The organism is Sporosarcina sp. SAFN-010 (genome assembly GCF_059415065.1).
Genome location: NZ_JBPFDS010000009.1, coordinates 1 through 115343, shown reverse-complemented (window position 1 = coordinate 115343; position 115343 = coordinate 1). Strand labels below are relative to the sequence as shown.

122 protein-coding genes, 1 other RNA gene and 2 riboswitches (1 of these 125 running past the window's edge) are annotated in these 115343 nt (G+C 42.0%); of the genes, 15 read left to right on the top strand and 108 right to left on the bottom strand.

Annotated features, from left to right (window positions below; all coding sequences use genetic code 11):
- The 5 genes in view from recD2 to cymR are tightly spaced (at most 23 nt apart) and all read right to left on the bottom strand, a layout consistent with a single transcriptional unit that may run on beyond the window.
- On the bottom strand, window positions 1-1076 hold the 5' portion of the coding sequence (gene recD2, locus ACR65F_RS11770; protein WP_440504504.1) for an SF1B family DNA helicase RecD2. The gene continues 1435 nt to the left of window position 1, outside the view; the window shows 1076 of its 2511 coding nt (coding positions 1-1076); the start codon lies at window positions 1074-1076; its stop codon lies off the left edge, out of view.
- 14 nt (window positions 1077-1090) lie between these two features.
- Window positions 1091-1768, bottom strand: a complete 678-nt coding sequence (locus tag ACR65F_RS11765) for a tetratricopeptide repeat protein (RefSeq protein ID WP_039041735.1) — start codon at window positions 1766-1768, stop codon at window positions 1091-1093.
- Window positions 1769-1781: 13 nt separating this feature from the next.
- A complete protein-coding gene (gene mnmA / locus ACR65F_RS11760) occupies window positions 1782-2903 on the bottom strand; it encodes a tRNA 2-thiouridine(34) synthase MnmA (RefSeq protein WP_052245727.1) in 1122 nt (373 codons plus the stop codon).
- 23 nt (window positions 2904-2926) lie between these two features.
- On the bottom strand, window positions 2927-4075 hold the full coding sequence (locus tag ACR65F_RS11755) for a cysteine desulfurase family protein (protein WP_039041736.1): 1149 nt from the start codon (window positions 4073-4075) through the stop codon (window positions 2927-2929).
- Window positions 4076-4088: 13 nt separating this feature from the next.
- The gene (cymR, locus tag ACR65F_RS11750; protein WP_039041737.1) at window positions 4089-4511 is read right to left on the bottom strand and encodes a cysteine metabolism transcriptional regulator CymR; all 423 of its coding nucleotides are present in this window, start codon (window positions 4509-4511) and stop codon (window positions 4089-4091) included.
- Window positions 4512-4646: 135 nt separating this feature from the next.
- Here cymR and ACR65F_RS11745 point away from each other — a divergent pair, with 135 nt between their 5' ends.
- Both ACR65F_RS11745 and ACR65F_RS11740 read left to right on the top strand, forming a co-directional pair.
- Window positions 4647-5933 (top strand): replication-associated recombination protein A, encoded by a 1287-nt coding sequence (locus tag ACR65F_RS11745; protein WP_440504503.1) that lies wholly within the window; start codon window positions 4647-4649, stop codon window positions 5931-5933.
- A gap of 28 nt (window positions 5934-5961) precedes the next feature.
- Window positions 5962-6498 (top strand): transcription repressor NadR, encoded by a 537-nt coding sequence (locus ACR65F_RS11740; RefSeq protein ID WP_440504502.1) that lies wholly within the window; start codon window positions 5962-5964, stop codon window positions 6496-6498.
- 25 nt (window positions 6499-6523) lie between these two features.
- On the opposite strand, the gene ACR65F_RS11735 is transcribed toward ACR65F_RS11740, so the two are convergent.
- On the bottom strand, window positions 6524-7156 hold the full coding sequence (locus ACR65F_RS11735; protein ID WP_440504501.1) for an HD domain-containing protein: 633 nt from the start codon (window positions 7154-7156) through the stop codon (window positions 6524-6526).
- A 130-nt stretch (window positions 7157-7286) separates the two neighbouring features.
- Here ACR65F_RS11735 and ACR65F_RS11730 point away from each other — a divergent pair, with 130 nt between their 5' ends.
- Window positions 7287-7493 carry a cold-shock protein gene (locus ACR65F_RS11730; protein ID WP_039041741.1) on the top strand — a complete coding sequence of 69 codons (207 nt, stop codon included), beginning with the start codon at window positions 7287-7289 and terminating at the stop codon, window positions 7491-7493.
- A 48-nt stretch (window positions 7494-7541) separates the two neighbouring features.
- Here ACR65F_RS11730 and ACR65F_RS11725 read toward each other — a convergent pair whose 3' ends face one another.
- Window positions 7542-7730, bottom strand: a complete 189-nt coding sequence (locus ACR65F_RS11725) for a zinc-finger domain-containing protein (protein WP_039041742.1) — start codon at window positions 7728-7730, stop codon at window positions 7542-7544.
- Between the two features lie 77 nt (window positions 7731-7807).
- Between ACR65F_RS11725 and ACR65F_RS11720 the strand changes: the two genes are divergently transcribed.
- On the top strand, window positions 7808-8197 hold the full coding sequence (locus tag ACR65F_RS11720; protein ID WP_039041743.1) for a ribonuclease HI family protein: 390 nt from the start codon (window positions 7808-7810) through the stop codon (window positions 8195-8197).
- 8 nt (window positions 8198-8205) lie between these two features.
- On the opposite strand, the gene ACR65F_RS11715 is transcribed toward ACR65F_RS11720, so the two are convergent.
- Genes ACR65F_RS11715 through ACR65F_RS11705 form a run of 3 tightly spaced genes read right to left on the bottom strand, consistent with a single transcriptional unit; the run spans window position 8206 to window position 13238 of the window.
- On the bottom strand, window positions 8206-8793 hold the full coding sequence (locus tag ACR65F_RS11715; protein WP_039041744.1) for a metallophosphoesterase family protein: 588 nt from the start codon (window positions 8791-8793) through the stop codon (window positions 8206-8208).
- Entirely contained in the window at window positions 8790-9635 is an 846-nt protein-coding gene (locus tag ACR65F_RS11710; RefSeq protein WP_440504500.1) for a sulfurtransferase, read from the bottom strand. The genes ACR65F_RS11715 and ACR65F_RS11710 overlap by 4 nt, the downstream gene beginning before the upstream one ends.
- A complete protein-coding gene (locus ACR65F_RS11705) occupies window positions 9636-13238 on the bottom strand; it encodes a dynamin family protein (RefSeq protein ID WP_440504499.1) in 3603 nt (1200 codons plus the stop codon). It abuts the gene before it with no gap.
- Between the two features lie 162 nt (window positions 13239-13400).
- On the opposite strand from ACR65F_RS11705, the gene ACR65F_RS11700 reads away from it, so the two are divergent.
- The gene (locus tag ACR65F_RS11700; protein ID WP_125103665.1) at window positions 13401-13856 is read left to right on the top strand and encodes a chemotaxis protein CheX; all 456 of its coding nucleotides are present in this window, start codon (window positions 13401-13403) and stop codon (window positions 13854-13856) included.
- A gap of 97 nt (window positions 13857-13953) precedes the next feature.
- On the opposite strand, the gene ACR65F_RS11695 is transcribed toward ACR65F_RS11700, so the two are convergent.
- The 7 genes from ACR65F_RS11695 to ACR65F_RS11665 form a co-directional block, all read right to left on the bottom strand.
- The gene (locus ACR65F_RS11695) at window positions 13954-15861 is read right to left on the bottom strand and encodes an ATP-dependent DNA helicase (RefSeq protein ID WP_440504498.1); all 1908 of its coding nucleotides are present in this window, start codon (window positions 15859-15861) and stop codon (window positions 13954-13956) included.
- 63 nt (window positions 15862-15924) lie between these two features.
- Window positions 15925-17052, bottom strand: coding sequence for a THUMP domain-containing class I SAM-dependent RNA methyltransferase (locus ACR65F_RS11690; RefSeq protein ID WP_440504497.1), 1128 nt, complete (start codon window positions 17050-17052; stop codon window positions 15925-15927).
- Window positions 17053-17187: 135 nt separating this feature from the next.
- Window positions 17188-17571: RNase P RNA component class B (gene rnpB, locus ACR65F_RS11685), an RNA gene on the bottom strand.
- Between the two features lie 63 nt (window positions 17572-17634).
- Complete coding sequence (gene gpsB / locus ACR65F_RS11680; RefSeq protein ID WP_025784848.1) at window positions 17635-17931, bottom strand: cell division regulator GpsB; 297 nt, start codon at window positions 17929-17931, stop codon at window positions 17635-17637.
- An 86-nt stretch (window positions 17932-18017) separates the two neighbouring features.
- Window positions 18018-19295, bottom strand: coding sequence for a ribonuclease H-like domain-containing protein (locus ACR65F_RS11675; RefSeq protein WP_440504496.1), 1278 nt, complete (start codon window positions 19293-19295; stop codon window positions 18018-18020).
- Window positions 19285-21567, bottom strand: a complete 2283-nt coding sequence (locus ACR65F_RS11670; RefSeq protein WP_440504495.1) for a DEAD/DEAH box helicase — start codon at window positions 21565-21567, stop codon at window positions 19285-19287. The genes ACR65F_RS11675 and ACR65F_RS11670 overlap by 11 nt, the downstream gene beginning before the upstream one ends.
- Window positions 21557-21934, bottom strand: a complete 378-nt coding sequence (locus tag ACR65F_RS11665) for a YppE family protein (protein ID WP_039041750.1) — start codon at window positions 21932-21934, stop codon at window positions 21557-21559. The genes ACR65F_RS11670 and ACR65F_RS11665 overlap by 11 nt, the downstream gene beginning before the upstream one ends.
- 180 nt (window positions 21935-22114) lie before the next feature.
- Between ACR65F_RS11665 and recU the strand changes: the two genes are divergently transcribed.
- Together recU and ACR65F_RS11655 are read left to right on the top strand one after the other, a co-directional pair.
- Entirely contained in the window at window positions 22115-22750 is a 636-nt protein-coding gene (gene recU / locus ACR65F_RS11660) for a Holliday junction resolvase RecU (RefSeq protein WP_039041831.1), read from the top strand.
- A complete protein-coding gene (locus ACR65F_RS11655) occupies window positions 22750-25524 on the top strand; it encodes a PBP1A family penicillin-binding protein (protein ID WP_440504494.1) in 2775 nt (924 codons plus the stop codon). The genes recU and ACR65F_RS11655 overlap by 1 nt, the downstream gene beginning before the upstream one ends.
- Window positions 25525-25567: 43 nt before the next feature.
- Here the strand turns inward: ACR65F_RS11655 and ACR65F_RS11650 are convergent, their stop codons facing one another.
- The 15 genes from ACR65F_RS11650 to ACR65F_RS11580 all read right to left on the bottom strand — a co-directional run bounded on the left by ACR65F_RS11650 (window position 25568) and on the right by ACR65F_RS11580 (window position 40349).
- Entirely contained in the window at window positions 25568-25900 is a 333-nt protein-coding gene (locus ACR65F_RS11650) for a YpoC family protein (RefSeq protein WP_440504493.1), read from the bottom strand.
- Window positions 25893-26543 (bottom strand): endonuclease III, encoded by a 651-nt coding sequence (nth, locus tag ACR65F_RS11645; RefSeq protein WP_440504492.1) that lies wholly within the window; start codon window positions 26541-26543, stop codon window positions 25893-25895. The genes ACR65F_RS11650 and nth overlap by 8 nt, the downstream gene beginning before the upstream one ends.
- A 5-nt stretch (window positions 26544-26548) precedes the next feature.
- Window positions 26549-27262: a DnaD domain-containing protein gene (locus ACR65F_RS11640; protein WP_440504491.1), complete on the bottom strand. Its 714-nt coding sequence runs from the start codon at window positions 27260-27262 to the stop codon at window positions 26549-26551.
- A 26-nt stretch (window positions 27263-27288) separates the two neighbouring features.
- On the bottom strand, window positions 27289-28584 hold the full coding sequence (gene asnS / locus ACR65F_RS11635; RefSeq protein WP_440504490.1) for an asparagine--tRNA ligase: 1296 nt from the start codon (window positions 28582-28584) through the stop codon (window positions 27289-27291).
- Window positions 28585-28635: 51 nt separating this feature from the next.
- Entirely contained in the window at window positions 28636-29835 is a 1200-nt protein-coding gene (locus ACR65F_RS11630) for a pyridoxal phosphate-dependent aminotransferase (protein WP_039041833.1), read from the bottom strand.
- 31 nt (window positions 29836-29866) lie between these two features.
- Window positions 29867-30352, bottom strand: coding sequence for a cell wall elongation regulator TseB-like domain-containing protein (locus tag ACR65F_RS11625; protein WP_039041755.1), 486 nt, complete (start codon window positions 30350-30352; stop codon window positions 29867-29869).
- Window positions 30353-30432: 80 nt separating this feature from the next.
- Window positions 30433-33207, bottom strand: a complete 2775-nt coding sequence (gene dinG, locus ACR65F_RS11620; RefSeq protein ID WP_440504489.1) for an ATP-dependent DNA helicase DinG — start codon at window positions 33205-33207, stop codon at window positions 30433-30435.
- A gap of 197 nt (window positions 33208-33404) precedes the next feature.
- Window positions 33405-33785, bottom strand: coding sequence for an aspartate 1-decarboxylase (gene panD / locus ACR65F_RS11615; RefSeq protein WP_440504488.1), 381 nt, complete (start codon window positions 33783-33785; stop codon window positions 33405-33407).
- 3 nt (window positions 33786-33788) lie between these two features.
- On the bottom strand, window positions 33789-34655 hold the full coding sequence (panC, locus tag ACR65F_RS11610; RefSeq protein WP_369795173.1) for a pantoate--beta-alanine ligase: 867 nt from the start codon (window positions 34653-34655) through the stop codon (window positions 33789-33791).
- Window positions 34652-35491 carry a 3-methyl-2-oxobutanoate hydroxymethyltransferase gene (gene panB / locus ACR65F_RS11605; protein WP_440504487.1) on the bottom strand — a complete coding sequence of 280 codons (840 nt, stop codon included), beginning with the start codon at window positions 35489-35491 and terminating at the stop codon, window positions 34652-34654. Before panB ends, panC begins: the two co-directional genes overlap by 4 nt.
- 240 nt (window positions 35492-35731) lie before the next feature.
- On the bottom strand, window positions 35732-36712 hold the full coding sequence (locus tag ACR65F_RS11600; RefSeq protein ID WP_125103681.1) for a biotin--[acetyl-CoA-carboxylase] ligase: 981 nt from the start codon (window positions 36710-36712) through the stop codon (window positions 35732-35734).
- Window positions 36690-37868, bottom strand: coding sequence for a CCA tRNA nucleotidyltransferase (locus ACR65F_RS11595; protein WP_440504486.1), 1179 nt, complete (start codon window positions 37866-37868; stop codon window positions 36690-36692). Before ACR65F_RS11595 ends, ACR65F_RS11600 begins: the two co-directional genes overlap by 23 nt.
- Before the next feature lies 1 nt (window position 37869).
- Entirely contained in the window at window positions 37870-39006 is a 1137-nt protein-coding gene (gene bshA / locus ACR65F_RS11590; RefSeq protein WP_039041761.1) for an N-acetyl-alpha-D-glucosaminyl L-malate synthase BshA, read from the bottom strand.
- 210 nt (window positions 39007-39216) lie between these two features.
- Entirely contained in the window at window positions 39217-40014 is a 798-nt protein-coding gene (gene dapB / locus ACR65F_RS11585; protein ID WP_039041762.1) for a 4-hydroxy-tetrahydrodipicolinate reductase, read from the bottom strand.
- On the bottom strand, window positions 40011-40349 hold the full coding sequence (locus ACR65F_RS11580; RefSeq protein WP_039041763.1) for a nucleotide pyrophosphohydrolase: 339 nt from the start codon (window positions 40347-40349) through the stop codon (window positions 40011-40013). The genes dapB and ACR65F_RS11580 overlap by 4 nt, the downstream gene beginning before the upstream one ends.
- Window positions 40350-40453: 104 nt before the next feature.
- Between ACR65F_RS11580 and ACR65F_RS11575 the strand changes: the two genes are divergently transcribed.
- Window positions 40454-41326 (top strand): YitT family protein, encoded by an 873-nt coding sequence (locus ACR65F_RS11575; RefSeq protein ID WP_039041764.1) that lies wholly within the window; start codon window positions 40454-40456, stop codon window positions 41324-41326.
- Window positions 41327-41367: 41 nt separating this feature from the next.
- On the opposite strand, the gene ACR65F_RS11570 is transcribed toward ACR65F_RS11575, so the two are convergent.
- The 39 genes from ACR65F_RS11570 to ACR65F_RS11380 all read right to left on the bottom strand — a co-directional run bounded on the left by ACR65F_RS11570 (window position 41368) and on the right by ACR65F_RS11380 (window position 75366).
- On the bottom strand, window positions 41368-42039 hold the full coding sequence (locus tag ACR65F_RS11570; RefSeq protein WP_039041765.1) for a zinc metallopeptidase: 672 nt from the start codon (window positions 42037-42039) through the stop codon (window positions 41368-41370).
- Between the two features lie 67 nt (window positions 42040-42106).
- Window positions 42107-42715: a lipoprotein heptaprenylglyceryl N-acetyltransferase LhaT gene (gene lhaT / locus ACR65F_RS11565; protein WP_039041835.1), complete on the bottom strand. Its 609-nt coding sequence runs from the start codon at window positions 42713-42715 to the stop codon at window positions 42107-42109.
- Between the two features lie 73 nt (window positions 42716-42788).
- A complete protein-coding gene (locus ACR65F_RS11560; protein WP_440504485.1) occupies window positions 42789-43553 on the bottom strand; it encodes a c-type cytochrome in 765 nt (254 codons plus the stop codon).
- 42 nt (window positions 43554-43595) lie between these two features.
- Complete coding sequence (gene qcrB / locus ACR65F_RS11555) at window positions 43596-44270, bottom strand: menaquinol-cytochrome c reductase cytochrome b subunit (protein WP_039041767.1); 675 nt, start codon at window positions 44268-44270, stop codon at window positions 43596-43598.
- Between the two features lie 22 nt (window positions 44271-44292).
- Complete coding sequence (locus ACR65F_RS11550; protein WP_039041768.1) at window positions 44293-44796, bottom strand: QcrA and Rieske domain-containing protein; 504 nt, start codon at window positions 44794-44796, stop codon at window positions 44293-44295.
- A 186-nt stretch (window positions 44797-44982) separates the two neighbouring features.
- Window positions 44983-45429 (bottom strand): DUF2487 family protein, encoded by a 447-nt coding sequence (locus ACR65F_RS11545; RefSeq protein ID WP_039041769.1) that lies wholly within the window; start codon window positions 45427-45429, stop codon window positions 44983-44985.
- A 48-nt stretch (window positions 45430-45477) separates the two neighbouring features.
- Window positions 45478-46032, bottom strand: a complete 555-nt coding sequence (locus ACR65F_RS11540) for a ReoY family proteolytic degradation factor (protein ID WP_039041770.1) — start codon at window positions 46030-46032, stop codon at window positions 45478-45480.
- Between the two features lies 1 nt (window position 46033).
- A complete protein-coding gene (locus tag ACR65F_RS11535) occupies window positions 46034-47305 on the bottom strand; it encodes a tetratricopeptide repeat protein (RefSeq protein ID WP_039041771.1) in 1272 nt (423 codons plus the stop codon).
- Window positions 47306-47344: 39 nt separating this feature from the next.
- Entirely contained in the window at window positions 47345-48652 is a 1308-nt protein-coding gene (gene aroA / locus ACR65F_RS11530) for a 3-phosphoshikimate 1-carboxyvinyltransferase (RefSeq protein ID WP_440504484.1), read from the bottom strand.
- 14 nt (window positions 48653-48666) lie between these two features.
- The gene (locus ACR65F_RS11525) at window positions 48667-49779 is read right to left on the bottom strand and encodes a prephenate dehydrogenase (RefSeq protein ID WP_440504483.1); all 1113 of its coding nucleotides are present in this window, start codon (window positions 49777-49779) and stop codon (window positions 48667-48669) included.
- 4 nt (window positions 49780-49783) lie between these two features.
- Window positions 49784-50875, bottom strand: a complete 1092-nt coding sequence (gene hisC / locus ACR65F_RS11520; protein WP_440504482.1) for a histidinol-phosphate transaminase — start codon at window positions 50873-50875, stop codon at window positions 49784-49786.
- 25 nt (window positions 50876-50900) lie between these two features.
- Window positions 50901-51266 carry a chorismate mutase gene (aroH, locus tag ACR65F_RS11515; protein ID WP_039041774.1) on the bottom strand — a complete coding sequence of 122 codons (366 nt, stop codon included), beginning with the start codon at window positions 51264-51266 and terminating at the stop codon, window positions 50901-50903.
- A complete protein-coding gene (gene aroB / locus ACR65F_RS11510) occupies window positions 51263-52369 on the bottom strand; it encodes a 3-dehydroquinate synthase (RefSeq protein ID WP_440504481.1) in 1107 nt (368 codons plus the stop codon). The genes aroH and aroB overlap by 4 nt, the downstream gene beginning before the upstream one ends.
- A gap of 3 nt (window positions 52370-52372) precedes the next feature.
- Window positions 52373-53554 carry a chorismate synthase gene (gene aroC / locus ACR65F_RS11505; RefSeq protein ID WP_039041776.1) on the bottom strand — a complete coding sequence of 394 codons (1182 nt, stop codon included), beginning with the start codon at window positions 53552-53554 and terminating at the stop codon, window positions 52373-52375.
- Between the two features lie 113 nt (window positions 53555-53667).
- Complete coding sequence (locus ACR65F_RS11500; RefSeq protein ID WP_039041777.1) at window positions 53668-54438, bottom strand: CheR family methyltransferase; 771 nt, start codon at window positions 54436-54438, stop codon at window positions 53668-53670.
- Window positions 54439-54516: 78 nt separating this feature from the next.
- Window positions 54517-54963 (bottom strand): nucleoside-diphosphate kinase, encoded by a 447-nt coding sequence (gene ndk, locus ACR65F_RS11495; RefSeq protein WP_025784884.1) that lies wholly within the window; start codon window positions 54961-54963, stop codon window positions 54517-54519.
- A gap of 99 nt (window positions 54964-55062) precedes the next feature.
- On the bottom strand, window positions 55063-56037 hold the full coding sequence (locus tag ACR65F_RS11490; protein ID WP_039041778.1) for a polyprenyl synthetase family protein: 975 nt from the start codon (window positions 56035-56037) through the stop codon (window positions 55063-55065).
- A 26-nt stretch (window positions 56038-56063) separates the two neighbouring features.
- On the bottom strand, window positions 56064-56759 hold the full coding sequence (locus ACR65F_RS11485) for a demethylmenaquinone methyltransferase (RefSeq protein WP_039041779.1): 696 nt from the start codon (window positions 56757-56759) through the stop codon (window positions 56064-56066).
- A gap of 22 nt (window positions 56760-56781) precedes the next feature.
- Window positions 56782-57498, bottom strand: coding sequence for a heptaprenyl diphosphate synthase component 1 (locus tag ACR65F_RS11480; protein WP_125103698.1), 717 nt, complete (start codon window positions 57496-57498; stop codon window positions 56782-56784).
- A 51-nt stretch (window positions 57499-57549) separates the two neighbouring features.
- Window positions 57550-57771, bottom strand: a complete 222-nt coding sequence (gene mtrB / locus ACR65F_RS11475; RefSeq protein WP_025784889.1) for a trp RNA-binding attenuation protein MtrB — start codon at window positions 57769-57771, stop codon at window positions 57550-57552.
- Between the two features lie 73 nt (window positions 57772-57844).
- Window positions 57845-58408: a GTP cyclohydrolase I FolE gene (folE, locus tag ACR65F_RS11470; RefSeq protein WP_025784890.1), complete on the bottom strand. Its 564-nt coding sequence runs from the start codon at window positions 58406-58408 to the stop codon at window positions 57845-57847.
- Window positions 58409-58564: 156 nt separating this feature from the next.
- Window positions 58565-58837 (bottom strand): HU family DNA-binding protein, encoded by a 273-nt coding sequence (locus ACR65F_RS11465; RefSeq protein WP_039041781.1) that lies wholly within the window; start codon window positions 58835-58837, stop codon window positions 58565-58567.
- 154 nt (window positions 58838-58991) lie between these two features.
- Complete coding sequence (gene spoIVA / locus ACR65F_RS11460; protein ID WP_052245729.1) at window positions 58992-60470, bottom strand: stage IV sporulation protein A; 1479 nt, start codon at window positions 60468-60470, stop codon at window positions 58992-58994.
- An 82-nt stretch (window positions 60471-60552) separates the two neighbouring features.
- A complete protein-coding gene (locus ACR65F_RS11455) occupies window positions 60553-61272 on the bottom strand; it encodes a YphF family lipoprotein (protein WP_440504480.1) in 720 nt (239 codons plus the stop codon).
- Window positions 61273-61276: 4 nt separating this feature from the next.
- Window positions 61277-61462 (bottom strand): DUF2768 domain-containing protein, encoded by a 186-nt coding sequence (locus tag ACR65F_RS11450; protein WP_255352950.1) that lies wholly within the window; start codon window positions 61460-61462, stop codon window positions 61277-61279.
- 90 nt (window positions 61463-61552) lie between these two features.
- Entirely contained in the window at window positions 61553-62569 is a 1017-nt protein-coding gene (locus ACR65F_RS11445) for an NAD(P)H-dependent glycerol-3-phosphate dehydrogenase (RefSeq protein WP_440504479.1), read from the bottom strand.
- Window positions 62570-62596: 27 nt separating this feature from the next.
- Window positions 62597-63907 (bottom strand): ribosome biogenesis GTPase Der, encoded by a 1311-nt coding sequence (der, locus tag ACR65F_RS11440; RefSeq protein ID WP_440504478.1) that lies wholly within the window; start codon window positions 63905-63907, stop codon window positions 62597-62599.
- Between the two features lie 112 nt (window positions 63908-64019).
- Window positions 64020-65159: a 30S ribosomal protein S1 gene (gene rpsA, locus ACR65F_RS11435; protein ID WP_440504477.1), complete on the bottom strand. Its 1140-nt coding sequence runs from the start codon at window positions 65157-65159 to the stop codon at window positions 64020-64022.
- 78 nt (window positions 65160-65237) lie between these two features.
- Complete coding sequence (locus tag ACR65F_RS11430; RefSeq protein WP_039041788.1) at window positions 65238-65819, bottom strand: lysophospholipid acyltransferase family protein; 582 nt, start codon at window positions 65817-65819, stop codon at window positions 65238-65240.
- Window positions 65816-66493 (bottom strand): (d)CMP kinase, encoded by a 678-nt coding sequence (cmk, locus tag ACR65F_RS11425; RefSeq protein WP_440504476.1) that lies wholly within the window; start codon window positions 66491-66493, stop codon window positions 65816-65818. The genes ACR65F_RS11430 and cmk overlap by 4 nt, the downstream gene beginning before the upstream one ends.
- A gap of 78 nt (window positions 66494-66571) precedes the next feature.
- Window positions 66572-67207, bottom strand: a complete 636-nt coding sequence (locus ACR65F_RS11420; protein WP_440504475.1) for a flagellar brake protein — start codon at window positions 67205-67207, stop codon at window positions 66572-66574.
- Between the two features lie 69 nt (window positions 67208-67276).
- Window positions 67277-68563: a PepSY1/2 domain-containing protein gene (locus tag ACR65F_RS11415; RefSeq protein ID WP_440504474.1), complete on the bottom strand. Its 1287-nt coding sequence runs from the start codon at window positions 68561-68563 to the stop codon at window positions 67277-67279.
- A 62-nt stretch (window positions 68564-68625) separates the two neighbouring features.
- Window positions 68626-69420, bottom strand: a complete 795-nt coding sequence (gene sleB / locus ACR65F_RS11410) for a spore cortex-lytic enzyme (RefSeq protein WP_440504473.1) — start codon at window positions 69418-69420, stop codon at window positions 68626-68628.
- Between the two features lie 113 nt (window positions 69421-69533).
- Window positions 69534-70205 carry a glutamic-type intramembrane protease PrsW gene (gene prsW, locus ACR65F_RS11405; protein ID WP_039041793.1) on the bottom strand — a complete coding sequence of 224 codons (672 nt, stop codon included), beginning with the start codon at window positions 70203-70205 and terminating at the stop codon, window positions 69534-69536.
- A gap of 59 nt (window positions 70206-70264) precedes the next feature.
- Window positions 70265-71239: a YpdA family putative bacillithiol disulfide reductase gene (locus ACR65F_RS11400; RefSeq protein WP_440504472.1), complete on the bottom strand. Its 975-nt coding sequence runs from the start codon at window positions 71237-71239 to the stop codon at window positions 70265-70267.
- A complete protein-coding gene (locus ACR65F_RS11395) occupies window positions 71232-72038 on the bottom strand; it encodes a metallophosphoesterase (protein ID WP_039041795.1) in 807 nt (268 codons plus the stop codon). The genes ACR65F_RS11400 and ACR65F_RS11395 overlap by 8 nt, the downstream gene beginning before the upstream one ends.
- Before the next feature lie 61 nt (window positions 72039-72099).
- Complete coding sequence (locus ACR65F_RS11390; RefSeq protein WP_440504471.1) at window positions 72100-72804, bottom strand: LysM peptidoglycan-binding domain-containing protein; 705 nt, start codon at window positions 72802-72804, stop codon at window positions 72100-72102.
- A gap of 79 nt (window positions 72805-72883) precedes the next feature.
- Window positions 72884-74320, bottom strand: a complete 1437-nt coding sequence (locus ACR65F_RS11385; RefSeq protein WP_039041797.1) for a RecQ family ATP-dependent DNA helicase — start codon at window positions 74318-74320, stop codon at window positions 72884-72886.
- Window positions 74320-75366 (bottom strand): YpbB family protein, encoded by a 1047-nt coding sequence (locus tag ACR65F_RS11380; protein WP_440504470.1) that lies wholly within the window; start codon window positions 75364-75366, stop codon window positions 74320-74322. Before ACR65F_RS11380 ends, ACR65F_RS11385 begins: the two co-directional genes overlap by 1 nt.
- Window positions 75367-75473: 107 nt before the next feature.
- Between ACR65F_RS11380 and ACR65F_RS11375 the strand changes: the two genes are divergently transcribed.
- Window positions 75474-75731 (top strand): ferredoxin, encoded by a 258-nt coding sequence (locus ACR65F_RS11375; RefSeq protein ID WP_025784917.1) that lies wholly within the window; start codon window positions 75474-75476, stop codon window positions 75729-75731.
- 43 nt (window positions 75732-75774) lie between these two features.
- Here ACR65F_RS11375 and ACR65F_RS11370 read toward each other — a convergent pair whose 3' ends face one another.
- The 12 genes from ACR65F_RS11370 to ACR65F_RS11315 all read right to left on the bottom strand — a co-directional run bounded on the left by ACR65F_RS11370 (window position 75775) and on the right by ACR65F_RS11315 (window position 88013).
- A complete protein-coding gene (locus tag ACR65F_RS11370; RefSeq protein WP_025784918.1) occupies window positions 75775-76356 on the bottom strand; it encodes an ECF transporter S component in 582 nt (193 codons plus the stop codon).
- A gap of 196 nt (window positions 76357-76552) precedes the next feature.
- A riboswitch (FMN riboswitch) is annotated at window positions 76553-76685 on the bottom strand.
- A 72-nt stretch (window positions 76686-76757) separates the two neighbouring features.
- Entirely contained in the window at window positions 76758-77963 is a 1206-nt protein-coding gene (locus ACR65F_RS11365) for a hypothetical protein (protein WP_440504469.1), read from the bottom strand.
- Complete coding sequence (locus ACR65F_RS11360; RefSeq protein WP_440504468.1) at window positions 77941-78492, bottom strand: sigma-70 family RNA polymerase sigma factor; 552 nt, start codon at window positions 78490-78492, stop codon at window positions 77941-77943. The genes ACR65F_RS11365 and ACR65F_RS11360 overlap by 23 nt, the downstream gene beginning before the upstream one ends.
- A 59-nt stretch (window positions 78493-78551) precedes the next feature.
- A complete protein-coding gene (locus ACR65F_RS11355; protein ID WP_440504467.1) occupies window positions 78552-80318 on the bottom strand; it encodes an ATP-binding protein in 1767 nt (588 codons plus the stop codon).
- Window positions 80315-81034 (bottom strand): response regulator transcription factor, encoded by a 720-nt coding sequence (locus ACR65F_RS11350; protein WP_025784926.1) that lies wholly within the window; start codon window positions 81032-81034, stop codon window positions 80315-80317. The genes ACR65F_RS11355 and ACR65F_RS11350 overlap by 4 nt, the downstream gene beginning before the upstream one ends.
- Window positions 81035-81196: 162 nt before the next feature.
- On the bottom strand, window positions 81197-82381 hold the full coding sequence (gene ccsB / locus ACR65F_RS11345) for a c-type cytochrome biogenesis protein CcsB (protein WP_440504466.1): 1185 nt from the start codon (window positions 82379-82381) through the stop codon (window positions 81197-81199).
- Entirely contained in the window at window positions 82381-84036 is a 1656-nt protein-coding gene (resB, locus tag ACR65F_RS11340; protein ID WP_039041803.1) for a cytochrome c biogenesis protein ResB, read from the bottom strand. Before resB ends, ccsB begins: the two co-directional genes overlap by 1 nt.
- A gap of 15 nt (window positions 84037-84051) precedes the next feature.
- Window positions 84052-84579, bottom strand: a complete 528-nt coding sequence (gene resA / locus ACR65F_RS11335) for a thiol-disulfide oxidoreductase ResA (RefSeq protein WP_039041837.1) — start codon at window positions 84577-84579, stop codon at window positions 84052-84054.
- 126 nt (window positions 84580-84705) lie between these two features.
- On the bottom strand, window positions 84706-85437 hold the full coding sequence (locus tag ACR65F_RS11330; protein WP_039041804.1) for a pseudouridine synthase: 732 nt from the start codon (window positions 85435-85437) through the stop codon (window positions 84706-84708).
- A gap of 215 nt (window positions 85438-85652) precedes the next feature.
- Window positions 85653-86648, bottom strand: a complete 996-nt coding sequence (locus tag ACR65F_RS11325; protein WP_440504515.1) for a D-alanyl-D-alanine carboxypeptidase family protein — start codon at window positions 86646-86648, stop codon at window positions 85653-85655.
- Between the two features lie 5 nt (window positions 86649-86653).
- Window positions 86654-87259, bottom strand: coding sequence for an SMC-Scp complex subunit ScpB (gene scpB / locus ACR65F_RS11320; RefSeq protein ID WP_440504465.1), 606 nt, complete (start codon window positions 87257-87259; stop codon window positions 86654-86656).
- Window positions 87252-88013, bottom strand: coding sequence for a segregation/condensation protein A (locus ACR65F_RS11315; RefSeq protein WP_039041806.1), 762 nt, complete (start codon window positions 88011-88013; stop codon window positions 87252-87254). Before ACR65F_RS11315 ends, scpB begins: the two co-directional genes overlap by 8 nt.
- A gap of 52 nt (window positions 88014-88065) precedes the next feature.
- On the opposite strand from ACR65F_RS11315, the gene ACR65F_RS11310 reads away from it, so the two are divergent.
- Complete coding sequence (locus ACR65F_RS11310) at window positions 88066-88578, top strand: DUF309 domain-containing protein (RefSeq protein ID WP_440504464.1); 513 nt, start codon at window positions 88066-88068, stop codon at window positions 88576-88578.
- On the opposite strand, the gene ACR65F_RS11305 is transcribed toward ACR65F_RS11310, so the two are convergent.
- From ACR65F_RS11305 to ACR65F_RS11250, 12 genes are all read right to left on the bottom strand, one after another.
- Window positions 88575-88943, bottom strand: a complete 369-nt coding sequence (locus tag ACR65F_RS11305) for a GNAT family N-acetyltransferase (RefSeq protein ID WP_025784938.1) — start codon at window positions 88941-88943, stop codon at window positions 88575-88577. The two genes, ACR65F_RS11310 and ACR65F_RS11305, sit on opposite strands and share 4 nt — an antisense overlap.
- Window positions 88944-89120: 177 nt before the next feature.
- Window positions 89121-90446, bottom strand: a complete 1326-nt coding sequence (lysA, locus tag ACR65F_RS11300; RefSeq protein WP_440504463.1) for a diaminopimelate decarboxylase — start codon at window positions 90444-90446, stop codon at window positions 89121-89123.
- A gap of 111 nt (window positions 90447-90557) precedes the next feature.
- On the bottom strand, window positions 90558-92006 hold the full coding sequence (locus ACR65F_RS11295) for a spore germination protein (protein ID WP_440504462.1): 1449 nt from the start codon (window positions 92004-92006) through the stop codon (window positions 90558-90560).
- On the bottom strand, window positions 92007-92798 hold the full coding sequence (locus tag ACR65F_RS11290; RefSeq protein WP_025784941.1) for a SigF/SigG family RNA polymerase sporulation sigma factor: 792 nt from the start codon (window positions 92796-92798) through the stop codon (window positions 92007-92009).
- 3 nt (window positions 92799-92801) lie between these two features.
- On the bottom strand, window positions 92802-93248 hold the full coding sequence (gene spoIIAB, locus ACR65F_RS11285) for an anti-sigma F factor (RefSeq protein WP_039041811.1): 447 nt from the start codon (window positions 93246-93248) through the stop codon (window positions 92802-92804).
- The gene (locus tag ACR65F_RS11280; protein ID WP_039041812.1) at window positions 93238-93591 is read right to left on the bottom strand and encodes an anti-sigma factor antagonist; all 354 of its coding nucleotides are present in this window, start codon (window positions 93589-93591) and stop codon (window positions 93238-93240) included. Before ACR65F_RS11280 ends, spoIIAB begins: the two co-directional genes overlap by 11 nt.
- A 224-nt stretch (window positions 93592-93815) precedes the next feature.
- On the bottom strand, window positions 93816-95117 hold the full coding sequence (locus tag ACR65F_RS11275; RefSeq protein WP_039041813.1) for a pyrimidine-nucleoside phosphorylase: 1302 nt from the start codon (window positions 95115-95117) through the stop codon (window positions 93816-93818).
- A 4-nt stretch (window positions 95118-95121) separates the two neighbouring features.
- Window positions 95122-96321 (bottom strand): phosphopentomutase, encoded by a 1200-nt coding sequence (gene deoB, locus ACR65F_RS11270; protein WP_039041814.1) that lies wholly within the window; start codon window positions 96319-96321, stop codon window positions 95122-95124.
- Between the two features lie 26 nt (window positions 96322-96347).
- On the bottom strand, window positions 96348-97244 hold the full coding sequence (xerD, locus tag ACR65F_RS11265) for a site-specific tyrosine recombinase XerD (RefSeq protein WP_440504461.1): 897 nt from the start codon (window positions 97242-97244) through the stop codon (window positions 96348-96350).
- Between the two features lie 104 nt (window positions 97245-97348).
- The gene (gene fur, locus ACR65F_RS11260; protein WP_025784947.1) at window positions 97349-97807 is read right to left on the bottom strand and encodes a ferric iron uptake transcriptional regulator; all 459 of its coding nucleotides are present in this window, start codon (window positions 97805-97807) and stop codon (window positions 97349-97351) included.
- An 83-nt stretch (window positions 97808-97890) separates the two neighbouring features.
- Entirely contained in the window at window positions 97891-98406 is a 516-nt protein-coding gene (locus ACR65F_RS11255; protein ID WP_039041816.1) for a hypothetical protein, read from the bottom strand.
- A 56-nt stretch (window positions 98407-98462) separates the two neighbouring features.
- On the bottom strand, window positions 98463-99008 hold the full coding sequence (locus tag ACR65F_RS11250; RefSeq protein ID WP_440504460.1) for an NUDIX hydrolase: 546 nt from the start codon (window positions 99006-99008) through the stop codon (window positions 98463-98465).
- 62 nt (window positions 99009-99070) lie between these two features.
- Here ACR65F_RS11250 and ACR65F_RS11245 point away from each other — a divergent pair, with 62 nt between their 5' ends.
- Complete coding sequence (locus tag ACR65F_RS11245; protein ID WP_440504459.1) at window positions 99071-99973, top strand: aldo/keto reductase; 903 nt, start codon at window positions 99071-99073, stop codon at window positions 99971-99973.
- Window positions 99974-100028: 55 nt separating this feature from the next.
- Here ACR65F_RS11245 and ACR65F_RS11240 read toward each other — a convergent pair whose 3' ends face one another.
- The 3 genes from ACR65F_RS11240 to ACR65F_RS11230 all read right to left on the bottom strand — a co-directional run bounded on the left by ACR65F_RS11240 (window position 100029) and on the right by ACR65F_RS11230 (window position 103341).
- Window positions 100029-101321 (bottom strand): nucleobase:cation symporter-2 family protein, encoded by a 1293-nt coding sequence (locus tag ACR65F_RS11240; RefSeq protein ID WP_440504458.1) that lies wholly within the window; start codon window positions 101319-101321, stop codon window positions 100029-100031.
- On the bottom strand, window positions 101318-101902 hold the full coding sequence (locus ACR65F_RS11235) for a xanthine phosphoribosyltransferase (RefSeq protein WP_440504457.1): 585 nt from the start codon (window positions 101900-101902) through the stop codon (window positions 101318-101320). Before ACR65F_RS11235 ends, ACR65F_RS11240 begins: the two co-directional genes overlap by 4 nt.
- Before the next feature lie 148 nt (window positions 101903-102050).
- A riboswitch (purine riboswitch) is annotated at window positions 102051-102152 on the bottom strand.
- Between the two features lie 70 nt (window positions 102153-102222).
- The gene (locus ACR65F_RS11230; RefSeq protein WP_440504456.1) at window positions 102223-103341 is read right to left on the bottom strand and encodes an NAD(P)/FAD-dependent oxidoreductase; all 1119 of its coding nucleotides are present in this window, start codon (window positions 103339-103341) and stop codon (window positions 102223-102225) included.
- Between the two features lie 197 nt (window positions 103342-103538).
- Between ACR65F_RS11230 and ACR65F_RS11225 the strand changes: the two genes are divergently transcribed.
- A complete protein-coding gene (locus tag ACR65F_RS11225) occupies window positions 103539-104633 on the top strand; it encodes a branched-chain amino acid aminotransferase (RefSeq protein WP_440504455.1) in 1095 nt (364 codons plus the stop codon).
- A 47-nt stretch (window positions 104634-104680) separates the two neighbouring features.
- On the opposite strand, the gene ACR65F_RS11220 is transcribed toward ACR65F_RS11225, so the two are convergent.
- The 4 genes from ACR65F_RS11220 to ACR65F_RS11205 form a co-directional block, all read right to left on the bottom strand.
- On the bottom strand, window positions 104681-105196 hold the full coding sequence (locus ACR65F_RS11220) for a YhcN/YlaJ family sporulation lipoprotein (RefSeq protein ID WP_185736923.1): 516 nt from the start codon (window positions 105194-105196) through the stop codon (window positions 104681-104683).
- A gap of 66 nt (window positions 105197-105262) precedes the next feature.
- Complete coding sequence (menC, locus tag ACR65F_RS11215; protein ID WP_440504454.1) at window positions 105263-106372, bottom strand: o-succinylbenzoate synthase; 1110 nt, start codon at window positions 106370-106372, stop codon at window positions 105263-105265.
- A 60-nt stretch (window positions 106373-106432) separates the two neighbouring features.
- Window positions 106433-106684: a YqkE family protein gene (locus ACR65F_RS11210; RefSeq protein WP_039041656.1), complete on the bottom strand. Its 252-nt coding sequence runs from the start codon at window positions 106682-106684 to the stop codon at window positions 106433-106435.
- Window positions 106685-106706: 22 nt separating this feature from the next.
- A complete protein-coding gene (locus ACR65F_RS11205; protein ID WP_440504453.1) occupies window positions 106707-107891 on the bottom strand; it encodes an acetyl-CoA C-acetyltransferase in 1185 nt (394 codons plus the stop codon).
- Window positions 107892-108009: 118 nt separating this feature from the next.
- On the opposite strand from ACR65F_RS11205, the gene ACR65F_RS11200 reads away from it, so the two are divergent.
- A complete protein-coding gene (locus ACR65F_RS11200) occupies window positions 108010-108912 on the top strand; it encodes a hydroxymethylglutaryl-CoA lyase (RefSeq protein ID WP_440504452.1) in 903 nt (300 codons plus the stop codon).
- 13 nt (window positions 108913-108925) lie between these two features.
- Window positions 108926-109852: an alpha/beta hydrolase gene (locus ACR65F_RS11195; protein ID WP_039041663.1), complete on the top strand. Its 927-nt coding sequence runs from the start codon at window positions 108926-108928 to the stop codon at window positions 109850-109852.
- 79 nt (window positions 109853-109931) lie between these two features.
- Here ACR65F_RS11195 and ACR65F_RS11190 read toward each other — a convergent pair whose 3' ends face one another.
- From ACR65F_RS11190 to yneA, 6 genes are all read right to left on the bottom strand, one after another.
- Entirely contained in the window at window positions 109932-110168 is a 237-nt protein-coding gene (locus tag ACR65F_RS11190) for a YneF family protein (RefSeq protein ID WP_025784961.1), read from the bottom strand.
- 155 nt (window positions 110169-110323) lie between these two features.
- Window positions 110324-110770, bottom strand: a complete 447-nt coding sequence (gene sirA / locus ACR65F_RS11185) for a sporulation inhibitor of replication protein SirA (RefSeq protein WP_440504451.1) — start codon at window positions 110768-110770, stop codon at window positions 110324-110326.
- A 207-nt stretch (window positions 110771-110977) separates the two neighbouring features.
- Complete coding sequence (gene tkt, locus ACR65F_RS11180) at window positions 110978-112984, bottom strand: transketolase (RefSeq protein WP_440504450.1); 2007 nt, start codon at window positions 112982-112984, stop codon at window positions 110978-110980.
- Window positions 112985-113090: 106 nt separating this feature from the next.
- A complete protein-coding gene (locus ACR65F_RS11175; protein ID WP_039041660.1) occupies window positions 113091-113324 on the bottom strand; it encodes a DUF896 domain-containing protein in 234 nt (77 codons plus the stop codon).
- A 65-nt stretch (window positions 113325-113389) separates the two neighbouring features.
- The gene (locus ACR65F_RS11170; RefSeq protein WP_440504449.1) at window positions 113390-114049 is read right to left on the bottom strand and encodes a YneB family resolvase-like protein; all 660 of its coding nucleotides are present in this window, start codon (window positions 114047-114049) and stop codon (window positions 113390-113392) included.
- Entirely contained in the window at window positions 114049-114363 is a 315-nt protein-coding gene (gene yneA, locus ACR65F_RS11165; RefSeq protein ID WP_052245724.1) for a cell division suppressor protein YneA, read from the bottom strand. Before yneA ends, ACR65F_RS11170 begins: the two co-directional genes overlap by 1 nt.
- Before the next feature lie 187 nt (window positions 114364-114550).
- Between yneA and lexA the strand changes: the two genes are divergently transcribed.
- Complete coding sequence (lexA, locus tag ACR65F_RS11160; RefSeq protein ID WP_440504448.1) at window positions 114551-115171, top strand: transcriptional repressor LexA; 621 nt, start codon at window positions 114551-114553, stop codon at window positions 115169-115171.
- Window positions 115172-115343: the final 172 nt, after the last annotated feature.

The following is a 115343-nucleotide window of genomic DNA, read 5'->3' as shown; positions in this document are numbered from 1 at the left end:
ATCATAGCCGGAGAATTGAGGGCTTGTTCAATCGCAGCAATTTGCGTTTCCGCATAGTTGACTTCTAGATGTTCTTCCGTTTCACCAATTGCTTTTCTTATTTCTGAAGACGGGAATGTATTTTCCCGATCTTGATCCAAAATCCGTTCCATTTTCGAAGCGATTCCTAGTTCTGAAAAATACAATGAGGGTAAATAGAGTTTACGCTGTTCTGCACTCAACCGGCTTTCCTCTACTAGTTCAATTATGGCGGTGGATATTAATTTGAAAGGGATTTCCTCAGGTTGACTGGATTCCAACAACCGTTTGACTTCCGGTAACACTTGAACGGCTTCCAAGTACACATGACCACTCGATAGAATCCCAGTATTGATCGTATGCAGGATCGCAGCCTGGATCCGCGATGTATGTGTACCTGTAATTCCTAGTTGCCTTCCGAGTTCGTCCGCTCGCTGAAATCCGACCCCTTCCACATCTTCAATGAGACGGTAAGGGTTCTCAGTCAGCTTTTCAATCGTCTCTTCCCTATACGTTTGATAAATCCTCATTGCAACTTGAGGTCCAAATCCCCACTCATTTAATTTGACGATGGTCCGTTCCAAGCCGAGATTATCCCGGAGGACAGAAACGAGCGTCTCTTTCTTTTCCGCGTTGAGGCGAGGAATTTCATCCAAGACACCTTCGTTTTCCATTATCTTACGAATCGCATCAGGACCGAGATGGTTGATAATCGTTTCAGCAGTTTTCCGCCCAATCCCAGGAAACATATCTCCTGAAAGGTAGTGGATTAACCCTGTTTCAGTTGCAGGCAATTCTTTTTGAAACGTTTTTACATCAAATTGCTGACCATATGTTGCGTGATTTATGAGTCTCCCCGTAAACCGATACTCTTCTTCTTCGGATAGTTTTGGAAAGTTCCCTTTGACGACAATTTCTTTTCCTTCAAACGAACAATTTGTTTTCCGCACTTTCAGTTTAGCAATCGTAAACAAACTATCAGGGTTATGGAAAATCGTCACGACCGCTCTGCCAATTAAAAAAGGTTCTTCTTGAACTGCTGAATCGGTTTTTTCCATAGTCTAGCGTCACCTCACTCGTCAGCGGATTCGTTTTCTTCCCCCATTTGAATCATGTCGTAGATATATCTGGCCTGGACATGTTCTGGGTCAATCGTGTATGCACGTTCTAAATGATGTAGAGCCTGATCTTTGTCTTCTGTAGAAACTGCATATAAGAACCCTAGGTTAAAGTGAGCGTCAGAGTTCTCTGGTTCTTCTTCTATGATCGATTTGAATTGGTCTTCAGCTAGATCATAGACACCTTCGTTCGCTAGCAAAATCCCATAAGACAGGCGAATTTCAAGATCTTCAGGAGCTAGTTCAAGCGCCCTTTGTAAATAAGGTAGTGCCAAGCGACCTTTTTCTGCTCTTTCCAAACTTTTCCCTAACATGAAATAGGCGTCTGCTTCTTGAACACCGCATGAAATTGCTTTTTCGTAGAGCGTTGTTGCTTCGTCATAACGATCTTGGTTAAAGTAAAGGTTGGCTAACCCGTAATAGGCTGTTCCCATTTCGCCGTCTAGCGTGAGTGCTTTTTGGAAAAACGGTTCTGCTTTTTCAATATCCCCAATGGATGCGAATACGTTCCCGACATTTACATAACCGACCGGATCGTCAGGAGATTCTTCTGCTGCTTTAATGAATTCTTCCACTGCTTTTTCAAAGTTCCCTGCTTGTAATGCTTCTATCGCTTGTTCATTGTGTCCCATTTTTAGTTCTCCCTTATCCGACATAGTCGAGTGTTTTTCCATTTTTAATGACTGTATCGATGGTTCCCCCGCCAAGGCATTCATCGCCATCGTAAAAGACGACAGCTTGACCTGGTGTAATTGCACGTACCGGAGTGTCAAATACAACTTCAGCAGTTGTCGGTCCTGTCATTTTAACAGAGACACCCGTATCTGCTTGGCGGTATCTGAATTTAGCTGTGCATTTGAACTCTTCAGGTAAAGTCCGTGCAGTTGTGAAACTCACTTCAGTCGCTGTTAAACTTTCCGAATAGAGCGCATCGTGGTGGAAGCCTTGTCCAACCAATAATGTATTGGATTTAAGATCTTTCCCAATCACGAACCAAGGCTCTCCAGAACCGCCGATACCAAGACCGTGACGTTGTCCGATTGTATAATACATCAACCCGTCGTGACGACCTTGTTTCTCACCCGTCATCGTTTTCATATCACCTTGTTGAGCTGGTAAATAATTAGAGAGAAACTCTTTGAAGTTTCTTTCCCCAATGAAACAAATACCTGTAGAGTCTTTTTTCTTAGCCGTAGCAAGACCTGCTTCTTCCGCAATTTCACGAACACGACTCTTTTCCATGTCACCGATTGGAAACATAACTTTAGACAATTGTTCTTGGTTCAGTTGGTTCAAGAAATACGTCTGATCCTTATTCGTATCTACACCACGAAGCATAGCAACGCCATCTTCCGTTTCAGCAATCCGGGCGTAGTGTCCTGTTGCTAGGAAGTCTGCCCCAAGATTCATCGCATGCTCTAAAAATGCTTTGAACTTAATTTCTTTGTTACACATTACATCTGGATTCGGCGTTCTACCTGCTTTGTATTCATCCAAAAAGTACGTAAATACTTTATCCCAATATTGTTGTTCAAAATTGACTGCATAATAAGGAATACCAATTTGGTTACATACGCTAATGACATCTTCGTAATCCTCGGTTGCTGTGCAAACACCAAACTCATCCGTGTCATCCCAGTTTTTCATAAAGATCCCTATGACTTCATAGCCTTCTTGCTTCAACAGATAGGCAGCGACAGACGAGTCTACGCCACCTGACATCCCTACTACGACTCTTGTATCTTTTTTTGCTTTATCTATTCTCATTTATCATTCATTCCTTTTAGGTGTTATTTCACTGTACGTTTGACGATGAGTGCGATCCGTTCAGCCGCTTGTTGTATATCTTCTTCTGATAAACCATATCCAAAACTGAAACGGACAGAACTTCTAAGACGTGGTGATTTTTCTCCGAACATCGCAAGCAAAACGTGAGAAGGCTCTAATGAACCTGCTGTACAAGCAGAACCGCTGGACACGGATACGCCTTCTAAATCTAAATTGACGAGCAAAGATTCAATATCTGTTCCCGGAAGGTAAACATTGAAAATATGTGGAAGCACTGGCGTCCCTTCTTCAATAGTCGGTTCATATGCTACCGCCGACTGTTGGAACGATTCCCTCATAATCGTTTGATACGACGTATAGCGTACCGCATTTTCAAGTTGTTCATCAGCAGAAAGTTGGACAGCTTTTGCGAATGCAACGATTGCAGGAACATTTTCAGTTCCCGCCCTACGTTTACGTTCCTGTGAACCTCCATGCATAATTGGAAAGGAGTCTACCCCTTTACGCTGATAAAGGAAACCAACGCCTTTCGGACCGTTCACTTTGTGGGATGAAACCGACAATAAGTCAACATGTAACTCGTTCACATTGATAGGAAGAACTCCATAAGCTTGGACAGCATCTGTATGGAACAGTGTTTGATGATCTTTTAACAGTTCGCCTATTTCTCCGATTGGTTGAATTGTGCCCACTTCGTTATTGCCATACATGATTGTAACGAGGATTGTATCCTCACGCAGTGCTTCAGTAACTTGTTGAACAGTCACTTGCCCATTGCGGTCCACCGGCAAATACGTCACGTCAAACCCACTTTTTTCAAGCGCTTCACACGTTGTTAATACCGCATGGTGCTCAATCGTCGTGGTAATAATATGTTTTCCGAGATGTCTTCTACTCATTGCAGTTCCAGTGACGGCCAAGTTATCCGCTTCCGTCCCACCTGAAGTTAAAATGATTTCACTCGGTTCAGCATGAATTGAGCGAGCAAGTTGTTGCCGCGCATCGTCCACACTCTTTCTCGCAGCTCTCCCATGACTGTGTACACTGGAAGGGTTTCCAGGAACTGTTTGCATCGTTTCCATATATATATCTGCGACTTCAGGCCGTATAGGTGTTGTCGCTGCGTGATCTAAATAGATAGGTGTTTTCATGCTTTTAACTCCTTTAAATATAAAACATATAACCGTCTGATTTAGGTTGGTTTCTTTCAGATTGTATTAAGTCCTCGATTGTTGTTGTGTCTAGTACTTCCCGAACAGCCTCGCTGATTTTCATCCAAAGCGATTGTTGTGGAATATCAGATTCTTCAAGTCCTTCTACTAGTTGGATCGGACCTTCAAGAAGACGGATGACATCCCCTGCCGTCATTTCACAAGGTTCTTTTGACAGTTTGTACCCACCATAAGCCCCTCTGATACTCTTCACCAGACCACCATTTCGAAGCAATGGGATAAGTTGTTCCAAATACGCTTCTGACAGTGTCTGTTCTTCCGCTATTTTCCGTAACGGAACTGGACCTTCTCCGTATCGTTTGCCAAGTTCGACAATAATGGTTAGTCCGTATCTTCCTTTTGTTGATATTCTCATAAGACATCGTCCCTTTTTTTGAAATTGCTTCCGATAGTATATCATATTCGAACACTCGGCTTCCTTGAAATGACTTCAAGCTACTGCACATGTATACTTATCTCTAGAACACTTTTGAATGGAAGTAGGGATACCATGCACAACGAACCTCTAGCATTTAGAATGCGACCGCGCACGATTGACGAAATTGCTGGTCAACAGCACGTCATCGGCCAAGACACGGCGCTTTATCGGATGATTACAAATGGACACGTACCCTCAATGTTACTTTACGGAGAGCCGGGTATTGGAAAAACTTCTCTTGCCTACGCGATTGCAGGCTCTACGGATTTAACATTCATTCCATTAAACGCAACGACTTCAGGAAAAAAAGATATTGAACGTGTTGTAGACGAAGCTAGAATCACTGGGAAAGTCATTTTGTTTTTAGATGAAATCCATCGTTTTAACAAACTCCAGCAAGATACTCTCTTACCGCACGTTGAAAATGGATCGGTTGTATTGATAGGTGCAACAACAGAAAATCCATTTCATGATGTCAACCCAGCCATCCGCTCCAGATGTGGTGAAATTCTACAGTTGCAGAGGCTTGAAAAAGAAGATTTACTCGTCTTGCTAGATAGAGCGCTAAACGACGAAACCCGTGGACTTGGGAAGCAGCAAATTGAGATTTCAGATGGGCAAATCGAAAAAATTGCTGAAGGAGTCAATGGGGATGCTCGTAAAGCACTAACATTACTCGAATCACTTATTTCTGCATCAGACGAAGAAGATGGAAAAGTCATTATCGAGGATTGGCTGATTGATAACTTGATTGGACGAGTTGGGGTTTTTGGTGATAAAAACGGTTCTCATCATTATAATTTGCTATCTGCTTTGCAAAAATCCGTCAGAGGCAGCGATACGGATGCTGCACTTTATTATTTAGCACACTTACTCGAAGTTGGAGATTTGGTCTCTGTCAATCGCAGGCTGCTTGTAATGGCTTATGAAGATGTAGGGCTTGCTGCACCAGAAGTCGGTCCACATGTAGCTGCTGCAACGGATGCCGCCATCCGATTGGGGTTGCCTGAAGCACGAATTCCACTCGCGAATGCTGTCATCGAAATGTGTCTCGCTTCCAAATCCAACTCCGCTTACAAGGCATTAGATGCTGCCATTGCTGCGATTCACCAAGGGAAAACCGGTGATATCCCAATGCATTTGCGTGATACACATTATGCTGGCGCTGAAAAGTTAGGACATGGCGGATACATCTACCCACACGATCACCCGATTGGCTCTTTCGGTGGTTGGGTAAATCAGTCGTATTTGCCGGACTCCATCGCTAACCTCCAATTTTACACGCCTGTTTTAGCAGGTGAAGAGAAAAAATCGGCAGCTATTTATGAACGATTAAAAGAGTTCAGAAAGAAAAAGTGAACGATAAGTTAAGGGAGATGACGGATGCATGTCAACAAACCAGACAGCAAGCGAAGCACGTAGAGTCCAAATTCTCGAGCTATTGAAACAAGCCGATACACCTATGACAGGAAAAGAGATCGGCGAACGCACAGGAGTCAGTAGGCAAATAGTAGTTGGAGACATTAATTTGTTGAAAGCTGTGGATGAACCGATTGTTGCAACAAGTAGAGGATATTTATACATGAATGACCCCGAAAGTGCTGGCCAAATCGAACGAATTGTGGTGTGTCAGCATGCTGCACACCAAACCGAAGAGGAACTGACTATTTTCGTGGATCACGGTGTGACTGTTAAAGACGTTCGGGTGGAACATCCTGTATATGGTGACTTAACTGCCTCAATTATGGTTGCGAATCGCATGGAAGTGAAAGAATTCCTCGACAAGATTACAGCATCGAATGCTGCCTATCTATCTGCTCTATCTGACGACTTTACACACTTACATACCGTGATGGCAGATAGTGAAAAACAGCTCGATCAAGCTTTTGAAGCATTAAGAAAAGCAGGCATCCTCGTTGAGTGATGCCTGTTTTTTTATGCATTCGGCTTTATAAGGATAGACCTGTTTCAATTTCCAATTGTCGAACAAATTGTTTCATGAATTGATGACGATTTTCTGCAAGTTGTTTTCCTCGTTCTGTGACCATTAAATCTTTTAACAAAAATAATTTTTCATGAAAATGTGTAACGGAAGCCGTTTTTTTCGATCGGTAGTCATGTTCTGACATGCTTGTGCGTATACTCTCTGTCGGGTCATATATTTTACGGCCTTTCGCACCGCCATAAGCAAAAGTGCGTGCAATACCAATAGCTCCGATAGCATCCAATCGATCTGCGTCCCGAACGATGGCACCTTCAGGAGAATCTATTTCTTTTGAATTGCCACCGCTGAATGATACTGATTCAATTGTAGCTAATACGAGTTCAGTAAGATCTTGCGGCACAGCTAAGTCCTTCAATATTTCCGCAGCGGAAGTACCGGTGACTTCTGCATACTTTGGATCATCAACATCATGCAGATAGACCGCCAACTCGACCGCTGTCCGATTCACGCCGTCCATTTCTTCCATAATTTCATAGGCATTTTGCAAAACTCGTAAAATATGGTCAAAATCATGACTGGCATCAAATTTTTTGTATATTTCTTGCGTTACTATCGCACACTGTTCACTGTATGTCATTTTCAAGATCACACCTTTTTTATATTTTCCAAAAATCTGATAGTGCGTTTGACCTTCATAAAAGGTTGCGGTATAGTAAACTTAACCATGTTTTAAATGGGAAGACATCTAACGCCGAGGAGGAATAATTATGTACCACGGTAAAGTCAAATGGTTCAGTAATGAAAAAGGGTACGGTTTCATTGAAGCGGATGACGGACAAGATGTTTTCGTCCATTTCACAGGCATCACAGCAGAAGGATTCAAAACGCTGGATGAGGGACAAAATGTCTCTTTTGAAATTATAGAAGGTAATCGTGGTCCTCAAGCGGCAAATGTTTCTTCGACCGACCGATGATCGCTCGTCATTATATGTAAAGATCCCTCTGATCTAATCAGTGGGATCTTATTTCATTAATTTATTCATTTCAGACCCAAGAAAGCGAAGTTGGTCGCCCACAGTGCATTCCCGTATACAAAACTTGTGTGCTTCCGTCTTACCACGCTCTTGTGTCAAATGCTTTTTCACTAGACATCCTTCACAATACATATCAAGTAGTTCATCAATTTCAGAAATAACAGTAGTTTTTTTCATAAGTCACTCCCATCAGACCTTAAAGTAATTGTAAGTTTTCTTACGTAAGGATGCAACTAAACAGGAGGCGCATTCACATGATTGAATTATATACAGACGGCGCAAGTGCAGGAAACCCCGGAAAAAGCGGGATTGGTATTTATATTACAGGCGAAGGTCACTCCATTAAGCTCTCAGAACCGATTCCACCGTGTGATAACCATTCAGCGGAGTTTCTAGCGCTCATAAGAGGACTAGAGGAAGCTACTAAGTTAACGTCTGGAATTCTTTCTGTCAAAAGTGATTCTCAACTCGTGGTGCAAGCCGTAGAAAAAGAATTCGTGAAAAATGACCTGTATAAACCCCACTTAAAAAAAGTACTCGAGCTCACAAAGAACTTCGAGTACTTTTTCATCAAATGGATTGCAGATGATACGAATCGGGCAGCAGATGCGCTCGCTCGCCAAGCGATTCATAAGCAGCGATGAATCTCTTCCTATTCAACTTTCATAAATGTCACTTTTCGTTCACCGTCATTATATAACACCCATTCTTTGTTATCGACAACTGAACCTACGTTTACCGTCACGGATTTCTGAGGAAGCTCGATCGGCTCAAAGAATTGAAACTTCTGCTCCTCACCTTCTACAGTCCAAGATGATTTGTGTGTATGACCGTGTACCACAAGAGGTTCACCTTGCGTCACCTCTTGTGGAGGCAACTCATTGTACGGCCATTGGTGACCGTGAATAAGCAAAGCATCACCGATTCTCATTCGTTCCGGTAGTTGAGAAATCATTTGCAATAACGGATCAGTTGACCGGGAAATGAGGAGGATCCGCTCTTCCTGATTCCCTCTGATTGAAGGAAAGTCAAGAAGTTGTTCGAACCCAACTGGATTGAGCATGACCTCGCTGAGTAGCGGATAGGTCGTCCCATCCAGTTTTTTCTTACCAATTGTGCATTCGAACAAATCTCCAACACCGACTATCTTTGCATCCGGAGCTACCTTTTCAATTTGCTCAAGCACCATTTTCAATTCGTCTAAAGAGGAGTGGATATCACTAATAAATGCTACCTTCACAGCGAATCATCCTTTTTAAAAGCTCCTGTTTCAACCGCTAGGTCTCCACCAGAAATCCAATCACTATAACTTCCTGCATATAACCTGACATTAGAATACCCTTTTTCCGTCAGCATGGCGTAAAGAGGTGCTGCAGTCACACCACTCCCACAATAGACGGTAATCGCTTGTTCATGATTGGCCATCTTTTCTAATCCATTAACTGCCTCACCCGACGTTTCAAAGCGTCCATTCTTAGTTAACTGGGCCCAGTCAAAGTTTTGTGCTCCTGGAATGTGACCTGCTATTGCATCCAGTGGTTCATGCTCTCCACGGTAACGTGCGGCTGCCCTTGCATCTAGCAGTAAGTTCTCACCATTTGCTTGCACTAGGTTCTTCACATCTTCTTTTGACGCTAAAATGGATTCATTCCACTCTGGTTCTACTGTTGAGCGTTCAGGAGTCACAACACCGGCATCTGTTGGAAAGCCAGATTCTACAAGCTCCTTATAGCCTTCCAGAGAAATGTACACATTTTTAAATCCTCCATATTGCAACATCCACCATGCACGAGCAGCGAATGGCTCTCCTCCATTATCGTAAATGATGATTTCGTCCTCCAAATGGAGACCACTCTTGCGGTATAGCTCAGTTAATGTTTCGTGATCAGGTAGAGGATGCCGTCCGCCACTTTTTTGCATATCCGACAAATCTTTTTCAAGATCCCAATGGATTGCATGTTGAATGTGACTTTGACTATAGAGATTCACTCCCATTCCAGGATCTTGAAGAGAGAATCGTGCATCAATCCATTTACGCGGTTGGTCACTATTTTGTGCCACCATAGATTTGAATACATTCACTTAAACCAGCTCCTTCTGTTGAAGTTGTCCATAGATCGTCCGCCACTCAGACAGCTGCTCATGACTTTCCAAAAGACTCCGTTCACCTTCTAGTTGAGCCAACGTTTCTGTTAATAAATGATCAGTCAATGCGGCTGCAGAATCGTCAATCCAATTGTTGGTCCATTCTCCTAAACGGTGCTGTTCTTGCTCTAAATAGGTTGTAGCATCTTTCTTCAGTAGTTCTGTCAATTGCTCTTGAAGCGCGTTCCGATCACCTTTTTCAAAGAACGACTTCGCATTCTTAAAGTGTCGATTCACTGCACTATATCGTTCTATCTGTTCGAATGGAGCAACAAATTTTAGCATTTCTGCATCCTTTGAATCGAACGGAGAAGGAGACAGCGCACTATCCATTTCAGCTAGCCAACGCTGTTCAGTCCGTTGTCGTGCATCAACTTGTTTCTTCATAAACGTCAGCATTCGTAAATTTGTCACTTTAAGTTCTTGTGCAAAGTCAAAGCCTGTCATTCCTATGGTTTCTTCTAGTGCTAAACGAAGTGCTTCTGAAGCTTGGTGACGAACAAATAACGACGGTGTATAGCCTTCTTTGAAGAAATCGGGGAATCTAAGAAATACTCGTTGATGGATGTAGAAAATAAGTTCCCTCAACTCTTCTTCAACGGCTTTTTTAAGAACTGGTGCAAAACTTGAACTATAATGTTCCTTTACACGTTGTTCAAAAACAGTAAGTTCCTCTAATCGTTCTGCTTTCCGCTCACGATTTTTCTCAGTTCGATCAATGAGGTCAGCTAGACGTTCGACCGTTTTCGTAGTCTCTTCATCCAATGCTTGAACGGCTAATGCATTTAAATCATTTTCTAAAAACGAATAAAAACGAGTTTCAAAGGCATTCATTTTCGACTCGGTTTCACCTTGTTGCTTTGCTTCAAGTGCTTGCAAGCTAGAGATTCCATGAACGCGTGGGTTTCGAATTCCGAATTTCACAAGTTCCTCTGCTACAAATCCTTTTACTTCCTGTGCTTCCTCCTCATTTGCAGCCAAGTCGATCGCATTGACTACAAAGAACATCTTGTCCATTTCAAACGCATCTTTCACACGTCCAAGCTGGATTAAAAACTCACGGTCCGCGCGTGAAAATGCATGATTATAATAAGTGATAAACAAAATCGCATCGGCATTTTTAATATACTCAAACGCTACGTCTGTATGTCGGGCATTTATCGAATCGGCGCCTGGAGTATCTACTAAGGTAATCCCTTGGCGTGTCAGTTCGCAGTCATAATATAAGTCGATTGACTCGACAAAACAACTGCGTTCCTCTTCGGCTACAAAGCGGACGAATTCATCTCGCTCGGCAGTCAAGACAGTGCCAAGCATATCACGATATGTTGGGTAGCCTGCTTGGAATGCACGTATAAACGATTTATGGATATGAAGTGATTCTTCAACTAGTTCTAGTTGTAATGCTTCTTCTGCACGTTTAAAAGCTTCTTCAAGTGTTGAAATGGATAAACCAAGCATTGCGAATGCGTCCACTGTATCTTGAGTCAATTGCTCACGCGCTTTAAAGTGAATATCCGCCGTTCCATCAGCATGTACGTCAGAAGTCGGTCGGATCCGGTTAATGGCTGCAGTTGTCGGATTTGGAGAAACAGGTAATACCGCTTCGCCAAGCAACGCATTTGAGAAAGATGATTTCCCTGCACTGAACGCTCCAAACAATGCGACTGTAAACTCTTGCTGTTCCAACCTTTTCGATTTAGATTTCAAGTATACAGAGAGCTCTTTAAACCCTGGAATGTGAACTACTTCATCTGCCACTTGTTGCGCACGCTTGACGATGAGTTCATGATCCCCATTGAACATTTCCTCATTTTGTTCCTGAACGCTGAGATCTTGCTTAGTTTGCTCCTGGATTACTTCAGTTTCTTGCTGTTGTTGTACATCGAGGATTTCAGGCTCAGATTGAGCTCTCCATTCTTCTTTTAATCGATCCAATGAGGCTAGTTCCTCTTTCGACCATTCATGTTGCTGACCAGATTCAAATAATTGAAGGTTTGTAGTACGTGATTTGACGAGGCGGATTGCGGCTAACTTCAGCTCTAAATCGTTAAGTTCTTTTTGCAATCGTACGGAAGCACTCTCTCCTTCACGCTTCGCCACATCTGATACCCGGACTTTCCAATCATCTGTTTTCCTCTTGTAAACGTTCAGGACCGCTTCACGCATTTGACTTGCCGCATTTAAAATCAGCTCGCCAGTCAAAATATCCGGCGTTGTCAAAGTAGAAGCTATCTCGCTGAAACGGAATGCCAGATCCATCTCATCGATTTCCAATGATCGTTCATCGGTTAACAAGCCAGCTTGTTTCAGTACGTTTTTCATAAGTGATCGAAGATGTATCTCAATTTGAGTATGGGCTAACTTTTCTAATGACTCACTAAGCGTCTGAAGTCTCCGATCGCGTTCTTCCTGTGTCTTTTTGGCACTAAAGAAAAGACCGACTTTAAAATGACTCGTTTGCGACTCTAAATACTCTTTTAGCAACTCTCTCGTTTCATAAGGAGTCAGGGTAGCACTTTGTAAAAGTTCTTTTCGCTCTTTCTCGAAGTGCAGATGGAAAGCATCTCCTTGCATGAGTGATAGTCGCATGTGAAGCTCTTCAGCTTCTAGTTCAAGTTCATTAGTTTCAGACCATTCTTCATCCGCAATCTCAGGATGAGTATCAATTGTTTCTTTAATCTCTTCTTTTAAAAAGTCAATATGCTCTGCAGTTAACTGCGTGAGAGCATTTTGCGCATTCCGATCAAAGTGTTCATCACGGTGCTCAATCGAGCCATTTACGATCTCCTTCACTGCGTCAAAGTCATTACCTTCTAAATCACGCTGTTTGAGTGACGTAAAAAAAATCCCTTTCGGCTTAACACCCCAAAGAGAAAACGAGTGCCGGACAGATTCCTTGAATTCATCGAATGACAACTCATTAGAACGGTGTTTGTCAATTTGGTTGACGATTAAATAGACATTCGGATTATAGCGCATCAGTTCTTTGGTGAACCGGAAATTCAATTCAGACTGCACGTGGTTGTAGTCCATCGTATAGAACACCACATCTGCTAAATGGAGAGCAGATTCAGTCGACAACCTGTGGGCATCATCTGTTGAGTCGACACCAGGTGTATCCATCACAGAAATCCCTAAGGGAAGTTTTGATGCTGTATGTCCAATTTCCAATGAAGCAATGGATGCCCCTTCTTTGCTCATCTTTTTAACAGCTTGTGAGAATCCTTCCCCAATAACTTTAACGGAAGTCCCATCTTGTCGATGTACGATTGCAAAGTCCTCTTCATCCTTATGTATTTTAACGATATTTGCGCTTGTCGGAATAGGACTAGATGGCAACAGATCCTCTCCTGTCAGTGCATTGATCATCGATGATTTACCTGCTGAAAAATGACCCGCAAATGCAATGGTGTAGTCATCTTTCACTAATTTCTTCGCAAGCATTGTAGCTTTTTGAAACCTTTCCTGATCCCCATCTTCTTGACAAAGAAGACCAAGAACTGCGGTTTCGTCTAAAAAATCTTTATGCTGAGTCATAAACACTTCGATCCCTTCTGCTAGAACTTTGTCTATCATACCATTATTTATTGTTCACACTCTATTCATATATTCTACGTTTTTAATTATAGAAATACTCTATACAATTGACGACCCGGGTGGTATCATTGGACTATTATTACCTGCTAAAGGGGTGTCTAAATGACTGATGCAAAAACAATCCAACATATATTGAATAGTACAATCCAATCTCTAACTACAGTTATCCCTGTTAAATTCGACGTTCTCCCACCTTCTCTTACCACACAGCCATATGAACAAAAAGAACTAAGTGTACTTATTGCACTGCTTGGTGACGTACGCGGACGACTTATTATCGATACAAACGAATCGACAATTTCACAAATTGGCGAAGCAATGTTTGGCATGACGATTGAAGGCGAAATGATCGAGTCATTTACTGGTGAACTCGGGAATATGGTCGCTGGAAATCTGTGTACCTTGCTTGAAAAGGATGCACTGACTCTGGATATTTCTCCACCAACTGTTTTAACAGGTGAGACGAAATTCTATGGTTTCCAACAAGCATTTAAATTACCACTGAATTTTAACAACGCTCCACCTTCTAATGTGTTACTGACAATAGACGAAGCTTGAAAAAGGTAATTGGATGAAGGATGAAACATACTAACAAAACAAAAAGCAACAAGGCCGACGCCCTGTTGCTTTTTGTTTTGTTCAATTTACATATCTATCAAGATTTCACTTTTGGAGCAACGGGAAAAATTGAATCGAATGTGGGTACTAATTTAGATTCTTCAGGGTTCAACAAAATATGAACAGAACCTGAATCTGTCGCAGTCCGGATAAGTCGACCAACACCTTGACGTAAACGGAGCAACATATATGGTAAGTCCACTTCTTCAAATGGAGAAGCTGCATGACTACGCTTCGCATTGAACAACGGATCTGCAGGTGGCAACGGTAAATCATAAATGACCACTCTCGTTAATGCATCATGAGGAATATCCAACCCTTCCCACAAATGATAGGAGCAGAATGCAGACCATTTTTTAGCTTGGAACTCTTTAACGATAGACGAGAGTTCACGATCTCCTTCAAACGCCGCGAAAGGAAGTTGTCCTTCTGGCAGCGTTGCTCGGAAATCTTCCATAGACTGTTTCGACTTAAACAACACTAGCGTCTGTTCACCATCATTCAATAATTCGACAAGTCTGTTCATTTTACCATCTTCAGATAGCGATTCAATGGTAAGATCCATGACTTCGTCGTAATCATATGGAGATTCAATTGAAAATGAAACTGAATGTTCAATACCTAGATTATTTGCGATAAACGAGAAATCATTTTGTACGGACAATGTAGCTGATGAGAAAATAATTGGTAGTTTTTCTGAAAATAATCGCTCCTGTAAAACATCCGTTACAAGGCGCGGCATAATAACTAGTGTCAATTCCCCTTCTCGATCTTCTGCCCAATCGACAGCTTCTGCATTATCCGAAAACAACTCTAATGAGAATATATATTGTTCGAGGTATTCTTCTACCATTCTCAAGTCATATTCAGGTATCACATAGAGCTCACTATCAAAGACAAATTCTTCGAGTAATGCATTCGAAAGACGAACTGCTTCACGCGCTGTATTCACGAGTTCGGCAGTCTTTGAAATCGTTAGTCGTTCTTCTCCATCTTCCTGAGCACATTCAGAGAGGTAGTCGAAGAACAGTTCATGACATTCCATCAGTTGTTCCATCAGTTGAAGCGTTTGCTCACGTACACCGTCTGTCATGACCCGCTCCAGAAGTCCAAGAAGCGTGCTATCTTGTACTTCATAAGTTAGAGCGCGCTGTGCTGCATATTCAAGTAGATGGCCTTCATCAAAAACAGCCATTGAAACCTCTGGTAGTAGTGGGAGTTGCCCCTGTCGTTTTCTAGACTCTTTCGTCCAAAGGTGTTCCATAAAGAAATCGTGGGAGCAAATGATTAAATCAGATGCTTTTCGATATTCACTGCGGTGAATCGTTTGTCCACAACGGTTTCGTAAGTCACATCCACCACATTGTTGAATTGGATGGTAATTAATCGTCTCCCACTCACCATCACTTAGATCTGGATAGGAAGAACGCTCTCCATATGGATGCACTTCTGATAAAGAGGCTGGCCCATAAACGAATTCCGGGAGGCTGTCTTCCACATCCCCGGCATAGTCTTCACCGCTACGATTCATTTCTTCCAAACGCTTCAGGCAAAGATATTGGTCACGTGATTTTGCAAGACGCACATCGATTGTGAGCTCTAGCGCTTCACCAAGTTTACGAATATCGCCTTCCTCTTTTACAAGTTGGTCGATTAGTGTTTCGTCTGCGCAAGAGATTAATGCCGGTTTGCCTGTGTAGCGAGCATAAGCGATGGCAGGAAGTAGATAAGCGATAGTTTTACCTGTTCCGACGCCAGCTTCAGCAAATAATACTTCTTTTTCTCGTAGAGCTTGCTCAATTTGGAAAGACATATAGATTTGTTCATCTCTGCAGTCGAATCCTTTTTCGGTGAGCTCATCATATAAGGTATCTCCGATCCACTCGTTGAGTGATTCGTAGAATGTTTTGTCGCGTGTGAGTGCAAATGGTAACTTTCCTGTCATAGTGAACCCCTTTCTATTCCATAAGAAAAGAGAGGAGAATCCTCTCTTTTAGATCTATTTAGATTAGCTTCGTTTGCCCCAGAACTGATAAAGATCTGTGCGGATGAAACCATTGAAGAGTTTACGTTTCTTAGTAGCTCTTTTGCCATACATCGTCTCAAAGTTTTCAAGAGAAGAAAGCATATAGACAGACCAGGATGGGTAAGGTTTCATGACGTTCCCCAGTGTAGCGGTTATGTCTTCAGCTTCTTCTAGTTCACCAAGACGTTCTCCATATGGTGGATTTCCGACTAAAACGCCGTTTTCACCGTCAAGTGAAAGGTCTGCAACGTTGCAAACATTCCAATTGATAATATCTAAAAATCCTGCTTCTGCAGCATTTTTCTCTGCGACTTTTATCATTGCTGGATCCCAGTCAGAACCTGAAATCATCAGTTTACGATCATAATCTGCGACATCTTCTACCTCTTCACGAACACGATCCCACACGGATTCTGCCATCCATGGCCATTGTTCGCTTAAAAACTCCCGATTATAGCCTGGTGCTAAATTTTGTCCGAGCATTGCAGCTTCAATTGGAATCGTACCTGAACCACAGAACGGGTCAACAAATGGTCGATCCGGGTTCCATTTTGTCAATTTAACAAGTGCTGCAGCTAACGTTTCTTTTAACGGAGCATCACCTTGTCCAACGCGATATCCGCGTTTGTGCAGACCCGCACCGCTTGAATCGATTGTTAGTGTCACCTTATCTTTTAAAATCGATACTTCCAATTTGAATAATGGACCCGTTTCGTCTAAAAAGCCGACACGGCCATGGACGGTTTTAAGTTTTTCTGCAATTGCTTTTTTAACAATTGCTTGGCAATCAGGCACACTGTAAAGAATCGACTTAACGGATTTACCAGCAACCGGGAATGTTGCATCCACTGGAAGATATTCCTCCCACGGCAATTCTTTAGTTTTTTCAAATAGTTCGTCGAAAGTAGTTGCTTTAAATTCCCCTACGATAATTCGGACACGGTCAGCGATGCGCAGCCACATATTCGCTTTTGCAATTGCATGGGCATCGCCAGAAAAGTAAACTTTCCCATTCTCTGTCATCGTTTCATACCCTAGTGCTTTCACTTCTTCTGCAACGAGTCCTTCAAGCCCCATCGCTGCAGTTGCTACTAATTTGTATTCTTTCATGAATCGTACACTTCCTCTCCACTGTTGAATCACTTTATGTACGTGCTATATATGAACAAACCTGTTTTCTAACGCAGAAATGCTCTCCGTAAATACAGGAGAGCATGATTGTATACATTAAGTACCATCAGGAAATTCGTAAGCCATGTTTTGTTCCCTTGTACTCGAACGGTTTACACCTCGTACTCAGGGTGGTAATCATCTATCTACAGACGATTGTCTGTCCCTTCCTCCGTTCATTTCCTTCGGAAGAGCGCCCCTACCATAATTTGGGTTTCTCACTCGCGGGGTTTACCTCGTTCCACCTGTACCGTTTCCGATACAGCTCCGTCACTGTGGCACTTTTCAGGAAACGTCTTCCATATCCTAAAAGGACTTAGGAATTATTTCCGCCGTCAGCTGAATAAACAGCGCCCCGGCTTATTTTTTGGCCGGGCACGAACACTACGGACATCTCAGTACCGTGTGAGCATGGACTTTCCTCTCCAGTGTCTAGCACTGCAGCAATTACCTGAATTTCCGTCATGGCTTGATTAGTATACAGTAGAACCCCACTTTCCGCAAGGGTAAGTGGGGTTCGTCTTATTCGTTTCCTGAAAGTTTACTTCCAAACACAGCTTTTTCCAAATTAGAAATACGTTTCAGCAGGTCGAAGTTTGTTGTACCAGGAGCGCTCGATGCTGGTCGTTTCTGGACAGTAGATAACTCATTTTGAAGTTCTCCGTTTTCGCGTTCAAGCTCAGCGATCCGTTTTTTAAAACTTTCGTAATCATGAATCACACTATCTAAAAACAAATCGACTTCTTCTTGGTTATAACCGCGCATACCTGTTTTAAACTCTTTTTCAAGAATCGTTTTTGAATCCAATTTAATATCCATTCAACAACGTCCTTCCGTCAGTGGTAACTGCTCTAAGTATAGCATATCCTGTCCAATTCTGTCTGCTCAAGTCAAGATTAGAAGTGTTATTTTGTCGAGTCCTGCGCTTGCCCGGGAAATAATTTTCTCTTAAGTCTCATTTCCCGTTTTGTGAACTCCGCAATCATGCGCATAGAAAACGAAGCAGACAATGAGGAATCACGTGCAAGCAGCCCCTTGGAAACTCCACAAAGTTGTAGCGCCTTTGTGCAGTCTTTGTTTTTGTGCTCAAGTATTTTCGCCATTTCCTCAAGTGCAATAATCCGTTCCCGTCCAGTCGACTTTGTCATACAGACACCAAACGCATCTAGTGACTCTTTGTATTTCCCTTCCCTTTTTAAAAGAAACCCGAAATGGAAGTGAGTTGTCGGGTGTTGAGTCCCATATTCCTCGATTACCTGCTCTAAGACAGCAGTTGCTCGACTATGTGACTTCAAATCGGCATACCATTTTCCGATATTCGTTAGGCTAATCGCAGTTCCTGATAACTCCTCTTGCAAAAGAAGCTCAGTTGAACGAATATACAACGTGACAAGTGACAAAATATCGTACTCATTGTGCAGCAAAATCTTCATCAGCATTTCAGCACGACCATTTTTCACAGCATCTTGATAGATAATCGGTGCCAAATAGCCCGGCATATCGTCTTCCCGTACAAATCCAAGTTGTTCCTCTTCAACTGCAGGCAATTTGAACGATTCCATTTCGTGTTTCCAAATGCGCCTGGAACCGTGGAGCAGGTCGATCTGATCGTGCTTTGGCAAAGGAGGTAGTAAGTTCCGATTCATTGTCCACCTGGTATCCAATTGAGGCACATCGAAACTCTTTCCGTTATACATGACAAGCGTAACCGGCTTTTCCCATAATTCAGTTGCATAAAGAAACGCTGCTTCATGAGCAGGACCCGGCAGTACATACTGGGTCATTCTAAAGCCCTTGCCTCGTTGCTCGATTAAACCGATTAGAAAAATAAGTGTCCCGGTCCCTTTCAAACCCGTGGTTTCTGTATCAAAAAAAAGGAGTCGTTTGTCTGGGTCAGGTGCTAACGGATGTCGTTCCCCTGAGCTCTTCCATTTTTGCAACGTGGCCGTCAATTCGGTCAATTGATATTTCCCGTGTGTATAGAATTCGTCATAGTCGACAATTTTCTTATAAACGGTCCCGTAGTGATTGGTCTCTTTTTCGAGACCTGCTGCTAGCCACTGTGATTCGTAACTAGGAGATGACGCTTGAACGATCTTTGAGGTTTCTTTCTGAGTTGAAGAGTCAGCTTTTGATTTTTTCAACATACCTTTCATCTTCATAAGATTTTGCTCATACGACACGCGCGTCACCACCTGCCAAACTCTTCAAAAGCTCCGCAGCGCCTAGCTTCAAATTTGTATCAGCTTCGGGCGGACCTGTACAAATTGGACAGCCTCCTTCACATTCACATGAACTTACGTGCGAGGCGGCCTGGCGAAGCAATGAATTCCATTGGTCAAACATCTTTTCACTCAATCCAATTCCTCCAGGATAACTATCGTAGATGAAAAACGTCGGTTTTCCTGTATGGACTGCTTTTACTTGCGGTACCACATGAATATCAGTTCTGTCACATTGAACAAACAAAGGAATAAAGGATTGCATCGCATGTGCTGCACCAGTCATGGCGTCAGTCAAGGTAGCTTCTGTCCATCCTTCAGGTACATCAAATGCTAGCCACGTGGACGCTGTATGTAGCTCTTCAGCTGGCAAATGAATAGGACCAGAGCCGATATTGTCATGAGAATCGAATCGAATCTTCTTAAAAATTGTTGGGATTGCCAGGACAGCTAGATCGCCGAATGCCACTGTCTGGGATGCGTCATCCTGCTTTTTGTCTTCACTGATTACTTTCAGCTCAACAGCTAAATTCGCGTCTGTGAAGTAATCGACATCCACTTCTGTCACATACGCCTTCTTTTCCTCCCAATCTAACATTTCAACCTGGAACTGTGTACCTTGGTGCAAATAGATCGCTTCTTCATGTAACAACGTCATTGCACTGAATCGATCCATTTCTCCAATGACCGTCGTTTCTTTAGGTCGGGTTTTATCAATAATCACTACATTTTCTTGAGAAGCTGAACGTAAACTTACTTCGCTCGCAGGAAAACGTTCTGTCATCCAGTGCCAATGATCCCCTGCCAATACGAGAACTCCTTCAGACGCTAAAAATTCCAATAGCTGCTGGACATCGAACTCTGCATACTGATCGTTCACCGAAAATGGCAGTTCAAATGAAGCACACCGTAGATGATCCATGAGTATGACAATATTGTCAGGGTGAATATGCGCTTCCTCTGGTGATCCACCTAGTAAGTAATCAGGATGCTCGATGATGTATTGGTCCAACGCCATAGACTGTGCGACATAAATGATGAGTGCGTCATCCTGCCTTCTTCCTGCTCGACCTGCTTGTTGCAATGCACTTGCGATATTTCCCGGGTAACCCGTCATAACACATGCTTGGAGTTGACCAATATCAATACCAAGTTCCAACGCATTTGTACTGACTACTGTCTTAATCGTCCCATTACGCAGTCCTTTTTCAATTTTACGACGCTCTGAAGGAAGATAACCTCCCCGGTACCCCATGATCGTCTCATCCATCAATTTCTTTTTGGTGAGTTCTTTCATATAGGTTACGAGCATTTCTACACGCACTCTGCTTTTTGCAAAAATGATGGTTTGAACCCCTTCTCGATAAAGGCGGGAAGCAATATCCCGAACTTCCAAGACAGCACTCCTACGAATTCCAAACGTTTCATGGACAACCGGTGGATTGTAAAACAAAAAATGCTTCTTGCCAGCAGGCGCTCCGTTATCCGCAATGAGCTCCATTGAGGAATTCGTCAGGTTTTCCGCAAGTTGTTGAGGGTTTGCAATTGTTGCTGAAGTGCAGATGAACACAGGGTTACTTCCATAATAAGCACAAATTCGTTTTAAGCGTCTTAACACATGGGCAACATGTGTACCAAACACTCCCTTATACGTATGCAATTCATCGATCACGATATACTTCAAGTTCTCAAAAAGTGAAACCCACTTCGTATGATGCGGCAAAATTCCAGAATGTAGCATATCCGGGTTGGTCAACACGATATGCCCCGATTTACGAACCTTCGTTCTTAATCCGGGTGCAGTATCTCCATCATACGTATAACTTAGTATCGTCTCTCCACTCGCTTCAATGAGTTCATGTAAATCGGCTAATTGATCCTGCGCGAGTGCTTTTGTCGGAAAGAGATACAATGCTCGCGAGGCTTCATTCTCCAATATGCTTTGAAGAACAGGTAAATGATAACAAAGTGATTTACCAGACGCCGTTGGAGTTACCGCTGTATATGATTTTTTTTGTTGTGCGAAGTCGAATGCTTTCCGCTGATGACTATATAATTGATGAATGCCTTTATGTGAAAGCGCCGTTTTTAATGATGGATGCAATTTCTCAGGAAAAGTAGCATAGATTGCGTCTTTTCCTTCCGTCACTTTATAATGCTTTACATTCTTTGCGAATTCCGGATCTAGTTTCAACTCATCAATAAATGACTGGAGATTTACGTTATTTGCCATCTCCGCCCTCCTCTTTCTCTTTTTCCAACGCGATACGAACGGTATTCAATGTATAACTGGCGGATTGAATGGATTGAACAAATCGCTTTTTCCCTGTCTTTTGATAAAAGGATTGAACGGTAAATTGTTTCATCAGATCATTTAACGTTGAAATTTGAATAGGTCGTACGTATTTTGGCCGTCTTGTACGAATCCATTGTTGTACGAGTTCGTCCCATTCATCTATCATCAGATGCCAGTGATCGGCATATGGTTTAACTTCTTTATAAAAGTCGGGTTCGCGATTTTCAAGTCGCATGTCGCTATGCCGAACTAAGCACTCATCGCATACTTCAAGTAATTGTTCTGTTAACTGCTGTAACCTCATACTACTTGTCACCTTTCTACTACTTCTATTTTAAGTTTATCAAATTAGTGCTTTTAGTTCCAACATTGACGAACGTGCATTCCTCTCTAAAAGGGAGAGCATTTTGTAGTTTGCAACCTAATCAACGTTTTAACGTCTCAATATTGTGGTATGATACACTGATGATGTGAGGTGAGTATGTTGGCGATACGCTATCCAAATGGCAAAAAATATGTACCTACTACAACGAATACTGCTGCCAAACCAACTTCATTATCTTTCAGCAATCGGGGTAAAACTTTGGAAGATGAATTGAATGACAGCAACGAGTATTATACTAGTAGAGGGATCGCAGTCATTCATAAAAAACCCGTACCTATTCAAATTGTTAACGTCCGATATCCGGCGAGAAGTGCAGCAGTAATCACTGAAGCTTATTTCAAAACTGCTTCAACAACTGACTACAACGGCGTATGGCAAGGGAAATATGTCGATTTTGAAGCGAAGGAGACGAAAAATAAAACTTCTTTTCCTTTACAAAATATACATGATCATCAAGTTGAGCATATGTCTCAAGTACACGAACAAGGTGGTATTGCATTTCTAATTATCCGCTTTTCTCTCTTAGATCGCTATTTCGTATTACCCTTTAGAAATTTCATCGGAACATGGACAAGGATGATTGATGGTGGCAGAAAATCGATTACTCTTTCTGAACTTGAGGAAATGTCAGTCGAATTACAACCTGGCTATCATCCACGTCTAGACTATTTACACGCTCTAACCGGTCTAGTTGAACAAACAACCGGTGAACGAATTGAAAGGCAGGAATCCTAATGGACAAAAATACTCCAAATTCAAGGACCGCACGCAGACAACAAGCGGAGGCGGAGCAGAAATCGTCGCGGAAACATAAAAAAACACCTAAAAAGAAAAAAGGTCTCGTTAAGACCATATTGAAAGCAATCGTTGTTATCGGATTACTATTTTTGATGGCAGGTGCAGGTTTATTCGCCTACTATGCAAGTACGGCACCCGCATTAGATGAAAGTCTATTAAAAGACCCGCTCTCTTCAAAAGTTTTAGATCGTAACGACAACGTTATTTACACTACAGGTAATGAAAAGCGAAAATATATACCATACGACCAAATTCCTAAAGAATTGGAAGACGCAATTCTTGCAACGGAAGACTCCCGTTTTTACAAACACCACGGAATTGACCTATGGCGTCTTGGTGGTGCTGTCCTTGCCAATCTTAAAAGCGGTTTTGGCTCTCAAGGAGCTTCGACATTAACACAGCAAGTTATAAAAAACTCATTCTTCACGAATGAAAAAACATTAAAGCGAAAAGCACAGGAAGCATGGCTTGCTTTTAAGCTAGAACGAAATTATTCCAAAGAAGAAATTTTTGAAATGTATTTCAACAAAGTCCTCATGTCAGGTAACAAATATGGATTTGGTACAGGTGCTGAGTACTTTTTCGGGAAAGAGTTAAATGAGCTGGAGCTTCCTGAAATGGCAATGTTAGCAGGGATGCCTCAATCACCAAATGCTTACAATCCATTCAAGCACCCTGAACGTGCACAAAAACGTCGTGATATTGTATTGAGACTCATGAACCAACACGAAAAAATCACAAAAGAGGAAATGGATACCGCGAAATCCATCCCGGTCACTGCTTCTCTTCTTCCTGAAGAAAAACGCGAAAAACCAATGGATATTAAATACCAAGCTTACATTGATATTGCTATGGATGAACTCCAAAAAGCAGGATACAAAGATATTGAGGCAGATGGTGTTACGATTCAAACCGCCCTAGATCCTAACGCACAACAAGCTGTCGAAAAAGCACTTGCAGATTCTAGCAACTTTGAATCAGATACAATTCAAGCAGGTATGACAGTTGTCGATACAAAAACAGGCGAGATTGTAGCAGTTGGTGGAGGTCGTGATTACAAATTATTTAACCATAACTATGCAAGCGACCAAAAACGACAGCCTGGATCTTCGATCAAACCCGTTTTAGACTATGGCCCTGCAATTGAATACTTAAACTGGTCGACTGGTCAGACAATCGTAGATGAAAAAACAAAAGGTATAAAAGCAAATAACGTCGACAATAGATTCAAGGGACCTATCACTATGCGTCAAGCAGTGTATGAATCTCGAAACATCCCAGCGATTAAAACATTTGAAGAAGTTGGTACTAAAAACGCCGGGGAATTTGCAAACTCACTTGGCGTACCTGTTAAAAAATTATACCAATCGGATGCGATTGGCGGAGGCGCCAATGACGTCTCTACTCAACAAATGGCAGGAGCATTTGCGGCATTCGGAAACGAAGGTATCTACAATGCTCCCCATGCAGTAAAAAAAATAATTTTACGAGATGGTAAAACTGAAATCAATCTTTCTCCAGATCCAGTTTCCGCGATGAAGGATTCCACCGCTTATATGGTGACAGATATGCTTCGTGACGTGATGACAAAACCAAATGGAACTGGAACAAAAGCAAACATTCCTGGAATGGACATTGCGGGGAAAACGGGTACAACTAACTATTCAGCTGACGACAAAAAGAAATATAACATTGGCCAGTACAGTGTACCTGACTCATGGTTTGCAGGATATACATCCGACTATACGATTGCAGTTTGGGGAGGACATGAAAAACGAAACGAACCCATAGTCGGTTTCCAAGGCGGACGCGATATGCCTAAAGTATTGTTCCGTCAAGTGATGAGCGATATCGCTTCTGGCAACAATCCGAAGAAATTCAAAAAGCCTAGTTCTGTTGAAGAAGCTACAATCGTCGCAGGATCTCAACCGCTTCAATTGGCAAGTAATAGCACACCAAGCAACCTGAAAAGTGATGAGCTATTTGTTCGTGGAACTCTTCCCGAGCGCACATATGTAGAGGAAGAGCCTGAGGAAGAAGTGACGGAACTTGAAGCTCCTACTGATTTAAGTGCAGAATATGACGCCGATAATCAGGAAATCGACTTAAGTTGGAACCACAATGAGCCTGATTCTGATGATTTTGATGGCGATGTCTCATTTGCAGTTTCAGTTTCTGTAGATGGCGGAGGATCCCAATCACTTACGGAGACAAACGATAAATCCTTCACATTCGGGAATGTCGAACCGGGTCATACGTATACGTTCTCTGTCATTGCAAAAGCAGATAATCTTGTTAGCTCCCCTGCTTCGACAACGCTTATGATTCAGGCAACTGAAGAAGAAGTGCCTGAAGAAAATCCTGATGATGAAAACCAAGGGGACTCTGATCAGGACAATGAGGATGACGGTCAAAATAACGGCTCTAACAATGACAACAACAACAATAATAATGGCAATAACAACAACGGGAACAATAATAATGGCAATGGGAACAACAACGGTAACAATGGTAATAACGGAAACAATAATGGCAACAACGGCAATGGTTCAGACGGAAACAACTCTGAAAATAATGGAGAAGGTAACGATGCTGACGGTTCCGATGGCGTCAGTAGCAACCCTTCGAATAACTCGGACTCCAATACAGCCAGTTCGTCGAAACCTTCTGGAACCAAACCTGATGATACAAAGACATCAGACGAAAACTGACAACAAAAAACAGCGACTTCGTAAAAACGAAGTCGCTGTTTTTTTAATTGGTGATAAATCGGGCAATCTTCTTTTTCAATTCCGTATAGAGCAAATTCAATTGAATGAGTGCAAAAGGACTTACTACCTTATCCTTGATGAATTGAAGGCGCTCCTCCCCATTCAATGGTTCCATCTTTGTACGACGATCAGAACCACCAACTGGAGCACAAACCTCTAATAATTCTTCATAATTTGCAATGGCAATCGCCATCGACTCAGAAGCATCGGATTGCTTCTGGTCATAACGCTGTTGAATTTCAGGCTTTAGAGACTCCCATTTATCAAAGTAAAGCATTACTTGGTCTTTTGTTAAAGTGGTTTTTGAATTATCCATTAGTCTTCATCCTCTTCTTTCCTTCTCGACATACAGAAAGCAGTGGACATTCCGGGCAGTTCGGTCTTTGGGCTTTGCAGTGATATCTACCGAAAAAAATAAGTTGATGATGCGTCTGTGTCCATCGTTCTCTTGGTGTCCATCGCATGATTTTCTCTTCAACTGCCAAGACCGAGTCTTTCCATCGGTTCATTGCCAAACGCTTTGCTACACGTTCAACGTGTGTATCGACAGCAAGCGCAGGAACACCAAACGCATTTGAGACTACAACATTCGCCGTTTTCCTACCCACTCCCGGGAGTGTTGTCAGCACGTCGCGATCTTCAGGGACTTCCCCACCGAATTGAGTTAGAAGCATGAGCGACAACGCTTGGATATTTTTTGCTTTGTTCCGATAGAGACCAATCGAACGAATGTCTTGTTGCAATTCTTCGATTGGAACTTCCAAATAATCTCCTGGCGTTTTGTACTTCTTAAACAACTCTGCAGTTACACGATTGACCAGCACATCCGTACATTGTGCGGATAAAAGTGTCGCAACGACCAATTCAAAGGCATTTTCGTGCACAAGCTCGCAATGAGCATCCGGAAACATCGTGTCGATTTCCTCTAAGCAATAGTGCCACTCTTTTTTAGTTAACATTCCACTCACCCATCCCTATCTTCAAGCCAGTTGTATAGGGGAACCCGTTTAACAGTTCCTTGTGCTTTTCCCTGTCGAATAGATTGCGTAGGGGAACGGAAGGCTTTGGTTTGTTTTTCGACATCTGCAAGTGTCGTTACATTTTTCTTTTTCCATTCAAACAAAATCCGATCGATATAACGCATACTTAGTTTCTGAGCAATAACAGCCTCTTTTAAAGCTGCTTTAATAATATTAATGCCGTGATGATCCTGATCAATCCACATCGCAATCGTTTCACATTCCATTGGAGAAAGAAGACGCCCAAATTCTTGTTCAAAAACGTGGAAGATTTGTCCTTCTTCTTCCTTTTCTTTTGCTTCGACTGTTTTATTCTGACTCCCGATTTCACATTCTAAAACCGCTTCCCATAAAGGAAGTAGTGAAAATTGTTCAAACAGTACTCCATTGGCATCACTAGTTTGGCCAATTTTTAAATATCCCTTTTGCATGAGACGCTGCAATACTTGGGATACCTCGTTTTCTGTGAGGTCCATCCGTGAAGAAAAATCAGATGGCGTCGGAAACTCAATATGTTGAGCACGGTAGGCTTCCATTTGTAAAATGAGCATGGCATCTGAATCTTGAATGCCTAGTTTTTTATAAGAGTTAAAAAAAAGCTGGGGAATAGTAACATTCCCCTGCTCAATCCACATCTGGAGCCGTTCATCTTGTTGCATATGGCGAACTCCTCCTTGTTGCTTTATTAAGGATACAGACGGTTAAGTAAACGTGGGAACGGAATCGTTTCCCGCACGTGCTCAACGCCTGAAATCCAAGCGACAGTACGCTCTAATCCAAGACCGAAACCAGAGTGAGGCACTGCGCCATATTTACTTAACTCCAAATACCATTCGTATGCAGAAGCATCTAGCTGGTGATCTTCGATACGTTGCTTCATGAGTTCATAGTCATGAATACGTTCAGATCCACCAATGATTTCTCCATATCCTTCAGGGGCGATCAAGTCTGCACATAGCACAACATCATCACGATCAGGATGTGGTTGCATGTAGAATGCCTTAATGCCGATTGGATAATTCATGATGAATACAGGTAGATCATAACTTTCCGCAATGGCCGACTCATGAGGCGCTCCAAAATCGTCACCCCATTGAATATCATCGAATCCTTCTTTGTGAAGGAACTCAATTGCATCGTCATACGTAATGCGTGGGAACGGCGCTTGGATTTTTTCCAATTTTGAAGTGTCCCGACCTAGACGTTCTAGCTCAAGTTTGCAGTTTTGAAGTACAGATTGAACAACGTGTGCTACAAATTGCTCTTGTACCTCTAAACTTTGAGCATGTTCTACGAACGCCATTTCAGGCTCAATCATCCAAAACTCGATTAAGTGACGGCGAGTTTTCGACTTTTCAGCACGGAATGTTGGACCGAATGAAAATACTTTACCAAGTGCCATCGCAGCAGCTTCCATGTAAAGCTGTCCTGACTGTGAAAGATAAGCATCCTCATCAAAGTATTTCGTGTGGAACAACTCTGAAGTTCCTTCAGGAGAAGAACCTGTCAATATCGGTGGATCGATTTTGATAAATCCATTCATGTGGAAGAATTCATACGTTGCGCGAATAATTTCGTCACGTATTTTCATCACTGCGTGTTGCTTCCGTGAACGCAACCAAAGATGACGGTGATCCATCAGGAATTCTGTTCCATGCTCTTTAGGTGTGATTGGGTAATCTTCCGCTACTTTAATCACTTCAATCCCTTTAACTTGCAGCTCATACCCAAAGCTTGAACGTTCGTCTACAGTAACCTCACCTGTTACATACAAGGAAGTCTCTTGTGTTAAACCTTTTGCAGTAGCAAATAATTCTTCACCAGCATCTTCCTTAACAACAACTCCTTGTACAAAACCAGAGCCATCACGTAATTGTAAAAATGCAATCTTACCGCTTGAACGCTTGTTGGCAAGCCATGCTCCAATTCGTACTGTTTCGCCTTCATGATCAGGCATTTCGTGAATCATAATCGTTTTCATAAGAGCCTCCAAAGTTTTTCTAGGTACTTGTACTACCTAGTCAGTTTTCGTTCAGTCGTTCCATTTCTCTTTTACAAATTGGTCTATACGGCGCACAGCTTCTTCTAACAAATCAATAGAAGTCGCGTATGATAATCGAATCGTTTCTTCTGAACCGAATCCGCTACCTGGGATAACTGCCACATTTGCTTCTTCCAGTAATGCTTTTGCAAACGCATCCACGTTTTCATAACCTGTATGTTTCACAGCTTCTGATACGTCTGGTAGCAAATAGAATGCACCTTGTGGTTTCACTGTATGGAAACCGGGAATTGCCTGGATTTGCGGATAAATACGTTCTAAACGAGCGCCGAAATCTTTCCGCATAATCTCTACTGCATCCTGTGAACCATTATACGCTTCGATTGCCGCATATTGTGAAGTAGTTACAGGATTTGATGTCGAATGGCTGGCAAGATTTGTCATCGCTTTTACGACTTCTTCGTTCCCGGCAATGAACCCAATACGCCATCCTGTCATCGAATGTGATTTTGAAACACCGTTAATAATAAACGTGCGCTCCTTAGCATCGTCTGACAATGTTGCAATGGAAACATGTTTTGCCGTTCCATAAACGAGTTTCTCATAAATTTCATCCGAAATGATCCAAATATCGTGTTCCTTACACACTTTCGCAATCTCTTTTAGTTCTTCTTCTGTATACACCATTCCTGTAGGATTACCAGGAGAGTTAAGGATAAGTGCTTTTGTTTTTGATGTAATAGCTTGCTTAATCTGACTGGCCGTCACTTTGAACTCTGCTTCTGCAGCTGCCTGAACGACAACAGGTACTCCGCCTGCAAGTTTCACTTGCTCCGGATAACTCACCCAGTATGGTGCAGGAATGATCACTTCATCTAATGGATCTAGAATCGTTTGGAACAATGTGTACAACACATGCTTTGCGCCAATCCCGATCATGACTTCAGTACGCGCATACGTTAAGCCTTGGTCCTTTTCCAACTTCCCAATGACTGCATCCTTTAGAGCAGGAAGACCACCAGATGGTGTGTACTTTGTCTTTCCCTCTTTCATAGAATGCCATGCTGCTTCCAGTATAGGCTCGGGTGTATTGTAGTCAGGCTCTCCTGCACCAAGACCAATTACATCAATACCAGATTCTTTCATTTCTTTTGCTTTAGCTGTAATCGCCAAAGTTGTTGAAGGTGAAAGTGTAGTTACTCTGGATGCTAATTGCTTCGCCAAGTCCATCGCTCCCTTTACCAGTGCGTTCATGCACTTCCTATAAGTTTAAAATTCGCTTTTGCCACTGTCCATCTGAAAATGAGACATACACGTAATTCAGTTTATTGTCCTCATTTTTGAATGCGACTTCCCATACAGCAGCATCGTCTTCCTCTCCCAGTTTAACATGGATGAGTTTGTTGACGTTCATTTCTTGTTTGACCGAGGATAATGCTTGTTTTGCGGTTATACCTTTTTCAAGAGTAATCACGTTCAGATCCTCATCTGATTTCGCCTTCTCGTTTACAAAAACGGCTTTTGAAACACCTTTTGAATCTTTTCCAAAGACCACTGTAAGTGATGTTGTGCCATTGTACACTTCAGCCCGATCTGCTTCTTCTAAAAGACCCGCATCCAATACTCGATTGGTCGCATTTTCTTTTAACGTAGAAGCAGGTTCATAAGCTTTGTAAAAGACAAATGACGTAAAAGCTAGCGTTAGAGCAAAGAGAAAAACGGCGAAAAATTTTATCCAGTTTATCACTATTTCACTTCCCACTCTTAATGGGTTTAGACAGACCTAGATTGATTTTTTAAAAACGTATTCATCTAAGTCCGTTAGACTCATTTATTATAGCAATTATTAAGTTCATCTACCATACGTGCAAGTGACACTTTTTTAACAGGCACGTCTGGCAGCGCTTCTAAAAATTTCTTACCATATGATTTCGTTTCAATTCGTCGATCCAAGATGATGAAAAAACCAGTATCTGTAGATGAGCGAATTAGTCTTCCAAAACCTTGACGTAGTCTCAAAATTGCTTCAGGTAATGCATATGCAGTGAATGCATTTTTCCCCATCTGGTTCAGTAGGGCAGTTTTTGCTTTAAACACAGGTTCAGACGGAGAAGAGAAAGGTAAACGCACTATAATAATTGCTGATAATGAGTTACCAGGGACGTCAACCCCTTCCCAGAAGCTATTTGTACCGAACAATACCGCTTTTTCATACTGACGGAATGATTTTAACAATCTATACCTACTACCTGAGCTGATGCCTTGAGCGATGAGTGCATAGTCTTCCAACAATCCACTGTCTGAAATGAGTTCATGGGTTTGATTCAGCATATCTTGCGACGTAAAGAGAACAAAAAGTCTCCCCTCAGTTACCATTACCGTTTGGACGATAGCCTCCGCCACTTCTTCTACATATTCTTGTTGTGCGACTTGCTGAATGTTCGGCATATCATCGATAAGAAAGATCTGGGCACCTGTATAGAAGTGTTCAGGAGCAAGTAACTTCAGAACGGGCACCTCTTGGGCAACACCTAATTGCCGTGCAACAAAGCGCTCATCGCTTTTCACAGATAATGTCCCAGACGTCCATATCACGCCTTTTTCCTCAGTGAAAAATGAGTTCAGTGAATTACGGATCACAGGTGCACTGTCAATAGGACTTTTAATGACTGTGAGACTTCCCGGGATACTTCTTTGGTCTTGCTCCATCCAAACAGTTCCATCCGATTCTTTATCAAGGAATAATTCGACCCATTCTCCAATTTTCACGCGAAGCTCATCTATCCAATAATGCCATTCTGTAAGAATCGCTTGTTCTTTATCGGAAAGACTTTCCACTTCCCGATCCAATCTTTTAACATATGTCGAAGCTTGCTCAATGAAGCTATTCATGGATTGGAACACAGTTTCAAATACGATTCGGTCCGCCGTGATGTCTTCTAAAGCAACATGAAGTCGACTCCCCTTAACATGACCTCTTTGAACTGATTCTGACCCTATTAACTCATGGATAGCAGCATCAAAAGCAGAAGAGAATTTCTCGAATGCTGTCAAAAGGTTTGAACGCTCACGTGAACGATGTAATCTCTTTCGTATTAGAATCCCTTCGATGCGACGACTAATTTGGTCATCTGCTTCAGAGCCAATTTGCCCCAGTACATATTTCCAATTTGTATAGGAGAATATGATTTCATTTGTTTTATAGGCCGCGTGTATAAACTGATGGGCTTCATCGACAACGAGTCCGCAAGATTCCTTAACAATTTGTTCCTTACTGGCTCCATCACTGAGAAGTAATGCATGGTTCGTGATGACAATATCTGCATGACGGCAATTTTCTAAAGCGATTTGATGATAATCCACTCCAACTTCATCTTCTGCAAGAACCGATGACCGTTTGCGGATTCGATCGATATACAGCATGCCGCCACCTGAAAGATTAAGTTCGTTGACATCGCCAGTCGTGGTTTCCGTCAGCCAAACTAAAAGTTGCATTTCAGTGAATATATTGTCATAACTCGATTCGCCACTTAACAACAGTTCAGCAAACTTTGCTAACGAAATATAATTTGAACGCCCCTTCAACACGGTAGCTTGAACTGGAACAGATAATGCTCTCGAGACGACGTCAATTTCTTCTTCCATAATTTTATCTGCCAAATGATTCGTGTACGTACTCACAATGACTGCTTGTTTTGTTTCCACTGCGCGAATGGCTGCAGGTAGCAAATAAGATACTGTCTTTCCTATTCCTGTAGGAACCTCAACCATGATCTCCGTTCCTGAACGTAAGGATTTCCAAGCAGCATCCATGAATTGTAGTTGCGCGCTTCTAGATTCGTAGGAAGGATATGCTTGAATGAGCAACTGGTCTTTTTCATCTTGACTGATTGGATAGGTAATTTCTCTAGGTTTAAGGTTTTGGATGAGCTTGGTTTGCCGAAAAGGAATTCCCCGGAAATGAGAGAGATGCGGGTAAAGCGTTTTTTGACGCGCCTCTACTAGCGCTAGATAGAATATTACGGATAGATCTGTTTTCAACGAAAAAGAGCGTTTATGTAAACGAGTTATCGTTTGTTCTGGAAGCAATTTGACTTTTTCAATACATTTAAGTAACAAGTGGGCTGTCGCTCTTGCATCATCATCTGCACGGTGAGCAGCGGAAAGTTCGATTCCAAGTTCCTCTGTCAATTCTTTTAAACGATAGCTGACAGCCGATGGAAACATGATTTTTGAAAATTCGACTGTGTCGATTTGTTTTCCTTGCCATCGAGGGATTCCACAACGTAGAAACTCTTTTTGCAGAAATGTTAAATCGAAGTTCGTATTATGTGCGGAAAAAACCCATCCCTCTAATAAGTCTCTCACTTCTTGCGCAATTTCTTCAAATAACGGTGCATCTTTTACCTCGGCGTTCGTGATATCCGTTAGTTCTTGTATAAAAACAGGGATTTTTTGACCGGGATTGACAAAGCGGACATACTCGTTTGTGAGAATGCCGTCTTCAATGAACATGATGGCAATTTGAATAATCCGGTCGCCTTTTTCGGGGGAATGACCGGTTGTCTCCAAATCGACTACTGCAAATTTTAGATTTTCCATGGATTCATCAACTTCCTGTATCGGTTTCCTACTGCAGATTGTACCATATATTCAGTCTAGGCTCTAAAGGAAGGGTGCGAACATGGCAAAAAATAAAAAAGCTATCCAGAAAGTCAGTAGATACTGTTTCTGGATAGTCATTTAGTTTTAAATAAGAATACAATATGCGTTTCTAAATGCAATTCACATAGAGATTATCAAACAATTACACCGTGGGATTCTTGGATAATTTGGTTTACTTTGTTATGTTCATCCATGAGTAGGACCATTGGTGTATGTTGTTGCGCTTCTTCGTCTAGCATGAGAGCATACGCAAGTATGATGACGATATCTCCTGGTTGAACGAGTCTTGCAGCAGCACCATTAACGCAGATCATGCCACTGCCACGTTTCCCTGGAATGGTATACGTTTCGAATCGTTCTCCGTTGTTATTGTTGACGATCTGTACTTTTTCGTTAACAAGGATATTGGCTACATCTAGTAAGTCTTCGTCAATTGTAATGCTTCCTACATAATTCAAATTGGCTTCTGTAACTGTAGCGCGGTGTAGTTTACTTGTGAGCATCGTACGGAACATGATTCAGCCTTCCCTCTCAAAAATGATATTATCGATCAAACGAGCTTTTGGAAATTGGACTGCACAAGCAATGATCAGATCTTTCGACATAGCGGTCGGTTCTTCCAATAGTGGATAGGTCAGTATTGATATATAGTCAACGGTCCCCGATGTCTTTTTCTCAAGTGCTTCTGTGACAAATTGTTTAACTGCATCAATTGCGACCCCTTCAAGGACTAAAACTTGCCCCTGTTGCAACGTTTCATATAGTGCTGGTGCTTCGCTTCGTTCTTGAGAAGAAAGGTTCACATTCCTCGAGCTTTTTGCCAATCCATCTAACTCCCGAACTGTTGGAACGCGAACTATGGTTGCTGGACAGTTGTAATCACGGAAAAACGTTTCAATAATCGCAAGTTGTTGCGCATCTTTCATGCCAAAGTACACGTTGTTTGGTTGCACGATATTCACGAGCTTCAAGACCACTTTCAACACGCCATCAAAGTGACCCGGACGCGATGCTCCGCATAACCGGTCTGCCAGAGGACCTGGAACTATACGTATACCCCCATCAGTTGGATACATTTCCTCTACTTCAGGACAAAATATAATGTCCGCCCCCGCTTGCGCAGCAAGTCTTACATCTGCATCCAAATTGCGAGGATACGCTTCAAAGTCCTCCCCTGGTCCAAATTGAGTAGGGTTTACGAAGATACTAACTGCGACGCAGTCATTGTTCTCTTTCGCTTCCCGTATTAACGATACGTGGCCTTCATGAAGAAATCCCATCGTTGGAACAAAACCGATTGTCCGATTCGATGCTTTCATGTCTTGCTGCCATTCAATCATTTTTGAGATTGAAGCTGTACATTGCATTGGAGTTGTTTCAGTCACTGGTTTCCGCCTCCATACAAATTCACTAATTCTTCTTCTTTCATCGTGAACTGATGCTGCGCGACGGGAAACGTTCCTGTTCGTACTGCATTTGTATAGGATGAAATTCCATCTTGAATAACTACTCCAGCATCGCTAAAGCACTCCGCGAATTTCGGTAGACGATGGTCTCCATATTTTACAAGGTCGTGGAATACAAGTACTTGGCCGTCTGCTTCTGCCCCTGCGCCTATTCCTATGATCGGAATACTGACCGCTTTCGTTAACTTCTCAGTCAACTGATGGGGGATGCACTCGACAACAATCATGCATGCACCTGCTTGTTCACACAATATCGCATCATCCAACAGCTTACGTGCAGAATCCGCTGTCTTTCCTTGTACTTTGTAGCCTCCAATAACAGATGCCGATTGAGGAAGTAACCCTAAATGGGCAACAACTGGGATCCCTGTGTTCGTAAGTAGCTGAATCGTATCCAATACTTCATCAGCTCCTTCGACTTTAAGCGCGTCTGCCCCCGTTTCTTGAAAGACCCGAATTGCTTCGTTAAGAATTCGATCTTGTGAGCCTCTAAACGTCCCAAAAGGCAGATCGACAACAAGAAACGTATCTTTTGCGCCACGTCTTACCGCTTTTCCGTGATGAACCATTTCATCCGAAGTCACATATACAGTTGAAGGATAACCCAGAACGACCATTCCAAGAGAATCCCCGACTAGCAAAATATCAACATCTGATTTTTCAGCAAAAACCGCTGTTGGGTAATCATATGCTGTCATCATCACAATTTTGTCACCCTCAGCTTTCATCCGTTTCAATTCCGTAATTGTTTTCATTGTTCTTCTCCTCTCCTATTCAGGAGAAAACCAAAACATAAAAACCCTTCTAGTCATAAAAAGACAGAAGGGTTGTGTAGGATATCGTCATAGGTTTCCTCCGTCCCTGTCAATATGATCAAGGCAGATTTATTTAATTGTGTTCACGTACTGGTATTACAGGTGCGATTCAATATGATATCGCCCTTCTCAATCACTATAACATCCAATGTGGGTAATTGCCAAATGGTTTTTAATTGTTCAGATAATGTGAATATCAGCTGAATAGATTCCTCGTATGGTTCCATCGTCAAGCACTACTTCAAGACGTCCGTCTTCTGAAATACCTCTAGCAGTCGCTTCATAGGTGTCTTGCAGCGTCGAGATGCGAACACGTTTGCCGATGGAGTCTGCGTAGCTTTCCCAAAGGAGTTTAATGGGGGCGAATCCTTTTTCGACGTATAGCGCAACGTATAATTCTAAATAATCCAAGACTTTTGCCGCCAATTTTGCACGGCTAACCGGTTGCCCTTCTTCAATACAAAGAGATGTAGCGATTGAACGAATCTCTTCAGGGAAATCTTCTGACTGCTGATTAACGTTCATGCCGATACCAAGAATGATGGCTTTTACACGATCCGGATCTGCTTGAAGCTCTGTTAGAATCCCTGTTAGTTTACGACCGTCCACCAAAATGTCATTCGGCCATTTTATAGTCGGCGTGACATCCGTCAGCTCTTCGATAGCACGTACAATAGCGACTGCAGCCACAAGAGTCATTTGAGGTGCTTGCTGCGGGGTTAACCTGGGTCGTGTAATGACGCTCATCCAGATCCCCTTCCCAGCTACAGAAGACCAAGGGCGTGACAGTCTCCCTTTACCGGCGGTTTGCTCATCAGCAATAATAACAGTCCCGTCGGGTGCACCATTTTGGGCTTCTTCGTGTGCAAGTATCTGTGTCGATGGGCACGATTCAACATGACGAATGTTGCGTCCGTAGTTTTCAGTTTGCAAAAACTGTTGAACCGCCGCAGGACCTACTGTATCTGGTGAGTCGATTAAATAATACCCTCTTTTTCGAATCGAGCCAATTTCATACCCTTCACTTTCAAGTTCTTTTACATATTTCCAGATGGCGGTGCGGGATACACCATACTCATCTGCCAATTGTTGTCCTGACACTGGATTATCTTTACCTGCTGACATTCTTTTTAGCAACTCACTTTTTACATTCGTATTCATGTAAAAACCATTCCTTTATCGCATTCTGTTCGTTCGGAATTACTTGATGTAGGACAGCGTGCTCAATGGCTTGAATCGCCTCTCCTAGCCATCTTCCTGCTTTTTTATCTGTCCATTCCATCAGTTGTTCACCTTTCACAGCTAATTCTTGCTTGGAATGGATCGGTAACCCATTCATTGCTTTCTCGATCTCGTTTTCATCGATTGTTACTTGATATGTGAAAGCAACTATCATCTTTTCAACAGACACCAACGTCGAATACTCGGATGCGTAATAATCATCGATTGTATAAGCGCGCTGTTGTCTAATATCAAAGAACTTTTGTATCGATTTCAAATACAACCGTTCCTTGTTTGATAATTTATATGCTCTTACGACCTCGGATGCATCGAAGTCACCAGCAATCATCAATGACGCCCACCCCTCAAGTGAATTTCGGAATGGAGCACACTGTAACCATGTATCTTGCCGCTTAGGGAATAAAGGAAGTGCCTCTGACAAATTTGTTTCTGCTAGTAACTTCAAAGCATCGTGAGCAAATTTACCTTGAAACAATTTATCGAACTCGCTTTTAATCCGCTCAACAGAGAGAGTTTTAATAGTACTGGCCAGGGCTGTAATCGATTCTTTTGTCGAGGATTCCAATTCAAATCCAAGTACAGATACAAACCGGACTGCCCGAATCATTCGAAGCGCGTCCTCATTAAAGCGTTCACTTGCATTCCCAACGGCCCGGATTGTTTTAGTCGACAAATCTTCCCTACCATTAAAAGGATCTACTACTTCTCCGTCCATTCGAAGAGCGAGGGCATTGATAGTAAAATCTCGTCTTTTCAAATCTTCTTCTAGAGAAGTTACAAAATGGACTTCATCCGGTCTGCGATTATCTGAATACGTTCCTTCCGTACGATAGGTCGTCACTTCAATCGGTTCGCCTGATTCGATCACCAATACGGTGCCATGCTCTGTTCCGAGGTCTATTGTGTTCTTGAAAACAGATTTTACTTGGTCAGGGGTCGCTGAAGTGGCAATATCGATATCTGTTGGTTCTTTCCCAAGAAGAAAGTCCCGTACAGCTCCTCCTACAAAAACGGCTTCATACCCAAATTCGTTTAAACGAGTGATGACTGTACGGCTTTTAGTAGTTCCAAACATATTAGCATTCCTTCTTTTGCAAGTCATAATAAAGCTTTTCATATTGTGCGACGATGGTGTCAGATGCGAACTTCCCTTTTACAGTTTTCATCGCGTTCTCTTTCATCTGTTGATGAACATCGCTGTCACTCAAAATACGGAGCGTTTTTTCTGCAATCGCATCCGGGTCACCTATAGGCACTATATGACCATTAATCCCCTCTTCAATCACTTCAGGAATTCCTCCTGCCTTTGTACCGACTGCAGGAACTCCACATGCGAACCCTTCTAATAACACAAGTCCGAATGCCTCTTTTTCAGAAGGAAGTACCATGACATCACTGAATGATAAAAGTTCTGGCAAGTCATCACGTTTTCCGGTAAAAATTACTTTTTCAGTAACGCCAAGCATGTCCACCAACCTACGAATTCTTGGAACCTCAGGACCCTCTCCAACTAATAAAAGTTTGGAGGGAACTTTTTCTACAATCTTCGCAAATGCACGAATCAGATCTGGAATTCTCTTGACACTTCTAAAATTTGATATATGAATGACTACTTTTTCATCCTTCTTAATATCGAAGTCCTCACGTAAAGATCCACATTCAACAGGATGGTACGTATCTTCATCGATGAAGTTATAGATGGTTATAATATCTTTGGTAGGCTCTATTAGCTCTATGGTTTCTTTACGTAGTGAGTCAGAAACCGCTGTTGTAATATCAGACTTATCAATTCCATATTTAACTGTATTGCGTAGTGCTGGATCGTGTCCAAGAATCGTCACATCCGTACCATGTAACGTCGTAATAATACCGATATCCGATTGAATCATGTCTTTCGCCAACACTGCTGACACTGCATGAGGAACCGCATAATGAACATGAAGCAAATCTAACTGATGCTCCTCAACGACTTGACCGATTCGATTTGCAAGAGCGATATCATACGGAGGATACTTGAATACTGCATATCCATCGATCCTTACCTCATGGAAATGGATATTCTCATGAGGTTCGTTATATCTAAACGGAAGGCTAGACGTTATAAAGTGAATTTCATGACCTTTTGCAGCCATTTTAATAGCGAGCTCCGTAGCTACTACTCCCGATCCTCCTAAGGATGGATAGCAAATGACACCTATTTTTAATCGTTCCATCCCATCATCCCTTACTTATTAAGATTTCATTACGTTATTTACAAATGTATAGTGCCCTTGGTTATCGCTCCAGTCGAATGATTTCCGAAAGGCTCGATTTCAATCCAATTAAAACACAGTGAGTTCGATGTCACGCGTAAAAGTCCTTCTATTTTGCTCTCCTACAAACAACTAACTTGTAGAGTGCATCACACTCTTTTGTTCAACATTTTAGATGAGTTCTTCTAACCCATTGATAAATTGATGTTGACTCATAGACTCACGCACGGCAAGAAGAACACCTGGCATGAAGCTTTTGCGGTCGAACGAATCGTGGCGGATGGATAATAACTCACCTTCACCACCAAGTAACACTTGCTGGTGTGCAAGCAATCCAGGCAAACGGACACTGTGGATCTTCATACCTTGGACGTCAGCCCCTCTTGCGCCATAAGCGTTCACTTGTTCGTCTGGATGCCCCTGTAGGTGCGGTGTCCTTACGCTCGAAATCATATCAGCTGTTTTAACCGCAGTCCCTGAAGGAGCATCCAACTTTCGGTCATGATGCATTTCGATAATTTCAACATCCCCTAGATAATGAGCGGCTTGCGCAGCAAACTTCATCATCAAAACTGCACCAATTGAGAAGTTAGGAGCTAAAATACAAGATAGTTCTTTTTGTTCGCTCAACATTTTCAACTGATCGATTTCTTCCAGTGTCAAACCTGATGTTCCAATAACAGGACGTATACCCAAAGTCAGCGCTTTTTGAGCATTTGGAAAGACTGCTTCCGGATCCGTTAAATCGAGAAGTACATCCGGCCTCGCAACTTCTGCCAATTTTGCAATAGAAGTATATACTTGAACTCCAGGTGAATGCTCTATAAGTGTACCCTCATTTATGTACCAACCATCGTATTTATAGTCAAGTGCTCCTACAAACTCCATATCTTGAGCTTCATTAATTGCTGCTGCTGCAGTACTTCCCATTCGTCCACGGGCACCTGCGATTGCGACACGGATTGTCATTTCATTTCCTCCTTTTTGGTCCAGCGGTCTGCGTCACGCGTTTTAAACTTATTAAGAACAGTATCCAATGCCTCCGTCAACTCAATTCCTTGAGCATTCGCAAAACAAATGAGTACAAATAACAAATCACCTGTCTCTTCAGTTAAAGTGCTCGCGCTTTCAGAACTCTTCTTTTTCTTCATACCATGTACATGCTGAACTTCACGGGATAACTCACCTAGTTCTTCTGTCAAACGGGCTATGAGCTCCATTGGCGGAAAGTATCCTTCTTTAAAGCTTGAAATGTATGCATCTACCTCTTTTTGCATTGCTTTCATCGTTTTCGATTCACTCATTGTCGCTCACACCTTTCTTTACTTATCGTATTCATTCATCTTCCTGTTGTCAAAATATATTGGATGACTGATAATAACACTAGTGCTTTTAGGAGAGTGATGAGATGTTCAAGGATATAAAGTTTAAAAATTTGTTTTTCATTGTACTCGGAGCTGCCATTTTCAGCTTTGGACTCGTTCATTTTAATATTCAAAACGAGTTAGCAGAAGGCGGATTTACAGGTATTACATTAATTCTCTTTTTTGCTTTCAAATGGGACCCTGCCATTATGAACTTAGTACTTAACATCCCTATGTTCATCATAGGATGGCGCATGCTCGGAAAGCGTATATTCACCTATACCGTCGTAGGGACAATTGCCGTCTCTGTTTTTCTAAAGGTGTTCATGAAGTATCAAATCGATATCCATCTTGAGGGAGACATGTTCCTTGTATCGTTATTCGCAGGTATCTTTATCGGTGTGGGACTTGGAATCATCTTTAGATTCGGAGGTACTACAGGTGGTGTAGACATTATTGCGCGGCTCGCCCAAATCCATTGGGGATGGAGCATTGGGAAAACGATGTTCATGTTCGATGCTGTGGTTATTCTGGTCTCTTGGTATGTGTATCTAGATCATCGTTCAGTCATGTACACGCTAGTTGCGTTATTTGTCGGTGCTCGAGTCATTGACTTTGTTCAAGAGGGCGCATATGCCGCAAGAGGGGCGTTTATCATCTCGGATCATCAAGATGCGATTGCAACTAAGATTGCTCTTGAGATGGACCGTGGAGTGACAGTGTTTAAAGGGTATGGCCACTTCACAAAAGCGGATCGTAGTATTTTGTACTGTGTCATCGCGAAGAACGAAATTATGAGGATGAAGAATATTATCACCTCAATCGATCCACATGCATTTGTCTCCGTTTCTGATGTCCATGATGTGATGGGAGAAGGCTTCACGTTAGACGATAAGAAACAACCGATTCCAAGATGAAAAATGCCCTACGCTAAAATTTAGCGTGGGCATTTTTTTGTTTAGTCACGGTTTAAGAAAATTGTTACAAGACGTAGCAATTCAAGTACAGCAACAGCAGCTGCTGCAACGTATGTCATTGCGGCTGCACTTAAAACTTTTTTCGCATGGGGTTCTTCTTCGTTTCGAATGATTCCTAGCTCAACAATTTGAGTCATCGCTCTACTCGAGGCATTGAACTCTACTGGAAGCGTGACAATCTGGAATACCACTCCGACTGCCATCATGATGATTCCGATTCCGAGTAAACTGTTCATGCTTGAGAAAATCAGACCCGCCATGATAAACAACCAACTTGCGTTAGAAGTGATTCCAGCTACAGGAGCGAGGCGATGTCTAAATCTAAGGAACGCATAAGCTTCCTTGTCTTGGATGGCGTGACCGACTTCGTGAGCGGCTACAGCTGTTCCAGCGACAGATGCCTCGTGATAGTTTTGACTCGATAATGCAACGATTTTAGTTACTGGATTGTAGTGATCGCTCAAAACTCCTTGAGTTTCTACGACTTTTACATCTTGTAGGCCATTGTGGTCTAAGATTAGACGAGCGACTTGTGCACCAGTCATTCCAGATGTTGAACGAACTTTTGAATACTTGTTATACGTACTTTTTACTTTGAACTGTGCATACAATGGCAACAAAATTATGATGCCTAAATACACTAAGAAATTCAACGGTCCTCACCCTTTCCCTACTCCCTATTCTAGTGTGCTTGAAAGTGACTCGCAACTTTTAAGATACTTATTGGATTAGCTCTGTTACAATTTTATGACGACGCTTCCAATTCCATACCGCAAGTAAAATACAAACAATGGATAACCAAAACGTGAAGTAGCCTATGGTATCCATCATCTTCATCAGGTCCCCATAGATTGGCATCTGTCCAAAGACATAATCGATTACGTCATTATGCAACGTCCAAACAGCGGCTATTAAAATCGAAATCATCCCGAATTTGTACTTATTCCAATACAATACTCCCTGAAGAGCCATCGCCCCATGTGAAATAACAAGCATCCATCCAGCAGGACCAATTGAGCCCACTTCGTTCAATGTCAGCAGATTCATAACTACAGCCCATATCCCATATTTCACAAGAGTAATGAGAGCGAGAGCTTCAAACAATTTGAAATTCGTATTCAGTAACCAGCCGATGATAGCAAAGCAGAAAAACAAACTGGCGGTCGGGCTGTCGGGTACGAATATCCAATAAATCGGATCTGTGATTTCAAGTTGCCACATGTACCAATCATACCCGTATACAGTTCCAATGATATTGATGAACAATAAAATCCATAGGAACGATTTGTTGAACAGAATCATTCGTATCCAAGTTAGTGCAAATTGCATACCCTTCACTCCATACATTGCAGAATCCATTTATATGTATCAAAAAAGGAGTCAGTTTCCTGACTCCTTTAAGTTATTCTTTTCCTAGATTCGAGATGAACTCAGCCATAGTCGCCAAGTCTTCGTCTGAACCTTCCCATTGACCTGCAGGCATTGTACCAATACCATCATGGGCGATTTTTTCAATTTCTTCTGGTGAAAGTCCAGTATCTGTTAGTGGAAGACCCAATCCACCTTGGAACTGATCACCGTGACAGTTGATACAACTTGAGCCTTGGTAGATTTTATATCCCTCGGCTTCAGTATCAAATTCAACCTCTTCAACGATTTTACCTTGTGCTGCCGCTTTTTCCCAGTCATGGTTTGCAACTGATTCCCATGTTAGGTAGAAGATAGCTGCGAAAGCTAAAAGCATAAAACCTGTTGGCAACGGACGTTTCCATGGACGACGTTCTTTAGAAGTATCCATGAATGGAACGAGCATAAGTGCACCAACAGCAAGTCCTGGAACCACGATAGCTCCAATGACGTTAAATGGACCGGATGCAAATTCATACTTCAGCAACTGGTACATAAACAAGAAATACCAGTCAGGAAGAGGAATATATGTCGTATCGGTCGGATCCGCTTGTCGCTCAAGCGGTGATGGATGCGCTAATGTAATAATCAAATACCCAGTTAAGAAAATTGCTCCAATCATCCACTCTTTCAAGAGGAAGTTTGGCCAGAAGGCTTCCGTCTTACCCGGATATTCGGAATAGTCTTTAGGTGTGTTGGACATTCTATTCGTTTTAATACGTGAATCTCCAACGAATTTCATACCTTTTCCGTGCTGCATCTTGTTCCCTCCTTAGTGAGAAATCAAGGATTTCCTTATATTTTACAATGGTCCGGAAATACCTTGTCTTCTGATCATGATAAAGTGTGCTGCGAGCAATCCAAGAAGTGCTGCAGGCAGGAAGAATACGTGGATCGCAAAGAAACGCGTTAGCGTTTGTGCTCCAAGAATCGTAGCATCACCTGCAAGAAGGATCTTAATCCACTCACCTATAAACGGAACAGAAGCTGCAATCTCAATTCCTACTTTTGTAGCAAATAGTGCTTTCATATCCCATGGCAATAAGTATCCAGTGAATCCAAGACCTAAGATGACAACGAACAATAGTACGCCGACAACCCAGTTCAATTCACGAGGCTTTTTATAGGCACCTGTGAAGAATACACGTAATGTATGTAGGAACATCATTACAATTACGAGAGAGGCTCCCCAGTGGTGCATACCACGCACGATTTCTCCGTATGCAACTTCATTTTGAAGATAATAAACGGATTTCCAAGCATTTTCAATATCTGGAGTGTAATACATCGTTAGGAACATACCAGACAAGATTTGGATTACCGTGACGAAGAATGTCAATCCTCCGAAACAATAGATGAATGCAGAAAAATGATGTGCGGGGTTTACGTGTTCAGGTACTTCATGATCAGCGATATCGCGCCAAATAGGAGTGATATCAAGCCGTTCATCGACCCAATCATAAATTTTGTTCATCAATTTGATTGTACCCCCTGACTAATTAGACTAATGTGTTCGGCATTGTTTTACCGAGGTGGACATAACCGTCAATAACTTCCACTTCATACTGGTCAAGTGGACCCAATGGTGGAGTTCCAGCTACGTTTTTACCATTTTTTTCATAACGACCTGCATGGCATGGACAGAAATACTGATTAGGATGCGTATCGTCGCCTGCCCAGTTCACAGTACAGCCTAGGTGTTTACAAACAGGGGATAGTGCGATAATTTTATCGCCATCTCTATAGACCCAAGCAGTGTTTGAAACGTCTGATTTGTACCAAGCATCTTTACGGTCTTTGATCGTATAATCGACACGAACTGGCGTTTCAGTCACATCATCCGCTTTTTGTTCAGTAGGGATATAATCTCCACCATCCGCTGATGCTAATACCGGGTCAATTGCAAAGCGAATCATCGGCATTGCTGCTGCTGAAACCATGAATCCACCGACACCCATCAATGTGTAGTTAAGGAATTGGCGTCTAGACACTTTGCTGCTCATTCATTTCCCTCCTCTTACTCCAAAGTCAGTCCAACGGACATACTTTTGCTAATTGTTAATACTAGGACATATCTATAATATCCTACCACCACTTGAAATTCAACGTTGCATTTAAATGCGTTTTCTGTTTGTGAACAAATAATGAATTTTTCTCAGTTACAATTCACAAATCCTTCTATTAATTGCCTATTTTATCCATTCTTCCGTAAACCGCGGCAGTAGCTGCTTTAATTGGTCTTCCAAAATGGATTGTTTTAACCGATCATCCATATTTTCAATCGGAATGGAAGGCAACCATAACACTTTTTCTTGAATGTCAATGCTTGTCCATGCAGAATCCGTTGTAACATAAAAAACGTGTTTAAATGGGGATTTTGTTAAGTCTGTTGAAAGCATTCCACCGAATTGCTGAATGTCCATTGAAGGTGTGTAAGCAAAAGGGGGTGCTACCATGATTCTCCCTTTAAACTGTAATTCAATATAGTCTACTAAGTTCATTAAAAAGTCTGTTGAGGATGCGCTTGCTTTCATCCTCTCTTCAACTGTTTCAACTTTTATAAGAGGGACGACCAACGTATCTATGTATTCTTTTTGTTGCAAAAACAGATTCATATCTGAAGCATTCCAATTCATTGTATCCAACCTTTCCTAGTGAAGAATGACTCCATCACAATGATGGAGTCACCGCTCTTCAAATACTTTCAACTCGTTCAACATCGCTGATAAAGCCAAAAATTGTTTCTCATCATTTGCATCAAGGGCTTCATCTACATACTTCATCAATGTTTCTTTAGTCATCGTTGTTACACTTTCATGTAACAACTGTTTTGCAATCTGTCGATCCCGCTCACTGACTTGCTGATCCATTGGAAAATACGGATTCTCTTCAAGCACACTCGCATAATGTGGCGAGCTGTTGCTCTTTAGGAAGTTAAGCTGAATGAACATTTTTTCATCCGGATGCAAACGCAAATCATGAAACGATTTCTCCGCATCTGTTGTCATTAGACTCCCTTTGTAAAATCTGAAAGGCACACCATTCGAGTCAGTTGTCGAAATCACCATCGCTCGCGGACAAAAATGTGCGTCGTTTGTAAAATGAACATTTCTCAAAATCTTCTCATGGCTTAATAAGTAATTCAAAATCCAGACACATTCCCGGCGCTTTAAACGATAGCGCTTTAAAAACCACCTAATGAAATCCTTTTTGGCAGCGACAGGAATCATGGCTTCCATCTTACGCCTCCTCTTCTTCCTGATCCTCTAGAAATGATGTCCATTCAGGATGATCCGGTACAAGCTTCACCAGTTCCTTTACAATGTTCATCGCTTCCGGTCGTTTCCCTTCTTCTAGTAGAAACTTAGCGTATCTTTCTAGAAATTCCGGATCTTCCTTCATGCCAGTGTATGCCTGAACGTAAGAATCGTATGCCTCCGCATAACGTTCTAGATTCTCCTCAGCATATGCTTTGAATGCAGCAAGTAAAGGGATTTCCAACTGTTCTTCAGATGCATCTTGAAGAAGTTCCAGTAGGTTATCGTGTTGTTCTCGTTGTTCGAACAAAGAAGCTAGTGAAATGCGAGCTTCTACGTACTCGGGATCTAAAGCTAGTGCATCTCCCAAATAGCGCTCTGCATCTTCAGGTAGACCTAGCTTCAGTGCAATTTTACCCGCCGCAAGATGCAGCTCTTTGTCGAATTCGTCTCTTCGTATCCCTTCTTTAAAGAAAGAGAACGCTTTTTCACTTTCATCTAGTAATAGACTTGCCTGCCCCGCCAGCATATATGCAGAAAAATAGTCAGGATCCATTTCAATTAACTGATCTAAATGATTCAGCGCTGGTTGAGAATTTCCACTTTGGTATTGGCTATATGCTGCACCGAAAAGCGTGTCGGGATGTACATTCCCATGCTTTAGTAGAGACTCGTAATAAGGAACTGCTTCTTCATACGCACCACCGGCACTGTATGCTTCTGCAATCCGCGATTCAAGGGATGTGCCACCAACTTCATCGACTCCCCGTTCTCTCAGTTTCAAGTAAAGACGAACAGCTTCTGAATATTTACCACTCTCCAGCAGAAGTTCTGCTTTCGCAAAACGGATGACCGGCTCTTCTGGTGCAAGCTCCGCTGCTTCATCAATTTTAGATAATGCAACTTCTGCCATTCCAACCGTTTGATAATAATCGGCTAGCAATAAAAGTGCTTGCAGATACTCTTCTTCTTCTTTCTGTATATCCGTCAAGAGTAACAGCGCCTCGTCTTCTCTTCCCAACGCCATCATTGCTTCTGCTCGATCGATTTTCAGTTGACCGGCATCCGGCATGTGGGCGAGTAAAGCATCATATAACTGATCCGCTTGAGGAACGAGACCGTACTCCATTAGAAGAGTTGCACTGTCATAAACCGCATCAAACTCAGTGCTTTTCGAGAGTTGCTCAACCGTTTTTTCAATAGCTTGCAACTCGCCATTCATAATCATGTTTTCTAACTGTTGTACCTGCTCCATAGTTTCTCCTTTTTTAACACGTTGTATACAATAAGTCCATTAGTGTTTCGATCGAGTCAACGAATTAAGATGTTCGAAAAATCCAGGATAGGAAACATTAATACAGGAAGCATCTTCAATCTGTACAGGCCCTTCAGTCACTAATGATGCAATGGCAGCCATCATTCCTAATCGATGATCACCGTGAGAGCTAAGTGTTGCACCATTTAGTTTTGTTGGACCTGTAACACGCATCCCGTCAGGCGTCGGTTCGATGGATGCACCTAGCTTTTGTAGTTCAGAGCAAACCGCTTCGATCCTGTCCGTCTCTTTCACCCGAAGTTCCTCAGCGTCCTTAATAATCGTGATCCCTTTTGCTTGAGTTGCAAGTAATGCAATTACAGGTAACTCGTCAATCAATCTCGGTATTAGAGAACCACTAATTTCAATCGCACGTAAGTCGGACGTTTCTACTGTGAGCTCTCCATAGGGTTCACCTTCCACTTCAACCTCATGCTCAATAGATACTTTAGCTCCCATCTCTTTCAATACATCTACAATCCCCGTGCGAGTGGGATTGAGTCCGACATCTTTAAAAGTAATGGTACTTCCCGGAACCATTGCCGCTGCACACATAAAAAAGGCAGCAGAAGAAATGTCGCCAGGCACTTTCACATCACACGCTTGTAAGGACTGTCCACCAACAATTGACACTGAGGTTCCTTCTGTTTGGACTTTCGCTCCAAACTGTTGAAGCATACGTTCAGTATGGTCACGTGAGATAGCTTTTTCAGTAACAACTGTAGTCCCATCTGCTGAAAAACCTCCAAATAATAGAGCGGATTTCACTTGTGCACTGGCAATAGGCATTTCATAAGACATGGCTTTGAGAGGAGAACCTTTCACCGTTAACGGTAACGTTCCTGCTACATGATCACTCTCAAATTTAGCGTCCATTTCAGTCAATGGTGTTGTGACACGACGCATCGGTCGCTTACATAAGTAACGATCACCTGTAATTTCAGCAGTTACCTTCGATCCTGCGAGAATTCCTAGCAATAATCTAGCTGTGGTCCCGGAATTTCCAGCGTCCAATGCTTCATCCGGATTTTTCCACGCCGTGATTCCTGGACTTTTAACGGTTACATTTGTTCCACTTCTCACAATATTCACTCCGAGCTGGGAGAAAATACGGATTGTTGAAAGACAATCTTCGCCGGCAAGAAAACCACTTATATTCGTTGTACCCTTTGCAATAGCACCGAGCATGACGGCGCGATGCGAAATCGATTTATCACCTGGAACTTGTAAAGTACCATTCAATGAGCCTCCTTCAAAGGAAGCTGTAATCTTATCTATTTTCTCCATAAAATGCGCCTCCGTCAAAGTATTTGCATAGAGTACTCAGTTTCTTTCTCAAGCACTTGTGCAGCATTATTCCGTTCCGCTGCAGAACGGAAGCTGATGACGAGAATTCCATATACATCAGTCCGAGTTTCAACGATACGAATATTAGTCAAACTAATCTCTTTCACAGCCAAAATACGTGTGATTTCAGAAATCACTCCCGGATGATCGGGGACATCTATATGAAGGTCGAACTGCATATACAGAGCGCCTTGAGCTTCGTCCTTTGTAACCGAAGGAAGATTGTCGCGAAACTGTTTCGCTTGATCGAAAAATTGTTGAATCGTACTTGGGTCATTGTCAGTTAGCATTTCTCGTACCGTATGCATTTCAGACAGCCATCTATCTAACTGACCTACTAACTCTTCTTTGTTCTGAACAGTGATATCCCGCCACATAACCGGATCCGCCGATGCAATCCGTGTAAGATCTCGGAAACCACCAGCAGCAAGTCTTCGCACAAAGGGCTGTTGTTGTTCTTGGTAAGAAAGCAGGTTCACGAGAGAGGATGCGATAATATGAGGGAAGTGACTAACTACTGCAGTCATCTGATCATGCTCAGATGCACCTAGCACGGCTAATTTCCCTTGTGTCACTGTTAACAGTGTTTTCATGCGTTCGAGATCACCTGAATGACAACTTTCTACAGGAGTCAGCACATAATAGGCGTTTTCAAATAGATGCTCGATAGCTGCCGAAATTCCACTTTTATGTGACCCCGCCATCGGATGTCCTCCAATAAAGGTAATTCCTTTGTCGATCAAACCACTTGCAGCACTCATGATCGGTTGTTTGGTGCTTCCAGTATCACTTACAATTACAGTTGGTTTCATCTCCCACGATACTGCTTCCTGTAATAGTTGCGCAGTTGCCGCAACAGGCACAGCAAATATGAGGAAATCTGCTTCTTTTGCTGCCGCTTTGACTGAAGGTGCGACGGAGTCAATTATACCTCTTCGATAAGCTTCATCCGCCGATTTATAGGAACGATCAAATCCCGTAATTACGACATCAGGATTTCGTTTCAACGCTAATGCTAGGGATCCACCGATCAGCCCTAGTCCAATGATAGATACGTTAGTTGTCATAGGTTTAACCTCTGTTTGTCAATAGTGTTTCGAACGCTTTGAAAAAACCAGTATTTTGCTCTTCAGAACCGATAGTCACACGAATTCGATTAGGCGTTCCAAGTAGATCTCCACTTCGTACGATATAGCCAAGTTGCATTAACTGATTTGATGCTTCATTTGCATTTATAGGGACTTCAATTAGGACAAAGTTCGCTTCAGATGGATTAATGGCCAAATCATTCTCCCTTGCAAATTCTTCAAAACGCTTTCGCTGTTTCCCATTTTCAAGACGACATTCATCAATGAAAGTCTGGTCTTCCAAAGCTTTTTCAGCAACAAGGAGAGATAGAGAACTTGTATTAAATGGATTTCTAACTTTGTTGAGCTCAGTAATAACTTCAGAAGAAGCGATTCCATATCCAACACGGAAGGAGGCGAGACCGTATGCTTTCGAGAATGTCCGCAAAATCATGAGATTCGGGTATTCAGATAGCCATTGAATCGGATCCTCATAACTCTCCTCAGTTATGTATTCAAAGTATGCTTCATCCAAAACAGTCAAGATCGTTCTAGGCACTTCATCTAAAAACTTTTTCAAGCTATTAGATGGGATCAAGTCACCTGTAGGATTGTTTGGGCTACAGATCCAGATAACCGATGTTGCCGAATCGATTTCTTGTAAGAATTGTTTAAGATCGTGTTGACCACCCACTAACGGAACTTCACGTACTTCCGCTCCTTCAATTCTTGCATTGTGTCCATATTGCGGAAATGATGGTGTTGGCATTACCGTATTCGACTCACTTGTTAAGAGTGTACGACAAATAATCGTAATAAGATCATCTGATCCATTTCCTAGGATGACATTAGATTCATCCACTCCTAATTTTTCTGCAAGTTTCGTTTTGAGTGGAGGAGCACCGGTCTCAGGATACATTTCAATCTGAATCTCTGGATTCGCTAAAAGTTTACGTACCGAAGGAGCACAACCATAAGGATTTTCGTTAGAAGCTAGCTTTACAAGTTCTTCTAAGCCGAATTCCTTTTGTACCTCTTCAATAGATCTACCTGGTTTATACGGCTTCATAGTTGCTAGTGCTGGTTTCCAATTCATGTGCGATCTCCTCCTGTATGATGACCTATTTCTTAAGATCGGGTCTAAGTTTCACTGCATCATTTTGATAGATATGAATGATATCTTGCTGCGCAACCTCTGTGTTGACATGCATGAGTACACGTATACACAGTGGCATCCCCCCAGATACGTCCATTTCATGCATACACATCACAGGAACATATGTCCAACCTTCTATTGTACGTACCGCTTTTGCAGGAAATGCGGATTGTACGTCGACAGTTGTAGAGATTAGCACAGAAACGATGTCTTCGGCCTCTAAATTATTTTCATTAGCCATTGTTTGAACTAATAGCTCGGTTGCTTCTAAAACAGCTTGTTGGTCATCCTGACTTACGGTTGTCGCACCCCTTACGCCTCTTACTGTCATGTTTGCACTTCCCCCTTTATACGCGAAATCAGTTCATAAAATGAGTGTTCGCATTGTTCTTCAGAAACTTTTTGAGCAAATGGATTTCCAAGACTCTTGAGTAAAACAAAGACCAATTCTCCTGAGGACACTTTTTTATCCTTTTTCATGAAAGGTAACAGTGCACTGAATTCAACTTCCAAAATTGCCTGTATTGGATATCCTGCATGATCAGCAAAGCGAATAAACCTATGTGTGAATTCCGGTGTGATATCGCCATAGGTTTCACTTAACAAAAGACTATACGCCATACCGATCATGACACACTCCCCATGACTGACTTTACCAAATCCAAAATATGCTTCTACGGCATGACCAAGAGTATGACCGAAGTTCAAAAACTTACGCATATCTTGTTCAAATTCGTCTTGTGAAACAATATCAGCTTTAACTTGAATCCCTTTTATAAGCTCAGATGTTAACACGTCCGCAGAAAAGTGCGGGAAGTCAGAATTCAAAAGCAATGACTCCGTCCAGTCAGCATCTGATATCAATGCATGTTTTAGGAGCTCAGCCATGCCAGAGCGTATTTCCCGTTTTGCTAGGGTCGTAAATAGATCAGGCTGGAATAGAACACCAGCCGGCTGATGAAATGCCCCGACCATATTTTTACCTTCTGGCATGTTAATAGCAGTTTTACCGCCTACAGCACTATCATGAGCAAGTATCGTTGTCGGGCATTGGAGGAATGGAATCCCCCTCATAAAGGTTGCAGCGACAAATCCAGTCAAGTCACCACAAGCTCCTCCACCGAATGCAATAAGCACAGATTGTCTAGTGAAATTATGCTGCAGCAAAAACGAGTGGCAACTCATGAAAATTATTGGGGTTTTACTCTCTTCTCCCGCTGGAAGGATATGCAGCTCATAGTCAATCCCGGCTGCTTTTAATGCTTGTTCAAGTTTATCCAAGTGATATGAGGCCGCTGTCGCATCTGCAAAAACCCCGACTTTATCTGCATTATGCAGTAACTCTTTGTACTCCGTGGCAAAGAGCTCGTATACCTCTTCGCCAATGTGAACGTCGTATGAAGTGTTTTTTGTTTTGACGGTGAGTTGTTCCATCGCTTAAAACTCCTTTGCGTAAAGACGGTATTGCTCTAGGTCAGCTTTCAGTCCATCCATTTCAAACGAACGAAATTCTTCGATAATCACTTTAGCTAATTCAGTGGCAATTACGTGTTCCGCAACGACGGATGCAGCAGGAACTGCACATGGATCAGACCGCTCGATGGTTGCTGTAAATGGCTCCTTCGTGTCGATATCGACACTTTCTAACGGTTTATACAACGTCGGAATCGGTTTCATGACTCCTCTAATGACAATCGGCATTCCCGTCGACATACCACCTTCTAACCCTCCAAGACGATTCGATTTTCTGAAATAGCCTCTCTCTTCGGACCATACGATTTCGTCATGTACTTCACTCCCGAAACGCTTTGCCATTTCAAAGCCAATCCCGAATTCTACACCTTTGAACGCATTAATGGACATCATAGCCGCTGCAAGACGACCGTCTAACTTCCGGTCAAACTGAGCGTAACTTCCCATACCAGGTGGGCATCCTTCAATTACAACTTCCACTACCCCACCCAAAGTGTCTCCACGACCTTTTGCGTCATCGATTGCTTCTACCATGGCTTGTGACACTTCGGAATCCGCACAATATACAGGATCGGCTTCCACTTGTGCACGAATCTCTTCCATCGTAAGCTCAGCAGTTGAAGCGGAATCAGCGACAATACCTCCGATTTCGACAACATGCGCAATCGTATTGATACCGAGTTCTCGTAAAAATTGTTTTGCCACAGCACCTGCAGCTACTCGCATCGTTGTTTCACGTGCAGATGAGCGCTCTAGTACGTTTCTAAGATCTCGATGCCCGTATTTAATGCCCCCTACTAAGTCTGCATGACCAGGTCTTGGCCGCGTAATCTGACGTTTAATATCCTCGGGTCTAACGTTCTCTGGAAGAGGTTCAACACCCATAATAGATGTCCAATGCTTCCAATCATCGTTGACGACTGTTAATGTCACAGGTGAACCAAGTGTTTTCCCATGGCGGACACCAGATGAAATAACTACCTGATCTTTTTCAATCTGCATTCTGCGACCTCTTCCATGTCCACCTTGGCGGCGTGAAAGTTCTCTTGTTATCATTTCAGCTGTCAATGGTAATTGCGCCGGTAATCCTTCAATAATCGTGGTCAACTCTGGACCGTGTGATTCTCCCGCTGTTAATATCCTCATTTCCATATCCCCCTTTTGATACTTGCTGAAATGAACCATTGTTAGCACTTTACCAAACTACAGCAATATTGACTACTTGTTTAAACAAAAAAACCCGGAAATGTCCGGATTTTTCATATTTTCTTATAAAAGAAGGTATCTTCAGATTCAAGACCATAGCGTTCGGGACTGAATATCTGTTCAGTGCTCCCTACAAAAAGAATACCTCCAGGTTTCAACGCTTTTGCGAAGTTCGTGTAAATTTGATCTTTGGCTTCTTCTGTAAAGTAAATCATGACATTTCTGCAGACGATTAGGTCAAAGTCATTACCATACGCATCATCGAGCAAATTATGTTGTTTAAATACCACAGTTTTTTTCACTTCGTCAGTAACCTGGAAAAACTGGCCTTCTTGCTTAAAATACTTTTTCTTGACATTAGGAGGCACTTCTTTCAAAGAACGTTCCGGATAAAGACCTACCTTAGCTTTTTCAAGCACTCCATTATCCAAGTCAGTCGCTGAAATCGTAATTTCTCTTAACGGAAGGTGATTGGACAGAACCATCGCCATCGAATACGGTTCCTCTCCTGTAGAACATGCAGCACTCCAACACTTCAACTTTTTAGTCTTCTGTATAAGTTGTGGGAGGATTTTTGTGTCTAACACTTCCCATCGTTGCGAGTTCCTGTAAAATTCAGATACATTTATCGTCATTCGGTCCAGGAATTCATCCATCATGGAACGATCATTGCGGATTAACTCAAAGTACTCGGTGAAATTTTTACATCCTCGTTTTTCATAAAGCGATGTTAGACGTCTTTTCATTTGCGCTTCTTTATAAAGAGATAGGTCAATTCCTGTTTTTTGTTTTACACTGGCGATAAATTTCGTGTAATCGGACAATTGTTTACCTCCATCCATCCAGCAATTATGTATAACAAAAACAGCCGGCGGAACCCGCTAGGCTGTTTTTGCTTTGTATTAGTTGATCCAGCTGTTTACTACTTTTTCGTAAGAAGAAAGTTCTTCTTCTTTAAAGAACAAACCGATTTCACGCTCTGCAGATTCTGGTGAATCTGAACCGTGGATGATGTTCTTTGCAACAGTAACCGCGAAATCACCGCGGATTGTTCCTGGTGCTGATTCTTTAGGGTTAGTAGCACCCATCATAAGGCGTGCTGTAGAGATAACGTTTTCGCCTTCCCATACCATTGCGAATACAGGACCAGATGTAATGAAGTCAACAAGTTCGCCGAAGAATGGACGCTCTTTGTGCTCACCGTAGTGCTGCTCTGCAAGTTCTTGAGAAATTGTCATCAATTTCCCTCCAACTAGCTGATATCCTTTGCTTTCGAAACGGTTTACGATTTCACCAATTAGACCACGTTGAACGCCGTCAGGTTTTACCATTAAAAATGTTTTTTCCATAATTCAATTACACTCCTTCATAGTGACAAATCGGGATTACCCCTACTGATCGTACCAAAGGTGAAACGATCTTTCAATTTTTTCTTTTTCTGCGAGAATTTAAAATGTTCGTTTAGCAAGAAAATCAGCTACTTGTTCAAACGCTTTTTTCGCATCGCTATCCGGTAACATCCGTATCTCAGCTGTCGCTTTTTCTAGATATAGGTCACTTACCTCATGAGCTTTTTCAATGGCTCCACTCTCTCTTATATAGCGCAACATTTCTGTACGTTCCTTTTCTGACAACGTTCCATCAAATGCCTTTGTTAAATAAGGTTGGAACGAAGGTTCGTTTCGAATATACAAAATAGGTAACGTCAGATGTCCATTAAGAAGATCAGAACCAGCGGGTTTTCCTAATTGCTTGTCCGAAGATGTTAAGTCTAATATGTCGTCGACAATTTGAAACGCCATTCCAGCATAATATCCAAAGTTCCTCAATCGACGCACAACTTCATCATCCGCATTAGAGATTAATGCACCTAGCTCACAGCTAGATGATAGGAGAAGCGCTGTTTTCCGCTTGATGCGACGCAAATAATCTCGAAATGATTGGTCCGTTCTTCTTTGGTAGTCAAATTGAATAATCTCACCTTTACAGATTTCGAGCATTGTATCTGCTAGCAATTTGTGCACGGAAGTCATTTCAATTTCACCAATTGAAGTTAACGCGCGCGAAAAAATGAAGTCGCCAGTGTACATCGCAACTCGATTATCCCACTTTGCTTTAACGGTTTTGCGCCCTCTTCTCATATTTGAATCATCAATGACATCGTCATGAACGAGAGAAGCCATGTGGACTAGCTCTAAGGAAACCGCTACTTTTGCGGTTGTTTCCATCGAATAATCCCCGAACTTGGAAGAAAGAAATACGAAAATTGGACGGATCCTCTTCCCTCCAGCTCTCAGCAAATGAATGGATGCTTGCTGAATAAGCGGAGAATCCGATTGAACGGCATTCTCAAGCTCTTTCTCGATATAAATGAGTTCCTTTCGGAAATCGGTATATAATGCCATCGCCTTCAACTTTTCCAAAATGATTCCCTTCTCCCGCCTGCTTATTATTTGATCGCGATATGTCCGGCAGCTACCCCGCCGCTATATGGACGATAATCGACTTGAGTAAATCCAGCAGACTTAAATAGCTGAGCTAATTCCTCACGACCCGGAAACTCGTCAGCAGATTCTTGAAGCCAAGAATACTCTTTATAACTTTTCGCGAACAACTTTCCGAATACCGGCATAATGTAATTAAAGTACAATCTGAATAATTGACGATATCCAGGAATTTCTGATTGAGACGTTTCCAAGCACGCAACGATCCCACCAGGTTTAACGACTCGGTACATTTCTCTCAACGCGGTTTCATAATTGGGTACATTCCGTAAGCCGAAACCGATTGTCACATAGTCAAATGTATTATCTTCAAATGGTAGGTCCATCGCATTCCCTTGAATCAGAGTAATGTTAGGATACTTATCAGTTTTAGGCGCAGCTGAAGAGAGCATTGCTTCGCTAAAATCAAGACCTGTCACATCTCCTTCACTCCCAATGGTTTGTGCTAAAGAGATGGTCCAGTCAGCCGTCCCACAACAGACGTCTAAAGCCTTAGATCCTGCTTTTACATTCATGCGCTTCATAATGTCAGCACGCCATTTTTTGTGCAAGTTAAAACTGATGACAGAATTCATCTTGTCATAGTCAGTTGATATCGATTCGAATACAGAATGTACTTTCTGTTCTTTAGATTGACTCAAGTGGAATCTCCTCTTTTCAATGTCAGCTAAGCGGTTTCAACGGGTTCACAAGCTCATGAATTACCTGTTGAAGTACCGGGTGCAACGAACTCATTTGCTCAAGCTCTAGATTGAGCTTTGGTAAGAGTAAATCCATCGCCTGTTGAACAATGGTTTCATCAATTGCAAATGCTTGTTGCTCTGTGGAGTTAGCCATTCTATCCAGCCTTACAAACGTAAGTACAGTCTCCGATAGCTCAAGATAGCTTTCAAAACCATACGACTTATAGTATGTAGCAGTGCACCCTGACTCGATTACTTTTAGCCTTTCAAGTAAGATCGGACCAGTCGTACGTCTTTCATGGTGCAACGATGTTTTTTGTTCGTTTATATGGGCGATTGTTTGGGATAATTCGCGTATAAATCCGAACTCACCAATTTCAGCTAAAATCCGATAGTGGATGCCACTGAAATGATCACCAGCCAGTACTGTAAGTTGTTGCTCAGCAGACGTCGCATGAGTACTTTCTATGCGATCGTGAATATCGAGCGCAGCGTGAATTGCTCCAAGAGACAAAGTGATCTTTCTAAGTTTGTCATCTTTGATTTTTTCGTTCACAATGGGCAGCAAAAGAAAAAACGCTTTAATGGAGTCAACAGGAAAATGACCGATTTCCCGTTTCAAAATGGGTTCACGGAGTGCATATTGCAAGTCGCTTATATATTTTTCTACAATTGAATTCAATTCGTGTTTATTCATCACCGTTTCTCCATTTCAAGGCATCTAACAAGTGAACGATGCAGGTTGCTGTTATGCTCTCTCTTCACTGGAGACAACCCCGTGCGCAGTTGTAATCTCTGCACTCCCACGGATTTTCATAGCGGATGTGTGTTCTGTAAACTGGGCAATCATCACTTCTCCACAGTCAAGTTTTTCCGTATGATGAAATTTCGTGTCGTTTCCACGGGTTAACCCGATAACACTGACACCATCTTCTTTTGCTTTAATGACGATGTAATCTGGTGCAGTCATAGTTCTCTCCCCCGTCTTTCATATCTTACCTATCATATCATAGTTAAACCGCGATCCGCAAAGGACCACAACCTTACTTTACAAGCGAAAGAATTTCTGATCGTTTGACATCATCGTGTTCGTAAATTCCTCTAGCCGCTGTTGTAATTGTTTTCGAACCTGGTTTTTTTATACCTCGCATCGTCATGCACATATGTTCTGCTTCGATGATGACGTATACACCGTGTGGTTTCAACATCTCCATCATTACTTCTGCAACGGTTGTCGTAATTCGTTCTTGCAATTGAGGACGCTTAGCCGTTGTTTCAACAGCTCTTGCTAATTTACTGAGTCCTGCCACAACGCCGTCACGGGGTATGTATGCAATATGGGCAACACCAAAAAATGGAACGAGGTGATGTTCACACATCGAGTAAAATGGAATGTCCTTTACAAGGACGACTTCTTCATGTTGTTCATGAAAAACGGTTTCAAAGTACATACGAGGATCGTCCGCCATTCCTGCGAACACTTCTGCATACATTTTTGCAACGCGCTTTGGTGTTTCCAACAATCCTTCACGTTCCGGATCTTCACCGATCGCTTCGAGGATCATCGTGACCGCCTGTTCTATTTTCCCAAAATTCACTTCTTCCATCGATGGAACCTCCTCTGATGCACATCTAGTCTTTCAAAATAGTAGCATACTCCTCGCATTCAGTACAGTTGATGGCTCGTATTTTCCGCGTAATACGGAAAGAAGCCCGCCAGCTTATCCGTTATGGACGTCTGACGGGCTTCTATGTAATTGAACTCACTTTACAGCATCTTTCAATGCCTTACCTGCTTTGAATGCAGGAACTTTGCTAGCTGCGATTTCAATTTCTTCTCCAGATTGTGGATTACGGCCTTTACGAGCAGCACGCTCGCGTACTTCGAAGTTACCGAAGCCAATCAATTGTACCTTCTCACCCTTTGAAAGAGCGTCTTGGATTGTTTCGAATACAGTTTCAACAGCTTTTGTTGCATCCTTCTTAGAAAGACCTGCTTCTTCTGCTACGGAGTTGATCAATTCAGTTTTGTTCATCTCGTTCACCTCCTCTCAAACAATTGTTTAACCTCTTTAACACTGTAAAAAGAGTAACATAACCAATTCTAGGGTGCAAGAATATTGTAGTCAAGGTGTTGCTTACGTAACCCAAAAACAGAAAAAAGACCCGCTGTAGACGGATCTTTACTCATTAGACGATGAACGTCACCATACCTTTATTTCCTTCATTCACCATTTTTTCAATGGTCTCACGCAGTCTTCTACGTGCGCTGGAAGGGACTGCAGACGTCTTAAATCGGATACTTTCCTTCAACACTTCATGTAGAGGTGTTCCAAACAATTGAGTCTCCCACAGCGCTTCACGGTCGTGTAAGTAAGCATTTTTCAGTTCTTTCAACAAGTGATGACTATGGAATTCTGACCCGATGAGTGGAGCAAATTCTGCCTCCATGTCAATCCGGATAACATGTAGCGCAGGAGCTGTCGCTTTCATGCGTACTCCATAAAATGAGTCTTGTTTGATAAGTTCAGGCTGTGTCGGCTGAAAATCTGCAATGGTTGGCAGTGCGACCCCATATCCATCCTTTTTCGCAGTCTCGATCGCCTCAGCGAACATATCATAAGACTTTTTCGCTTTAACCGCTTCTTGGATGAATATCAGCCAGTCTTTCTTCGTTTTCATCTCAGTATCCATGTAGGACTCACAAACTCCCAAATACGTTTGTTCGTCTATTTTCAAGTCCAGGATGGCTCTTCCTTTTCCTGCATCTACCTCAATAACTTCTGCGTGCTTAATATAGTCCTCTTCATTCAACCGCTCCGCTAGTTGTTGAACTTTACGGATCTTGGATGCTTCAAGGAATCCTTCATTGATTATTTCATCAATATTCGAATTCAAATAATGCTCTGAGCCTAGTACATCCATCCAGTCTGGCTTTTGAAGATCAATATGTGTAATTGGGAATTCATAAAGGGCTTCTTTTAATATCAATTGGATTTCCTGCGCATTCAACTGATCCGCACTAATTGCGATGACAGGAACGCCATGCTCTTCCTGTAATTGTTGTTTTAGTTGAACCGTTTTCTCATGTGCCGGCATTTTCGAGTTCAGAACAATGACAAACGGCTTACCAATTTCCTTAAGTTTTGATACAATTTCTGTTTCCGCAGCTTCAGCAGAAGATCTCGGAATATTATTGACTGTTCCGTCGGTAGTCAGCAAGATACCGATTGTTGAGTGATCTCGAATGACTTTGTCTGTCCCGATACGAGCCGCCTCTTCAAATGGAATCGGTTCATTATGCCATGGAGTATGGACGTATTTCGGTCCATCCTCATCCTCGTACCCTTTCACTCCATCGATGACATACCCCACACAGTCTGCTAGTCGAATTTGAAAAGAGAGTTCCCCATCTCCAATCGATACCGCCGTTCCTTGTGCAGGGACAAATTTCGGCTCGGCTGTCATAATGACTGGACCTGGAGAGCTTTGTGGGAGCTCATCCTGTGCTCGAGTACGGTCTGCCTGCTCACTCATATTGGGGATAACTACTTCTTCCATAACACGTTTAACAAAAGTGGATTTTCCGACACGAACAGGACCTACCACTCCGATATAAATATCGCCATCTGTTCGTCTCGCTAAGTTTTCATATAGTTCTTCTTTCATTTCCATCGTCCTCCTTTTCTACGCATAGTAGTTTATGAAAACAAAAAACGTTTCATGCATAAAAGCACGAAACGTTTTTTGTTTAGTTAGACGATTTCATGAAAATCGGTTCGTTGTTATCGTTCACCGTATACGGTAATGAATACGCAGGGAGTATTGGATTTTTGTCTGAAAGCAAGAATCGAATGTCCTCACCCGGTTTCACATCAGGCTTTTCCTTTTCCAAAATACGATTTAAATCTATTGAATAATCGATATAGAAATTGCCATCTCCACCGACAACGAGTGGTAAATGAGCATCAGAATATGGACTCTCTACAGTCAACGGTTCCTTTAGTCCCATTTTTTCGAAGTCCACTTCATAGACGTTCGCACCTTCTTGAACAGGGTCTTTGAAAGGAAGTACACCATTCACCGTTTTTCGTAATATTAGTTCCCGAATTCTTTCTGCAACACGCAAATCCACTAGTTTAACGGTTGGATTTTCCTCCACGTCCATTAAAACATACTGATAAATCCCCCCTTGCTCATAAGCATTTGAAGGGATTTTCTCCGTTAGCGATGGAACAATTTTAGTAAAGTCGATTGGATACTTTATATATTGATCAATATCCATATCCCGCGTTTTAATCGGCAATAAACCTTGGGATTGTTCTCTGTACGTATCTACAGCTTTTTGAACAGTCTCCAGCTGGTCCTCATACGGCCTCTGCTTGCTTTCCATTTCATCTTGAGGGTACATGCATCCTGACAAAAGAACAGAGATTATCGCCATTATAGGAAGACATAACATTTTTTTCATGGGGTTACGAGCCTCCCGTAGGTCCGTTAAAGACGAGATAGATCATTGCAAAGAATGAAAAGATCAGTAAACCATAGGCAATGACTGCAAACACTATCTTAAGGAGCTTATTTGTTAATTTGGTACGGCTAACATGAATGAGTCCCATTGAGATCATCATGAAACCCATGGCGTAAAAAGATAGCCACATTTTATCCAATGAGGACAAAGTACGTCATTCCTTCCAGTCGTAAATTTAGGCGTCACAACAAGTATTCATGAGGAAATAAAGAACGCTTTTTTAATTAGAAAAATCGTCAGTTTCCTTCTTTTTCCCTCGATTCATCAACCAATCTACCGCTTCCTTAGGTTCATGACCTTCAAATAAGACAGAATATAAGGCTTCTGTTAACGGCATAGAAACGTCATATTGCTTTGCCAGCTGATGAGCTGCCTTAGTTGTACGGACGCCTTCAATCACCATTCCCATGCCTTCTGTCACTTCTTCCAGTGAATGTCCTTTTCCAAGCATGTTTCCTGCTTTCCAGTTACGCGAATGGACACTGTTCGCTGTGACGATTAGATCTCCCATACCAGCTAGTCCTGCAAATGTAAGTGGACTAGCGCCCATCTTAACCCCAAGACGCGTAATCTCTGCGAGGCCTCGAGTAATTAGTGCTGCTTTTGCGTTATCACCGTATTCTAAACCGTCTGTAATACCGGCAGCAAGTGCGATGACATTTTTCAAAGCCCCGCCTAGCTCCACTCCGAGAACATCTTCGTTTGTATACACACGGAAATACGAGTTCATGAATAATGTCTGAATCTCTTCTGCTGCTTGACCATCCTCTGAAGCCACTGTCACGGTCGTCGGATGACGCAATACGACTTCTTCGGCATGAGATGGCCCCGAGAGGACAACTAAGGCTCTACGTGATTCAGGTCGAATTTCTTCTGCTAGCATCTCAGTTATCCGCTTGAGAGTATCTGGTTCAATTCCTTTTGATACATGTACGATGAGTTTCGGGTTTTGTATCAAACTATTTAATTGTGTACCAATTTCTCGCATTCCTTTTGTTGGTACAGCAACAATTAGAACGTCAGCATGCTCAACAGCTTGCTTTAGATTCGAAGTAGCTTTCAGTGATTCAGGTAGCTTACAATTTTTCAAGTAAGAATCATTCGTATGCTGTTCGTTTATTTCATTGGCTTGCTCTTCCCGTCTTCCCCAAATCAGACAGTCATGTCCATTTTCAGCAAGAACAAAGGCGAGTGCAGTACCCCAGCTTCCTGCACCAATTACAGAAACTTTTATCACGTTTCCTCATCCTTTCCCACAGTTTCGTTAACTTCTAGCCCGAGTGATAATCCGAATTGGTGTCCCTTCAAATCCGAAAGACTCACGCAAACGATTGCGAAGGAATCGTTCATATGAAAAGTGCATCAGTTCTGTATCATTTACAAACACTACAAAAGCAGGAGGTCTAACTGCTACCTGAGTTGAATAATAAATACGGAGTCGTTTACCTTTATCAGTCGGTGCAGGATTTCTAGCAATTGCATCCTCAACTACTTCGTTTAGTACGCTGGATTGAATACGCATCGAATGATTTTCACTAATATTAACGATCATATCAAACAATGAGCGAACCCGTTGTTTTGTTTTTGCAGAAACATAAGCAATCGGTGCATAATCCAGGAATAAGAAGTTTTTACGAATATCCTCGTTAAAACGATTCATCGTCTTTTCATCTTTCTCGAGAGCATCCCACTTGTTGACGACAAATAGAATTCCTTTCCCCGCTTCTTCTGCGTATCCTGCAATCCGTTTATCCTGCTCACGAATACCTTCTTCACCGTTAATGACAATCAGAACAACATCAGAACGATCGATTGCTTTTAGCGCACGGAGCACACTGTATTTCTCCGTATTTTCGTACACTTTACCTTTTTTACGCATTCCTGCTGTATCAATAATTTTAAATTTCTGTCCTTCATATTCATATGAAGAGTCAATCGCATCTGTTGTAGTACCAGCAACGTCACTGACGATAACACGGTCTTCACCAAGCAATGCATTGACTAGAGAGGATTTCCCAACATTCGGTCGACCGATTAAAGAAAAGCGAATAACATCCTCTTCAATTTCTTCTTCTGATGGATCAGGGAAACTTTCTGCAACGGTATCCAAAAGATCTCCAAGTCCTAAGCCGTGTGATCCCGAAATAGGATGCGGATCGCCGAAACCAAGTGAATAGAAATCATAAATCATATCCTTCATCTCAGGGTTATCCACCTTATTGACGGCAAGTACTACTGGCTTTTTGGTCTTATACAAGATTTTCGCAACTTGCTCATCTGCATCAGTAACTCCTTCTCTTCCGTTTGTAAGGAAAATAATTACATCAGCTTCCTCGATTGCAATTTCTGCCTGCAAACGAATTTGAACTAGGAATGGTTCATCCCCAATATCAATACCGCCCGTGTCAATCAAATTAAAGTCGTGAGACAGCCAATCTGCCGCACTGTAAATTCGGTCCCGGGTCACACCGGAGACATCTTCCACTATCGAAATTCGTTCTCCGACAATTCTGTTGAAAATCGTAGACTTACCGACATTCGGACGTCCTACGATGGCTACTGTTGGTTTACTCATTAGTCATTCATCCTTCCAAGCTATCTTCTGCATATTATACACAAAAAAAAGAGATGGCGCTCCTAAAAGAGCCATCTCTTTCAATACAGTTGTTACAGGTTCGCAAACCTTTTTAGTTAGAGAACTTTTTTAACTGATCTCCGATGACATCACTGATAGAGAAACCAGAAGGTTCTTCTGGCATTTCGTAGCCATCGTATGTGTCCTCTACTTTATCAGTTAGATCTTTAATACTTAGAGATAGACGTTTGTCGTTAGGATTGACGTCTAATACTTTCACTTCTACATTTTGTCCTTCAGACAAGACTTCGTTCGGTGTTCCAATATGGTCGTGGGAAATTCTTGAAATATGCACAAGACCTTCGACTCCTGGGGATACTTCGACAAAAGCTCCGTAAGACACGAGACGTTTTACAGTTCCGTGTAACACTGCACCCTTAGGGGCTTTGTCCTCGATACCTTCCCATGGTCCAGCTAGCGTTTCCTTGATAGATAAGCTAATTCGTTCAGAGTCGCGATCCACAGCCAAAATCTTCACTTGGACTTTATCGCCTTCTTTTAGGACATCTGAAACTTTTTCAACATGTCCATGAGCGATTTGTGAAATGTGAACTAAGCCGTCCACACCGCCCAAATCTACAAATGCACCAAATGAAGCAATACGTTGCACGGTTCCTTCAAGGACTTGACCTTCGTGAAGGTTTTCTAGTATTTCTTCTTTTTTAGATGATTTCTCTTCTTGAATAACCGCACGATGTGAAAGGATTAAACGGTTTTTCTCTTTATCCATTTCTACAATCTTAAACTCCATTGAGCGACCTTTGTAGTCTTCAAATGATTCGACAAAGTGATCTTCGACTAACGATGCAGGGATGAAACCTCGCACGCCCAAGTCCACTACTAAACCACCTTTTACAACATCTCTCACTTCTGTTGTAATTGTGACAGATTTATTGAATTGCTCTTCCAATGTATCCCAAGCATCTTCAGCATCCACTGTACGTTTAGATAACACGAAGGCATCATCTTCAACTTTAATGATAGAAAGTTCAAGTTCATCGCCTTCTTTTACTGCATCTGATGCTGTTTCGATGTGAAGACTAGATAATTCACTGATTGGAATCACGCCGTCAAATGGTGCTCCAGAAATTTCTACAGTGACAGATTTATCTTCAATCTTTGTTACTTTACCTGTCACCCGATCTCCTTCGTTATACCCGTCCATTGCTTCTACATTCATCTCTTCAGTCATATGTAGTCCTCCTCCATAATAATCATAGTTCTATACTATTGGAATATACCCATAAAAACAAAAAATTGAACTTGTGTGTCAACGATTTTTTTCTATTAGCTTTTGAATAGCAGTCATAATTACTTCCGTTGCTTCTTCGGCAGAAGCTTTCCGTTCACGGTAAGGCGTCATATCAATAGGCTCCCCGTAAACTACTTTCAGCTGTTTGAATGGGCGATAAGGGCCGATAATTGCACAAGGCATAACTAATGCATCCCCTTTTAGTGCAAAAAAACCTGCCCCAGTTAGTCCTTTCCCTATTTCCCCAGTTTTACTCCTTGTTCCTTCAGGAAACATTCCAACTACTTGTCCTGAGCGAAGTAATTCAAGCGCTTTACGTATCGCCTGACGATCACTCAGCCCGCGTTTCACAGGAAAAGCATTCACATTAGGTAATATCGATTTTAACAAAGGTAGTTGGAACAGCTCTTCTTTCGCCATAAAGTGTACAGGACGCGGAGCTGTTAAACCAACAACAGGCGGATCTAAGTTATCGATATGATTGGTACACAAAAGAACGCCTTGGTCTTTCGGAAAATTTTCTTGACCTATTACTTTGATTCGATAGAACGGTTTTAATACGGCAGTGCATAGTGCTTTTCCAAGAGGATATAAATTCATGGGCGCTTCCTCTTTTCTACATGATGAATAATCGTATTTGCAACCTGTTCAATACTCATCGATGTTGTATCGATAAAAATTGCATCACTCGCTTGCTTCAGTGGAGATGCGATACGTTCTGTATCCGCCTTGTCCCGATTCGAGATGTCCTGGCAGAGCTCTTCCATCGAACGATCGATGCCTCTTTTTGTGTTCTCCACAAAACGTCTTTCAGCACGTTCTTCCACGGAAGCAGTCATGAAAATCTTCAGTTCAGCATTCGGTAATACTGCTGTCCCAATATCTCTACCATCCATTACAACCCCTTTAGTATTCGCTAAAAGTCGTTGCTTTTCTACCATCATCTCTCTGACACGTGGTTGAGCAGCGGTAGCAGATACATTTGACGTAACTTCCTGTGAACGTATCTCTTCCGTAACATCTTCACCATCTACACGGACAATTTGTCCTTCTTCGGTTGGTACTAACTCAATGACAATCTGCTCCAACAAACTAGAGAGTGCATCATCGTCATATACATCTATATGCTCTTTTAACGCCTTATATGTTAGAGCTCGGTACATTGCACCTGTATCGATGTAGGTATATCCCAACTTACTTGCTGTTATTTTTGCGATTGTACTTTTACCTGCAGCAGCAGGACCATCTATTGCAATCTGTATTCCTTTTTCCATTTCCATTACCCCCGTACTCAATTCGCAAACATTGTACCATAGCGAAAAGGAAAAAGTCTTTTTCTTAAAGACTTTTTCCTATTCATTCCGTTTTTTTAATTGTCGTTCGAAGCATAAACGAATAACTTGTTGCCGAGAATCCGGATCGATTTGGTCGAACTGCAAGGATGCAATTCTCCTACCATCTTTTTCCCAAATCCGGACAATTCTCGCATTTACTCGCACATATTTAATGGAATTATTGGCGTAGGGAAGAACAATAGTCAACCTCACAATATCATCTTCTTCAAAATTTGATTTCGCCAAATTGACAGCCATTCCGCCTGCACTTATATCTTCAGCAACAAGTTGATGAACGATACCGTCTTTATCTACAGCTACATCTAACGGGGAATCTACACGTACAAATTCCCGACGCTGAATTTTTATCAATTCTAAATCACCTGGATACGACAGCTGAAGCATCGGGATTCCTCGATTCAGTCTTCCCATCACTTCAGTCTTAAAGACATAAGCCATTTTCAACTCATCGACGAATGAGACCAAAAGTTGAGTACCGTCTATAAAGAATGCAGTTCTCCCTGTTTCAAGATGGGTGGGATAATCGATCATTACACAATCTTTCCCCATATCCACTACTCGACTTTTAAATTTCTCGCCTTCCTCGGTATAATCTTTGTCTATTGTGATTGAGGTTCCTAATGCAAGCTTCATAAAACCGCCACCTGTCATGATTTCATACTAGTATTATGACATGAGTGGCGGGATTTTCCAATCACTATTTTAAGGTTGTTTCTCCGTCCTAATTACGTCTTTTGTTTCAGTGTCCACTAAGACGAGATACGTACCAATTTCACCGTTTTCTTCTAGAGTTACAGTTGGGGCGTAGGCAAGACGTTGAATACCATGTTCATTTTCGACATAAACAAGTTCTTGTTTATTTACTTTTACGTTCTTATGAAAAAATGTTTTCCAATCTATTGTAATCATTGGTTGATCTTTAAGCTGTTCTTTTCGAATATACTCCGCAGCATTAAGACCCAGAATCCGACCATCTTCTTTTGCTGCTTTTATCTGGATTGTATCAGATAACACTTTCGCCTTATGCATTTTCTCCACTCGCGTATAAACAAAGTGAAAAGCTGTGTCGTTTTCTCTTACTTCTTCAAACACTACATCAGTGTATCCTGAATCTTTTAAGAATGTTTCTACCCGATTACGAACACTGTCTAATTCCATAGTACCTGCACCCGAAGGTCGTTCTGTTAGGAAGGAAAGAATATGTCCTCCCTTTTTAGTGATGTCAATATATCCTACCGAGTCATTATCTGCAAAACGGATATGATAAAATGGATAGGCTGCACCTGGCTTACTTTCTGTTGTGTCAATAACTTGGTTAGACACATCGGGGAATAATTTTTTGAATTTAGTTAGCGCTTCTTCTTTGGTGACAGCAGGATCTTTAATATTCTTTAATTCTTTTTTCTTTAACGCGTCGGATTCACTCGCTGTTAGTGGGAAATCACTTTCCGTATATTGTTGAATGGATGCACTTAATCCTTTCCAGTCGAAAGAAGCTTTCTCTCCGTCCAGTCGGTCCTGCCATTCAGCCATTGAAAGATTTCCACTAGCCATATCGGCAGTTGCAACTGACCATTGGTCTGATAGACTTTGAATATTTTGTGAAGCACGATCCATTACTTTGTGAAATTCTGTAGGATCAGTCTTTTCATCTCCTTCTTTAGAAAACTTTCCTAACCTTCCTAAGTAGTTCATCCACGTTGTCGAAAATCCTTGGTCGAGAGGAAGTGATGCGACTGATTGTTGAATATCCGAAGACAACCGCCAAATATCCTCGCGAGCCTCAAGATCTCCTTTGCCTTGATTGAATAGCAACGTCTTCTTAACGGCTTCGTCTAAGTCTTGCAGCTTCGAAGAGGCATCAGAAATATTTTTTGCATATTGCACAGACAATGCATTTTGCAAATCCTTATTTTGTGTAGCTGTCGAATAGGAGTACGCAGATAACGCAACAATCGCGAAAACAGCAAGAAACACTAATTTTTTCATAAGAATGTACTACACCTGCTTTCTGTATTAGTTATAGTTTCACGACAAGTAAGAAGTTCTTGTTAGTTACAAAAAATGTGCAACCCTATTTTTTTAATTTGAGGGCGTGACCAGATCCATTTACTTGTAGCAGTTATCGGATTAAAGTAATAAATTGCGTTCTCTGAAGGATCCCATCCATTCATTGCATCTATTACTGCCTCTTTTGCTCGTTCATTAGGTTCTAGCCAAATTTGACCATCTGAAACAGCTGTAAATGCACCTGGTTGAAAAATCACACCACCAACCGTATTCGGAAAGTCAGGATGCTCGATTCTATTTAAGATGACAGCTGCTACAGCCACTTGACCTTCATAAGGTTCCCCTCGGGATTCACCATATACAGCATTCGCTAATAGCTTAAGATCGTCCTCACTATATTTTGAAGGGACTTGGGTATTGGTACTTGGTTTTGAATTAGCAGCCCCACCTTTAACTTGAGACGACAACGGCTTGCCTCCATAATGAGTAAATTCTTTACCGGCCTTAATATTGTCCATGACAAATTTCTTGTCATACGAAGAAACCGAAGTTAACTTTTTCTTTGTTTTAGTTCCTGCGATACCATCTATAGGCATCCCATACTTCTCCTGAAACTCGCGTAAAGCCCAATACGTCTGATACCCAAAATTTCCGTCTATCTTACCCTTGAAGAACCCGATATATTGAAGCCTAGCTTGAAGTTCAATAACATCGTCTCCTTTAGTCCCTTTAGCAAGTCCCCGATCCGTGAAAGCGTGAGTGTCAGTTGAAAGTGACAATTGAATACCTACAAAAAAGAGCAATCCAATCAACATTGTGCGTATTGTTTTGTTCATGTCGTTTCCTCCAGTCGTTCTTCTTGTACCTTTAGACTGTCCTAAATCGGTGGAATTATGACGCGTTGTTCCATTTCCACACAAAAAAACCATCCAATAATAATGGATGGTTTTCATCGTGCTCTTTTTTGAATTTGTCTCATTGCAAAAACATGTGCGTATTTCACTCTTGTAAGTCCGAACCACCATAAAAACAACATGAATGGAATCATTAAATATAACCATAGATCATGAATTTCCAAAATTGCATTGTAGGTAACATGTAACACAAATGGAAAAATCAACGCAATTAATAAGTTCCATTTTTTTCTATCCGCCACTGCGAATTTCGATCTTCCAAAATAGTATCCCATAACAACACCGAACAATGCATGGCTGGAAACCGGCAATAACGCACGAATGAACGCCGTATCCAGCCCAAATGTAAACAAAAACAGGATATTTTCAACTGTCGCGAACCCTAGCGATACACTGGCTCCGAAAAGAATTCCGTCATACACATCTTCAAACTCAAAATTTTTGTAAACAAAGACTAATAAAATTAGCCATTTAAAAAATTCTTCCAAAGCACCTGTGAATACAGTATTCTGTAAAAATTCATTGGTAAAGACCTGTTCCTCGACGAAAACATGTTGAACGAACAGAATCGGAAACGTCATGACTGCTCCGTAAACAAAGGCTTGAAAAAGAGTGCGCGAAGGTTCCCTTGAAATTTCTTTTCTTAAGTAAAGATAACTAAATAATGCCAGTGACGGAGCGATTGCAACTGTAAACAAAATTATCAAGCTTCGCACCCCCAATCAGGGTGATTATATCACAAATACAGAAACAATTACCTATTCTGTTAACAATTTGCTTTCATCTTTTCGGAAATCGATAAAGCAATGGCCTCTCCATGATGCCGTCCGTTCTCAATAAAGATTGAGTTTGCATTATTACCGGCAGCAATCACACCCGCAATGTAGAGATCCTCTACTGAGGTTTCCATCGTTTCCTCGTTATATAATGGGCATCCGCTTTCCTGTTCCAACTCGATTCCTATACTTCCTAGGAAATTGTAGTCCGGGTGGTAACCAATCATTGCAAACACAGTATCCGACTCGATTTCTTCAACGCCTGTCTCGGTACGGATCCGGACTGCATCTCTCCTAATTTCTTCTACAGTAGCTTGAAAAATCATTCTGATTTTCCCGTTATTCACCAGACTTTCAAACCCAGGTAAGATCCAGGGCTTCACACTAGGTGAGTAAGAGGCACCGCGATAAACAACTGTCACGTTAGCACCTGCTCGCTCAAGCTCAAGCGCAGCATCTACTGCAGAGTTTTTTCCTCCGATGACTACTACATTCTTTCGGAAGTATGGGTGCGCTTCCTTAAAATAGTGATGAACATTTGGTAAGTCGGCACCGACAGCTTCAAGGCGATTAGGTTGGTCGTAATAACCTGTAGCAACTACAACGTATGAAGCTTCATACACACTCTTATCCGTTGTGAGATGAAACACTTGCCCTGTTTTTTCAACAGATACAACTGTTTCACCACTGTTTATCGTTAATTGTTCGAGTTCGGCAACTGTTCGATAGTAAACAAGCGCATCATTACGTTGAGGTTTATCTTTCGCAGTTATAAATGGAATGTTACCGATTGATAATTTCATACTTGAACTGAAAAATGTCTGATGTGTGGGATAGCTGTGAATCGAGTTTACAATACTTCCCTTTTCAATCAGCAACACATCAAGACCTAATCGTTGTAAATGAATAGCAGCAGATAGTCCACAAGGACCTGCTCCTATAATAATGGCATCTGTTTTAAGCATGTCGACTTGTTTCACTCCTTTTTTTATACTCAATTTTAATAAGATGAGTTTCAGGGGGAGCCCCAAAACGTAGTGGAACCAACGTTGTGCCAAAACCATTGCTTATCAGTTGTGCATGTTCCTTTTCATCCTTAAATTCTCCCTGTGGTTGCATTCCAAAAGGTCCAAAGCGAATTTGTCCTCCATGTGTATGGCCACCTAGGAGAAGCTCAGGATTAGAAATCTGGAGAAGTTTTTTGAACAACGAAGGATTATGAACTGCAATAAGCTGATACGTATACTCTTCAGTGTATGACACAGCTTTTTGTAAGTTTGTATTTCCACTCGAAGGATCATCTGCACCACTAATAATCCAATCTGGATGCTCCGGGATGCGAACACTTTCGTTATCAAGTATTGTTCCGTCGACGCCCTTTATAATTTCTCGAATGACGGATTCTCCAATTTCTCTATCATTATTTCCCCATACGTAGTAAACCGGTCCTAATGTAGATAGCTTTTCCACATTACTTTTCACTCTTTCTGATGGGACACCGTTCTCAGCCACATCACCACCAATAATAACTAGATCAACTGAACTGGACCGTAATCGGACTTTGTCTAACAGTTTAGTAGGTATTCTTCTGCGATGCACATCACTTATAAAAAATACATTAAGTTGTGAGTCGGCTTTGGAGGAATTTTTTACTTTCATGCGGTGGGTTTTTATAGAATTCTTATGTGCACTATAAAACATACATCCAAGCAATAAGCTTAAACACGTGAATAACACACGTATTCCAATCCAAACATTTTTCATACATCCACCTACCATATGAAAAAGGCAAAGTTAGCGTACTTTGCCTTTTCGAAATTTGTAATTAAGGAATGACCAGCGTCTGTCCAACGCTGATTGAATTTGATGATAAACCATTTGCCGCTTTAATTTTCTCAACCCCACTACCCGAACCATAATAAGTGACCGAAATTCGATAAAGCGTTTCGCTCGGTTGAACGGTATGTGATTTTGCAGCTGGCTTCTCTTCCGGCTTTGGATCCGGCTTTGTTTCTGGTTTTGGATCTGGTTTTGGATCTGGTTTTGGATCTGGTTTTGGGTCTGGTTTCGTTTCTGGTTTTGGATCCGGTTTTGGTGTGGCTACAGGCTTATTTTCGGACTTCTGTGAATCCGTTTTCTCATCCTTTTTAGCGGTGTCATCCTTTTTCGAATCGTCATCTTCTTTTTCATTAGAATCGGACGCCACATCATTCGAAGAATTCGGTGACTGACTTGAACCAAGTTCATATTTCACATCCGATTTATCAATATTGACGGTAGTATCGTCTTTAGGATTATACAAATCTGAAAGAACATACACAAATATTCCAATCGGGATTAATGTAAAGAGAACAAGAATAACATTGATGAGCGTGAGACCTTTGCTAGATTCTTTCTTATTCCGCTTAGGAGTCGCATTCTTATTCTGACGTAATTTAACGCGAGAGGGCAGATCTGCTTTAGTATCCTCACCTAAGTCGATCTCTTTTCTATTTTCTTCGAACTCTGAGTTATAGTCACTTTTTGTCATAGTGGCATTCTCCTATCCCCTATTACTATATCTTTATTATGACGAATTTTGTCGTAAAAGTAAACGGCAATAAGGTCTCCTAACAAAGCAGTAGTTGAATTCTCTCCTCCCATTGTAGGAGTCGTCTTCGATTTCCTAAACTCTCGTTGCTTAAAAGCCAATCGTCATTAGCCGTGCCGCATACGGAACAGCACATATCAGGATTCGTCTGAAATGTCTCATCAAAATAAGAGAGTAACTTCCCTCGTAAACAGGTCTTCTCATGTACATAGGCAATCATTTGCCTTAACTTTTCTTCTTTGTCGTACTTTAATTTTGTGAACGTTTTAAGAACATCTTCTAAAGTGAGTGATTCCAGATAATACTGAACAACTCTGGATCCCGTTTCAGAAATCCCCGCAAGTTCTGCTGAAGATTCTATCGACTGACCAGAAGCCCGCATCGCCATAAAATGATGGACTTGTGGTTCATCAGGCAAATCCTTTTGCACAATGAAACGAACTTTCTGCTCGTCGTCTGTAACATACAACAAGATTGCACTGGACCTCTCTCCATCTCTACCCGCACGGCCCGCTTCTTGAACATACGCAGCTGCAGATGCCGGCATTTGGTCATGAATAACTTGCCGGATATCGTCTTTATGTACGCCCATTCCAAATGCATTAGTTGCACAAATCCAAGATATTTCCCCAGTCAGAAATTGTTGCTGAATAATATTACGGTCCCCTGCTTCTTTTCCTGCATGGTACGAAGCAATCGTAATTCCTTCTTGCTGAAGTACACGTGTCAGTTCTTCCGCACGTTTCCTCGAGGCAACATAAATAATTCCGGGACCCTTAGTCGTTATTAATCGTTCTTTCAGCCATGTAGTCTTATCAGCTTCCGTTTCCAGTTGTTGAACCGCATACGTTAAATTAGGTCGATCCAAGGACTGGCGAATGACGGTCGGTTTAGACATTTGTAAGTAGTGGATGATATCTGCTTCTACTCTCGCATCAGCAGTAGCGGTCAACGCTAAAACTGGAGGATTTCCAGCTAAGTGGATGAACTCTCCTAGACGCAAATAATCTGGACGAAAATCGAACCCCCACTGGGAAATACAATGGGCTTCATCCACCACTAGAATTGAAATCGGTAATCTCATCAAAAAATTTGTCATATCAGGGCGACTAATCATTTCAGGAGAGATGAATAGAAATTTTATCTTATGAATTTCATCAAATATGTATTTTCGTTGTTCAGATGATAGAAATGAATTAACTGCCGCAACGCGCTTTTCGCCACGCCTGCGAATACTCGCCACCTGGTCTTCCATCAAAGAAACGAGTGGGGATATGATGAGGACAAGCCCATCCTGCATCTCACCAGGCAGCTGATAGCACAACGACTTCCCCATTCCGGTTGGCAGTATTGCAAGTGTATCATTTCGTCCCAATATTGAGCGTATGACACTTTCTTGGCCTGGTCGAAATTCGTCAAATCCAAATCGTACTTTAAGTTCATGATGAAGCTCCATTACACGTGTTCTCCTTTCATTGTACTCATAATAAGACGAAGCTGAAAATAGGATAAATGAGGAAACTTATCTTTCAGAAGACGTAGGCGTTTGACATCATTGTTTTTCACTTCCATCTTGACCGCTAGCTGATCTTCACGTTTTACAAATCGTAAAATGGGAAAATCTCTATCATTCGCTGCAATTTCTGAAATATGATCCTCAATGGTATTCACTTTTAACTGACGTGTACTTGCAATCTCTTCAATAGACACTCCTTGGTCAAACAACTTTTTTGTAATCGCGGTCGAATCTGTTAGTGGTGTTTCAATACGAATACCATATGCAAGCTTTTGTAATATCGGGAGTTTTTCAGCAAACTCTTCACTTTCAGATACAGCAATTAATCGGTGTAGCGCTTCTAAATATTCGAGTTGTAAACTGGCGACAGGTTCGCTTGTTGCTTCTTCAAGTTGCTCCCACGTCCAGCCTGAAGCGTCCACACCGGTTAAGCGGTGACTCAATATGGATGCTTGAAGGTCAGAAATACCGGTCATTTCCAAAGCTAGTAGCAGCTCACCTGCTAAATAACGTGCGCTATTCTGTCTTGCATCGTAAAGACTTCTTAATACTTCTTTCACAAACTGCTGGATCTTACGGTCATTCGTAATTGGATGAAAAGAATTTCGGGATTCTCGTAACTGAGATAGCGTTTGTACAAGTAAGACCAATCTCAAAAAGAAAATCTCTTCCCTTCCTCTATAATTCCAGCCATCAAAGTGAAAAACTCGTAGTTCTTTTTCCGTTCGCTTTCCCTTTTCCGTGACTGTTACAATGCCTTCACTTTCTCTTATCAATCCTTCATGTTGAAGGGCCCTGACAGCTTCTGCAAAAGTTGAATCTGCTAGTTTCGGGAGTAGCGAAAAATATGGTTTTATTGAAAAATAATCGATATCTTGGAGTGTTTGCCCTGAACGCTTTCCACGTAAGACATGTAAACTCGCATTTAAAGACCTTTGCCCATCCATTTTTTCTGCGATCTTTAAAATTATTGAACTCAACTTCACTAAGAATCCCTACTTTCTAGTGGTTAAAGGTTGAAAACTGTAGAAAACCGTTTTAGAATGGATGAAGTACCTAGTTGCTAGTGCGAAGAAAAGAGGAGAGAACGAACATGTCTACTCGAAAGTTTACTATCGTAGATCAGGACACATGTATCGCTTGTGGAGCTTGCGGAGCTGCAGCGCCTGATATTTATGATTATGATGATGAAGGAATTGCGTTTGTTATCCTCGATGATAACACGGGAAATACTGAAGTTCCAGAAGAACTGCTGGAGGACCTTGAAGATGCATTTGACGGATGTCCAACAGACTCTATCAAAATTGCAGATGATCCATTCGAAGGCGATCCACTTAAATATGAAGACTAAAAACAGGCTACCCGCATTTTAGCGGGTAGCCTGTTTTTCTATTTCAAACCGATAATTTGCGATGTTGTTGAGAAATCCAGTTCTGCATACTTTTAAATAGCAGTAAGGAGATCCCCATTAATATAGCACCTTTAATTAGGTTGAACGGCAAGATACCTAAGACGATCATTGTATAAAGTCCGTCTCCAGTTACTGGCGGTGCATTTAAGAAATACGTGTATGCCGGCAAGAAGACTAGATAATTTAACAGACTCATGCCAACTGCCATGGAAATTGTGCCTGATATAAGTCCCACAGTCAAGCCACGCGAGGTACGGAATTTGTTGAAAATAAAGTAGATCGGCATGATGAACAATACGCCAGTCACAAAATTAGCTATTTCCCCAACAGGTACACCTGTCGGACTTCCTGATAAGAACCAGTAGAGAACGTTCTTCAATAACTCTACAAGAATTCCTGCGACCGGACCTAGCGTCATCACCGCTAATACTGCGGGAATTTCACTAAAATCGATCTTCAAAAAACCTGGTAGTGCTGGTAGCGGGAAGTTAAACTGCATTAGTACTGTGGAAATGCTACCTAGGATGGCGACTAAAATCATCACCCGTAATTTCTTGCTATTCATACTACTCTCTCCTTTTGCGATTCACTTCACAAAGAGGAAAGGATCTGCCTAATCTTTCGCCTGTCTTCACAAAAATACCCTTCAGCAAATTCATGCTAAAGGGAGTGTGTAGACGTGTTTAAATAAGACACTAGCACCCAATAGAATGCTCGCACTTAAATAAGCCGTTGCCTAACAGACAAAAAGACGGCTTCGCCTTCACCTTCTCCCATCCAGACTATACTGTCGGCTCCAGAATCTCACTGGAATCAGCTGTTAAGCTCGCGGGCTAAAAAGCTTTCGCTTCCATTTCCGCCGGTCGGGAATTTCACCCTGCCCCGAAGATGAATCAATATTTTGTTACACCACTAGTATATAGAAAAAAAAACAATCTGTAAACTTGTATGTTTACAGATTGACTGTTACTTCAAAATAAGTGGCATCGGATTCGCTCCGACCACCTCTTTGAGAGGTGCTCTGAAATTCAATCCATTCCAATCCAATGGTTCAACATTGACTACTTTTAGCTGAAGATCGAAACTAGCCGCTGTTAACGCAAGCCCATCAATTAGTTGACTTGCTTCATCCATTGGTAAGGAATCTAGTTGTAAGTTGTTGTTAAATTCAACTTCAGCAATTCCATCATTTACTATGACAGTGAAATCCATCTCTTTTGGAATCACAGGATCATACTGACCATTTGGTGCTGTTCGCATGAGTTGAAGGGCTTCTTTAAATGACTCTGCTTGATACATGGAGTTTGGTGAAAGCACCTTTCGACCATCTTCTAATTTGTAGACGTAGTATGGAGTATTGGCTAGTTCTGCTTGTATATCGATCGGCTCAAGCTGACCTACTTGATCAAACTCTGCTGGCTTTCCAGAATCATCTAATATTCGAATATCACGATATGATGGGAAAGTCTGCATCAAGGAGTGAAGAAACACTTCCTGTATAGCAGTTGACGAGTCATACTCATGCGTATCACTAAGTAGGACGCTAAGCTGATTTCCTTTTTCAGAAAATGTCGCATCTATTGGGTGCATCGGTTTAAAACCTAGCGCTTGCTCATCCAACTCTCCAGTAAATGCCTCGTAAAGCTCCAGATCTGTCGACGCTCCCGTTAGCCCTTTAGCTTCTAACTGTTCTTTTGACAAAAGAATAGACACTGGAATACTGACAGCCTGAGCATCCTGTAACCCTATATGCAATATGCGTCCTCCATCCAAATCAGCTGGATAAACGGCATATTGAGTAGCATCTCCCATTGAAACGGCAGATTTTGAACTAGCATCTTTTGAAAAGTTCTCCATCTCTTTATCTTCTCTTGCAGCTGCAGGCACACCCTCTGAATCACTTTGGATTGACGCCTCATCTGCTGATTGCTTCCCAGTGTCCATAGAGCTCATGAAAGAAGGAATCAGTATCGCAACTAGTAAGACTGCTGCTACTGCCACTATTAAGGGAACAACGCGGTTTTTCTTGCGCAACGGCGTGGCTGGTCTTTTAGTAAGTCGCTCATCATTCTTCAAACGTTCCAGTACTTCTTCCTTAGATCGCTCATCCTTTAATTTCGGCATAGAGTGAAGGAGCTTTTCCAATTCATCATCTTTTTGTTCGTGATTCACTCGGCTCCCCCCTCTCTAGTCCTGCCGAAGTTACTTTTGTCCTTAAGCTTTTCAGTGCGCGATGTTGCGTTGTTTTCACTTTTCCTTCAGACCATCCAAGCACTTCAGCTGTATCTGAAATCGACAGGTCATTGAAATAGCGCATTATGATGACAAGACGCTGATCTAGCGTACACGAATCCAGTTTTTCAAGAACCGAATGCATTTGTTCTTTATCAATCGATTGTTGCTCCGGTGTCTTATCTGTCGATTTCAAGTCATCTTTGTCCCAGTCGAAAAATGTAGCGTCATGCTTACTGCGTACTTTCGTTTTCCGGAAATAATCGATCGATACATTCTTAGCGATGGCAAACAACCAAGTTTTTTCGCTGCTTCGTCCCTCAAACGAGGAATAGGCACGAATCGCTTTCACGTAGACTTCATGGGATAGGTCTTCTGCAAGTTGACGATTTTTCGTCAAGTATGTCAGAAAGTTAAATACATCATGATGATACGTTTCATATAAATGATGAAATACGGAGTCGTCCACAATAATCCTCCTCGTTCACATAAGTTGACGGCCATATACTGCTAAAGTTACATGTTAAATTACTCTAGAGGTAGCACACATGTAAAGATTGTGCCTTCCTTCTCACCTCTTCTTGCACTTATACTTCCACCGTGAGAATCCGCAATATTTTTCGCAATTGCAAGGCCAAGACCTGTTCCGCTTTTACCACGCGTTCGAGCCTTGTCAGCTTTGTAGAAACGTTCAAATACGAAGGGTAAATCTTCTTCAGGAATTCCACTCCCTGTATCAATTACAGAGATAGCAACGGATTTAGGATATTTTTCAACAGAAAGTTTTACACGCCCTCCGTCAGGTGTATGACGAATTGCATTGTCGATTAAATTGGTGAAAACTTGTTCAATTCGATCTTCATCCGCTTGCAAATGTAGCATTTCAGATCCATTAGCCTCAACTTCAAGATCGACGTTTGCGTCCTTCGCAACTTGCATGAATTTGTTACGCATCCGCTCTAAAAATGGAATAACAGCCATTTCCGATTTGTACAAACGCATATGTCCAGATTCCATCCGTGCTAGGTCAAGCAAATCTGTCACCAATCGACCCATTCTCTGAGATTCATCATGAATGATCTTCACCATTTCATGGTTTTCTTCGGCAGTTTCAGGAACCCCGTCAAGTATCGCCTCGCTATATCCTTGAAGCATGGAGATAGGCGTTCTTAATTCGTGAGATACATTTGCAATGAAATCAGATCGCAATTTGTCAAGCTGGTGTTGCTCTGTCATATCCCGGAGGACCGCTACTGCTCCTCGAATGCTATTTTTGCTATATAAGGGACTAATTTTCACGACAAAAAATCTTTTCCCAAGCTCTAATTCAGCATCCACTTCCTCTGCAAACATGACAGCATGCTCCAACATATGAATGATTTCAGGAGGCAACAGTTCTTTTGAGTCTTGATTGATAAATGACCATTTTTGTAAAACATTCTCTGCTTGGGGATTACTGAGCAGAATTGTGTTATCCCGGTTGAACGTAATTACTGCATCTGTCATAGACGTTAAAATACTCGATAATTGTTCTTTATCCTGTTTAATGAGCTCCACGTTGTACTTCAACTGTCGACCCATTTGGTTAAACGCTGTAGAGAGTTGACCAATTTCATCATTTTGCTTCACCGGAATTCTGGCGTCAAAATTTCCTTTTGATAACTCGAAAGCAGCTTCCTTCATCTGCCGTAAAGGTCGGGTTATTCGTGTTGAAAGGAAGAATGCGAAAAATGTCGTTAATATGAAAGCGATAAAAGCAGAAAGTAATACGATATGCGTTGTCCATTTGGTCGTGTCATGGATTGCTTCAAAACTTTGGTATACAACAACGTAGCCTTCACCTTCATTTGGCAACGGTGTGGATGATACAATATAGCGTTCTGAAACTTCTTTTTCAGTTAAAGAAGGAAGAATCATTTGTTTCGAGGAATTCTCGTCCTCATTTTTTCCGCTGAATAACTTATCACTTAAAATCTTCTCTTCAATCGATTCAACATTTGCCACTCCCTCATGGAATGAGTAAACGACTTGCCCATCGTTACCAACAACCATGGCATGAGTGCCGTTATTCAGAATATCGTTGACGACGAGTTTCATAGCAGATTCGTTTTCGTGGTCAATGATAATACTCCCAACTGTTTTCGCCTCACGTGCAAGTGTTTCTTCAGCTTGACGTGTATGGAAGTTATCAAAGAACTCTAATAACAATGCCGTGACAATAAACAGGACAAATGAAACGAGAAGCAATATGGTTGCCCATAGCTTCCCGACGATTGAATTCCATATTCTATTCATTCAGTCGGTACCTCAAACTTATAGCCGACTCCCCATACAGTTACAATCATTTTGGCTGCTTGTTCAGAAACTCTGTTCAGCTTTTCTCTTAAACGCTTCACATGAGTATCCACGGTTCTGAGGTCACCAAAAAATTCGTAGTGCCATACTTCTTTCAACAACTGCTCGCGGTCAAACACTTTGTCTGGCGCTTTCGCCAAGAAATACAACAATTCGTACTCTTTTGGTGTCAAGCTAACCTCTTTACCTTCTGCCGTGACTCGATGTGCGTCGTGGTCAATTGTTAGTTGCGGAAATACGACTAAGTCTTTAGAGGTTGCAGCGCTCGGAGATCCGTTAAATGAACCCGCGCGTCGTAATAGCGCTTTTACACGGAGTACCACTTCACGGGGACTGAATGGTTTGACGATATAGTCATCCGCTCCTGTTTCGAACCCTGTGACCCGGTCAGATTCTTCCCCTTTTGCAGTTAATAAAATAATAGGGGTTTGGTTTTCAGCTATTCTTAGTTCTTCCAAAACTTCCATTCCGTCTTTTTCAGGCATCATGACGTCAAGTAAGATACAGTCATAATGATTTTCTTCAATTTTTTCAAGCGCTTCTGCACCATCACATGCTTCGTCCATTTCATATCCCTCACGAGAGAGATACATCGTAAGAAGCCGTCTAATTCGGTCTTCGTCGTCCACGACGAGCAATTTTAAGTTTTCATCCATTGACGATTGCTCCTTTCAAAACTACTTCTTTCATTGTACTTGTCCAGCGTGAAAAAAGAAACTAGTACACCTATTTGCCTCTAATACATTGCACATTGTGTAGGATTTCAGAGAATTAAAGCGTAAAAAGACTGTGCAGCGGATTTTGCTGCACAGTTTTTGTTATGCGTATGAATGTAGACCAGCGATGATCAGATTGACGGCTACTAGATTGAACATGATAATGACGAATCCAGCAACAGCAAGCCATGCTGATTTCTTGCCTTCCCAACCTTGTGATAGACGAAGGTGCAAGAAAGCTGCGTAGAAGAGCCAAGTGATGAGAGCCCATACTTCCTTCGGGTCCCAGCCCCAGAATCGTGACCACGCTTCGTGTGCCCAAATCATTGCAAAAATAAGAGCTCCGAGTGTGAATACAGGGAATCCGATGAGCACCGATCGATAACCGATTTCATCCATCAGTTGTGAATTGGCTTTCTTTGCGAATGGCTGTAAGAGTGCCGCAATTGGTCGTCGGAAAATGAGTCTGATCAGTATATAGAGGATGATTCCCGTAAATAGCGACCATACAAATGTAGTTAGTGTTTTCGCATTGACGATTGCTGGCATTTCGAACCATGGTTTCATCGTATCTGTTGTGACCTGTTCGTACTCACTCATGCCAAACAAAGGTGGCATGTTATACGTCATTTCAGAAGCTTTGCCGTTTTTGTCGACATACGTAAAGTCTGCTTCATAACCTGAAAGGCTGAACGCTGTTGACGAAACAACAAATCCAAGAACTAAAACAACAGTGAACATAACTGCTTCAAGCCAAAATCGTTCTTTAGACTTCTTTGTCAAGTCTACGTTCTTTGCTAGGTAGATCAGTCCGGCTACCGCACTAATAGCAAGAATAGATTCACCAAGCGCTGCTGTAATAACGTGTACAGTTAACCAATAACTCTTCAGTGCTGGAATTAGTGGTGTGATTTCTCTAGGGAACATACTAGCATATGCGATAATGACAATCGCAATGGGAAGCGCGAACAAACCGAGAGAAGGTGTTTTGTAAATAAAGAAAATGAGAATGAATGATCCGACCAGCATCATACTGAACGCAGTTGTAAATTCAAACATATTACTGACAGGAGCATGTCCCGCTGCAATCCAGCGCGTTATGAAATATCCAAGTTGAGAAACAAAACCTATGATTGTAACTACAATCCCGATTTTCCCCCACATACTATCTTTGTAGGTTTTTTCTGTTTTAGAAACCTTGACTGCCCCTCCGAAAAAGAAGGTGCCGACCAGGTAGGCGATAAATGATACTAGCAGTAAATTCGCACTTAATGCCGCGTAATCCATTATTTTGTCTCTCCTTCCGTCGTATCAATGACAGCTTCTTTGTCCTGCTTATCGGTATACGCTGGAAGAGTAGCTACTTCTTTTACTTTATCCAAATCTTTTTTAAGTGTATACCAGTTTTTGTTGGTGTGTCCTGCAATAATCATCTCAGAACCCGATCCTTTTTGAATCCAAATTCTTCTATGCTGCCAATATGACCCTTGGATTACACCAATCATAAAGACGATTCCACCTAACAAAAGAATATAAAGTGTCTTGTCTTTACGGATTGTGAGACCAGATGCATCTCTAGTTTCAGCAGAGAGGAACTTAGCCTCGTAATCATTTGGCTCAACTTCTAGAGTCTGACGAATAGCAACAAAACTCTTCTCGCCATCTGGATGTTCAGGAGTCTTCATATTAAATATAAATGCCGGGTTGTTCGGAATAGGTGACTTTGATGAAGGTTGTCCATCGACAATCCCATCATAATCTGCAAAATATTCCATGAGTTCAATTGAAGTTCCATTCCCAAGATCGTATTCTTTAGCCGGCTCGTTAAGATCGACTGTGAATTCTCCAACAGACTGTTCTGTCTTTTTGTTCATCAAGGAGAACGTCATTGTTTTCAATTCACCTGTTTTGTAATCCATTTGGAAAATGCTATACCCATCAAATTTCAATGGTTTGTTGACAATGATAGGATATTCTTTCATGAATTCAACATCTGAAGAACCTGGCAGTGAACCTTCTTTTTCTTTATAGAGTTTAACATCAGATTTGAACTCGCTCACGATTGCACCATTTTTTTCGAGCGCCTCACCGAAAACTTCGTCCGCTTCACCTTGCGAATACGTTTCTACAGAGAAGTCAACATTTTCAAGCAAGTATCCAGGTGCTCCAGGAATTTCTCGTGTTTCCCCTTCGCGGATCCACATCGTTTCGTCGACGTAAAACCCTGGTATACCTCGCATTAACACACCTAATAAAAATATGATAAGTCCTGTATGGTTAACATATGGGCCCCAACGTCCAAACCGATTTTTTTCAGCGAGGATTGCACCATCTTCGACCTTTACTTTATAGTGTAAATCCTTTAGAGCTTTTTCAGCATTTTTAAGAGATTCATCAGAATCAGAGACATCACTTTCCCCGTAAATCCTCTGACGCTTCATAAAGGATGGATGACGTTTCGTCCGCTGTTTTGTTAATGATTTGTAAAGCGGAATAACCCGGTCCAAGCTGGCAATAATAATTGACGTTCCAAGCATGCCAATTAAAATTTTGAACCACCAACTGTTATACATATCATAAAATCCAAGCTGATAATACAATTTCCCAACAGTACCATAAAGGCGTTCATAATATTCCAGATACTCTGAAGGATCATTTCCACTCACTGGGACATAGAACTTTTGAGGAAAGATTGTACCAATTGCTGACGTCGTTAGAACTGCAATAATTATACTGACACCAATTTTAACACTAGAGAAGAAGTTCCAAATCTTATCGATGACTGATTTTTTATAAGTTTGCGAACGTCTTGCGGATCCTTCATAACGCATGTCGACCATTTCACTTTTTTTCGCTTCATCAGTAAGCGGGCGACCACACTTTTCGCAAAGGACGGTTCCGAAAGGATTTTCGTGACCGCACTGGCATTTAATTTTACTCATTGGATACCATGCTCCTTATTCGGGTTGAATGCTCTCCATAAGAGACACAATTTCAGCTTCGCTCATTTCTCGAGTAACAATTTGTTTAATAACACCATTTTTATCGATCAGCATTGTCGTAGGCAATGGGACTACATTATAACTATTTCGGCTCACACTTTTGTTCTTGTCGATCAGAACAGGGAATGTTAGTCCGTATTGGTCTATAAATGTATTCACTTTAAACTCAGATTCAGCGATATTAACAGAAAGAACTTGGACACCTTTGTTAGTGAACTCCTTGAAATGCTTTTCAATATACGGCATTTCTTTTTTACAAGGCGGACACCATGTACCCCAGAAATTCAAAAACACTCCTTGTCCTTCATAATCAGAAAGTTTTACTTTCTTCCCATTCATATCCTGTAGTTCAAAGTTCGGCGCTTTATCTCCGACAGCAAGTACTTTTGTTTCTTTCTTAGAAGTAAGTGCAAAGACAATGGCCGCCGCCAAGACTAGTAAGATCGCTCCCCTAATGAATAGGCGCTTCTTCTTTTTGTCCATCTTAGCCACTTCGCTCCCTCCTAACTTTGGTATTTCGAAACGTGCATAGCATCCTTCATTATAACAAAGATGTGTTTTCTAATCGGCTTCGTTCGTGAGTGTTTTGTGAAACATTTGTGTCACAATTTATCCAATTTTACCGGTTTCCGCAAGAACACGCAGTTGTTTTACCTCATGAGTAGTCAACTCACGCGCTTCACCTGCATTCAAACTTAATGTGGTAAGGGATGCAAATGATTCCCGTCGTAATTTCACAACCGGGCATCCGATGGCGTCAAACATACGACGAACTTGGCGGTTTTTGCCTTCAGAAATTGTAATTTCAATGAGTGCAGTTTGCGCTTTCTTATCCATTGAACGCATCTTAACGTTTGCAGGAGCAGTTAAGCCGTCTTCTAATTCAATTCCATGCTCGAGCTTCTTGAGTGCTTCCCGAGTTGGAATCCCTTTCACTTTTGCAATGTATTGCTTCCGTATTCCGAACTTAGGATGTGTCATTGTGTAAGAGAAATCACCGTCATTCGTCATGATGATTACACCTGACGTGTCATAATCAAGTCGTCCCACAGGGAAAATCCGTTGTTCAACGCCTGGCATAAGATCCAGTACTGTCTTTCGTCCCTTTTCATCGTGAACCGTTGAAATGTAGCCTCTTGGTTTATACAATAAATAGTAAACGAAGTTTTCTTTTACGACTTGGATACCTTCAACTTCCACTCTATCTGAATTTGTCACTTTTGTTCCAAGTTCCGTTACAACGGATCCATTCACTTTAACTTTGCCTTCCAGGATTAACCCTTCAGCTTTTCGGCGGGATGCAACACCAGCTCGTGCTAATACTTTTTGTAGTCTTTCCATTTCCGTCACCTCATTCTTCAGTCTAAAAAATTATGTCATATTTTTATGCAAATGAAAAGAAGACCGCATAAAACCTGCTTAAAACAAAGGAAATTGACCTCTTCCCATAACGCTCGTCCCTTTTTCAAGAAAAAAAGAAAAAACAGAGGCTTTAAGTAGTCCTCTGCTTCATAGAGTTTCAACTTTTCTTAGTCATCTTTTTCGTACAAAAGATCTCATTTGCGTTTTAGTTCAACTTCCACAGTCACTAAAGGCTCTTGGTCCAGGGAGACTGTCCATTGTCCTAGTGATGATTGCGTCTCATCTCGCGGAATTAGCATGACTGAACTAACTTTACTCTTCTCTTCGGGTTTGAGCAACACTTTTATAGGTTTCTTCAACTTGGCGGTAACGCCAGGCAAGACCGAATACTCACCTTTCTTAGCAACAGTTACAACAGAATACTCCTGGAAAACTTTCGCCGAAAGCGATTTATGAATGTTCCAATCATTCCCACTGTTTAATGTAACGACAATCACTTTCTTCCCATTCTTCTCGAAGTAAGTGGCCAACGTCCTGCCTGCCGCTTTCGTAAAACCAGTTTTACCTGCCACCGCGTCTGTGTCTGATGTGATAAGCCGATGCTTGTTTTCCCAGACGCCCGGTTGTTTGCCCGTCCTGGTGTACTGCTCCGTAGAAGCAATCTTTTTAAATTCTTTATTTTTCATCCCAAAATAGAGCATCATCGCAGTATCATAAGCAGACGACAAATGCTGTTCATCATGAAGACCTGAAGGATTGGTAAAGTGCGTATCCTTTAGTCCATAAAGATCTGCTTGTTCATTCATAAGATGAACGAACCCTTCTTCAGATCCTCCTGCATGCTCAGCTAGTGCCATGGCTGCATCATTACCTGATCGAAGCATGAGTCCATGCAGTACATCTTTTGTCGGGACGGTGCTGCCTGGCTCTAAGTATATCGACGATCCTTCCGCTGATGCTGCCTGCTGTGAAATCTCTATTTCTTCACCGGCTGCACCTGATTCAATAAACGTCAGGGCGGTCCAAATTTTTGTTAAGCTCGCAATCGGTAACTGATCGTGTGGATTGTCTCCATCCAATATTCTTCCTGTATCAGCATCAATGACCACCCATGATGAAGTTACTGCAGCCGTCGCTGTTGGAATGGGCATGAGCACCATTGAAGCACATAGCATCAGTATAGCCAGCACTTTTTTCAAAAACTATTTCCTCCTTCTTCTTGGGCTTCTAATATGTCTTGAAACTTGGTTAGAAATAGGTCTGTATCTTCATCTTCCTCTGTTTCTTGAAGGAGCGGTGGCAAGTCTTCAAGAGAATTGAGTCCGAAACGATCTAAAAAATATGCCGTTGTTGCATATAGAATCGGACGCCCGCTCGCTTCTAAACGGCCTTTTTCCATGATGAATCCTTTGGAAGCAAGTGTCTGAATAGCTCGTTCGGATTTCACACCGCGGACATCGTCTACCTCAACACGAGTAACCGGCTGTTTGTAAGCAATTATCGCCAGTACCTCAAGCGCTGCTTGAGTCATCATTTTAGATGGAGGATTTTCAAACAATCGTTTAACATCCTCTGCGTATTCCGCTTTGGTAACAAGCTGAAAGACCCCTCCGTACTGACGTAGCGTAATCCCGCTAGTTCTCCGATCTTCGTATCCTGCTAGCAACCGTTCTAATGCATCTGTCACTTCACCTTCTGTACAGACAGTCAGTGCAGCAAGCTGTTTTAAGGTCAGTCCTTCTTCGCCTGCAACGAAAAGGAAACTTTCTATGGTAGCTGTTAGGATGTCACCCTCATTCATACGTTTGTTCCTCCAATTGCATTCTAATCTGTAATCGGTCAAAATTCCCATGTTGCTCTACGATAATATCACTTCGTTTCATTAGTTCAAGAATTGACAAAAATGTGATGATTAAACCACTAATGTCTCCTTCTTCAAACAACTCTTCAAAATCACAAGTACCACCCTTACGTTCTACTCGACTCATAATCTCATCCATCTTATCACCGACAGAAATTTCATTATTTGTTATACTGGCAGACATAGGCGCTTTCAATCTCCTACGCTGTAGCATGCGCTGAAACGCACCGATAAGATCAAACACGTTGAGTTCATCACCCGAATCGATTGGAGCCACGATACCGTATGCTTCCACTTCAGTAGGGGGTTTAGTATAGTGGACAGCACGTTCGTCAGCTGATTCTTTCAGTTGCACAGCTGCTTCTTTGTACTTTTTGTATTCAAGTATTCGTGCAATCAGTTCTTCGCGGGGGTCCTCTTCCATGTCGAACTCTTGCCCTTCGTCATCGAAAACCTCCCCTTCATGCACAGGAAGTAGCATTTTGCTTTTGATTTCTATCAATGTGGCGGCAAGAACCAAGTATTCACTTAGCTCATCAAGTTCGAGTACACGCATCGCATGCAAGTGTTCTATGTATTGGTTTGTCAGCTGCGCCATTGGAATGTCATAAATATCAATTTCCAATCGGTTAATTAAATGCAGCAATAGATCAAGCGGACCTTCGAATGCTTCTAGTTTTACATTATAAGACATTTTTTCACCTTTTCTGCTCACAGCAGATGGACTAAAGAATAGGAGTGACTGTATGCATCCTTATTTTCATCCGCTCTTCGTGGAGTTTCTTGTATATTTTAATGACAATCAAGATTACTTCGAGGGCCATGAAGTATTAGAAGAATATTGGAAGTCGATTCCTGGATACTCAAAGGCACATCCACTTACTGCTTATATTTTGCTGTCTACGGGGATGTATCACTGGAGACGCGGGAATCTGGATGGAGCTTTACGAACAATCACCAAGGCGCATCAGAGATTCACCTCTCTTCCATCCGAATACGATGAATATTTGGAAGTAGTTGATTTTGACCAACTTATTCAAGACGTTGCTTCTGCAAAATCTGAGATCTCAAATGGAAATTCGTTTCGTGCAATGGATCTCACTATCCAATCTCAGCAACTAATTGAATTAGTCCTCCAAACCAAACAAAACCTATATTTACTGGCACCCGGCAGCGATGACGTTATTCATAAACATATGCTTCGTGACAGAAGTGATATTCTAAAACTTCGCAACGAAAAGAAGAAGAGCGGACGTTAGCGTTCCGCTCTTGTTTCTTCCAGAACACATTTACTAACAAATGCATCCGTATATTCATTCCCATAGGGAGTTTTGTCCGGAAATTCTTCTTGCAGTTTGGCAACCATCTCTTTACCGATTCCTTCGCCCCTAAAAGAAGGATTGATGGATAGGTGTTGAACGACAAATGACTGGTCTGCAACTTCTGCACCGACAATGCCAATGAGATCTTCTTGTTCCTTCACCAAATACATTTCCCAGTTATCATCTGTCTCATAACGGGCCATGGTTTCTTGGAGTTGTTTGACAGGCTGGTCACCGGAACTGTATGAAAGAAATCCCATCGCTATTTTGTGATACGCTTTTTTATAACGAACAAGTTTCATGGGTATCCCTTCACTTTCAATAATACTATCTGCTCGATTTTACAGGATTGTCGATCATTTATCAACTTGGGTCTTAGCGTGGATCAATAATCGGTACAACTAAATACCAATATACCGCTCCCCAAACTAATGCCATAATGACAATTCCCAAAAACAATAAAAGGTTACGCTTTTTCATTACGATTCTTTCCTCACCTTCTGCTGAAGGGGGAGGTCTAAACGAGTAATGTCCTCATAAGTCTCTCGTCGGATGACGAGTTGGTGATGTCCCTCTTCTGCAAAAACTACAGCAGGTCTAGGAAGTCTATTGTAATTTCCCGCCATCGAATACGTATACGCTCCTGTACAAAACACTGCTAGTATATCGCCTTCAGCAACGTCCGCAAGTTTTGCATCCACAATGAGCTTATCCCCTGATTCGCAGCATTTCCCTGCTATCGTAACGGTTGTATCATGCGGATCCAACATCCGATTTGCAACAGCCGCTGAATAGTTTGCATCGTAGAGTGCGGGGCGGATATTATCCGACATGCCTCCATCGACTGCAATGTATGTGCGAATTCCTGGCACTTCTTTTTCACTTCCTGCTGTGTAGAGAGTTGTCCCTGCATCTCCTACAAGTGACCGACCTGGCTCTATCCAAATTTCCGGAAGAGGATAGTTCCAACTTTTTGATAATCCAAGGACGACTTCTGCCATTTTTTCTACATATTGAGAAGGTTCGAGCGGCTGATCATCTTCCGTATACCGGATTCCGAATCCTCCACCTAAGTTCAGGACTGTGCAAACAAACGAATGGCTTTCTTTCCACTCTTGCATTTTTTTCATTAATGCTTCTGCTGCATGGGTAAATGCATCCGTCTCAAAGATTTGAGATCCAATATGGCAATGGAGTCCTAGCAATTGTAAATATGGTGCCTCATAGGCAAGTTCAAATGCTTTGTCTGCTTGTCCGTTTTTCAAGTCGAATCCGAATTTGGAATCTTCTTGTCCAGTCGTAATGAATTCATGAGTGTGAGCTTCTACCCCCGGCGTAACTCGCAGCAAGATGTTCATTTGCTGTTTTCGGGTAGATGCGATCTCCTTCACCATGGACAGCTCTAAAAAGTTATCTACAACAATACAACCTATTTTTTCATCAAACGCATAGTTTAATTCCATATAGCTTTTGTTATTTCCATGGAAGTGAATACGCTCTCTAGGAAAGTCAGCCTTCGCAGCTGTAAACAATTCTCCGCCTGAAACAACATCTAGGGACAATCCCTCTTGTGCGGCGAGTTCATAAATGGCAACCGAAGAAAACGCTTTGCTTGCATAAGCAACTTGTGCTTCTATCCCCATCGCTTTAAACGTACTTTGAAAACCTGCTGCTCGCTTACGAAATAACGCAGTATCATAGACTACAAGCGGTGTGCCATAAACATGTGCAAGATCAATCGCATCTGTGCCACCAATGACTAAGTGCCCTTTGTCGTTCACCTTTTGAGTTCCGTATAAGTCCATCGGTTACGCCTCCACTCCAAAAATTGCGATAAATCTCCTCTTACAGATTTTTATTGTAGAAGGAGTTGTCTATGGACAAATTTATCACAACTTTTAGGGTGAGGCAATTGTTTACGGCATACGATTACGCTTAGGAGAGTGCGTAATAAAAGGTCTTGGCATATCCGCTGTCATCGGCTGACGGAGGATTACGCGTAGCATCGCTTTCGGGAAAAATGGCAACGCTGGCCATAAGTACGGAACATTTAGCGGCTTCATAGAACTCAGGTAGTAGAACAGTACCGCCAGCATAATGAAAAACCCTGGTGCTCCTGCTACAGCAACAGCAATAAGCAAGGCAATCCTGAAAATCTTAGTTGTAATACTCAATTCATAAGAAGGGATCGCAAATGTTAAAATAGCACTAACTGCTACATATAGAACCACTTCGGGAGTAAATAGGCCAACATCAATTGCCACTTGTCCAATGACGATTGCAGCAACTAGCCCCATGGCAGTCGTCATCGGAGTAGGTGTATGAATGGCCGCCATCCTCAGCACTTCTATTCCTAGGTCTGCAAGTAATAACTGGACGAATAATGGAACAGCCCCGGGATCATCCGGACCAATGTAATGCAAAAACTGAGGAATGTGTTGAGTTTTTGTTGCAAGTAAATACCAAAAGGGAAGCATTAGAAGACTGAAAATTGCACCTACCATGCGAATCATACGAACGAACGTCCCTATAAAGGGAGCCTGTCTGTATTCTTCTGCATGTTGCATATGATCAAAAATTGTGGTCGGCACGAGGATAGCAGATGGAGATGTATCGACAACAAGAGCAATATGTCCTTCTAAGAGGTGAGCTGCACAAATGTCAGGTCGTTCCGTGTATCGAACAAATGGCATCGGATTAAACCTCTGCTTGAATAGAAATTCTTCCAATGACTTATCCGTCATCGTTAGCCCATCTGTTTCAATTTCATCCATTCTTTTACGAATACCTTCTAATATATCTTCATTGGCAGCTCCTTTGATATAGGAAATAGCAACATCTGTTTTTCCTACTGCAGAAACTTTATGCATTTCGAATCGAAGTTCAGGTGTACGTAATCTTCTTCTTATCAAAGTTGTATTTTGAAGAATGTTCTCTGTGAACCCGTCTCGGGACCCTCTTATTACTTTTTCATTATCAGGCTCTTCTGGTTGTCTACCTGGATAACTTCTAATGTCGATAAGGAATGTGAAACCATCATCAGAAACGAACCCTGCAAGTCCACTCAAAAGTGATGTTAAAAACTCGTCCCGACTCTTCGGTTGCTCTACTGCGTGATATGGGAAGTAGGAAAGCAGCTTCTCACCTGAATGGTGAGAAGCTTCACTTCCTCTATCTGCATCTTGCATTTCAGTTAATAACGTTGTAATCGTCTGCCCATCAACAAGACCATTGATGTATAGAAGAAGAACAGGCATTTCCCACAAATGAATTTCCCGTGTTACGGCATCATACGTTTCTCCAGTTCCAAACTTATCGACAAACCACGCTTGTGCTTCAGTCTTAGATGTAAATAATGAATTCATTTATCGATCAGCCCTCGCTTTATCCAACGTTTCTTCTGCGGTTGCACCCATCCATGTTTTCAGCTGGGCTAAAATTTTCTTTTCTAATCGTGACACTTGAACTTGAGAAATCCCAATTCTTTCGGCAATGTCACTTTGAGTGCAATCTAAATAATATCGCATGTAAATAATTGTCTGATCTCGTTTGTTTAGTTTCGAAACAACATCTCGCAAAGGAATATGGTCAAATAGTCGGGTAGATCGATCATCTTTGAGCTGATCCATCAGTGTCAAACTATCTCCATCACTGTCGTACAGTTGCTCATGTAAAGATGCTGGGTCTCTCAGAGCATCAGATGCTAAAATAATCTCATCTATTGTGACTTCGAGTGTTTTTGCGAGCTCAGAAATGGAAGGTGAAGTTCCATGCTCCTTCACATAACTGTCTGTCGCATGTCTGATTTTAAAACTGAGTTCACGAATGGAGCGGCTCACTTTCACCATTCCATCATCTCGTAGAAATCGTTGTATTTCCCCTACTATCATTGGCACTGCATACGTTGAAAACTTTACTTCATATGATAAATCAAATTTATCAATCGATTTCATAAGACCGATACAGCCGATTTGAAACAGATCCTCCAAGTCTGCACCACGCGAAGCGAACCGCTGAACAATTGACCAGACGAGGCGTGTATTCCCTTCCACCATGCGTCTGCGGGATTCCTTATCGCCTGCTTGGGACTGTTGAATCAGCATGCGCATTTCCTCTTGGGATAGAAGTGCTCCGTTTTTTTCAACAGACATTTCCATAGGTCACCTCATTCTGCTTTTTTCCGTGACCGGAGAAAATGTTTTTTCAAACCGCACGACAGTCCCTTGTCCAATTGCGGATTCAACTGACAAATTGTCCGCAAAGCTTTCCATGATTGTAAAGCCCATCCCAGATCTTTCTAATAATGGCTTTGTAGTGAACATCGGTTCCATTGCCTGATCCACGTCGAAAATACCATTTCCTTCATCCGAAACTGTCATCGTCACTTTACTGTCTTCAATTTTCCCATGAATGGTCACTTTTCTTTTTCCATCGCAGTCATAGCCATGAATAATTGCATTGGTCACAGCTTCAGAAACAATTGTTTTAAATTCGGACAACTCTTCAATCGTCGGATCTAAAGGTGTTATGAAACACGTCATCGTCATTCTAGCTAACGCTTCGTTTTCTTCGATTGCGACAAATGACAATGTCATCTCATTGTTCATGTAAAACCCCTCCGATTTCACCTATAGCTTTTTCTACGTTGCAATGCCTCACCACTGTGCCAAGTCCTGAGAATTGAAAAATCTTCTCCATAGTAGCTGAGGGATTTAGTATGAGCGTCTCTCCATTTTGCGGTGCAAGATCTCGCATTCTCCCTAAAATCAACCCAATCCCTGAACTATCCATAAAACCAAGATTTGTCAGATCCCAAATTACCCCATGTACTTTTCCACTAAAGATTTCCGATGAAATTTGTGTTCGAATGCGATTGGCTTCATGATTTCCTAATTCTCCGCGTAACGTCACAACTATGATGCCATTTTTTGTAATTGCTATATCTGTCATCGTCAACCCCTCCTTCTCGCCAACTATTCAACAGCGAGAAAGCGGAACCCTTCTTCGTGACAAAACTAGTCAAAACTAGTGTTCACGTTACATGAAACGACAACAGAACTTACATACAACCTGTCCAAAATTGACAGTCTTTAGACAACTATTCTTTTTTCAACAATAAAAAAAGCACCATTCACGACAATCGTGAATGGTGCTTTTCTGACCTATGATTTATCTTATTTCATGACTTTATGAATCAGTTTAGGACGCTTTGGTGCATGTTGTGAAATGTGAATATGCTTAAGTAACAAACTTTCGGTCTGCAAGATGTTTTCTGTATTCGAGTGGATGACGGCAATCGTCTCCCCAGATTTAACAGCATCCCCTATTTTTTTCTTCAAGACGATGCCGACTGCCAAGTCGATATCGTCTTCTTTCGTTGCTCTACCAGCACCAAGCAGCATAGCTGCAACGCCGATTTCATCCGCTTCCATCTTTGTTATAAATCCAGTAGTTGTCGATTTCACTTCAATTTGATAAGAAGCTTTCGGCAAAAGTTCAGGATTTTTCACAATGGCTGGATTACCGCCTTGCGCTTCAAGAAACTTAGCGAATAGCTCCAGTGCAGAGCCATCTTTAATGACCTGATTCAGCTGATTTCGAGCATCTTTTGTATCTTTCGCTTTTCCGCCTGCAATTAACATTTTACTTCCAAGTACAAGACACAATTCCGTTAAATCTTCCGGTCCATTACCGTTTAGCGTATCAATAGCTTCTTTTACTTCTAATGAATTTCCAATTGCATATCCCAATGGCTGACTCATATCTGAAATAACCGCCATCGTATTACGACCTACTTCTCTACCGATCGCTACCATCGATTCGGCAAGTGCCTCTGCATCTTCAGGAGTTTTCATGAACGCACCGTCACCAGTTTTCACATCCAACACAATCGCATCCGCACCCGCTGCAATCTTTTTACTCATAATGGAGCTTGCGATGAGCGGAATGCTGTCTACAGTTGCTGTAACATCCCGTAATGCGTATAGCTTTTTATCGGCTGGTGTCAAATTACCGCTTTGTCCAATAACCGCTAACTTCAAATCGTTCACTTGTTTCACGAACTGTTCTTCCGTTATTTCCACATGAAATCCTTCGATTGCTTCTAACTTATCGAGAGTCCCTCCAGTGTGCCCAAGTCCTCTTCCACTCATTTTCGCAACAGGTACTCCGCACGCGGCTACAAGTGGCGCAAGAATTAGCGTCGTTGTATCACCAACGCCCCCTGTAGAATGTTTATCGACTTTAATCCCCTCAATTGCTGACAAATCGATTTGGTCGCCTGAATTCACCATAGCCATCGTTAAATAGCCTTGCTCCTCTGCGTCCATATCAGAAAAATAAATCGCCATTAGAAATGCGCTCGCTTGATAATCACTGATCGAGCCGTCCGTATATCCATTTACGAAGAAACGAATTTCTTCTTCTGACAAATTCTCGCCATCTCTTTTTTTCTGAATTACATCGACCATTCTCATTTTATCACCGTACCTTTTCGTTTAGTGATTGTAAAAAGCTCTCACCGAATTCAGGTGCTGTTGCTTCAAAATTCTCTGCAATCGTTGCCCCGATATCTGCAAACGTGTTCCGAAGCGGAAGAGTGCCCCCACTTGTAAAACGAGGTGAATATACAAGCAATGGAACAAACTCTCGTGTATGATCCGTACCTTCATGAATTGGATCGTTTCCGTGATCTGCAGTGATGATCAATAAATCATCTGGTTTCAAACGACTCATTATTTCAGGCATCCGCGCATCAAATTCTTGCAATGCAAGTCCGTAGCCTTCAGGATCACGACGGTGACCGAACAGCGCGTCGAAGTCAACAAGGTTTGTAAAACTTAACCCTTCAAAATCTGTGTCCATCTCAATGAGTAACTTATCCACACCATCCATATTGCTCTTTGTACGGACAGCTTTTGTGACGCCTTCATTATTAAAGATGTCCGAAATTTTCCCTACAGCTACTACATCTCGTCCACTATCTTGTAATGCATTCATGACGGTAGGAGAAAACGGTTTAAGCGCATAATCATGACGATTTGTAGTACGGGCAAAGCTTCCCGGCTCCCCGATGAACGGTCTTGCGATGACACGACCGACTAGAAATTCTGGCTCTAGTGTAAGTTCACGAGCTATTTCACAAATACGATATTGCTCTTCAATCGGTATGATTTCTTCATGTGCAGCAATTTGAAGGACTGGATCCGCAGATGTATAAACAATAAGCGCTCCAGTTTCCATATGCTCTTTTCCGTACTCTTCAATAACTGCAGTACCACTTGCCGGTTCGTTACAAATGACTTTTCGACCCGTTCGTTTTTCCAGTTCTTCAATTAGTTCAGAGGGAAATCCATTTGGATATACTTTAAAAGGTTGATCTATATTAAGACCCATCATTTCCCAATGTCCTGTCATCGTATCTTTACCAACAGAAGCTTCTTGCATTTTACCGTATAATCCGATAGGTGACTGTTCTTCAGGAATGCCTTGAATTTTTTTAATATTAGACAAACCCATTCGTGCTAAGTTTGGCATATGTAGACCGTTTTCCATATGTTCCCCAATATGACCGAGTGTGTCGGCGCCTTCATCCCCAAACAAATGGGCGTCCGGAGCTTCACCAATCCCGACTGAATCTAGAACGATTAAGTGAATTCTTTTAAATGATTGTGTACTCAATTGAATTGCCTCCTAAAATAATATGATTATGCCCTTGGATGGAACTGACTATATACGTCTTTTAGTCGTGTTCGACTGACATGCGTGTAAATTTGGGTCGTTGAAATATCAGCATGGCCGAGCATTTCCTGTACAGCCCTTAGATCAGCTCCGTTTTCAACAAGATGTGTTGCAAACGAGTGGCGCAACATGTGTGGCGTTAACTTTTGAGTCAATCCCGCATTTTTGGAGACCTCTTGTAAAAGACTCCAAATGCTTTGACGTGTTAAGCGTCCTCCTCTGGTATTCAAGAAGAGCGCATCTTTCCCTGATATAGAAGAAACGAACTCCGGTCTTACGTCTTCAAGATAGCTTGTACACGCTTTCACTGCTGTGTTGCCTAAAGGTATTATTCGTTCCTTACTTCCTTTACCGAAAACGCGAACAAATCCCATCGTCAAATTGATATCTTCTGCATTCATCCCTATTAGTTCACTTACCCTCATTCCTGTTCCGTATAACAATTCAAGGATGGCGGTGTCCCTAATACGTTGAGGTGTCAGGGTGCCGACCACCTTAATGAGCTTGTCTATATCAGATACGGAAAGAACCCGCGGTAATTTCTTTTCCAGTTTAGGTAACTCCAAGTGAACCGTTGGATCCGTGTCTGTAACTTTGTCCCTTAGCATAAACTGATGAAAGGAACGGATGGATGAGATGTGTCTTGAAATTGTTCTTGAAGATTTCCCTTGTTCTTTCAACTGAAATAAGTAGCTTGTTATTTGTTGTTGGTCGATTGTGTCTGATGGTTCTATATTAGTGCCTAGCCAGCTCGTATATGCGGTTAAGTCACGTTTGTAAGAAGAGATCGTATTATCTGCTAGCTGCCGCTCGACTTTTAAAAAGTGCAAGTAATCTTGCAGAGCGAATTGCAAGTCCGTCATATGCTGCGGATATCTGTTAAAACAGCACTATGCTGCAGACACAGACTCCTTCCCTCCCTTTCCAACATAAACGTTAAAAGAGGACAGCATGCTGCCGCCCCCTCTCACTTTCCCTTTGTATCTCCTTCAGATTTGCAACGTTTGCAAATTCCGTGGAAGGTGAGCCAATGATCTTTGACTGTAAATCCAAATCGTTTTTCAACGACTTTTTCTACCTCACCGAGAAGATCTTCTTGAATTTCATCGACTGCTCCGCATTCAATACATATTAGATGATGGTGGAATCTTGCAGCGCCTTCTTTACGTAAATCATAGCGCGCAACGCCATCTCCAAAATTAATTTTGTTTACGACTTTCAATTCAGTTAACAATTCTAGTGTTCTGTAAACAGTAGCTAGACCAATTTCTGGGGCTTTTTCTTTAACAAGGAGAAACACATCTTCTGCGCTTAAATGGTCTGCCTCGTTTTCCAGAAGCACCATGACTGTAGCTTCCCGTTGAGGCGTCAATTTATAGCTGGCCCCATGTAATTGTTTTTTTATGCGTTCAATTCGGCTTTCCATAGGACGCCCCCCTCAAGAATGATTCTATTATAGCAAATCGTCATTCGTTATGACAATAGAAAGGAAACCGCCCTATAGCGCTTTTAACCTCCTAAGAGATTGTAAACAGCTTTATCTGCGAAGAAAAGCACCAATCCTGCACAAACAATCATAAGGGGAAGTTTGGTATTGTTAGAACGTTTGACCGATTTGCGAGTGAAAAATGGTGGTGAAAGGGTCCAACAGAATAATAAAACAAGAAACGTTCCTAGTAATTTAAATGGGAACCACCATCCTGAGTAAGCGAGCATATTCACTCCACCCGCAAGAATATGCGCAGAAGCGAGTCCAAATAAAGCCGCCTTCAGCGCCCCGACTAGCATTACGAACCACCTAGTTCTCTTAGATAATGACAAAATCATCGCCACTACGTAAAAAGAAAGAACAGTTGCTAGTTGAATCAGTAAAGAGGTGGAGCTGTTTTGTGCCGCACGACTATCATAAAGCTGAACTAAAAATGAGAAATCAGCATCCGGAATACCTCGATAGAGTAACACGCCACCTATGTAACCTACGGCGAGAATTACAAACAACTGCAAAAACGATAACGAACGAACCATAGACAAGCACCTCCGAATAGTTTGTACTACTCTATGCTTGTCCGGCTATAATTAGTTCAATTTTTCAGGAGTTCTTTTATATAGAGCACAGCAAAGGCTGTTTTCGCATCATAGATCCTTCCATCTTTCATCATTCCCTCTGCTTCTTCAATCGTACACTCCAGAAGGTTGATGAACTCGTCCTCATCGCCTGCTGCAGGGTTATCCACTTTTTCCAATGATCTCGCTAAATAGAGATGAATGATTTCATCTGCAAATCCCGGAGAAGTTGCAAAAGACTGGATATATGTAAATTCGTTCGCTCGGTAGCCTGTTTCTTCTTCAAGCTCACGGATTGCAGTTTTTTCAGGATCTTCTCCCGGTTCTATTTTACCAGCAGGAATTTCAATGATTGACCGTTCAAGAGCTTTCCTGAATTGTTCAACTAGAATGAGTTCTCCTTGTTCTGTAATGGCGATAATCGCAACTGCTCCGGGGTGTTTGATCAGCTCTCGCTGTGCACGTTTGCCGTCAGGCAGTTCAACTTCGTCTACACGTAGTTCAATAATCTTGCCCGTATATAGAGTCTCACTAGACAATGTTCGTTCTTCAAATTTCTTCATAAGGTTCCCCACTTTCCTTCTTGTTTCGTCCAGTATACCATGGGGGTAATGGAGGTGTTTGGATGAAGACAAGAGAACTTGGTAAAAGTGGTCTAGCTGTTTCAGAGCTGGGTCTAGGATGCATGTCACTACCCACTAATCGCAACGAAGTAGACGATATCGTGGCTGCCGCATTAGATGCAGGCATCACATTCTTTGATACTGCAGATTTGTATGAAGGTGGTGCAAATGAAGAAGTTGTCGGACATGCGATCCACAATCGCAGAGGTGACATCATCCTAGCCACAAAGGTTGGGAATAAGATGAACCAAGACGGAAAAACATGGCATTGGGATGCTTCAAAAGAACACATCATGGAAGGTGTCAAAGAGAGTCTTAGAAGACTTAGTACGGATTATATCGATCTGTATCAGTTACACGGGGGAACTATGGATGATAATGCTGAAGAAGTGATTGAAGCGTTTGAACGCTTAAAAGACGAGGGTATAATCCGCCAATATGGGATCTCATCAATCCGCCCGAATGTCATTCAACGATTTCTGAAGAACAGTAGCGCTGTTTCTGTGATGATGCAATACAATATGCTCGATCGGCGTCCTGAAGAATGGTTTTCAATGATCGAAGAACACAATGCTTCTGTCATCGTGAGAGGGACATTAGCGAAAGGTCTTCTGACAGTTGAGGGTGAGCAACGGGCGACGCAGTCTGACTCGTTTGTTAATTATAAGCAACCTGCACTAAGTGAGGCTGTACATAATTTGACAGCAAATGCGACAAATCTTCATGCGGCTGCGATTCACTTTTGTCTTCAGGAAGATGCTGTCGCGACTACATTGGTTGGAGCACGCACACACGACCAGTTGATGGACTCTGTTCACGCTTATGAGACACCAGTGAGTGATGTAACACTTGATGCGCTGACTAATCTTCTTGAGTTACACAAATACAACCAACATCGAATTTGACTCGGATAATGAATCAAAAAAGAGTGGGGAGCTAGAAACTAGCCCCCACTCTTTTTTATGCTTCTTGTTCAGTTAACACAACTGCTTCTTTACGCTTTCGACTAGGTAGCATATTAAAGATAATATTTAGCGTAATCGCCGTTATGCTCCCTGCTACGATTCCGTTACTTGTAAGGAGTTGTACACCTTCAGGAAGTTTTGCGAACAATTCCGGTACAACGGATACACCAAGCCCTATTCCGACTGAACACGCAACAATCATTGCATTGTCTTGTGATTTAACAACAACAGTGCTGAGCATTTTGATCCCTTGTGATACGACCATTCCGAACATCGCAACCATTGCTCCTCCTAATACAGCGTTAGGAATAACAGTAGCAAGCGCAGCGACTTTCGGCATGAAGCCGAGTCCAATCAGCATACAAGCCGTAACGAATAAGACTTTTCTAGATTTCACACCAGACATCTGAATCAGCCCGACGTTTTGAGAGAAAGTTGTATATGGAAACGCATTGAAAATTCCCCCAAGTACAGATGCAAGGCCCTCTGAACGATATCCTTTTTCAAGATCCTTTGATTTAATATCTTTCTCACAAATATCCCCGAGTGCAAAATAGACTCCTGTTGACTCCACGAGAGATACCATAGCAACAATTGTCATGATTAATATCGGCTGCCAATGGAATGTTGGAGTGGCAATGAAGAACGGCTGAGCGATGTGAAAAATGGATGCTTCTCCCACAGCAGTGAAATCTACCACTCCCATGAACATCGCAGCAATAGTTCCCCCAACCAATCCGATTAAAATCGCAATCGCTTGTAAAAACCCTGTAGAAAAGCGATAGACGAGGACGATGAATGCAAGCGTCCCGAATGACAAAAGGATATTCGTAATTGATCCAAAATCAGCAGCACCTTGTCCACCACCCATGTTATTAATCGCAACTGGGATTAGTGTGATTCCGATAATTGTCACAACTGAACCTGTAACGACTGGTGGGAAAAACTTGACCAGTTTACCAAAGAATCCGCTGATGACTACGATGATCAAACCTGACGCAATAACTGCACCGTAGATTGCTGATAATCCGTAAGAAGATCCGATGGAAATCATCGGTCCGACAGCTGTGAACGTACATCCGAGCACAACAGGAAGTCCAATACCAAAATATCGATTTGTCATAATCTGTAGAAGCGTTGCGACACCACACATTAAAATATCAACAGAAACTAGATACGTTAACTGCAGAGATGTCAGTCCAATCGCACCACCCACTATGAGCGGTACTAGAACTGCACCTGCATACATGGCTAACAGATGTTGGATTCCTAGAAGCGTCGTTTTCATTGTTCGACAGCCTCCTTGAAGGTGATTTGTAGGTTTTCAAGTGATTCGATAATTGCAAGTGATTCTACACGGAGTCCTTTTTCTCGTAACATTGCGCCTCCAGGTTGGAATCCTTTTTCAATTACAATTCCAATTCCAGCAGTTTTTGCGCCTGCTTGTTTTGCAATTTCCAACAAGCCTAAGACCGCTTGTCCATTTGCAAGAAAGTCATCGATAATCAGCAAGGTATCTTCTGAACCTAGGTGTGCTTCCGATACCGATATTTCGTTCGATTCTTGTTTTGTGTATGAGTAAACAGAAGCGCTATAAAGATTGCTGTTTTGAGTCAATGATTTCCGCTTTCGTGCGAACACTACAGGAACTTTTAGCTGAAGAGCCGCCATAACTGAAGGGGCAATACCTGATGACTCTAATGTTAAAATCTTCGTGATGCCTGCATCTGCAAATTTCTCCGCAAACTCGTTTCCAACAGCTTGCATGAGTTCTGCATCGATTTGGTGATTCAAAAAGGAATCGACTTTTAAGACATCTCCCGGTAACACGTTTCCTTCTTTCATAATCTTATCCTTTAACAGTTGCATTGCATTTCCTCCTCAATGATATGGCGGACATACAAAAAAGCCGTATGACCCGCGCATCCATTCATATCTATGAGTGGAGCAAAGGTCATCACGGCTTAAAATTCACCAGATGGAAACAAGCGAGAATCTGTAGTCATTCTTCAGATTCCCTCAAGTCCGTTGCCCTCATAGTCAGTTTGTTTACGGCAAACCGGTAGAAACTTGCGGACCATATTTCCGCTATTATATGAGTGAATGTATTCGATTTTGACTTTAGTATAGCATGCTTAAACAAGAAAACAAGACCTATTCTAAAATAGGAAAAATGTAAGCGGATTCTTTTATAAAAGTTCAATTGCTTGCTCTACTGAGTAGGGCGCTAGATCAATATCTACCGGATCGCCTGAAATTCGCTGAGCTAGCAATTTACCTAAAAATGGTCCTGCGGTAAGTCCAGATGCCCCTAGTCCGTTTGCTACGAAAATTGAGGGATGGTTTGGTAACGAACCAATGACCGGAAGAAATCCAGGAGTAAATGGCCGTACGCCAGTCCGTACTTCCAATAATTCTGCATTCACTAATCCTGGCGCTACGTCCAATGCTTTGGTTAACACTTCTTGAACCCCACCAACTGTAATAGATGGTTGATAAACATCTTCGTCTTCATGTGTCGCCCCCGCAATCACTCGCCCATCATCGAGAGATAGTAAATATTGGTCACCTGGTGGTATCACAACTGGCCAGTTCAAACTGTTCTCATCCAGTGGATCCATATGGACAATTTGAGCTTTCTGACCGCGAACGTTTAGACGAACGTTTAGTGAGCTCAAATCCGGAGTCCACGCACCCGTAGTTAAAATAATTTTGTCTGCGTCGTAGAATTTATTTTCGCATACTACTTGAATATTTTTTTCTTCGTCTTTGTGAAGTGTTGCACTCCCCTCCAGAAAAACTGCACCATAATGCTTCGCAGCACGTATCAGGGCTTGTTGAAGTTGGCGTCCATCGACTCGCGCAGCCCCAGATAAGTATATCGATTGAAATCCTTCAGCAATCGGAGGATAATACTGCTTAGTTTGTGCTTCAGTCAGCTTTTCAATATCACCGATTTCAGGCGCTTGCTCTCTTCTTGTAAGCGCACGTTCGTATGCTTTTTCAAGTTTAGAATCATCCGCAAACAAGCTGATCGCACCTACTTGACGATAACCTGTTTCAGACTCACCGAGCGCTTCGAGTTCTGTAATTAGTGTTTTATAATGCTTAGCACCATTTCGGACAAGTTTGTACCAGTCCTGATTTCTGCGCTGTGATAACCACGGACAAATGATCCCAGCAGCTGCTTTAGTTGCACTTCCATGATTATTTCGATCGATCACAGTAACAGAGGCACCGCGTTTTGCAAGTTCGTATGCTGTAGATGAACCTAAAATTCCGGATCCAATAATAATGATTTGCTCCACCGTGTTCCCTCCTTTTTTACTCTAACAGTGTACAACGGTCAACAACATTCATCAAACCAAGGAATCTGTAATCGTTTTCAAAATTGTAACAAAAGTAATATACGAACTATTCTTTCATTTTCGAGAGAATGGCGTATAATGGCAGTATTCGATATATCAATTGCAAGTGACTTTTAATTGAAAAGGGGAAATAAGCCATGACGACATCTAAGATTGAATTCAACCTTACCGATTCCCGTAAAGAAAAACCGAACGAAGAGAATCTTGTATTTGGTCGACATTTCACTGACCATATGTTCATTGCAGATTATGTAAAAGGGATTGGTTGGCAAAACCATCGTATCGTCCCTTATGCACCGATATCACTCGATCCCGCGGCTATCGTGTTCCACTATGGTCAGACCGTATTCGAAGGGTTGAAAGCTTATCGTGCAAAAGATGATTCAATTCGTTTGTTCCGTCCAGAAGAGAATTTCAAACGGCTCAATCGTTCTTTAGATAGACTATGTATGCCTCAGGTGGACGAAGAAAAAGCGATTGAAGGACTTCTTGAATTATTGAGAGTAGAAGAAGAATGGGTTCCTAAGTTAGAAGGTAATTCCCTTTACATTCGTCCATTCGTGATTGCAACTGAAGCATTCTTAGGAGTTGCTCCAGCTACTACTTATCAGTTTTACATCATCCTGTCTCCAGTAGGATCTTACTATGAAGAAGGTATCCATCCCGTCAAAATCTTAGTTGAAAATGAATTTGTCCGTGCTGTCAAAGGTGGGACCGGTGGTGCTAAGACAGCCGGTAACTACGCTTCTGCATTGAAAGCACAAGAAACTGCAAGTGCACAAGGCTACTCACAAGTAATGTGGCTCGATGGAGTTGAGCGAAAGTATGTCGAAGAAGTCGGCAGTATGAATATTTTCTTTAAAATCGACGGTGAAGTTATCACTCCCGCCATTAATGGAAGCATCCTTGAAGGAATTACACGTAAATCCATTATCGAGCTTCTCGCTCATTGGGGAACTCCTGTGACAGAACGTAAAATTTCAATGGAAGAATTGGCTGAAGCTCATGCATCAGGAAAATTGGAAGAAGTTTTCGGTACGGGTACTGCAGCTGTAATTTCTCCAGTTGGCGAATTGAACTGGAATGGTAAAATCATGACCGTCAATGACGGTAAGACAGGTGCTCTTTCCAAGAAATTATATGATACATTAACGAAAATACAATTAGGTGATGAAGAAGATACGCTTCAATGGGTAACAGAACTTTCTCCATTATCTGTAAAAATAGGTTAACATAAAATAAAACCCGACACTCAAAGTGTCGGGTTTTGTTTTATAAATTAATGAGCATCAGGGAACATTCGCTTCATTGCATCTCCGACTTCATCGAAGAATCCTTCCACAGGTTCACCATCGCGAATTTTGTCGCTATATTCATCAATTTGCTTTGCAGAATCAGGGTTTGTGGATACATATACTTTGTCAGTGTCTGCTCCTACTTCTTTGGCTTTGTCAGCAATTTTGTCATCTAATTCTTTAGAAGAGGTAGTTCCCTCTTTAAGAGTCACACCAACATATGCACTGTTGTTCATCTTAAGAACATTTGCATGATCGACTTCTTCTAGGGTTGAGACAGCGTCTGCAATATCATCGGCGTTCTCGACCGTTTGATCGTTTGTCGCATTATCGTTAGTGGTATCATCTTCAGTTCCGTCCATGTCTGTCGTTGTATCGTTTTCATTCTCCACGACTCCAGTGTCGTTCGTTTGATTCTCCACTTCTTTATCTTTTTTCCCACATGCAGCAAGCGATAACATCAGCAAACAAGCAGCAAAAACCATCCAAAATTTCTTCATTTGTCTCTCCTCCATATCTGTTTACAGACAGTATGGACAAAAACAGAAAAACTATGTGTATTTCTTTTAAAAATGAATATCGATACGTTGGATGGTATGACGCTCAATTTCGTTCATGTCCACTTCATATCCCATTCCATTAATTTCAGATACGGTAATCGTTCCATCTTCCACCGTGACTTCAGGTGTAATAATATCGCGCTCCCAATATGAAGCAGAACCTGCTGTATCTCCAGGAAAGGTGAAATTCGACAATGTGGTAAGTGCAATATTGTGTGCTCGTCCAATTCCAGCTTCCAACATACCACCACACCAGACTGGGATTCCCGCTTCCTGGCACACGTCATGGATTCTTTTAGCTTCTGTCATCCCTCCAACACGACCTATTTTAATATTAATGACACGACAGCTACCAAGCTGAATGGCTTTTCGCGCATCCTCAGCGGAAAGGATGCTTTCGTCTAAACAAATAGGTGTTTGGATTTGCTGTTGTAATGTTGCATGATCAACGATGTCATCGGTTGCGAGTGGCTGTTCGATCATCGTTAAGTTGAACTGATCGAGTTGTTTTAGTAGCTCCAAATCATCTAGTGTGTATGCGGAATTGGCATCCGCCATGAGTGGAACTTCTGGAAAGCGTTCACGGATTTCTGAGAGCAACTTTAAATCACTCCCGGGTTTGATTTTCACTTTAATTCGTTTAAAACCTGATTCCAAACTCTGTTCAATCCGTTCACCAAGTGCTTCGAAATCCGTTTGAAGTCCGATGCTGATTCCTACGTCAATTTTTTCTTTCTTACCGCCTATCGCTTCTGTTAACGTAATGCCTTGTCGTTTTGCCCAGCAGTCCCACACTGCACATTCAACTGCAGCTTTTGCCATATTGTTTTTTCGAATCGATTTAAAAATTTCATTCACTTCATCAGGATGTTGGATTGTCTTTCCTTTTAGCAACGGTACTAAAAAGTCTTGGATCATATGTAAGGAGGTTTCTGTCGTCTCTTCTGTATACCAAGGAATGGAAAATGCTACACCTTCCCCATAGCCTTTATTCCCCTTTTCGTCGACCACTTCAATTACGAGAAATTGTCGGGTTTGCATCGTTCCGAAGCTTGTTGAAAATGGATTCTTCATCGTCATTTCCAACTTTCGAATGATGACATCACGAATAATCATTTCATCTTTCCTTCCTTTATGGACAAAACCGCACGTAAGAAACACATGCGGTTTTGTTCGTTAGTATTTACGTGTTTTCCCATCGTATTCGTCTAGCAATTCAGCGAAACTCTTATTCGCTTCCCGCTCTTTTTTATCTTTTAACGCCTGTTCCATCCTAGCTTCTTCCGCTTTTGCTTCCGCTTGCGAAAGTTCTTGCTTCGCTTCTTTTAGTTTAGAAAGAACATCCTCTCCTAATACATCTGCTAGTCGGAGTGCTCCATCATCTTTAGGTTTGTTTACTGAAGGTTGTTGATTTCTTTTTTTCGCCATGGCTCGTTCTCCTCTTTTCTACTTACGGACGCTCGACAATGGTCGCGACACCTTGTCCGCCACCAATACAAAGTGTAGCTAATCCACGTTTTGCGTCACGCCGTTTCATTTCATGCAACAATGTGACAAGTATTCGTGCACCACTTGCCCCAATCGGGTGACCAAGTGCAATTGCACCACCGTTGACATTCAGTTTTTCAGCATCAAATTTCAATTCCCGATCGACTGCAAGTGATTGGGCTGCAAATGCTTCGTTTGCTTCAATCAAATCCATATCATCTAACTTGAGGTTCGATCGTTTCAACACATTTGTAACCGCTTGTACAGGGCCGATTCCCATAACTGCTGGATCTACTCCCGCATTTGCATTCGCAGTAATGGTTGCTAGCGGTGTGATACCAAGTGCATCCGCCTTCGATTTAGACATGATGACTAATGCCGCAGCTCCATCATTCAATCCGGATGCGTTTCCAGCTGTCACACTGCCATCCTTTTTAAATGCAGGTCGAAGTTTGGACAGTTTCTCCGCAGTCGTACCTTCTTTAATATATTCGTCTTCCTTAAATAGGATGGGTTCACCTTTACGAACAGGAATTTCAACGGGAACTATTTCATCAGCAAACCTACCAGCTGTGCGCGCTGCGGAAGCTTTTCTCTGAGAATCGGCAGCGAATTCGTCTTGTTCTTCACGAGACAAACCATAGCGATCGCACAGATTTTCAGCCGTAACGCCCATATGATAATCGTTGAATGCACACCAAAGACCATCAGAAATCATAGTATCTACCATTGTTTGGTCACCCATTTTAAATCCTTCACGGGCATTCTTCAGCACATAAGGTGCCTGACTCATACTTTCCATACCACCAGCAACGATTACTTCTGCGTCACCTGATAAAATCGCTTGTCGCGCAAGTTGGACCGCTTTTAATCCAGAGCCACATACTTTATTGATCGTCATCGCTGATACCTGTTCAGGAAGCCCTGCTTTCATCGATGCCTGACGAGCCGGATTTTGTCCGAGACCCGCTTGAAGTACATTCCCCATAATGACTTCATCCACATCTGCCCCTGATAGTCCTGCACGATTTAAAGCCTCTTTGATGACAAGAGCACCGAGTTCTGTTGCGCTCACATTTTTCAATGCTCCTAAAAATGAGCCGATTGGTGTTCTAACAGCACTCGCAATTACGATTTGTTCTGACATTGTGATTCCCCCTATTTGTGTTTATGAGACTTTTCCCTTTTTGAAATACAGAACATTCCCACATATGAATTGCCTGCATCTGCTACAGTCCGTTAGAATAGGCTGTAGGAGGGATTGTATGTTTAGTTTACCAAAAAAAGTGACAATTATCGAGGTCGGACCTCGTGATGGTCTGCAAAATGAGAAGAACCAAGTTGAAACAGATGTAAAGCTAGAATTTATCCGTCTATTAAAAAAATCAGGCGTAACTGAAATGGAGCTCACCTCGTTCGTGTCCCCTAAATGGGTACCACAAATGAGTGACGCCCCAGAAATTATGGATAAGGCTGATTTAGTGGAACGCTCGATTGTCCTTGCACCCAATGCGAAAGGAGTCGCACTTGCCCAAGAAGCCAGTGCTAAAAGTATCGCGATTTTTGTAGGTGTGAGTAATACATTCAATCAAAAAAATATTAACCGTACGACCGCTGAGAGTGTAGAGGCGCTTGCTCCGGTAATACTTAAGCTAAAAGATGAAGGTGTTTTTGTTCGCGCTTGTATTTCTACTGCGTTTTATTGTCCATACGAAGGGAAAATTGAAGTGGATGATTGTATTGAACTCTGCAGACAGTTTGTCGCGCTAGGTGTAGATGAGCTTAGCGTTGCTGATACTATTGGTATGGCCAATCCTGTAGAGAGCTATGAACTTTTCACACGCCTTCGACAGTCATTTCCTTCGGTACTGCTAACTGCTCATTTCCATGACACTAGAAAAATGGCACTCGCAAACATTTTTGCATCCTTGCAAGCAGGCATTGATCGATTCGATTCGGCAGCTGGCGGCCTTGGCGGATGTCCATTCGCTGATGGCGCCACTGGAAATGTTGCGACCGAAGATGTGGTGAACATGCTCGATTCGCTAGAAATCTCTACAGGCATCGATGTAAAACAAGTGTGTGAAGCAGTTGAAAAAATTGCTCCACATGTGTCACGGCCTATCGAGAGTGGCATGTACCGTTTGTATGAAAACGGAAGGATCTAAGGAGCTGAAATTATTGAGAAAGCGTCTGCTTGCAATTACAGGTGGTATCACTTTCATGGCGACTGCTCTGGTAACAACATTTGGCATCCTAGCTACCAATCGGTTAATGTTTCTTAAAATAAAAGATGCCGAGGTTGTTTTAAAACGAGAATCCATCGCTCGGCGATTCGATGCGCACTGGTATGAAACCGTTCCGAAAACGACAATGCGCATTCAATCGCCTAATGGTTATTTGTTGCATGCAATCTATCTAAGACCGCTCGATACTACAAGAACAGTGATTATTTGCCACGGTGTCACAGAGAACAAAATAAATTCAATGAAATTTGCCCGTATGTTCGAACGTCTCGGATTTAACTCTGTCGTATACGATCATCGTCGGCATGGAGAGTCTGGTGGAAAAACGACCAGTTTTGGTTTCTATGAAAAAATGGACCTACGCGCAATAATCCAGGCAGTTCGTGAACGTATTGGTCGGCGTGCATTACTCGGAATTCATGGCGAATCCATGGGAGCAGCAACGATGATTTTGACAGCGGGGACTTATCCAGAAGAAGCGGATTTTTATGTAGCAGATTGCCCTTTTTCAGATTTTACGGATCAGGTATTTCATATATTGAAAACGACCACGCCACTTCGCACGCCTAAGGTCATTCGAATTGCTAATATCTTTTTGAAAATCCGCGATGGCTATACAACTTCTCTAGTTTCTCCAAAACAAGTCATCGCTCAAGTTGCACACCCTATGCTTTTCATTCATAGTTTGGAAGATGATTTCATCCTACCGAACATGACCGAGGAATTGTATGAGCAAAAAAATGGCGGAAAGTCTATAAAACTTTTTCCAAAAGGTGCGCATGCTAGATCTTTTAACGAAAATCCAGAAGAGTATGAAGCAACAGTTAAACGTTTCTTAAGAAAATATGGTTATTTAAATTAAAAAACCCGTTCAATATTATTGAACGGGGTGTTGTTTGTTTTATTCATGAAAGTCATAAAAACCTATTATATTAACGTTTTTATTTCTTTTTCTTAGAGTCTTTTTCAGACGCCTTAGACATTTGAGCCATCATTTGATTAATTTTCTTTTGAGAAGGTTTCTGCCCCATCTGCATCATCATCATTCGAAGCATATCTTCATTAATCGGTGGGTTATCTTTCAAATACTTCATCATATATTGACGAGCTAAGAAGAAACCAAGAGCAACTCCTGCTGCAAGTGCAACAATAATTCCAACGATCCACCAAATAGTCATACGTACTACCTCCCCTACTGCAATAGTCCAAGTGTTTCCACCAAGAAGGATTATACAGCATCCGAACCCCAGTACGCAACGTCTCAGTTATCAGAATCCTGTTTTCTTATGCCACACGACTGCAATTTAACTAATATTTCATAAAAGACTTTAGATCAAACGAATACGTATTGGGGTTCTAGCGGAGAAGACGTATAACGCACGGGCTTCAGCCACCCCCACTCGCCTGCTTCATCCATAATTGCAAAGTAGCGGTCTTCCACACTAGAAAGTGCTACAAACAAATCTAAATCAAGCATTCGTGAACCGTGACAAGCTGCATGTAATGCATGGGAGGAAAATCCGATATCTATCGTGCCTTTCAATGGATGGGTCAATGTATATTTCATATCTCCTACTTCTACTGTATGAAAATTCTTTCCGAGTTCGCTCATAATCGCCTGTTCGACATTGCTGATTTCTAATCGATCGCATAAATATCGAACTTCCTGTAAATGATTCTCTCGACCATCTTCTTTTAATAAATCATATAGCAGTCTTTCACGTCCAAGGACAAATGTCTGGTACATTTCTTTGATTTTATAAATTCCATATGTTCGCATGTATGACCACTCCTTTACATTATCGTACAGGAGGTGTTTCGCAAAGGCTGTCAGTTCGCGGAATAGAACATCACTATTTATGTCGAAATGTCAAAATAGTTAGATATACAACCGAAATCTATGAAGAGTTACACTTCATCAAGATCTAAAGCGTTATAAAAAACAAAAGCAGAGGCTAAATCCGCCCCTGCTTTTATCATTTATAAATTATTTGCCTACCATTGTGACTACTTTTGATACAACGTTTTCAACACTGAATCCGTATTCTTTCATAACAATTTCACCTGGGGCACTTGCACCGAATGTGTCGATAGCAAGGACATCACCGTCGTTTCCGACATATTTATGCCATCCGAGAGATGATCCCATTTCGAGAGATAAACGCGCAGTCACAGCTTTTGGAAGCACTTGCTCTTTATAAGCTGCGTCTTGTTCTTCAAACCGATCCCAAGAAGGCATTGAGACGACCGCAACATCGATTCCCTTCTCATTCAGTTTCGCTTGTGCTTCGACAGCTAGGCTAACTTCTGACCCTGTCGCGATCAAGATTGCAGCAGGCTGATCTGCTTTCGAAGGGGAAACGGTATAAGCACCTTTACTAACTCCTTCGGATGCCAGTTCGCCTGACTTCTCAAGTACGGGTAAGTTTTGACGTGACAATACAAGGACTGTCGGTTTGTTCGTTGAAGTGACAGCTAAATTCCATGCAGCTGATGTTTCGTTACCGTCAGCAGGACGGATCACCGACAAGCCAGGCATAGCACGAAGTGAAGCTAGGTGCTCAACTGGTTCGTGTGTAGGACCATCTTCACCAACAGCGATGCTGTCATGAGTAAATACATAGGTTACAGGAATGCCCATTAACGCAGATAGACGGACTGCAGGGCGGACATAGTCACTAAAGACGAAGAACGTTCCGCCAAATACATTCAGGCCACCGTGTAGTGTCATTCCGTTCAAAGCAGCACCCATTGCGAATTCACGCACACCAAACCAGATATTGCGACCCTCAAAACTACCTGGAAGGAAGTCTCCTGCTCCTTTGATTGCAGTTTTGTTAGAACCAGCTAGGTCTGCACTACCACCAAAGAATGACGGAAGAGCCTTCGCGATTGCATTGATTGAATCTCCTGAAGCTGAACGTGTTGCAACAGATTTCCCAGCTTCATAAACAGGCAATTGGGCTTCGACTGCAGCTTTATCTGTTCCATCAATAGCACTTTTCAGTTGTGCAGCTAGTTCCCCATGTTCCTTCTCATAAGCGCCGAATAATTTGTTCCATTCGGACTCACTGTCCACACCAAGCTTCTGTATAGAAGCTTTGAACATTTCATAGACTTCTTGTGGGACATGGAAGTCCTCTTCAAATGTCCATTTATAGGATTCTTTTGTCAATTTCATCTCATCTTCACCAAGAGGTGCGCCATGAGCATCCGATTTACCTGATTTGTTAGGGGAGCCATATCCAATGACAGTTTTCACTTCGATTAGTGTTGGACCACCTGTATTTTGTTTCGCTTGTTCAATTGCTTTAGACAAATGTGCTGTGTCATTGCCATCACCGACGTGAATGTAATTCCATCCATATGACTCAAATCGATTTTGAATCTTCTCTGTGAAAGACATATCCAATTCACCATCTAGAGAAATGTCATTGCTGTCGTAGAGAACAATTAGCTTATCCAATTCAAGGTGACCTGCGAGTGAAATAGCTTCAGCCGCAACACCTTCCATTAAGTCTCCATCACCACAAAGTGCATATGTGTAATGATCAACTACATTAAAACCTGGTTTATTATATGTGGAAGCAAGGTGTTTTTCAGCCATTGCCATTCCGACAGCCATTCCGATACCTTGTCCAAGAGGTCCTGTAGTCGCTTCAACTCCAGCAGTATGACCGTATTCAGGATGCCCCGGTGTTTTAGATCCCCACTGACGGAAGTTTTTCAGTTCTTCCATTGGAAGATCATATCCACTTAAATGGAGCATGCTATAGAGCAACATCGAGCCATGACCAGCCGATAATACAAAGCGATCCCGGTTAAACCAAGAAGGATTTGTTGGATTATGGTGCATGTGCTGTGTCCAGAGTACATAAGCCATTGGCGCAGCACCCATAGGAAGGCCGGGATGGCCAGAATTTGCTTTTTCGATTGCGTCGATCGACAACGTCCGGATCGTATTAATCGCCAGTTGATCAATAGTGTTGGTCATCGGTAATTACACCCTTTCACATTCTCTTATTTTAACTAGATTCCTCATCCATTGTAATGAAAAAACCGCAGGAATACAAACTGCGGTCAGAAAGATATGTGGATACTTAATTTAAAAATTTCTTATTTTGAGCATCTTTCACTTTTTCAGGTGTTACGTCATTTCCATCAGGATCCACTACTTTAACATTTTCGATCGTATCTCTCATTGTTGAACGGAAAGTTTTCAAATACTCACTACGCAACTGGGATTGCTCTTTCGCTTCTTCGATGGAAAGACCTGATGTTTTTGCTTTTTTTGCAAGTTCATTAATACGTTTAATCTTATTTTCTTCCAGCATAATGTTCCCTCCAGTTCGACTTCGTCAATAAGAACGTAAACAAAAATGAAAGGAAGTGCAAACAATTAGCCTTCTTGCTCCGCAGTATATTCTTGATATCGTCTATGAACCGTCGCTTTGCTGACGTTATGTCCGAGTCCTTTGAGGACAGATGTAATCTCTTCAAATGTCAGTCCTTTATCTCGTAAAGACACAATTTCTTGAACCGGCGCCTCAACTCTTTCTCTACCTTCCGCATTACCTTGGTTGCTCAGATTACGTTCTGGTCGATACCCTGCCTCAACGGCACGTTTCATCCCTCTTCTAATTTTAGCGTTATGTAACTTTCTCTGATATTCCTCTACTATGGCTAGAATTTCAAGAAGCATGGAGTCCATCTCGTTCAATTCTAATGGACCATTGTCGTGATTGGTAAAAACGGATGTATTTGTTTTCGCAAGCAAGTGCAAAACAGCGACACGCGCATTTCCTCTACCAAGTCTTGTTTCATCTTGGATTAGGACAGCATTAACAGAACCTTCCTTGATATAATCAAGAAGATCCAATAGCCCCTCCCGATCCAATTCGTATCCACTGTGTTTGTCAGTAAATGATGCAGCTATGTTAAAATCCAACGATTCCGCCAACGTTGTCAGTTCTTCGTATTGGCGGGAGAGTGATAGCTCCTGCGTATCTTTTTCAGTACTAACTCTACAATACAAGACGCAATTGCCTCTATTCCCCATTATTCCCCCTCCTCTGCAAGGACGAGTCGAGTATCGTCAACCTCCGACTCAAGATAAGATGGCAACTTGAGATCTTCACCTGCAATAATAGCAGAATCAGTTAAATTATTCAGTGTCGCCACCTCTCGAATCCAACGGTCAGTAGGAACTTCACCTGCATAGCGTTCGGCTAGCTGCGAAAGCGTATCGCCTTCCAGGATTGTCACTTCTATAATATCTTGAGGAACAGAAAGTTTATGAATAAGGACGAATGATAATACTGCAAACAGTGCGAAAGCTACTACTAGATTTTTGTTTTTTCGGATAAGTGTCATGAATGATTTCCCCTTCCAGAATGTACGTTCGGTTCTATATTTTCATTGTATACGAACAAGGGTTTGTATGTCAACACTAAAAATTAGAACCTTTGTTTGCTATGTGTACGAACACCTGTTATACTATTTTCATAGAAACACTTCGCAGAGCAACGTCCGCTGCAAAAAAAGTGAAGAGGTGAACATATTGAAAAAGATCTCCAAAAGACAGGAGGATATCCTGACTTTCATTAAAGATGAAGTTCAAAAAAAGGGGTACCCACCTTCCGTACGGGAAATTGGTGAAGCTGTAGGACTTGCTTCCAGCTCAACTGTTCATGGCCATCTGGCGAGACTAGAAAGTAAAGGTCTCATCAGACGTGACCCGACTAAACCACGTGCAATCGAAATTTTGGACCAACATGGAATGGACGAGTTAAAAACTGGCGTTGTTCATGTTCCATTAGTCGGAAAAGTTACTGCTGGGATTCCTATCACTGCGATTGAAAATATCGAAGAATACTTTCCTATCCCGGATACGTTTGGGACTTCTGAGGATAACTTGTACATGTTGGAAATCGTAGGAGATAGCATGATCGAGGCTGGTATTTTAAATGGTGATCACGTTGTTGTGAAACAGCAACATAACGCGAACAATGGAGAAATTGTTGTTGCGATGACTGAAGAAGATGAAGCAACTGTGAAACGCTTCTTTAAAGAAAAAGACTTCTTCCGTTTGCAGCCTGAAAACTCTTCAATGGATCCTATAATTATTGAGAATGTCTCGATTCTAGGAAAAGTGGTCGGTGTTTACCGGACGATTCATTAATTTTGTATATAAAAACTGCGTACTCGTCATAACTGATGAGTACGCAGTTTTTTTAGTTTTGGTTATGAGCATTTTCTTGGGTTTATGAGCACTTTTGAAGATAGTATAGAAAGTGGACACAATCCAATGAGCGTGTTTGGATAGAGAGAACATACTAACTGAACGGAGCGTG

Coding starts and splice junctions, on each gene's coding strand:
- ACR65F_RS11765 (WP_039041735.1), bottom strand. CDS start 1,768: ATGGGACACAATGAACAAGCGATAGAAGCATTACAAGCAGGGAACTTT.
- mnmA (WP_052245727.1), bottom strand. CDS start 2,903: ATGAGAATAGATAAAGCAAAAAAAGATACAAGAGTCGTAGTAGGGATG.
- ACR65F_RS11755 (WP_039041736.1), bottom strand. CDS start 4,075: ATGAAAACACCTATCTATTTAGATCACGCAGCGACAACACCTATACGG.
- cymR (WP_039041737.1), bottom strand. CDS start 4,511: ATGAGAATATCAACAAAAGGAAGATACGGACTAACCATTATTGTCGAA.
- ACR65F_RS11745 (WP_440504503.1), top strand. CDS start 4,647: ATGCACAACGAACCTCTAGCATTTAGAATGCGACCGCGCACGATTGAC.
- ACR65F_RS11740 (WP_440504502.1), top strand. CDS start 5,962: ATGTCAACAAACCAGACAGCAAGCGAAGCACGTAGAGTCCAAATTCTC.
- ACR65F_RS11735 (WP_440504501.1), bottom strand. CDS start 7,156: ATGACATACAGTGAACAGTGTGCGATAGTAACGCAAGAAATATACAAA.
- ACR65F_RS11730 (WP_039041741.1), top strand. CDS start 7,287: ATGTACCACGGTAAAGTCAAATGGTTCAGTAATGAAAAAGGGTACGGT.
- ACR65F_RS11725 (WP_039041742.1), bottom strand. CDS start 7,730: ATGAAAAAAACTACTGTTATTTCTGAAATTGATGAACTACTTGATATG.
- ACR65F_RS11720 (WP_039041743.1), top strand. CDS start 7,808: ATGATTGAATTATATACAGACGGCGCAAGTGCAGGAAACCCCGGAAAA.
- ACR65F_RS11705 (WP_440504499.1), bottom strand. CDS start 13,238: ATGACTCAGCATAAAGATTTTTTAGACGAAACCGCAGTTCTTGGTCTT.
- ACR65F_RS11700 (WP_125103665.1), top strand. CDS start 13,401: ATGACTGATGCAAAAACAATCCAACATATATTGAATAGTACAATCCAA.
- ACR65F_RS11695 (WP_440504498.1), bottom strand. CDS start 15,861: ATGACAGGAAAGTTACCATTTGCACTCACACGCGACAAAACATTCTAC.
- ACR65F_RS11690 (WP_440504497.1), bottom strand. CDS start 17,052: ATGAAAGAATACAAATTAGTAGCAACTGCAGCGATGGGGCTTGAAGGA.
- gpsB (WP_025784848.1), bottom strand. CDS start 17,931: ATGGATATTAAATTGGATTCAAAAACGATTCTTGAAAAAGAGTTTAAA.
- ACR65F_RS11670 (WP_440504495.1), bottom strand. CDS start 21,567: ATGGCAAATAACGTAAATCTCCAGTCATTTATTGATGAGTTGAAACTA.
- ACR65F_RS11665 (WP_039041750.1), bottom strand. CDS start 21,934: ATGAGGTTACAGCAGTTAACAGAACAATTACTTGAAGTATGCGATGAG.
- ACR65F_RS11655 (WP_440504494.1), top strand. CDS start 22,750: ATGGACAAAAATACTCCAAATTCAAGGACCGCACGCAGACAACAAGCG.
- ACR65F_RS11650 (WP_440504493.1), bottom strand. CDS start 25,900: ATGGATAATTCAAAAACCACTTTAACAAAAGACCAAGTAATGCTTTAC.
- nth (WP_440504492.1), bottom strand. CDS start 26,543: ATGTTAACTAAAAAAGAGTGGCACTATTGCTTAGAGGAAATCGACACG.
- ACR65F_RS11640 (WP_440504491.1), bottom strand. CDS start 27,262: ATGCAACAAGATGAACGGCTCCAGATGTGGATTGAGCAGGGGAATGTT.
- asnS (WP_440504490.1), bottom strand. CDS start 28,584: ATGAAAACGATTATGATTCACGAAATGCCTGATCATGAAGGCGAAACA.
- ACR65F_RS11630 (WP_039041833.1), bottom strand. CDS start 29,835: ATGGACTTGGCGAAGCAATTAGCATCCAGAGTAACTACACTTTCACCT.
- dinG (WP_440504489.1), bottom strand. CDS start 33,207: ATGGAAAATCTAAAATTTGCAGTAGTCGATTTGGAGACAACCGGTCAT.
- panD (WP_440504488.1), bottom strand. CDS start 33,785: ATGTTCCGTACGATGCTCACAAGTAAACTACACCGCGCTACAGTTACA.
- panB (WP_440504487.1), bottom strand. CDS start 35,491: ATGAAAACAATTACGGAATTGAAACGGATGAAAGCTGAGGGTGACAAA.
- ACR65F_RS11600 (WP_125103681.1), bottom strand. CDS start 36,712: ATGAATACGAATGTAAAAAGTGAGTTGCTAAAAAGAATGTCAGCAGGT.
- ACR65F_RS11595 (WP_440504486.1), bottom strand. CDS start 37,868: ATGTTTGGAACTACTAAAAGCCGTACAGTCATCACTCGTTTAAACGAA.
- bshA (WP_039041761.1), bottom strand. CDS start 39,006: ATGGAACGATTAAAAATAGGTGTCATTTGCTATCCATCCTTAGGAGGA.
- dapB (WP_039041762.1), bottom strand. CDS start 40,014: ATGACAATCCGTGTCGCAATCGCAGGTGCCCGTGGACGAATGGGAAGT.
- ACR65F_RS11580 (WP_039041763.1), bottom strand. CDS start 40,349: ATGAGTGAATCGAAAACGATGAAAGCAATGCAAAAAGAGGTAGATGCA.
- ACR65F_RS11575 (WP_039041764.1), top strand. CDS start 40,454: ATGTTCAAGGATATAAAGTTTAAAAATTTGTTTTTCATTGTACTCGGA.
- lhaT (WP_039041835.1), bottom strand. CDS start 42,715: ATGCAATTTGCACTAACTTGGATACGAATGATTCTGTTCAACAAATCG.
- ACR65F_RS11560 (WP_440504485.1), bottom strand. CDS start 43,553: ATGCAGCACGGAAAAGGTATGAAATTCGTTGGAGATTCACGTATTAAA.
- ACR65F_RS11550 (WP_039041768.1), bottom strand. CDS start 44,796: ATGAGCAGCAAAGTGTCTAGACGCCAATTCCTTAACTACACATTGATG.
- ACR65F_RS11545 (WP_039041769.1), bottom strand. CDS start 45,429: ATGAATTGGAATGCTTCAGATATGAATCTGTTTTTGCAACAAAAAGAA.
- ACR65F_RS11540 (WP_039041770.1), bottom strand. CDS start 46,032: ATGGAAGCCATGATTCCTGTCGCTGCCAAAAAGGATTTCATTAGGTGG.
- ACR65F_RS11535 (WP_039041771.1), bottom strand. CDS start 47,305: ATGGAGCAGGTACAACAGTTAGAAAACATGATTATGAATGGCGAGTTG.
- aroA (WP_440504484.1), bottom strand. CDS start 48,652: ATGGAGAAAATAGATAAGATTACAGCTTCCTTTGAAGGAGGCTCATTG.
- ACR65F_RS11525 (WP_440504483.1), bottom strand. CDS start 49,779: ATGACAACTAACGTATCTATCATTGGACTAGGGCTGATCGGTGGATCC.
- hisC (WP_440504482.1), bottom strand. CDS start 50,875: ATGAATTGGAAACCAGCACTAGCAACTATGAAGCCGTATAAACCAGGT.
- aroH (WP_039041774.1), bottom strand. CDS start 51,266: ATGACAGTAAGAGGCGTAAGGGGTGCGACAACCGTAAGTCAGGATGAC.
- aroB (WP_440504481.1), bottom strand. CDS start 52,369: ATGGAACAACTCACCGTCAAAACAAAAAACACTTCATACGACGTTCAC.
- aroC (WP_039041776.1), bottom strand. CDS start 53,554: ATGAGGATATTAACAGCGGGAGAATCACACGGTCCAGAGTTGACCACG.
- ndk (WP_025784884.1), bottom strand. CDS start 54,963: ATGGAAAAAACATTTTTAATGGTAAAACCTGACGGCGTTCAACGTGGT.
- ACR65F_RS11480 (WP_125103698.1), bottom strand. CDS start 57,498: ATGAATAAACACGAATTGAATTCAATTGTAGAAAAATATATAAGCGAC.
- mtrB (WP_025784889.1), bottom strand. CDS start 57,771: ATGACTGCACCAGATTACATCGTCATTAAAGCAAAAGAAGATGGTGTC.
- folE (WP_025784890.1), bottom strand. CDS start 58,408: ATGGAAGAAGTGAATTTTGGGAAAATAGAACAGGCGGTCACGATGATC.
- ACR65F_RS11465 (WP_039041781.1), bottom strand. CDS start 58,837: ATGAACAAAACTGAATTGATCAACTCCGTAGCAGAAGAAGCAGGTCTT.
- spoIVA (WP_052245729.1), bottom strand. CDS start 60,470: ATGAAAGAAGAACTATATGAAAACTTAGCGAGACGAACAGATGGCGAT.
- ACR65F_RS11455 (WP_440504480.1), bottom strand. CDS start 61,272: ATGAAAAAAATGTTATGTCTTCCTATAATGGCGATAATCTCTGTTCTT.
- ACR65F_RS11450 (WP_255352950.1), bottom strand. CDS start 61,462: ATGTGGCTATCTTTTTACGCCATGGGTTTCATGATGATCTCAATGGGA.
- der (WP_440504478.1), bottom strand. CDS start 63,907: ATGAGTAAACCAACAGTAGCCATCGTAGGACGTCCGAATGTCGGTAAG.
- rpsA (WP_440504477.1), bottom strand. CDS start 65,159: ATGACTGAAGAGATGAATGTAGAAGCAATGGACGGGTATAACGAAGGA.
- ACR65F_RS11430 (WP_039041788.1), bottom strand. CDS start 65,819: ATGAATTTATATCCTCTTGGAAAAGCACTATGCACTGCCGTATTAAAA.
- cmk (WP_440504476.1), bottom strand. CDS start 66,493: ATGGAAAAAGGAATACAGATTGCAATAGATGGTCCTGCTGCTGCAGGT.
- ACR65F_RS11420 (WP_440504475.1), bottom strand. CDS start 67,207: ATGAAGCTTGCATTAGGAACCTCAATCACAATAGACAAAGATTATACC.
- ACR65F_RS11415 (WP_440504474.1), bottom strand. CDS start 68,563: ATGAAAAAATTAGTGTTTCTTGCTGTTTTCGCGATTGTTGCGTTATCT.
- sleB (WP_440504473.1), bottom strand. CDS start 69,420: ATGAACAAAACAATACGCACAATGTTGATTGGATTGCTCTTTTTTGTA.
- ACR65F_RS11400 (WP_440504472.1), bottom strand. CDS start 71,239: ATGCTTAAAACAGATGCCATTATTATAGGAGCAGGTCCTTGTGGACTA.
- ACR65F_RS11395 (WP_039041795.1), bottom strand. CDS start 72,038: ATGAAAAATGTTTGGATTGGAATACGTGTGTTATTCACGTGTTTAAGC.
- ACR65F_RS11390 (WP_440504471.1), bottom strand. CDS start 72,804: ATGACAAAAAGTGACTATAACTCAGAGTTCGAAGAAAATAGAAAAGAG.
- ACR65F_RS11385 (WP_039041797.1), bottom strand. CDS start 74,320: ATGGAGCTTCATCATGAACTTAAAGTACGATTTGGATTTGACGAATTT.
- ACR65F_RS11375 (WP_025784917.1), top strand. CDS start 75,474: ATGTCTACTCGAAAGTTTACTATCGTAGATCAGGACACATGTATCGCT.
- ACR65F_RS11370 (WP_025784918.1), bottom strand. CDS start 76,356: ATGAATAGCAAGAAATTACGGGTGATGATTTTAGTCGCCATCCTAGGT.
- ACR65F_RS11355 (WP_440504467.1), bottom strand. CDS start 80,318: ATGAATAGAATATGGAATTCAATCGTCGGGAAGCTATGGGCAACCATA.
- ACR65F_RS11350 (WP_025784926.1), bottom strand. CDS start 81,034: ATGGATGAAAACTTAAAATTGCTCGTCGTGGACGACGAAGACCGAATT.
- ccsB (WP_440504466.1), bottom strand. CDS start 82,381: ATGGATTACGCGGCATTAAGTGCGAATTTACTGCTAGTATCATTTATC.
- resB (WP_039041803.1), bottom strand. CDS start 84,036: ATGAGTAAAATTAAATGCCAGTGCGGTCACGAAAATCCTTTCGGAACC.
- resA (WP_039041837.1), bottom strand. CDS start 84,579: ATGGACAAAAAGAAGAAGCGCCTATTCATTAGGGGAGCGATCTTACTA.
- ACR65F_RS11330 (WP_039041804.1), bottom strand. CDS start 85,437: ATGGAAAGACTACAAAAAGTATTAGCACGAGCTGGTGTTGCATCCCGC.
- scpB (WP_440504465.1), bottom strand. CDS start 87,259: ATGAATGAGGGTGACATCCTAACAGCTACCATAGAAAGTTTCCTTTTC.
- ACR65F_RS11315 (WP_039041806.1), bottom strand. CDS start 88,013: ATGTCTTATAATGTAAAACTAGAAGCATTCGAAGGTCCGCTTGATCTA.
- ACR65F_RS11310 (WP_440504464.1), top strand. CDS start 88,066: ATGCATCCTTATTTTCATCCGCTCTTCGTGGAGTTTCTTGTATATTTT.
- ACR65F_RS11305 (WP_025784938.1), bottom strand. CDS start 88,943: ATGAAACTTGTTCGTTATAAAAAAGCGTATCACAAAATAGCGATGGGA.
- lysA (WP_440504463.1), bottom strand. CDS start 90,446: ATGGACTTATACGGAACTCAAAAGGTGAACGACAAAGGGCACTTAGTC.
- ACR65F_RS11295 (WP_440504462.1), bottom strand. CDS start 92,006: ATGAATTCATTATTTACATCTAAGACTGAAGCACAAGCGTGGTTTGTC.
- ACR65F_RS11290 (WP_025784941.1), bottom strand. CDS start 92,798: ATGGAAATGTCTGTTGAAAAAAACGGAGCACTTCTATCCCAAGAGGAA.
- spoIIAB (WP_039041811.1), bottom strand. CDS start 93,248: ATGAACAATGAGATGACATTGTCATTTGTCGCAATCGAAGAAAACGAA.
- ACR65F_RS11280 (WP_039041812.1), bottom strand. CDS start 93,591: ATGACAGATATAGCAATTACAAAAAATGGCATCATAGTTGTGACGTTA.
- ACR65F_RS11275 (WP_039041813.1), bottom strand. CDS start 95,117: ATGAGAATGGTCGATGTAATTCAGAAAAAAAGAGATGGCGAGAATTTG.
- xerD (WP_440504461.1), bottom strand. CDS start 97,244: ATGACGGACTTGCAATTCGCTCTGCAAGATTACTTGCACTTTTTAAAA.
- fur (WP_025784947.1), bottom strand. CDS start 97,807: ATGGAAAGCCGAATTGAACGCATAAAAAAACAATTACATGGGGCCAGC.
- ACR65F_RS11255 (WP_039041816.1), bottom strand. CDS start 98,406: ATGGTTCGTTCGTTATCGTTTTTGCAGTTGTTTGTAATTCTCGCCGTA.
- ACR65F_RS11250 (WP_440504460.1), bottom strand. CDS start 99,008: ATGAAGAAATTTGAAGAACGAACATTGTCTAGTGAGACTCTATATACG.
- ACR65F_RS11245 (WP_440504459.1), top strand. CDS start 99,071: ATGAAGACAAGAGAACTTGGTAAAAGTGGTCTAGCTGTTTCAGAGCTG.
- ACR65F_RS11240 (WP_440504458.1), bottom strand. CDS start 101,321: ATGAAAACGACGCTTCTAGGAATCCAACATCTGTTAGCCATGTATGCA.
- ACR65F_RS11235 (WP_440504457.1), bottom strand. CDS start 101,902: ATGCAACTGTTAAAGGATAAGATTATGAAAGAAGGAAACGTGTTACCG.
- ACR65F_RS11225 (WP_440504455.1), top strand. CDS start 103,539: ATGACGACATCTAAGATTGAATTCAACCTTACCGATTCCCGTAAAGAA.
- ACR65F_RS11220 (WP_185736923.1), bottom strand. CDS start 105,196: ATGAAGAAATTTTGGATGGTTTTTGCTGCTTGTTTGCTGATGTTATCG.
- menC (WP_440504454.1), bottom strand. CDS start 106,372: ATGATTATTCGTGATGTCATCATTCGAAAGTTGGAAATGACGATGAAG.
- ACR65F_RS11210 (WP_039041656.1), bottom strand. CDS start 106,684: ATGGCGAAAAAAAGAAATCAACAACCTTCAGTAAACAAACCTAAAGAT.
- ACR65F_RS11205 (WP_440504453.1), bottom strand. CDS start 107,891: ATGTCAGAACAAATCGTAATTGCGAGTGCTGTTAGAACACCAATCGGC.
- ACR65F_RS11200 (WP_440504452.1), top strand. CDS start 108,010: ATGTTTAGTTTACCAAAAAAAGTGACAATTATCGAGGTCGGACCTCGT.
- ACR65F_RS11190 (WP_025784961.1), bottom strand. CDS start 110,168: ATGACTATTTGGTGGATCGTTGGAATTATTGTTGCACTTGCAGCAGGA.
- sirA (WP_440504451.1), bottom strand. CDS start 110,770: ATGCGAACATATGGAATTTATAAAATCAAAGAAATGTACCAGACATTT.
- tkt (WP_440504450.1), bottom strand. CDS start 112,984: ATGACCAACACTATTGATCAACTGGCGATTAATACGATCCGGACGTTG.
- ACR65F_RS11175 (WP_039041660.1), bottom strand. CDS start 113,324: ATGCTGGAAGAAAATAAGATTAAACGTATTAATGAACTTGCAAAAAAA.
- ACR65F_RS11170 (WP_440504449.1), bottom strand. CDS start 114,049: ATGGGGAATAGAGGCAATTGCGTCTTGTATTGTAGAGTTAGTACTGAA.
- yneA (WP_052245724.1), bottom strand. CDS start 114,363: ATGACACTTATCCGAAAAAACAAAAATCTAGTAGTAGCTTTCGCACTG.